Source organism: Sphingobium herbicidovorans (genome assembly GCF_002080435.1).
GTDB lineage: Bacteria > Pseudomonadota > Alphaproteobacteria > Sphingomonadales > Sphingomonadaceae > Sphingobium > Sphingobium herbicidovorans.
The window spans coordinates 287,151-402,493 of sequence record NZ_CP020538.1; the positions used below are offsets into that span (position 1 = coordinate 287,151).

Below are 115,343 nucleotides of genomic sequence, written 5' to 3' on the forward strand. Positions count from 1 at the left end.
TCCACCACGAAGGCGGGCGAGGGTACGCGGTGGAGGTCGAAATGCGCGAAGGCGGCGGGATCGCCGGCTTTGGTTTCCATCGATAATTCTCCGTCATGCCAGCGACAGCTGGAGTCCCAGGCGGGAGTGCACGGCGTAGAGGCGCGAGATCCCAGCTTTCGCTGGGATGACGTTCCCTAACTTTAGAAATCCAGCGGCTTATCCAGTTCCTTCACTTGCCAGGGCAGGCCGTGCTTGTTCAGCATGTCCATGAAGGGATCGGGATCGAACTGTTCGATGTTGAACACGCCCTCACCCTTCCATGCGCCCGTAAGCATCAATGCTGCACCGATCATGGCGGGGACGCCGGTGGTGTAGCTGACCGCCTGATTGCCGGTTTCGGCATAGGCGTCTTCATGATCGCAGACATTGTAGACATAGACGGTCTTCTGCTGGCCGTCCTTCTGGCCGGTGGCGATGTCGCCGATATTGGTCTTGCCCTTGGTCGTGGAGCCGAGGCTGGACGGTTCGGGGAGGACGGCTTTGAGGAACTGAAGCGGGATGATCTCCTGGCCGTTGTAGATGACCGGGTCGATGCGGGTCATGCCGACATTCTGCAGCACTTCCAGATGCTTGAGATAAGCATCGCCGAAGGTCATCCAGAAGCGGATGCGTTTGATTTCCGGATAGTGTTTGGCGAGCGATTCCAGTTCCTCATGATACATGAGGTACATGTTCTTTTCGCCGACCTGATCAAAGTCGAACACCTGCTTGTGCTTGAGCGCGGGGCCTTCCACCCACTTGCCGCCTTCCCAATGGCGCGATGGGGCGGTGACTTCGCGGATGTTGATTTCCGGGTTGAAGTTGGTGGCGAAATGCTGGCCATGGTCGCCGCCATTGCAGTCGAGAATGTCGAGCGTGTCGATCCGGTCGAGCAGATGCTTCTTGATGTAGGACGCAAAAACGCTGGTGACGCCGGGGTCGAAGCCCGATCCGAGCAGCGCCATGATGCCCGCTTCCTTGAAGCGGTCCTGATAAGCCCATTGCCAGCCATATTCGAACTTGGCGGTGTCGCGCGGTTCGTAATTGGCGGTGTCGAGATAATCGGTCTTGGTCGCGAGGCACGCGTCCATGATCGCGAGGTCTTGATAGGGGAGCGCGAGGTTTACGACCAGCTTGGGCTGGACCTTCTCGATGAGGGCGATGGTTTCTTCGACGTTATCGGCATCGACCTGGGCGACATCGATGGTGACGCCGGTGCGAGCCTTGACCGATTCGGCGACCTTTTCACAGCTGATGATGCGGCGGCTGGCCAGCGTGATGTGGCTGAAAATATCAGGGTTCATCGCCATCTTGTGAACCGCGACAGACCCGACGCCGCCCGCGCCGATGACCAGAACCTTGCTCAATTCCACTGCTCCATTTCCAGGCCGCGCCGGACGCGCGAAAGCGCCCATATAGGGAGTTGGCGTTACAGCGCAAAGTCAGAGGTGAGCCAACGCGCTACAGCCGTTCGTTTCGAGCGTAGTCGAGAAACGGAAAGCGGAGTTCCATGGTTTCTCGACTTCGCTTGAAACGAACGGAGGTGGGGAGATTCGGACGTTAAAAACTCGCGCCATCGACCTTGTTGATCTTGAGCGCGTCTATGTCGATTTCCGGCACGCAGCGCAGGTTGAACGCGAGGACCGGCCCGTCGGGAGAATCGCCTTCCGCGAAAGATTGCGTGCCGCAGACATTGCAGTTGCAGGACATGGCTTCAGTGGGCGCGTCGGCTACGGTGAAGGTAACTGCACCGCAGTGGCAGCTTCCGGTGTAGGGCATGGGGGTCTCCTCCAATACACATGCTGCAATCTCGCATGTGGATATGCTGGGCTCTTGGAGTTTCATGGAAAATCGGCAAGAGCCAAGCATGCTGGTTTCGACCGTATCCGGGAAAGATGTAAATGGGGCATGTCTTTCGACAGTGGGCTACAGTTTTCTGGAGCAAACTCCTGCTGAACCGAGCTTGGGGTTTAGTCCGGCTGATTAGCCTAGTTGTCTTCTTGATGATTGTAAGTTGCATATCGCTGATCCGCCCAGAGCCGACGCCGGAAAAGCTGCAAGGGACGGTAATCAGTAAAGGAATCCTAAGAAAAGGTGTTCCGTTTCTGTATCTCAACACTTCGGGACGATCCTATAGGATGTATTGCCCTTTTGTGCAGGCAACAACAAAGAGAAGAAACGGTAACCGTCAACCGTGCTTTCAGTCTCGGATATATGATCTTGTGGGTAGTAAAATCACTGTTCGACATGACCCGGCGCAAAAATCTATCACATCTCAGATTGTTGTGAGAGAGGTCCTTGATGATGGCGGTCGATCCCTAATAAAGCCAGGTTGGATGACAGATTGTAGAGCGAAGGGTGGCTGTCGATGATCCGATCGGCTTTACCTAACTCACCAACCGCCTCAATCCCTCCACCGTATCCGCCTCGCTTGCAGGCTTGTCGCGCCGTATCCGCGCTATCCTCGGGAAGCGCATCGCCAGCCCGGACTTATGCCGCTTGCTTTCATGGATGCTGTCGAAGGCGACTTCGAGCACCAGCGACTTTTCCACCTCGCGCACCGGGCCGAAGCGGTTCACCGTGTTCGTGCGTACGAAGCGGTCCAGCCATTTCAGTTCCTCGTCGGTGAAGCCGCTATAGGCTTTGCCGACGGGGAGCAGTTCACCGTCCTCCGTCCAGCAGCCGAAGGTGTAGTCTGAATAGAAGGAGGAGCGTTTGCCGTGGCCGCGCTGGGCGTACATCATGACGCAGTCGGCGGTCAGGGGATCGCGTTTCCATTTGTACCAGAGCGCCGCCTTGCGTCCCGCGACATAGGGGCTGTCGCGGCGCTTGAGCATCAAGCCTTCGATGGCGGCGTCGCGGGCGCTTGCGCGGATGTCGGCGAGGGCTTCGAAGTCGGCGGCTTCGATGAGGGCGGATATGTCGAACCGATCCCGGTCCAGCGTCGGGACGATGGTTTCGAGGCGGGGGCGGCGTTGTTCCCATGGGAGCGCGCGGAGGTCTTCGTCGGCGTGGAGCAATATGTCGTAGAGGCGGACGAAGGCGGGGTAGTCGGCCATCATCTTTGCCGTCACCGCCTTGCGGCCCAAACGTTGCTGGAGGGCGTTGAAGCTGGCGGCCTCTCCGCCCTGAAACTCTCCTTTGACGAGCAGTTCGCCGTCGAGGACCGCGTGGGCGGTGAAGGCTTCCGCAATTTCGGGGAAGCTGCCGGTGATGTCGTCTCCGGCGCGGCTGTAGAGGCGGGTCTGCGCGCCAGTGCCGACGATCTGGATGCGGATGCCGTCCCACTTCCATTCGGCAGCATAGTGGGTGAGATCGACGCTGTCGGCCTCCAGCGGGTGGGCGAGCATGAAGGGGCGAAAAAAGGGCGTGCCTGTGGGGTCGGGGCGCTCGGTGCGGCCTTCGGCCCAGTCGAAGAGGGCGGTATAGGGAGGGGAGAGGGCGTGCCAGCATTCCTCCACATCGTCGACGTTGAGGTTGAAGGCTTGCGCGAAGCCGGTCTTGGCGAGGCGGGCGGAGATGCCGACGCGCAGGCCGCCGGTGGCGAGCTTTAGCAGGGCGAAGCGGCCCGATGCGTCGAGATGGTCCATCATCTGGGCGAGGACGGTGGGCGCAGCGGCCCGGCTGGTAGCGTGGAGGCGGTCGATGATTGCCGAGAGGGTGAGGGAGCCGTCGTCCAGTTCCGGGGGCTGGTCATCGACCTTGGGCCAGAGGAGGGCGACGGTTTCAGCAAGATCGCCGACATAGTCGCGGCTCATTTCGAACAGGACCGGATCGACGCGGGTGCGGGTCATTTCCCCGATGACGGAGGATTTGACCGCTTTTATGTCGAGATTGCCGGTCAGGGCAGCCAGCGCCCATCCCCTGTCCGGGTCTGGGGTTTGGGCCATATAGGCGGCGATGAGGTCCAGCTTACCATTGCGCGAGCGGGTGTAGACGAGGCCGTCGAGGAGTTGGGAGAAGGCGCGCATTAGGGCGCCCTGCCCGTATTGAGGGCGGGGTGAGGGGGCGGCGAAGGCGTTTCGACGGGCTCAGCGGGGGGCTTCGACGGGATCAGCGCGAACGGACAATGGTAGTGGTCCGGGGGAGGGTGGAGTGCACTGTGCTGCATTAGCCCTCATCCTCGTCTTCGCGGCCGACCAGCGCCAGTGCCCTTGCCCGCATCTGGTGGGTCATGCACCAGTGCAGCAGCGCTTCTTCCCGGCCGTGTGTAATCCAGGTTTCTGTCGGGGCGACTTCCCGGATGGTGTCGGTCAATTCGTCCCAGTCGGCATGATCCGAAATGACGAGCGGCAGTTCGACATTCTTCTGCCGGGCGCGCTGGCGGACGCGCATCCAGCCTGACGCCATGGCGGTGATGGGATCGGGCAGGCGGCGGCTCCAGCGGTCGTTGAGCGCGGAGGGAGGCGAAACGATGATGTGGCCGCGCATGTCTTTTGCCTGGATGCCGGTGGCGGGGCGCAGTTCGCCAAGGTCGATGCCGAAGTCGCTGTAGAGCGCACACATGCGCTCCATGGCGCCGTGGATATAGATGGGATCATGATGACCCCGGGCGCGGATTTCGCAGATCAGCCTCTGCGCCTTGCCGAGGGCATAAGCGCCGACCAGGACGCAGCGATCGGGATTGGCATGGAGTGCGGCGAGCAGGCGATCAACCTCGCTGCTCGTGTCGGGGTGGCGGAACACGGGCAGGCCGAAAGTCGCTTCGGTCACGAAGATATCGCAGGGGACTGGCTCGAATGGCTTGCAGGTCGGATCGGGGCGGCGCTTGTAGTCTCCGGTGACGACGACGCGCTCGCCCGCATGTTCAAGGACGATCTGCGCCGAGCCGAGGACATGGCCTGCGGGGACGTAGCTGATGGTGACGTCCTTCATGCGAATTTCGTCGCCATAGGGAACCGCGGTTCCCGACGCGGTGCCATAGCGCAACGCCATGATGGCCAGCGTTTCCCTGGTCGCCCAGACATGACCATGGCCTCCACGTGCATGATCGGCATGGCCATGGGTGACGAGGGCGCGCTCCTGCGGGATGGACGGATCGATCCACGCATCGGCGGGTCGGATATAGATGCCGGTGGGGTGTGGCTCGATCCAATGAGGCATGGATGGAAGAAGGGGCTTGCGGCGCGTTGGTTCCGTCAACTTTTGGGAAGATGCAGATCGCAATTTGTGGGCGATGCGCCGATTAATGCCTTTGCCGTGCGATGGGGCATTGCAGCGGGCCCGCTCGCAAAGCGCGCAGGCCATGGCGTTCGGGTGGCGATCCAACGAGCGACGACCGCGCAGACGAACCGGCGGCTCGCCCATTTCCGCCCGGTTTGATTTTCAGGAGGCGGTGGCCATCCCGATAATCTCAGGCGGCCTTGCGGATATCCAATTCCAGCCGATCCCAGATTTCCACCAGCGCCCGAACCAGGTTGCGCATCATATCCTCGCTATGTGCCGGGCCGGGGGTGAAGCGCAACCGTTCCGTGCCGCGCGGCACGGTGGGATAGTTGATGGGCTGCACATAGGCGCCATATTCGGCCAGCAATATGTCGCTGATCCGCTTGGCCTTGACCGGGTCGCCGACCATCAGCGGGACGATGTGCGTGACCGACGGCATGACCGGCAGGCCGGCGTCGGCCATCAAGCGCTTGAGGGTCGTGGCGGCGGCCTGCTGGCCCTCGCGTTCCTCGCTGGAGCCCTTGAGGTGGCGCACGCTCGCCAGCACGCCTGCGACCAGCACGGGCGAAAGCGAAGTGGTGAAGATGAAGCCGGGCGCATAGCTGCGGATGACATCGACGATCATCTGGTCGGCCGCGATATAGCCGCCCATGACGCCGAACGCCTTGCCCAGCGTGCCTTCGACAATGGTCAGGCGATGGGCGACTTCGTCCCGTTCGGAAATGCCGCCGCCACGCGCGCCATACATGCCGACCGCATGGACCTCGTCCAGATAGGTGAGCGCGTTGAATTCGTCGGCGAGATCGCAGATCGCGGCGATGGGGGCGATGTCGCCGTCCATCGAATAGACGCTTTCAAAGGCGATCAGCTTGGGCGTTTCGGGATCTTCGGCAGCGAGCAGTTCGCGAAGGTGATCGACGTCATTATGACGGAACACGCGCTTTTCGCAGCCCGAATTGCGGATGCCCGCGATCATGGAGGCGTGGTTAAGCTCGTCGGAAAAGACGATGCAGCCGGGCAGCAGCTTGGCAAGGGTGGAGAGCGTCGCTTCGTTCGAGACATAGCCCGATGTGAAGAGCAGCGCTGCTTCCTTACCATGCAGGTCGGCCAGTTCCGCCTCCAGGTCGACATGATAATGGGTGTTGCCGCCGATGTTGCGGGTGCCGCCCGAACCTGCCCCGACGTCATGGAGCGCTTCCTCCATCGCGGCCACCACCTTGGGATGCTGGCCCATGGCGAGATAATCATTGGAGCACCAGACGGTGATCGGCTTGGGGCCATTATGGCCGTGGAAGCAGCGCGCGTTCGGAAAAGCGCCCTTGTTCCGCAATATATCGATGAACACGCGATACCGGCCTTCGCTATGGAGCCGATCAATCGCCTGCGCGAAGATATGCTTGTAGTTCACTGAACGCCCAATCCCTTGTGACCCGCATCCCCTTATTTCGGGGCATTTACCTGCTACGGCCGCCTATTACCAGCGATAACCGTTCGCAGCGCTAGGGAGAAATACCTATCATGATGATAGAGGAAATTGGGACTGGACTAAAGGTCCCACCTCTTCACAGCGCTTCCATCTGTGTAAGGCCGAACTCGGCAAGCGCCGGGGCGAGCGACGCCACGCTGTTGTCGAGGCGGGTGAATACCGCCTTTCCTGGAGGACTGGACGCAGGCCAGTTCTGGCCCTGCGTGAGGTAGGCGATGCGGCGGGCAATTCCATCGCCGCCATGGACGAATTTGAGCGGCTGGGAAGCGGCGGCCATCAGTTCTGCTTCCACCAGCGGGAAATGCGTGCAGGCAAGGACGACCGTGTCCATGCGGTCGCCGCCAGACTGGTCGATCAGACCCGCCAGGGCGTCGCGGGCGATTTTCGGGTCTAGCGCTTCGCCGCGCAACTTGGATTCGGCGAGTTGGACGAGCGCAGCGGAGCCATGGCGCAGAACAGTGCAGTCGGCCCCGAACTCTGCCGTCAAGCGATCCACATAGGGCTGCCGCACGGTCGCGTCGGTGCCAAGGACGCCAAACACCCGGCTTTTGGACAGCAAGGCAGCGGGCTTGATCGCGGGCACGGTGCCGACCACCGGAATGTCGAGCGCGGCGCGGACGGCCGAGAGGGCGATGGTCGAGGCTGTGTTACAGGCGATTACCGCCAACCGCGGCCGGAACCGTTCGACCAGGCGACCAAGCAAGGCGGGCACGCGGGCCGCAATCTCCGCCTCGCTCTTTGTGCCATAGGGAAATCCGGCGCTATCGGCAGCGTAGACGACAGGGGCGTTGGGCAGGGCTGCACGGGACGGACCAAGGATGGAGAGGCCGCCGACCCCGGAATCGAAAAAGAGCAATGGTGCGGATGATGCGACTTTCATTGTGGCGCACATGTCGCGGCAGGAGGAAGGGCTGTCAACAGGGCCTCGGGTCGGGCCATGCTGGTTCAGCGGCCCCTGTTCCGTCCAAATCCGGGCCGTTTGAAGTCGCCGGCAGGTTGAGCGCGTTCAGGCGCTTGATAAGGTTCCGCCCCGGAATCCGACGAAATCCGCACCTCGGCAGGATCGACGCCATCGTCCAGCTTGACCCCGAAAGACCGCTTTGCGCACCATGCAATCCGGCCTGCAACCGGATCATGCGTGGGCAGGCAGATGGTGACGGCTTCTCCGGCAACAAGATCAAGCTGGCATTTGCCGCCGATCCCCTGGGCCGAAACATCACGTACGACAATATCGATCTTGCCATGACGGGGGTGAATCATCTGCGCCTTGAGCAGCCTGCGGTGGCGTTCGCTCGCGCGTTTCTGCTCGTTGGCGCTATTCTGATTCACATGCACATTCTGGGGCATTTGCGGGGGCGACCATTTTGACCCAGACTATAGCCGTGGAAAGGCGCACGGCAACAGGCAAGAGTTGGCAGCCGCTCGCAAAGCCGGATTTCGCCTTTGGCATTGCCCATCAGCGCCGGAACGCTATTGTCCGCGCGCAATCAATTCGGCGAGATCATGACACCTGCCTGGCTACTTCCCGCTTTCGTCCTGCTGATATCCTATCTGCTGGGTTCCGTCCCCTTCGGCCTGTTGCTGACGCGATTCACCGGGGCGGGGGATCTGCGCAAGATCGGGTCGGGGAATATCGGCGCAACCAACGTGTTGCGAACCGGGCGCAAGGGGCTGGCGGCGGCGACGCTGCTGCTTGATCTGCTCAAGGGCGCGGCGGCGGTGCTGATCGGTGCGGCGCTGGTCGATGGCGGAGGGCCGATGGCGGGCGCAATGGCCTTTATCGGCCACTGTTATCCGGTCTGGTTGCGTTTTGCAGGGGGCAAGGGCGTTGCGACAATGATGGGCGTGGTGAGCGCGCTGTATTGGCCTGCGGGCATCGTCTTTGCCCTGGTCTGGCTGGGCGCGCTGTTCGGTACGAAATGGTCGTCTGTTGGCGGCATGGCGGCTGGCATCAGCGCGCCGGTGGCGCTGTTGTTCATGGGACGGATCGACCTGGCGCCGGTGACATTGGGGCTGGCGCTGATCCTGCTGTGGCGGCACCGGGCGAACATCGCCAGGCTGGCCAAGGGCGAGGAGCCCAAGATCGGGGCGGCCAAAGGGTGAGCGAACAGGAGCGATTCGATCGCCTCCGTCTGATCCGTTCGCCCCGTATCGGGCCGGTCACTTTCCGGCATCTGATCGCGCGTTTCGGCAAGGCGGGCGAGGCGTTGCGGGCGGTGCCGGAACTCGCCGCGCGAGGCGGCGGCAAGGCGAGTGTTGCGGATGCAGGCGTGGTTGAGAAGGAGATCGCGCGGAGCCGATCACTTGGTGCGCGCTATCTGCTGATGGGCGACAAGGACTATCCATTTTTGCTGGACCAGATGGAGGCGGCTCCCCCCGCGCTGATCGTGCGTGGAGACGCGGGCCTGGCGGCGCGGCAGTGCGTCGCCCTGGTGGGCGCGCGAAACGCGTCGGCTGCGGCCTGTCGCTTCGCCCGCACGCTTTCGCAGGAGCTTGGTCAGCAAGGCGCGGTCGTCGTATCCGGTCTGGCGCGCGGCATCGATACGGCGGCGCATCAGGGATCGGTCGCGACCGGAACCATCGCTGTCATTGCTTGCGGCATCGATATCGTTTTTCCGCCGGAGAATGAGGTGTTGCAGGAACAGATTGCAGCAGAAGGGCTGTTGGTCACCGAACATCCTCCGGGGACGCAGCCCCTGGCCCGCCATTTCCCTGCGCGGAACAGGATCATCGCGGGGCTGGCCGCTGGTACGGTCGTGGTGGAGGCAGCGCCACGGTCGGGGTCGCTGATCACCGCGCGGCTGGCGGCGGATGCCGGGCGTGAGGTGATGGCGGTGCCCGGCTCGCCTGCGGACCCCAGGGCGCAGGGCTGTAACCAGTTGATCCGCGATGGCGCTACGCTGGTGCAGAATGGCGCGGACGTGGTCGAGGCGATCGGCGGGATAGACGGCCGAATGGTCCGGCAAGGGCGTTCGGGCTTTGACGGAGAACCCGTCTCGTCGGATGTGGCGGGCGCGGACCGGGACATCGTGTCGGGCCTGCTCGGCCATTCCGCTGTGCCCGTCGATGAAATCATCCGACTTTCCATGCTGAGTCCGGCGATCGTGCAGACGGTGCTGCTGGAGCTGGAGCTGGCAGGCCGCCTGGAACGCCATGCGGGCGGCCGGGTGAGTTTGTCCTGATGGCCTTGACGGGGACCGCAAACGCCTTCCAGACTCGCGCGTGTACGTGAGAGCACTCAAATAACCGGGGCATGAATGCAGCTTGTCATCGTTGAATCGCCGGCCAAGGCGAAGACCATCGAGAAATATCTGGGCGGGGATTTCCACGTTCTCGCCAGCTATGGTCACATCCGCGACCTGCCCGCGAAGGACGGTTCGGTGGACCCCGACGATGGCTTTGCCATGCAGTGGGAGAATTATGGCGACAAGGGCAAGCAGCTCAAGGCCATTGCGGATGAGGCCAAGAAGGCGACGCGTCTGATCCTGGCGACTGACCCTGACCGCGAGGGCGAGGCGATCAGCTGGCATGTGCAGGAAGTGCTGCGTGCGAAGAAGGCGCTGCCGGCGACAGTCGATCGCGTGACGTTCAATGCGATCACCAAGGCGGCGGTGCTGGAGGCCATGGCCAAGCCGCGTTCGCTGGATGAAGATCTGATCGACGCCTATCGGGCGCGCCGGGCACTCGACTATCTGGTGGGCTTCACCCTGTCGCCGGTGCTGTGGCGCAAGCTTCCGGGCGCGAAATCGGCAGGGCGCGTGCAATCGGTGGCGCTGCGCCTGGTGGTGGAGCGCGAGCGCGAGATCGAAAGTTTCGTGGCCCAGGAATATTGGTCGGTTGCGGCGGAGATGGAGCAGGGCGGCCAAAGCTTTACCGCGCGTCTTGTCCGTTGGAAGGGCGAGAAGATCGAGCGCCTGACCATCGGCAAGGAAGGCGACGCCATGGCCGCGAAGGCGGACGTGGAAGCCGGACGCTTCACCGTCGAGAAGGTGGAAACCAAGCCGGTTTCGCGCAATCCTCCGCCGCCATTCACGACATCGACGCTTCAGCAGGAGGCTGCGCGCAAGCTGGGATTCTCGGCCAGCCACACCATGCGGGTCGCGCAACAGCTCTATGAGGACGGCGCGATCACCTACATGCGTACCGACGGCGTGCAGATGGATGGCAGCGCCATCTCCGCCGCGCGAAAGGCGATCGCGGAGCGCTATGATGGCGGCTATCTGCCCGAAAAGCCGCGCCAGTATCAAACCAAGGCCAAGAATGCGCAGGAAGCGCATGAAGCCATCCGTCCCACTGAATTTTCGCGGGACAAGGTGGGCAGCGGCGATCATGCGCGTCTTTACGACCTGATTTTCAAGCGTGCGCTGGCGAGCCAGATGGCTTCGGCGCGGTTGGAACGGACGACCGTAGATATGGTCGATGGCACAGGGCAGCATGCATTGCGGGCCACGGGGCAGGTGGTGATCTTTCCGGGCTTCCTGGCGCTCTATGAGGAGGGGCGCGACGATGCGGAGGATGATGACAGCAAACTGCTGCCGCGTCTGAACGCGGGCGACGCTCCGGCGAAAAAGAAGGTGATGGCGGAGCAGCATTTCACCCAGCCGCCGCCGCGCTATTCGGAAGCCAGCCTGGTGAAGAAGCTGGAGGAATTGGGGATCGGACGCCCGTCCACCTACGCCTCCACGCTGCAGGTGCTGAAAGACCGCGATTATGTGCGGATCGAGAAGAACCGGTTTTTCGCTGAGGAGAGCGGGCGGCTGGTGACGGCTTTCCTGGAGCGGTTCTTCGAGCGCTATGTATCTTACGACTTCACCGCAGGACTGGAAGACGAACTGGACGAGATTTCCGGGGGCCGCGCCCAGTGGCAGGCGGTGCTGGAAGCCTTTTGGCGCGATTTCAAGCCCAAGACGGCCGAAGTCATGGAGCAGAAGCCTTCGGACATCACCGCCGAATTGGACAAGTTCCTGGAACCGATGCTTTTCCCGCCCAAGGCGGACGGCAGCAATCCGCGTGCCTGCCCCCTGTGCGGTGACGGGCAGTTGTCGCTGCGAGGTGGCCGGTTCGGTGCGTTTATCGCCTGCTCCAATTATCCCGAGTGTAAATTTACCCGGAAGTTCGGCCAGCCTGGCGGCAAGGATGGCGAGGATACAGGACCCGAAGTGTTGGGCAAGCATCCCGAAACCGGGCTGGACATCACGAAAAAATCGGGTCGCTTCGGCCCCTACATAGAGATGGGCGAGGGCAAGGAAGCAAAGCGCGGTTCCATTCCCAAAGACCTGCCGGACGGCGAATTGACGCTGGACTGGGCGGTGAAGCTGCTGAGCCTGCCACGAGAGGTCGGGCTTCATCCGGAAACCGGCAAGCCGATCGTTGCGAATATCGGGCGTTTCGGGCCCTATCTGCTGCATGATGGCAAATATGGTCGGCTGTCTTCCACCGCGGAGATTTTCGAGGTGGGCATGAACAGTGCCGTTGTGAAGCTGGCCGAGGCGGCGAACAAGGGCGGGCGCGGCGCATCCCGTGAACCTTTGAAGGTGCTGGGCAAGCATCCTCGGACCGAAGCTGAGATCAAGCTGATGGAAGGGCGCTATGGCCCATATGTCACTGACGGGACGACTAATGCGACACTGCCCAAGACGATCGAGCAGGACGCGTTGACGCTGGAGGAAGCCGCGCAGCTGATCGACGCGCGGGCTGCGGCGGCTCCGGCGAAGAAGGGAAAAAAGAAGGCGCCGGCTAAAAAGGCTGCGGCAAAGAAACCTGCGGCCAAGAAGGCTCCGGCGAAGAAGAAAGCGGCGGCGGAGTAGCGCGAAACCCGTTCCGGCTGAGCGACGTCGAAGCCTCTTGTTCAACAAGAAGCGAAGGGCTTGGACAGGCTCAGCCCGAACGGGAGTGGGTCGGCTCGATTTGGTGGGCCGAGGCTACTCCACCCAGTCCAGGCCGATATCGCGGTAGATGAACCGATCGTCCTCCCAATCTTCCTTCACCTTGACGTGGAGGTAGAGGTGAACCTTTACGCCGAGCAGGCTCGCCAGTTCGGCGCGGGCCTTTGACCCGATTTCCTTGAGCCGTTGCCCGCCCTTGCCCAGCACGATCGCACGCTGGGTGGGGCGGCCGACGAGGATCTGCTGGTGGATTTCCACCGACCCGTCCTCGCGTTCCTTATATTGTTCGGTATCGACGGCGGTGGCGTAGGGCAGTTCGGCGTGTAGCTGATGATAGAGTTGTTCGCGCGTGATTTCTGCCGCCAGCATCCGGTCGGTGGCATCGGAAACCTGATCCTCGGGGAAATGCCACGGTCCTTCAGGCATCGCGTTGGCGAAGGCGGTCTTGAGTTCGGGCAGGCCATCGCCGGTCGCGGCGCTGACGAAAAATGTCTCGGCAATGTCCAGCCGCTCATAAAGCCGCTCGGTGTGGACGAGCAGCTTTTCCTTTATGGCGATATCGACCTTGTTGAGGATCAGCCATTTCTTCTCCGGCCGGGATGCCAGAGCGGAGATTATCGGCTCCATCTTCGATCCCAGACCAGCCTTGCCATCGACGATCAGCGCGATCAGGTCCGCGCCCTGCGCGCCGCCCCACGCGGCCTGCACCATGGCGCGGTCCAGCCTCCGCTTCGGCGCGAAGATGCCGGGGGTGTCGACCAGCACCATCTGCGTGTCGCCTTCAATCGCCACGCCCATGACCCGGGTGCGAGTGGTCTGCGCCTTGGGGCTGGTGATGGCTACCTTTTGGCCGACAAGCGCATTTACCAGAGTCGATTTGCCCGCATTGGGCGCGCCGACGATGGCGACGACGCCACAGCGTTGGGATTCAGGATCAATCGTCAAACAAAACTCCGTTCAGCCCCGCCTTTTTCGCAGGGATTTTCTTCTTAATGCAAAATGGGTCGGTGGGACAGGCTCAGCTGTCCAGTTTGTCCAGCAGCGCCTTGGCCGCCGCCGTTTCAGCTTCCTGCTTCGACCCGCCCGATGCACTCGCTTCCCCGGCGCCCTTGATTGATACCGTCACCGTAAAGCGTAATGCGTGGTGGGGGCCGGAACGATCCGTCAGCACATATTCGGGAGGCTTGCGGCGGTTGGCCGCCGCCCATTCCTGGAGGGTCGATTTGGGATGCTTGGGGGCGCTTTCCTGCGTGTCGACGCGGCTGTCCCAAAGTCGGCGGACGAGGGCGCGTGCCTCGTCCAGCCCGGCTTCCAGATAAAGTGCGCCGATCAACGCCTCCATGACGTCGCCCAGCACATTATCGCTGTCGGTCGCGCCATCGTCGCGGGCCTGCTTGCCAAGGATGACATGTGTAGGAACGCCCGCCGAGCGCGCTATTTCGGCGCAGGTCTCGCCCGAAACCAGCGCATTGAAACGGCGGGAAAGCTTGCCCTCCGGTTCTCCGGCGAAGCGTTCATAGACCCACTCCGCCATGATCAGCCCCAGGACACGGTCACCCAGAAATTCGAGCCGTTCATAATTGGCGGCATTTGCGCTGCCATGGGTCAGCGCCTGATGGAAGGGCGCAGAATCCTTAGGCGCTCGCCCGATCAATCTGGCGAGCCAGCCAGATGTGTCGGGCTTCGTCAAAAACCTTCCCCGATGCGGTTCCAGCGCGCGGCTGTGAACCATGTCCAGGGCAGCAACCAGTTTGCGCTGCCATCGGTCGAAAATACCGAGATCATGGCCTTGCCCACCAGATTCTCTTCCGGCACGAGGCCTATGCCCCCGCCTTCGACCGCAGGGAAGCGGCTGTCGGCGCTGCGGTCCCGATTGTCGCCCATCATGAAAAGATGGCCTTCGGGCACCAGCATCGTGTCGCGGTCGTCGGCTGCGCCGTCGGGCACGAGGTCGAGCACATTGTAGCTTTTGCCGCCAGGCAGGGTTTCGCGATATTGCGGATAGCGGCACTGACGGCCACCGCCGGGCGCATCTTCCTCAAATTCCGTGCGGTAGCAGGGGGAGGGGCTGCCCTCCTTCGCGGCGGCGCCCAGCATGTTGGGCATGACCGGGATGACCAGATCGGCGACCTTTTGCCTGGGGATTGCCTGGCCGTTCAGGTACACGGCGCCGCCACGAACGGAGATCATGTCGCCCGGCAGCCCGATGACCCGTTTGATATAGTCATTCTTCTGGCTTGGCGGCGCTTTGAACACCACGACGTCCCCGCGTTGCGGCGTGGATGCCAGGATACGCCCCGGAATGAGCGGCAGGTTGAAGGGCAGCGAATAGCGCGAATAGCCATAGGGCCATTTCGCAACCAGCAGATAGTCCCCGATCAGCAGGCGGGGCTGCATCGATTCAGACGGAATATTGAACGGGGACACGATGAAGCTTCGCAAAATGAAGACGAACACCGCCAGCTTTGCGAGAAACCAGATGAAGTCCCGCGTTTCGGATTTTGCGCTCATGCCTGCTCGTCAGTCCTTCGATTTGCCTTGAAAACAGGCCGCTGCGGCTTTTGCTGTGTTGGAAACCTGCCGTCAAGCGCGTGCAACGGTGCATTGGCCGTTACGCTTGAGTAAGAGAGGGAAGAATCGGCAAGTGCAGCGCCGATATCCATTAACGGAAAAAGAGGATCTACCTTTTCATGTCCAGCCCTGCACTGGAGGCGATCGCCGCCATCCCACAGATCGAATTGAAGTCTGCCTTTGCGGCCGACCCGAGCCGGCTGAGCAAGTTTACGCTGACCCAGGGACCGCTGCGTTTCGACTGGTCCAAGACGCATCTGACGAGCGCGATGCTGGACGGGTTTCTGAAACTGGCGGAAGAGATGGACTTCGCGAGGTGGCGCGATGCGTTCTTCGCGGGCGAGCCAATCAACAGCAGTGAAGGCCGCGCTGCCGAGCATCCCGCCGAACGTGGGCAAGGCAATGCGGAAAGCGTGTCGCGCGCCAAGATGCTGCACGCGCGGATGCGTGCGCTGATCGATGCGATCGAGGGAGAGGCGCTGGGGCCGATCCGGCACATATTGCATATCGGCATCGGTGGTTCAGCGCTTGGCCCGAACCTGATCATCGATGCGCTGGGAGACGATGGCGGGCGCTATGACGTTGCGATCGTGTCCAATGTCGATGGCACTGCCCTGGAACGGGCTATGGCGCGCTTCGATCCCGAAGCAACCCTGGTCGCCGTTGCGTCCAAGACGTTTACGACAACTGAAACGATGCTGAACGCGGCTAGCGCCATCAACTGGCTGGTCGAGGCGGGTGTCGAAGATCCCTATGGCAAAGTCATCGCACTGACGGCCAGCCCTGAAAAGGCGATCGAATGGGGCGTGGATGAGACGCGCATCCTGCCCTTCGCCGAAAGCGTGGGCGGCCGCTATTCGCTCTGGTCGTCGATCGGTTTTCCGGCAGCGCTCGCGCTGGGATGGGACGCGTTCGAGAGCCTGCTGGAGGGCGCGGCGGCAATGGACCGGCACTTCCGTCTGTCTGCGCCTGCACAGAACGCGCCGCTGATCGCGGCCTTCGTCGATCAATATTATGCGCGGGTGCTGGGTTGCCAGACTCGCGCGCTGTTCGCCTATGATGAGCGGTTGAGGCTGCTCCCATCCTATCTCCAACAGCTGGAGATGGAGAGCAACGGCAAGAGCGTGACGCGCGATGGAAGGCCGGTCGATGGGCCGACCGCGCCGATCACCTGGGGTGGGGTAGGGACGGACGCGCAGCACGCGGTGTTCCAGTTGCTGCACCAGGGCACGGTTCTGGCGCCCGTCGAGTTCGTTGCTTCAATCGAACCGGGGCACGCCCTCGACCCCGCACATCACCGGGCGTTGCTGGTAAACTGCTTCGCGCAGGGCGCGGCGTTGATGCAAGGGAAGGACAATGATGCCGATCCTGCTCGCGCCTATCCCGGCAACCGGCCTTCCACGACGATCCTGCTGGATGATGTGACGCCGGACGCCCTGGGGGCGCTGATCGCCTTTTACGAACATCGGACCTTTGCCAATGCCGTGTTGATGGGGATCAATCCTTTCGACCAGTTCGGGGTGGAGTTGGGCAAGGAGATCGCGAAATCGATCGAGACCGAGGGAGCGAAAGGCTTTGATCCTTCGACCATGGCGTTGATCGAGTTGGCGCTGGGCGCTGTCTGAGCATCATTGGCGCGGACTGGGTCGGCCTTTGCGTGAACTTGGTGCACGATCGTTTTCCCGTTTGTAACTCCGTCGGTCTGAGGCCATATCCCGGCTCATCCCAGCGGAGGCAGCATGAGCGATTATGATTTCGACCTTTTCGTCATCGGCGCAGGTTCCGGCGGCGTTCGTGCATCGCGCGTCGCCGCGGCGCATGGTGCGAGAGTCGCCGTAGCCGAAGAATATCGGGTTGGCGGCACCTGCGTCATTCGCGGGTGTGTGCCAAAGAAACTGCTGATCTACGGCGCGCATTTTGCCGAGGATCTGAAGGATGCTCGGCGGTTCGGCTGGAACGTCCCGGATTGCGATTTCGAATGGAAGGTGCTGCGCGACAATGTGCTGGCGGATGTGGACCGGCTGGAGGGGCTCTACCGAAATACGCTGTCCAGTCATAAGGTTGACCTGATCCCCGAACGCGCGACCGTTATCGGTCCGCACAAAGTGAGGCTGGCGAGCGGGCGAGAGGTCAGCGCGAAATATATCCTGATTGCGACCGGCGCCTGGCCCGTCATCCCCGAAATCGAGGGCGCGGAGCATGGCATCACGTCGAATGAAGCCTTTCATCTGGAGGACCGGCCCAGGCGGATCGTCATCGTGGGCGGAGGCTATATCGCCAATGAATTTGCGGGTATCTTCAACGAGTTCGGCAGCCATGTGACGATCGTCAACCGATCGGGCACGCTGCTGCGCGGTTATGATGAGCAGATCCGCGATCGGCTGATGCAGATATCTACGATGAAGGGCATCGTCTTCCGCTTCAATGCGAAGATGGACCGCATCGAAAAGAATGAGGACGGGACGCTGTGCGTGCATTTTGCCGATGGCGATCCGATCCCTTGCGACACGGTCATGTTCGCGACAGGTCGCCGGCCGCATGTCGAAGGGCTTGGCCTGGAGAGCGCGGGCGTGGAACTGGACGAACAGGGCGCCATCAAGGTTGATGACTATAGCCGGACCAGCTGCGAGAGCATCTATGCGGTGGGCGATGTCACCAACCGGTTGCAACTGACGCCCGTTGCAATTCGTGAAGGGCATGCCTTTGCCGACACGATATTTGGCGGCAACCCACGGACGGTGGATTATGACTGCGTGCCTTCCGCGGTGTTCAGCCATCCGCCGCTCGCCGGGGTGGGCCTGACCGAGGCGCAGGCGAAAAACACGCTGGGCACGGTCAAGGTCTATACGTCCGACTTCCGGCCGATGAAGAATGTGCTGGCCGGACGCGATGAGCGGGCGCTCTACAAGATGGTGGTGGATGCGACGACCAATCGCGTGGTGGGGCTGCACATGATCGGGCCTGACGCACCGGAGATTTTGCAGGCGGCGGCGATCGCGGTGAAGGCCGGGCTTACCAAGCAGCAGTTCGACGATACGGTCGCCCTCCATCCGAGCATGGCGGAAGAGCTGGTCTTGCTGAAATAAGCGTGGGCGGGCCGGGTTGCCCGCTATCCACCCTTGGCAAAGGTGACCACCAGCGCATCGCGCCAGGCAGGATGGTCTGGATCGACGGCGTGGATTTCGGTGACGCCGTGCAGAATCCGGTGGTCGTCAATCAGCACCGCATCGCCCGGCCGGGCAAGGGTGAATTCGCCCAGCGGTTCGCCATCGGGCGACCCGATGCGGGTCACGCCCTCGCGTACGTTGCGGCGCTCGACCAGCATTACGAACACCCAGTCCACGCCGTCGCGGTGCAGGCCCTCCGGGGTGGGGCGACCCACATGGTCCTGCTGCGTTTCGATGCGGAACTGGTGCATCTCGACATGCCACGGCTGAGCGCCGTCTGCGTCAAAGATTTGTGCGCAAAAGGTAAAGATCGCCCGCATCACAGGGTTATCGACCACCTGCTGATGCACGGCATCGAACCAGCGCTGCACGTCTCCGTTCAGGGGATTATAGTCGCGGCTCTGATAATGGGGCTGGTGCGGTTTGCGCGCGAAATGGCCCTGCTCGCAGCGGAAGGCGGCATGTCGCCGCCGCCGATAGCGTCCCCCATCCGCCATATAGAGGTCGGGGCCGAGATCATTCCAACTGTCCGAAAAAAGAGCCCACGCCGCGCCGTCGACGCCGACAATATCGCGCATCTCATTTCCGCCGACGCGCGCAAATCCGCCGCGCGAAAGGTCTGCGGAAATGCCCGTGTCGAGAAAAATGCCGTTATCCATCTATTCAGCCTAAGCCCTCGCTCAAACGAGCAACAGGGCCAGTTTCCGCAAACTGGGACTGGCCGTCTGCGGTTCATCCTATCCAGTAGGGGACAATCTGCCGATTATCCGGATCGACGCGGATGGGGCGGTCGGCGGGCGGAAAGGCACGCTGATCGCATCCCTGCCGTGAACAGAGGCGGCAGGTGATGCCGATCGGGGTGGCCGCACCTTCCATTTCCAGTTGCAATCCGTCGGCATAGACGAAGTTCGCGGCGTGGGCGACTTCGCAACCCAGTACGACAGCATAACGGCGCGGAGTGCGTGAATAGCTGCCAGAGGGCTTTACCAGTCCCTTTGCCATGGAGACATAGCGTACGCCGTCGGGCGTCTCCCCGAGCTGGACGTTGATCCGGTCCGGAATGGCTACTGCCTCATGCACGTTCCACAAGGGGCATGCGCCGCCGAAGCGCGCAAATTGCAGACGCGTGGCGCTGTGCCGTTTGGTGATGTTGCCCGCCATGTCGACGCGGCAGAAGAAAAAGGGAATGCCGCGCAGCCCTGGCCGTTGAAGAGTGGACAGGCGATGGCAGGCCTGTTCGAAGCTGACCCCGAAACGGCGCGCGAGACGGTCGATGTCATGCCGCACCGCGCGGGCGGCGTCGCGAAATTCGGCGTACGGCATCAACAGCGCGCCTGCGGCATAATTACCAAGCCCGACAGTCAGAAGGCGATCCGCCCCCTCTACCGGCAGGGCGGCGCGGTTGACGACATCGGCGATGACGGCCTGCCCTTCCAGCATCATCAGCTGGTGGGACAACATGAATTTGCGGCTCTCCGTCGGAAGCGCGGCGTTAATGAACACTCTACGGTCGCTTGATGAATAAGAGCGCAGGGCGGAGTCCGGCGTATCGGCGATCAGCGTTTCGATGCCATGCCGCCGCGCCAGCGCCTCGACCAGCATGCCTTCATCCAGCGCCTGTCCGGCGGTAAAGCTCTTCGCCATGTCCTCGGCCAGGCAATCGAGCGCGTGGACATAGTTGCCCGCCTCATGAAACCAGTCGCGCGCCGCTTCCCACGGGAGGCGGGCCTGCACTTCATGGTCGTTGGCGATCGCTTCCTCGATCATGTTGATGCGCTCGTTCGCGCGCATATGGGCGTTGTAAAGGTCGATATAGCGGGCCGCAAATTCTGGGAATTGCAGGTGCAGCTTTTCAATCCGCTCCGGCTCCATCGGCGCGCCGGGCAGTTCCGGGTGGGCAAGCGCGAAGGTAAAGGCGCCGAGGAGCTGCTCCTCTTCCCGGCTGTCGAAACTTGCCCAGTCGGTTGGAAAGGCGCTGGCCAAGGCAGCCTTCACCTTGGCGGTCAGCGGGCGGTCGTCATTCTCAAGCTGGCTCAGATAGGAGACGGAAATGCCAAGCGCCTGCGCCATCGTAGCCTGGTCCATCCGGTGGTCCAGGCGGAGTTGCCGGAGCCGCTGACCTGCGAAAATGCGATTGCCTCGTGCCATGTTCCGCCCATAATTTGCGAAATGGTGATTTGCAAATTGGCAAATTTGCATTTGCGAAAAGAACGAAAGAAGGGGAAGGGGCAGATGTAGCCATCCGTGTCGTTCCCGGAGAGATTTTAATATGTCGAAGCTCGCCATTATCGAACAGCTGGAAGCCAAGCGCGAAGCCGCGCGCCTGGGCGGTGGCCAGCGCCGCATCGACGCGCAGCATGCCAAAGGCAAGCTGACGGCGCGTGAGCGGCTTGAAGTGCTGCTCGATGAGGACAGCTTTGAAGAAGTCGATATGTATGTCGAGCATAACTGCGTCGATTTCGGCATGGACGAACAGCATATTCCGGGCGACGGCGTGGTCACTGGATCGGGCACGATCAACGGTCGCCTGGTCTTCGTTTTCAGCCAGGACTTCACCGTCTATGGCGGCGCGGTGTCGGAACGGCACGCGATGAAGATCTGCAAGATCATGGACATGGCGATGAAGGTCGGCGCGCCCGTGATCGGCCTCAACGATTCGGGGGGCGCCCGCATTCAGGAAGGCGTTGCCTCGCTCGCAGGCTATGCCGAAATCTTCCAGCGCAACGTGCTGGCGTCGGGCGTGGTGCCGCAGATCAGCGTGATCATGGGTCCGTGCGCTGGCGGCGCGGTCTACTCGCCAGCGATGACTGACTTCATCTTCATGGTGAAGGATTCAAGCTTCATGTTCGTGACCGGGCCGGACGTTGTGAAGACCGTTACGAACGAGATCGTCACGCAGGAAGAACTTGGCGGGGCGATTACGCACACCACCAAGTCTGGCGTTGCCGATCTGGCGTTCGAAAATGACATTGAGGCGCTGCTGGCGGTTCGTGACTTCGTTGATTTCCTGCCTGCGTCGAACAAGGAGCTGGTGCCTGAGCGGCCGAGCGCGGACGCCTGGGACAGGATTGAAGAGAGCCTGGATACGTTGGTCCCAGCCAATGCCAACCAGCCTTACGACATGCATGAATTGATCCGAAAGGTGATCGACGAAGGCGACTTTTTCGAGGTGCAGCCGGCGCACGCGGGCAACATCATCTGCGGCTTCGGCCGGATCGAGGGTAAGACGGTCGGCATCATCGCCAACCAGCCTATGGTGCTGGCGGGCGTGCTGGACATCAATTCCTCAAAGAAAGCCGGGCGCTTCGTTCGCTTTTGCGACGCTTTCGAAATTCCTATCGTCACCTTCGTCGATGTGCCGGGCTTCCTGCCGGGCACCGCGCAGGAGCATTCGGGCATCATCAAGCATGGCGCCAAGCTGCTCTTCGCTTACGCCGAAGCGACCGTTCCGAAGATCACCGTCATCACGCGCAAGGCCTATGGCGGCGCCTACGACGTTATGTCCTCCAAGCATCTGCGCGGCGACCTCAACTATGCATGGCCGACTGCCGAGATCGCGGTGATGGGAGCCAAGGGCGCGGTCGAGATCATCTTCCGCGGCAAGACATCCGAAGAGATCGCGGATCGCACGAAGGAATATGAGGACCGCTTCGCCAACCCGTTCGTCGCAGCGAGCAAGGGCTTCATCGACGAAGTGATCCAGCCGCATTCGACCCGCAAGCGGATTGCCCTGGGCCTGCGCAAGCTGCGCAACAAGGCGCTGGAAAATCCGTGGAAGAAGCACGACAACATTCCCCTTTGAGGAGAAGGCAGCCATGAAACTCGGCCGTCTCAACCATATTGGCGTCGCGACGCCTTCGCTGGAATCCAGCATCGCCTATTATCGCGACGTGATGGGCGCGACGATCACGCATCAGCCTTTCGACCTGCCTGCGCAGGGCGTGAAAGTGTGTTTCGTCGATACTCCCGGTGAAAATGGCACTGCGGGCACGCAGATCGAACTGATCGAGCCTTTGGGCGAGAACAGCCCGATCCATGGCTTCATCGCCAAGAACCCGGCGGGCGGACAGCATCATATGTGCTATGAAGTGCCCGACATTCATGTGGCCAAGGCGTGGTTTGAAGGCTTGGGCAAGAAGGTGCTCGGCGAACCGCGCATCGGGGCGCATGGCACGTTGATCTTCTTCGTGCACCCTAAGGACATGAATGGGGTGCTCACCGAAATCATGGAAACGCCGAAAGAGGGCGCACATTGATATGACCGAGAAGCCGACGCTGGATCAGTGGGCCGCCGCCGCCGCCAAGGAAGTGAAGGGCAAGGATCTCAACTGGGAAACCCCGGAGGGGATTACCGTCAAGCCGCTATATACGGCCGAGGATGTGACCGTCGATCCCGGCCTGCCCGGCTTCGCACCTTTTACGCGCGGCGTTAGGGCGTCCATGTATGCGGGCCGCCCCTGGACCATCCGGCAATATGCAGGTTTCTCCACCGCCGAAGAGTCGAACGCCTTCTATCGCCGCAACCTGGCTGCGGGGCAGAAGGGGCTGAGCGTTGCTTTCGACCTTGCCACCCATCGCGGCTATGACAGCGATCATCCGCGCGTGGTCGGCGACGTCGGCAAGGCAGGCGTGGCGATCGACACGATCGAGGACATGAAGATCCTGTTCGACGGTATTCCGCTCGATCAGATGTCGGTTTCCATGACCATGAACGGCGCGGTCATCCCCATCCTCGCCTTCTTCATCGTTGCGGGCGAAGAGCAGGGGGTTGATCGCAAGCTGCTCGATGGGACCATTCAGAACGACATCCTGAAGGAGTTCATGGTCCGTAACACCTATATCTACCCGCCTGAACCGAGCATGCGGATCATCTCCGACATTTTCGGCTATACCAGCCGCGAGATGCCCAAGTTCAACAGCATCTCCATTTCCGGCTATCATATGCAGGAAGCCGGCGCGACGCAGGTGCAGGAACTGGCTTTCACCATTGCCGATGGCATGGAGTATGTGAAGTACGGCGTGGCCTCGGGCCTCGACATCGACAAGTTCGCCGGGCGTCTGAGCTTCTTTTTCGCGATCGGCATGAATTTCTTCATGGAAATTGCAAAGCTGCGCGCGGCCCGCGTGCTGTGGCATCGGGCCATGACGAAGCTGGGTGCGCAGGACGAGCGGTCCAAGATGTTGCGGACGCACTGTCAGACTTCGGGCGTGTCGCTGACGGAGCAGGATCCGTACAACAATGTCATGCGCACGACGATCGAGGCGATGGCCGCGATGCTGGGCGGCACGCAGTCGCTGCACACCAACGCGCTGGACGAGGCAATTGCCCTTCCGACCGACTTTTCTGCTCGCATCGCGCGTAACACGCAGATCGTCATCCAGGAAGAGACCGGGATGACCAAGGTGGTCGATCCGCTCGGCGGCTCTTACTATGTCGAGGCGCTGACCCAGCAGCTGGTCGATGCCGCGCAGGAAATCATCGACCGGGTCGAGTCTGAAGGCGGCATGGCCAAGGCTGTGGCGGCGGGATGGCCCAAGGCGATGATCGAGACGGCGGCGGCTGCTCGTCAGGCGCGCGTCGATAGGGGCGATGACGTCATCGTCGGCGTCAACAAATACCGGCTCGCCAACGAAGACCTGCTGGAAACGCTGGAAGTCGATAACAGCAAGGTTCGTGAAGCGCAGATCACCCGTATCAACCGGGTCAAGGCGGAGCGGGACGAGGAAGCCTGCGAGGCCGCGCTGGAAGCGCTGCGCAAGGCCGCTGCCGGTCCGCAGTCTATCGAGAATAATCTGCTCGCCCATGCCGTCGAAGCCGCGCGGGCGCGGGCGACGCTGGGCGAAATCTCCTCTGCGATGGAGGCCAGCTTCGATCGCTATGGCACCGTGCCGACGCCGGTGAAGGGCGTCTATGCGGAGCCTTATGCGCAGGATAGCCGCTGGAAACAGGTTCTTGACGGTGTGCAGGCCGTCGAGCGGCGCCTCGGCCGCAAGCCGAAATTGCTCATCGCCAAGATGGGACAGGACGGCCACGACCGGGGCGCCAATGTTATTGCATCCGCTTTTGGCGACATGGGTTTCGACGTCGTGTCGGGGCCGTTGTTCCAAACACCGGAGGAAACGGTGGTGCTGGCGCTTGATAGCGGCGTTGACGTCGTCGGCGCGTCCAGCCTTGCGGCGGGGCACAAGACGCTCATCCCCGAACTTATCAAGCAGCTTCGGGAGAAGGGGCGCAGCGACATCAAGGTGATCGCCGGCGGGGTCATTCCCCCGCAGGATTATGACTTCCTTCGTGACGCGGGCGTGCAGGGCATTTATGGACCGGGCTCCAATGTCGTGGAGTGCGCCGCCGATGTGCTGCGCCTCCTCGGCCACAACATGCCCCCGGCGGGGCTGGAGGAAGCCGCTTGAACCAGATCACTCCCCGCACCGACTGGACCCGCGACGAGATCGCCGCGCTGTTCGACCTGCCCTTCAACGACCTGATGTTCGAGGCGCAGTCGATCCATCGTGCGAATTTCCCGCGCAATGAGGTACAGCTTTCGACGCTGCTGTCGATCAAGACCGGCGGCTGTCCAGAGGATTGCGGCTATTGCAGTCAATCCACTGAGGCGGAAAGCGGCCTGAAAGCCACCAAGCTGATGGACGTTCAGGCCGTGCTTCAGGCGGCGGCGCAGGCGAAGGATCATGGGTCCGGCCGGTTCTGCATGGGTGCTGCGTGGCGCAATCCCAAGGAAAGGGACATGCCCAAGCTCATCGAAATGGTGAAGGGCGTGCGCCAGATGGGCATGGAAACCTGCATGACGCTGGGGATGCTCTCGTCCGATCAGGCCAAGCAGTTGGCGGATGCCGGGCTCGATTATTACAATCACAATATCGACACCTCGCCGGAAAATTACGCCAACGTCATCACCACCCGGACCTTCGAGGACCGGATCGAAACGCTGGAAAATGTCCGTGACGCCGGCATCAACGTGTGTTGCGGCGGGATCGTGGGCATGGGTGAGACGCGCTCGGATCGCATCGGTTTCCTGCACGCGCTCGCCACCATGCCGCATCCCGAAAGCGTGCCGATCAATGCACTTGTACCTGTGGCCGGGACCGTGCTGGGCGACATGCTCAAGGACACGCCACTCGCCAAGATCGACGAGGTGGAGTTTGTCCGCACCGTCGCGGTGGCGCGGATCGTCATGCCGCAGTCGATGGTGCGCCTCTCGGCGGGTCGCGAAAGCATGAGCGAGGCGTGCCAGGCGCTCTGCTTCATGGCGGGCGCGAACAGCATCTTCACCGGCGACAAGCTGCTGACGGCCGCGAATGCCGGGGACGATAAGGACGCCGCACTGCTGGCGAAGCTGGGTATGACCGCAATGCAGGCCCAGCCGCACGGGCATCTGGAGGCAGCTGAATGAAATTCGGCCGAACGATGGCGGTGACCGCTGTCGTTCTGGCCTAGATCTTCTGGGGTTTATTCGCACCGGGCGCTTTCATGCACGGCGATTGGACCGAACCACAACCTCCGTTCGCCCTGAGTTTGTCTAAGGGCTGCAATTCTTCGAAGGAAGGACGGGGCTTCGACAAACTCAGCCCGAACGGGGTGAGAGGAACTGAATAAGGACTGGGGCAAGGACAGATAATGGCAATCACCAAGATCCTGATCGCGAACCGTGGCGAAATTGCGTGTCGTGTCATGCGCACGGCCAAGAAGATGGGTATCAAGACCGTGGCGGTCTATTCCGATGCTGACGCGCGCGCGCCGCATGTTCTGATGGCTGATGAAGCCGTCCATATCGGCCCGTCCCCTGCAGCGCAGTCCTATCTGATCGCCGACAAGATCATCCAGGCGTGCAAGGACACGGGCGCCGATGCCGTGCATCCGGGCTACGGCTTCCTTTCCGAGCGCGAGAGCTTCCGCAAGGCGCTGGACGCCGAGGGCATCATCTTCGTCGGCCCCCCGGCCAACGCCATCGCCGCGATGGGCGACAAGATTGAATCCAAGAAGCTGGCCAAGGAAGCGGGCGTTAATGTCGTGCCCGGCTATGTCGGCGTGATCGAGGACACCGAACATGCTGTCCGCATCTCCAACGAGATCGGCTATCCGGTGATGATGAAGGCTTCGGCCGGCGGTGGCGGCAAGGGCATGCGCCTCGCCTATTCCGAGCAGGACGTACGCGAAGGCTTCGAGGCGACCAAGCGTGAGGGCCTGAACAGCTTCGGCGATGACCGCGTGTTTATCGAGAAGTTCATCGAAAGCCCGCGCCACATCGAAATCCAGATCCTGGGCGACCAGCATGGCAACATCGTCTATCTGAACGAGCGGGAATGTTCGATCCAGCGCCGCCACCAGAAGGTGGTCGAGGAAGCGCCTTCACCCTTCGTTTCCCCTGAAATGCGCAAGAAGATGGGCGAGCAATGCGTCGCCCTGGCGCGCGCGGTCGGTTATTTCAGCGCCGGCACCGTCGAACTGATCGTGTCGGGCGCGGACAAGACCGGCGACGGCTTCTACTTCCTGGAAATGAACACGCGTTTGCAGGTGGAGCATCCGGTCACGGAAGAAATCACGGGCCTCGATCTGGTCGAACAGATGATCCGCGTTGCGAATGGCGAGGAACTGGGCTTCCGCCAGGAAGATGTGAAGATCAATGGCTGGTCGGTCGAGAACCGGGTCTATGCCGAAGACCCCTATCGGGGGTTTCTGCCATCGACGGGCCGCTTGATCCGCTACAACCCGCCCGAAGAGGGTACGGATGCGACTGGCGCGAAGATCCGCGTCGATGACGGCGTGACCGAGGGCGGCGAGGTCAGCATGTTCTATGACCCGATGATCGCCAAGCTGATCACCTGGGCCCCGACCCGTCTCGAAGCGATCGACAAGCAGATCGAGGCGCTCGACAAGTTCGAGATCGAAGGCCCGGGCCACAATATCGATTTCGTGTCCGCACTGATGCAGCATGAGCGGTTCCGTTCGGGCAACATCACCACCGGCTTCATCGCCGAGGAATATCCCGATGGTTTCACCGGTGCTCCGGCGTCAGAGACTTTGCTGAAGCGCCTGTCGGCGGTCGGGGCCTTCGCCGCAATGGCGCAGGCCGACCGTGCGCGTCGCATCGACGGACAGCTTGGCAAGAGGCTGAAAGCGCCTACCGGTTGGCAGGTTAAGATTGGCGACACAGTGCATGACGTTATCATCAACGGGGATGACGTCACGGTCGATGGCGATCCGATCGACATGGCGCTGGAATATACGCCCGGAGATCGTCTGATCGAGGCGGAGTTTGGCGAAGAGGAACTGGCGGTGAAGATCACGCCCGTCCGTTCGGGATTTGTCCTGACCGCGCATGGCGCCAGCCACAAGCTGCGCATCCTGCCTGCTCATGCCGCGCCGCATGCCAAGCATATGATCGAAAAGATCCCGCCCGATCTGTCGCGCTTCCTGATCTGCCCGATGCCCGGCTTGCTGGTGGCGTTGCATGTCGAGGCAGGCGACAAGGTTGAAGCGGGCCAGCCTCTCGCCGTAATCGAGGCGATGAAGATGGAAAACATCCTGCGCGCGCAAAAGGCCGGCGTTGTGAAAAACGTGTCTGCGGCCCAGGGCGAAAGCCTGCCGGTCGATGCGATTATTCTGGAAATGGAATGACGGCGTGGGCGAAGCAGCGGCTTGAGATACGCCAGCAGCTTTCGCTTCGCCTGACACCCGCATGATGACGGGATCATGATTTGCCATGATCCCGTCTCTAGCACCAGGCACATTGTCGCTCGCGCAAGCTGCAGGCACCGTTGCTGTGCCTCTGCTATGTTGCTGACCAGCTGGGCGCCCGACTGATCGCCGACAGTATGTAGCACTCGAGATATTCACGGTAGCAATGCTTGCTCCCGCCTCCTGCTTCTCTAAAGATCGCCTGACGGCAGTTCGAAAGGGGGGCGCAATGAGCGGGACGGCGGCCAGCGGCGGCCATGTGATAGATGTAAAACGCGACCGCCTGGTCATTACGGCATCTGCGCTCGGCACCGTGTTCGAATGGTATGATTTTTACATCTACGGCGTCCTCGCGCCGATCATTGGGCGGACATTCTTTCCTACCGACAATCCGACGGTCGAACTGCTCTATTCGCTGGCAGGCTTCGCCATCGGCTTCGGGTTCCGACCGTTGGGCGCTGCGCTTTTTGGTTTTTTGGGAGACCGATGGGGGCGCAAATATACGTTTCTCGCGACTATCGTCCTGATGGGCGGCGCGACTGCGGGTGTGGGCCTTACGCCGTCTGCGGCGAGCATCGGGCTGGCCGCGCCCGTCATCCTCATTTTACTGCGGATCGCGCAGGGGCTCGCGCTGGGTGGTGAATATGGCGGGGCGGCCATTTACGTGGCCGAACATGCGCCGCCGGGAAAGCGCGGGTTTTACACCAGTTTCATCCAGGCTGGCGTGATCGGCGGCTTCATTCTGTCGCTGGTCGTCGTTGTCGGCACGCAATGGGTCGTCGGCAAGGCGGTGTGGGACGATTGGGGCTGGCGTCTGCCATTCATCTTCTCGCTCGCATTGCTCGCAATTTCGCTGTGGATGCGGCTCATGTTGCGCGAAAGCCCGGTGTTCACAGCGATGAAAAATGCGGGCGAGCGGTCGCGAAATCCGCTGAAGGAAGCGTTCACCTATCCCGGAAACAGGCGGCGAATGCTGGTCGCGATGATCGGGATCGCGGCGGGTTTCACCGTCATCGCCTATACGGTCATGTTCCAGGCCCTCTATTTTCTGCAGAGCGGCCTGCACGTTTCGCCCGGCATTGCTCAACTGCTGGTTGGTGGAAGCGCCTTCGCGGGGATGGGGGCATTTGTCTTCTTTGGCTGGCTGTCCGATCGAGTGGGCCGCAGGAAGCCGATCATCATCGGCTATGTGCTCGTCTTGCTGCTGCTCATGCCGCTTTATCAATTCATGGGCAGCGTCGCGAACCCCGCGCTTTATCGGGCGGCGGACCGTGCGCCCGTCGTCGTAACCGGCCCCGATTGCAGCTTTGATCCGTTCGCCAAGGTCCAGCCTAGCGCCTGCGGGAAATTACTCGATCATTTTTCGAAGCGTGGCATTCCCTATGAGAAGGCCGGGGCTGAACGGACAGCGGTGACCATCGGCGGCACGACAGTCCAGGACCTAAGTGATGAAGGACTGGACAAAGCCCTTATTGCGCGGGGATATGATTTTGGCGTGGTGAAACCCGACTGGCCGCGCGCCATGCTGATATTCCTCGCATTGCTGCTGCTCTGGACTTTGTCGGGCGCAACCTATGGTCCGGTGGCGGCGCTGCTGTCGGAATATTTCCCGGCACGCATCCGCTATAGTTCGCTTTCGATCCCCTATCATATCGGTACGGGCTATTTCGGCGGTTTCCTGCCGCTCGTCAGCCAGTATATTGTCGCGCGGACCGGCGATCCTTATGCGGGGCTGTGGTACACGATCGTTGTGGTGGCGGTAGCATTGGTGACCTGTCTGGTGGCGCTGCTGGAAACGCGCGACGCAAAGCTGGAAGCGTGACGGCCTCGACGCTTGCGGCGTATGCCGCTATCGCGAGGCCGATGACCGCATTTACCGCTCCCCTGCGCCTGCGTCTTGATGGCGGCGCACTTGTGAATAACTGGCGCTGGCTTCAAAGAAGCAGCGGCGCGGCCGCATGTGGCGCCGCGATCAAGGCCGATGGCTACGGCGCTGGTGCGATTGAGGTCATGGGACGTCTGATGAATGCCGGATGCCGCGATTTTTTCGTGTCCAACTGGGCCGAAGCGGCGCTGCTCGAACCCCTGTTGGAAGATGGCGTTTCGCTCGCGGTGCTGCATGGCGTGCGGAGCGAGGACATGGAGGTCGCGTTAACATCGAAAGCGCGGCCGGTCCTGTCCACGTCCAGCCAGATCGCACGTTGGAAGGCTGCGGGTGGTGGCGTCTGTGATGTGATGGTGGACACCGGGATGAACCGGCTGGGACTTGATTGGCGCGGTGACGTCGCGGCTGAAATCGAAGGTTTGCATGTCGATGCGCTGCTCAGTCATCTGGCGTCAGCAGACGAGGATACCGGTCTTAGCCGGATCCAACTGGACCGCTTTGGGGCGTTGAAGGCCAGCGTCAGCGCACCGCGATACAGCCTGGCGAACAGCGCAGGCATTTGCCTTGGACAGGCCTACGCGTTCGACCTCACCCGACCGGGGCTGGCGCTTTACGGCGGGGTTCCTCGGGCGGAGGCACAGGCGGGCATAGCGCAGGTGGTCTTTCCACAGGCTCAGATTTTGCAACGGCGGCATGTGCCTGCGGGCGACAGTGTCGGCTATAACGCTATCTATGTTGCTGAGCGCGACATGGAGATCGCAGTTTTGAATATCGGCTATGCTGACGGCTATTTGCGGGGATTTTCGAACCGGGGAATGGTGAAGGCGGGGGATGTTGCCCTGCCGGTCGTCGGGCGCGTGTCGATGGATCTGATCGCTGTGGATGTGACGGCCTTTCCTTCGCTTGCTGAAGGAGACTGGCTGGATATTGATTATGCGCTGCCAGACGCCGCTGCACTTTCTGGCCTGTCGCAATATGAGCTGTTGACGGGCCTTGGCGCGCGCTTCGATCGTCTTTGGGATTGAGGATATGAAAAAGGCCGCCGTGCGTACGCACCGGCGGCCCCTTTCTTGACCTGAGCGTAGATCAGCGCTCGATGCACATGGCGACGCCCATGCCGCCACCGACGCACAGAGTGGCAAGACCCTTCTTCGCGTCCCGCTTCTGCATTTCATAGAGCAGCGTGGTGAGCACGCGCGCGCCCGACGCGCCGACCGGATGGCCGATTGCGATGGCTCCGCCGTTCACATTGACCTTTTCAGGATCCCAGCCCAATTCCTGCCCCACGGCCAGCGCCTGCGCGGCGAATGCTTCATTGGCTTCGATAAGGTCGATGTCCGCGAGGGACCAGCCAGCCTTGGCCAGAGCATTGCGGGTAGCGGGCGCGGGGCCGATGCCCATGATGGCCGGATCTACGCCGCAGGTAGCAAAGCTGGCGATACGTCCAAGGATCGGCGCGTTGCGCTGTGCGGCGTCCGCGGCGGTCATGATGACCAATGCGGCCGCGCCATCGTTGATGCCGCTGGCGTTTCCGGCGGTAACCGTCCCATCCTTCTTGAATGCCGGACGCAGGTTCTGCATCGCTTCGAGTGTCGCGCCTGCGCGGATATATTCGTCGGCATCGACGATGGTGTCGCCCTTGCGACCTTTGATCGTCATGGCCACGATCTCATCATTGAAGCGGCCGGCTGCGCGCGCGGCTTCGGCCTTGTTCTGGCTGGCGACGGCGAACTGGTCCTGCGCATCGCGGCTGATCTGATATTTTTCCGCTAGGTTCTCCGCAGTCACGCCCATGTGATAATTATTGAATGCGTCGGTCAGCCCGTCATGCGTCATCGTGTCGATCAGCGAGATCGGCCCCATCTTCGCGCCGCCGCGCAGATATTGGGCATGCGGAGCGAGCGACATATTCTCCTGTCCGCCCGCTACCATGATGCGCGCATCGCCGGCCCGGATCGCCTGAGCGGCAAGAGCGACGGCGCGCAGCCCCGATCCGCACAACTGGTTGAGGCCAATTGCCGTACGCTCCACGGGGATGCCAGCGTTGACAGCTGCCTGACGGGCAGGATTCTGCCCCTGTGCCGCTGTCAGAATCTGGCCGAGTATAACTTCATCGACTTCGTCCGGCGCGACACCGGCTTGAGTCAATGCCGCCACGATGGCGGCGCGGCCGAGTTCGTGCGCCGGGGTGGACCCGAATGCACCCATGAAGCTACCGACAGCAGTGCGCTTGGCAGCGGTGATGACGATGTCTGACAATATACTGGTCCTTGATCAATGGGCAGTTGGCGGGCCCAATATCATCATCCCCCGTGGGTTGAAAGCCAAAGAGACAGGGGCGTCCAGACCAATTCCGCAGCGCGGCTGCCCACGATCATTCCGACATGGCCGAGTTGCAAGGTGAAGCCGTCCGAGAGGTCGGGCGCGGCATTTGCCGGAACGATCCGGTCCGTTGCGGATCGCACCGAAAATGTCGGGCAGCGCAGCGCCGCCAGATCGATCTTTGTCCCATCTATACGCCATTCGGAACGCCCGGTGACATTGGCGCCGTAGAAGGTTTCAAACAATTCCCTGCCGGCCGCAAAGGTTAGGGGCGGGCCGCCATTGGCCCAGTCCTCGACCGCCAGAAACGCGCGTTCGGCCTGCGAACCCGGCTCCATTTCCGCAAAGGCTGCATATTTGCGGATCGTCCGGGCGGGGTCCATCGCCCAGAAGCCGGATTGCAATACCTCCATGGGCACATAGCCCAGTCGTTCGCTGGTCGCCTTCGCGCCGTGCCAGAGTGAAGCGATAAGCTCGCGGTCATCATCGGGAAAACCGTCAAACTGCCAGGGCGCGGCGAGGGTGGCCACGGCCGCAACTCTGGCCACAGCCGCTGCGCCAAGGGCGAGGCTGCCACCCAGGCAATAGCCCACCAGTATTGGCGGCCGGGGAAGCGACCCCAGCATCGGCAGGAGCCGCTGCGTGACATGATGGTTGAGGCCCAGGCTCGCGTCTTTCGCCGAAGGGTGCCCCCAATCAACCAGATATGCATCATGTCCTGCTGCGGCCATGTGACGCAGCATGGATCGCCCCTCGGACAGATCGAGAACCTGCGGCGGGTTAATGAGTGAAGGGATGAAAACCACCGGCGCGCGCCCGTTTTCAGTGCCGTAGCGCAGCAATTTTGCGCTGCCTGCGGTTGCAAAAACCGCCGGACTTGGCGGAGGTGCTGGACGCACTGCGTTCTGATATTTGCGTAAACCTTGGAAGGCTAGCCGCCGAAGTTCAGGACTGCCTTCTGTTTCACGCCACAAAATGCTGAGAAACAGGGGCAAAGGCCGCGGCCCATGTTGCGGTGCGGCAACCCTTTGTGCTAATGCGGAATGTGCAGGTGTGGGAGAGGATTTCATGGCCAAAACCAAGACCGCCAATGAATCGCAGACGGTCACTATCAAGAAATATGCGAACAGGCGTCTCTATAACACGGAAACGTCGAGTTACATCACGCTTGATCTGCTGTCGCAAATGACCCGCGAGGGACGCGATTTCGTGGTCGTCGACGCCAAGACCGGAGAGGACATTACCCATAATGTCCTGACGCAGATCATCATGGAAGAAGAACAGCGGGGCAAGAATATGCTGCCGGTAAACTTCCTGCGTCAACTGATCGCGATGTATGGCGATTCCATGCAATCCATGGTTCCGCAATATCTGGAAGCGTCGATGGAAGCGTTCCACAAAAACCAGATGCAGTTTCAGGAAGCCATGAAAGGCGCCTTCGGGGGCGGGCCGCTGGCCGAGATCGCCAAGCGCAACATGCAGATGTTCGAAGCGGCAGCCAGCGCCTTTGGCGGAGTGCCAGGGATGCCGGGAATGCCCGGAATGCCGGGCGTATCGCCGACCCAACCGGCAGCGGCCGCAGCATCCGGCGACGACAAGGACGACGAGATTGCCGATTTGAAAGCGCAACTGGCCGCGCTGAACGCCAAGATCGACAAGCTGAGCTGAGGCATCGCGTTCAGGGTCGACGGGGCCGCGCGCTTGGCCTATGGCGCGCGTTCCTTCAGATAGATGAGCAAGGCCTGACCCCGTGAAGCACGCCCTTTCCGTTACCCGTGAACAGGATTTTGCCGCCTGGTATCAGGCCGTCGTTTCCGAAGCAGACATGGCCGAGGAAAGCGGCGTGCGCGGCAGCATGGTCATCCGGCCCTGGGGCTATGGCATCTGGGAACGCATCCAGAAGCTGCTGGACGAGCGCATCAAGGCGACCGGCCACGAGAACTGCTATTTCCCGCTCTTCATTCCGCTTTCCTACTTCGAGAAGGAAGCTGAGCATGTCGATGGCTTCGCCAAGGAAATGGCGGTCGTCACGCACCATCGCCTGATCCAGAAGGACGGCAAGCTGGTCCCTGATCCAGACGCAAAGCTGGAAGAGCCTCTTGTGGTTCGCCCGACGTCCGAAACGGTGATCGGTGCAGCATTTTCGCGTTGGGTGCAGAGCTGGCGCGACCTGCCCGTGCTGATCAACCAGTGGGCCAATGTCGTTCGCTGGGAAATGCGGACGCGCATGTTCCTGCGCACCGCTGAATTTCTATGGCAGGAAGGGCATACGGCTCACGCCACCGTTGAAGAGGCGATGGAAGAGACGATGAAGATGCTCGAGGTCTATCGCAGTTTCGCCGAGGAATGCGTCGCGCTGCCGGTGGTGGCGGGCGAGAAGCCGGAGAATGAGCGATTCCCGGGCGCCGTCGCGACTTATTCGATCGAAGCGATGATGCAGGACGGCAAGGCGCTTCAGGCCGGAACCTCGCATTTCCTGGGAACGACGTTCAGTCAGGCGCAAAGCATCAAGTTCCAGAATGCCGAGGGTCAACAGGAACTGGCCCAGACGACAAGCTGGGGCATGTCCACGCGGATGATCGGTGGGCTGATCATGGTGCATGGCGACGACGACGGCCTGCGGGTGCCGCCGCGGCTTGCGCCTTATCAGGTCGTCGTCGTGCCGATGCTGCGCGACAATGATGAGGATGCGGCGATCCTGGATTATTGCGGCGAGATCGTCGCCCAGTTGAACAAGCAGGATGCGTTTCGCGAGCCGGTTCGCGCGATGCTGGACAAGCGGCCCGCCAAGGCAGCGAACAAGCGCTGGGGCTGGGTGAAGAAGGGCGCACCAATCGTTGTCGAGGTTGGCGGCCGCGATGTTGCGGGAGGCAATGTGTCCGTCCTGCGCCGCGACCGGCTTTATCGGGAAGATGGAAAGCTCGACAGCCAGATCATCGCGAAGGGAGATTTCCTGGACGCTGCGACGGGCATATTGGCGGAAATCCAGCAGGGGTTGTTCAACGATGCGCAGGCGCGCCTGCTCGGCAATATCGACAAGTCGATCACCTCGCTCGATGCGTTGAAAGCATATTTCGGCGCAAGCAGAAAGCCGGGCTGGGCACTGATACAGTGGGCAAAACCAACCGGTCCCGCGCTTGACAAGGTGATTGAATGGCTCAAGGGCGAGAAGCTGACGCTTCGCAACGTGCCGCTGGATGCCGACGCGGCGGATGGCAACTGCATCTTTACCGGCGACAAGGCTGTCGAGCGGGTGCTGGTTGGGCGTAGCTACTAAACTGCCAGCCTGTTCGTATCGAGCGTAGTCGAGATTGGCGGCGCAGACGCTTCCCGACTTCGCTCGACACTATGCGCGTTGGTCAGAGCACATATTTGCTGAGATCGGTATTCCGCGCGACTTCGCTCAGCTGCTTTTCAACATAGGCGGCGTCGATCACGAGCGTTTCGCCTTTGCGGTCCTCGGCATCGAAGCTCACATCCTCCAGCAGCTTTTCCATGACCGTCTGAAGGCGGCGGGCCCCGATATTCTCGATCTCGCCATTCACTTCCGCCGCAATCTTGGCCACGGCGCGGATGCCATCGGGCGTCAGGTCGATCGTAACCCCTTCGGTCGCCAGCAGCGCGCGATATTGCGCAACAAGACTGGCCTTGGTGTCCGATAGGATGGAGACGAAATCATCCTCCGTCAGCGCCTTCAGCTCAACGCGGATGGGAAGCCGGCCCTGAAGTTCCGGCAGCAGGTCGCTAGGCTTGGCGACATGAAATGCGCCGGACGCGATGAACAGGATATGGTCGGTTTTGAGCGGGCCATATTTTGTCGAAACGGTAGTCCCTTCGATCAATGGCAGAAGGTCGCGCTGCACGCCTTCTCGGCTGACGGAGCCGCCCCGCACGTCGCTGACTGCGATCTTGTCGATCTCGTCCAGGAAAACTATGCCATTCTGCTCGGCGCTGGTGATGGCCACGCGTGCGACATCGTCCTGGTCCAGCCGCTTGTCCTGCTCTTCTTCGACCAGCTTGTCCCAGGCTTCCGCGACACGCAGCTTGCGGCGCTTCTTCTGGGTCTGGCCAAACGCCTTCGACATCATGTCGGACAGATTGATCATGCCCACTTGCCCGCCCATGCCGGGGATCTCCATCGGCATCGAAGGGCTGTCTGCCACCTCTACCTCAACCTCGACATCGTTCATCTGGTCGTTTTCGATCCGCTGGCGGAAGGAGAGGCGGGTGGCCTCGCTCGCTTCCTTACCGGTGAGCGCGTCGAGCAGGCGCGCCATCGCGGCTTCCGACGCGGCCTCGCGCACGGCTTCCCGGCGGCGGTCCTTCTCCAGTCGCACGGCTTCCTCGACCAGATCGCGGACGATCTGCTCAACGTCGCGCCCGACATAGCCGACTTCAGTGAACTTGGTCGCTTCCACCTTTACGAAGGGGGCGTCGGCGAGCTTCGCAAGGCGGCGGCTGATTTCGGTCTTGCCGCAGCCTGTGGGCCCGATCATCAGAATATTCTTCGGGGTCACCTCATCGCGCAAATCGGGCGACAGGCGCTGACGGCGCCAGCGGTTGCGCAGGGCGACAGCGACGGCGCGCTTCGCGTCCGCCTGCCCGATGATGTGCGCGTCCAGCGCGGATACAATGGCTTTGGGTGTCAGGTTGTCGTTCATCTCTGTCCTTTTCCCATCCTTCTCGACGGAGGGGTGGGGCATGGGCTTGTCGGAGGAGGAGTGCGAGCCTTCCCCGATCAGGAAACGCTTTTCAGCTCTTCAATGGTGAGTTGGTCGTTGGTGTAGACGCAAATGTCAGCCGCGACAGCCATGGCCTTGCGAGCCAGCGTTTCGGCGTCTTCCTCATACTCCACCAGGGCGCGTGCGGCGGCGAGAGCGAAATTGCCGCCAGAGCCGATTGCCGCCACCCCGCCCACCGGCTCAAGTACGTCGCCATTGCCGGTCAGGATCAAGGTGACATCCTTGTCCGCGACGATCATCATCGCTTCCAGGTTCCGCAGATATTTGTCGGTACGCCAATCCTTGGCCAGTTCAACGGCCGCCCGCATGAGTTGGCCGTTGTGGCGCTCAAGCTTCGCCTCAAGACGTTCAAACAGCGTGAACGCGTCGGCCGTTGCGCCCGCAAAACCGCCGATAACCGAGCCGTCGTGAAGCCGCCGAACCTTGCGGGCATTGGGCTTCATCACCGTCTGGCCCATGGAAACCTGGCCATCGCCAGCGACGATCACCTTACCGTTCTTTCGTACCGACATGATGGTTGTCCCGTGCCAGGTGGGCATGGTGCTGGAGCGTTGGTCGTTCATGGGTCGGCATATGGGAGCGAATGGGCTACCGCGCAAGCATAGTGGTGAAGGGCGCTGGATCGTGTCATTTTCTAGACGGAATTATGACAATCCGTTCAGGAACCAATGCCGGTTAATTGACTTTGTGCACAGCAGCACGGATCATGAGCGTCTGTATATGGGAGAAAATGCCGATGTCCCTGAAGGCCAGAGCTCGAGAAAAGGTCGAGCGCGCAGGCATTTCCAACTATTCCTTCGACCATGACGTACTCGTCATGTGCGGCGTGCGTTACACGATCGCCGCGTGCAACTGCGGTGAGCCGGATTGCGATGGCGTCCGCTTGGAAAAAGACGCTGCAATGGTCAACCGCGTGCTGCAATAACCCGATCAGTTCACAGACTGGCGAGCTTACATCGCCCTCTCGCCGGCCCGGCCAACCGATTCAATATCTCGGCCAACGCCCTTCACGGTGTTGCACGCGGCCAATGTGGTGAGAAGCAAGCCAGTAATCATAAGGGCAATGGTTGGACGCATCGACGCTAACTCCCGGTTGGACCTGTTCCCTATCGCGGCCACGTAAAAAGGCAATAAGCCCATTTTGCAATTTCCATTTCGCGGCTTCTTGACAGCAACCGTGTCGGGTGCCAATGGCCGCATCCTCCTTTCAGGGGGCGCGTAGCTCAGCGGTAGAGCACACCCTTCACACGGGTGGGGTCACAGGTTCAATCCCTGTCGCGCCCACCATGGCCTCCAAGGCTGTGGCCGGAAATATTATTTCCCTACATTGATCTCTTTGTCTGCGTGGCGTTAATTCTGTCGCTCGATCTGGCTCTTGAGCGGTCGAGACGAAAGGATAAGAATGTCCTCATTCCTTAAGGGCAGCGCGGCTATCGGCGCGCTGCTGGCGAGCGCCGCCGATCCGGCAGCCGCGCAGCAGAAACTGACGCTTGAGCGGGTCTTCGCCAGTCCAGACCTGTCCGGTCCTCAGCCGCGCGCGCTCAAGCTCTCGCCTGACGGCAAGCTGGTTACCCTGCTCAAGCCGCGCGTGGATGAAAAGGAGCGCCTGGACCTCTGGGCGATCGACAGTTCGACCGGAGCCGAACGAATGCTGGTCGATTCCAAAAAGACCGGCAGCGGAGCGGAGCTTTCCGAAACGGAGAAGATGCAGCGAGAGCGGGACCGCTCGGTTGCCGGGAATACGGGCATCGTCAGCTATGATTGGGCGCCCGATGGCAAAAACATTCTGGTGCCTATAGACGGGGATCTGTACCTCGCGGCGCTGGATGGCGGCGTCACTCGCCTGACGAATACGCCCGATGGGGAATTGAATGGAGGCGTCAGCCCCAGGGGCGGTTTCGTTTCCTTCGTGCGTGGCGGCAACCTGTTCGTTCAGCCGATCGGCGGCGAAGAGCGGCAAGTGACGCAGGGCGCCAGCGAAACGGTCAGCTGGGGCGTTGCCGAATTCGTCGCGCAGGAGGAAATGGATCGGCGCACCGGTTATTGGTGGTCGCCTGACGACCGGCTGATCGCGGTGGCGAAGATCGACGAGGAACCCGTTGGTATCGTAACCCGAACGGCGATCGGCGGCGAAGGCACGAAAGTCTATCAGCAGCGTTATCCCGCCGCCGGCACGCCCAATGCCCTCGTTGAGCTTTACGTGATGAAGCCTGACGGATCGGGTCAGGTGAAGGTCGATCTGGGGCCGGAACGAGATATCTACCTGGCGCGGGTCAACTGGTCGAAGGACAGCGCGGTTCTCTATGTTCAACGCCAGAGCCGGGATCAGAAGACGCTGGATTTGCTCGCAGTCGATCCCACGACCGGCAAAGCGAAGATTGTCCTGACCGAAAAGGCCAAAAGCTGGGTCAATCTGAGCAACAATTTCACGCCGCTTGGCGATGGCAGCTTCCTGTGGTGGTCGGAGCGCAGCGGTCACGGCCATCTCTATCATGTGCGTGGCGGTAAATGGACCGCTCTGACGAGCGGGCCCTGGGAAGTGCGCGACGTGGTTGCTGTCGATGAGAAGCAGGGCATCGTCTACTTCACCGGCAACCGCGAGACGCCGCTGGAGCAGCAACTTTATGCAGCGCCGCTGTCCGCCAAGGGCGCGCTTCGCCAGCTGACCAGCGATGGCTGGTGGAATGATGCGGTGATGGATGGCGCGGCGACGCGCCTCGTCATATCCCGCAGCAATGTGGATCAGCCAAAGCAGGTCTATCTTGCTGACCATCAAGGTCAGCGGTTGCAATGGCTGTCTGAAAATGTGCTGGCTGGCGACCATCCCTACGCGCCTTATCGTGCCTCTCATGTGAAAACGACGTTCGGCACGATCAAGGCCGCGGATGGAACCACCCTGCATACCCGCATCCTTACGCCACCACTTGAACCGGGTAAGCGTTACCCGGTATTCATGCTTCACTATGGGGGCCCCGGCGGCGGGCGGGTCGTGACAAACCAGTGGAATTCGCCGTTATATCAATATCTGGTCCAGCAGGGCTGGATCGTCTTTGCCGTCGATAATCGCGGTACGCCCGATCGGGGCAAAGCGTTCGAGGATCATCTCTATCGCGCGATGGGCACCGTAGAGGTGGATGATCAATTGCAGGGCGTCGAATGGTTAAAGGCCCAGGCATTCGTCGATCCGCAGAGGATCGCGACCTACGGCTGGTCCTATGGCGGTTATATGTCGGTGAAGATGCTGGAGAAGGCGCCCGGCGTCTTTTCCGCCGCAATCGCCGGCGCACCGGTGACGCGGTGGGAACTGTACGACACGCATTATACCGAACGCTATCTGGGTAAGCCACAGGACCAGCCAAGCGCCTACCCGGCATCCGGGGCCGTTGATGAAGCGGTGAAGATACGAGACCCGCTGTTGCTTATTCACGGAATGTCGGACGACAATGTCGTGTTCGACAATAGCACGACGTTGATGGCAAGGATGCAGGCGGCGGCCGTCCCATTCGAAATGATGGTCTATCCGGGGCAGACCCATCGGGTAGGCGGGCCGGGGATCAGCGTTCACCTGTGGCGCACGATCGAAGATTTTCTCGCCAGGCATGGGACGGCGCCCCAATCGCCTGCCAGATAGCAAAGGCGCGCTTTCCGCGGGCAAACCGCTTCCTGCTGGACAATTTGCGCGACGGCGTTATGGCGCCCACTCCGCAATTTCGCATGGAGTGGAGTCTTTAGTCATGGGTTACAAGGTCGTCGTCGTCGGTGCCACGGGCAATGTGGGCCGCGAAATGTTGACCATTCTCGCCGAGCGCGAGTTTCCTATTGACGAGATCGCGGCGGTTGCATCGCCCCGGTCGCAGGGTCTGTCCGTCGATTTCGGCGACACTGGCAAGACCATCAAATGCCAGAATATCGAGCATTTCGATTTCACTGGATGGGACATCGCGCTGTTCGCTGCCGGCTCTGGTCCGACGGCTGAATATGCGCCCAAGGCGGCTGCGGCCGGCTGCGTGGTGATCGACAATTCGTCGCTTTACCGCATGGACCCCGATGTGCCCCTGATCGTGCCCGAAGTGAACCCGGACGCGATCGACGGCTATAAAAAGAAGAACATCATCGCGAACCCCAACTGCTCGACCGCGCAGATGGTGGTGGCGTTGAAGCCGCTGCACGATGCCGCGAAGATCAAGCGCGTGGTCGTCGCCACCTACCAGTCCGTGTCCGGCGCGGGCAAGGCTGGCATGGACGAACTGTTCGAGCAGTCACGCAACATCTTTGTCGGCGATCCGGCCGAACCCAAGAAGTTCACCAAGCAGATCGCTTTTAACGTGATCCCGCACATCGACGTATTTCTGGACGATGGTTCGACCAAGGAAGAGTGGAAGATGGTCGCGGAAACCAAGAAGATCCTCGATCCCAAGGTGAAGGTCACGGCGACCTGCGTTCGCGTGCCCGTGTTTGTCGGTCATTCCGAAGCGCTGAACATCGAGTTCGAGAACGAGATTTCGGCGAAGGAGGCTCAGGACATTCTGCGCGAAGCGCCGGGCGTTATGCTGGTCGATAAGCGCGAGGATGGCGGCTATGTCACCCCCGTCGAATGCGTCGGCGACTACGCTACTTTCATCAGCCGCGTTCGTGAGGACTCGACGGTCGATAATGGCCTCTCGCTCTGGTGCGTCAGCGATAACCTTCGCAAGGGTGCTGCGCTGAATGCCGTGCAGATCGCTGAACTGCTCGGCCGCCGTCACCTCAAGAAGGGCTGAGCCTTTCATATGATCGCTGGCGCTGCTGCTGTCTGGAAAAGCCTTCCGATAGCGCAGCGCCGGATGATCCTGTTGCTGATCGCCGCCATTACCGCCGCGCAGATCGACCAACCCTATCCAGAACTCGCGCCGCTTCAGCATGGGCCGACGCTGGCCCTGGCGCTTGCTGCGCCCTGGATGCTTCGCCGCTGGCCGCTGACCAGCGGTGCGGTCGCCTGTATCGTCGCCTTCCTGCTGTTGCACACGCTGGGCGGCCGCTACATCTATTCATATGTCCCATATGATGACTGGGCGCGCGCGCTTACCGGTCACGATCTTTCTGGTGTATTTGGGTGGGCGCGCAACGGTTATGATCGCATGGTCCATTTTGCCTTTGGCCTGCTCTTGATGTTTCCGCTTGCACAGATCGCCCAGCGCATGGGCGGCATGTCGTTTCGCTGGGCCATGCTGTTCGGCTTTGTCGTGATCGGCTTCGTCGGCGCACTGTACGAAGTGTTCGAATGGCTGCTGACACTTATAGCGAAAGGGGAGACGGCCGACTGGTATAATGGACAGCAGGGCGATGTATGGGATCCCCAGAAGGACCTGGCCGCTGCGCAGGCGGGTGCCTTGATAGCGCTGCTATTTCTTTGCTTGCGCGGCTCTCGACAAGCTGTGGTGGAGGCCATATCGGACGTCGCCGACACGCCCACGGAGTAACGATGACCGACCTTGCAATGGAAAAGCTGGAGATCAAGGGCCTGGGCGGCCTGCCGATCGCCGTGCACGTGGCGGGGCAGGGGCGCGATCTGGTCCTCATTCATGGCTATTTTTCCAATGCCTGGACCAACTGGGTGCGCTACGGCCATGCCGCCCGCCTGGTGGAGGCGGGGTTCCGGCTGATCATGCCGGACCTGCGCGGTCATGGAGAGAGCGGCAAACCGCATGACGTCGCCGCCTATCCACCGGATGCCCTGACCGACGACAATCTGGCGCTGATCGATCAACTCGGCCTGACGGATTATGATCTGGGCGGATATTCGCTGGGCGCTCGCACTACCGTGCGGATGCTCGCGCGAGGGGCGACGCCACGCCGCGTCGTGCTGGCAGGCATGGGATTGAGGGGACTGGTAAAGACGCTGGACAAGGGCGGCTATTACAAGAATGTCCTCACCAACCTGGGCACCTTCGAACGTGGAACGTCGGAATGGATGACCGAAGCCTTTCTCAAGACCACCAAGGGTGATCCTGTCGCGATGCTGCACATTCTGAATACCTTCGTGGACACCCCAGCCGAGACGATCGCAAAATTCGCGCAGCCCACGGAGGTCATCTGCGGCGCTGACGATCAGGATAATGGGATAGCGCAGGAGTTGGCCGACACATTGCCAAACGGGCGCTATGTGGAGATACCCGGAAATCACATGAACGCGGTCACCCGTAAGGAATTGGGCGAGGCGATTGTGAGGTTTCTGAAGGACTGAATAGTCAGCGGAAGGGCGGCTCGTTGAAAGCCCGCAACTTGCGGCTATGCAACTGCGGGCCTTCCTTCCGCAGCAGTTCACAAGTCATCAATCCCACGCGCAGATGCCCGGCAATCGCTTCTTCATAGAAGCGATTTGCCTGCCCCGGCAGCTTTAGTTCTCCGTGGATCGGCTTGTCCGAAACGCAAAGTAGCGTTCCATACGGCACACGAAACCTGTAGCCTTGCGCCGCGATGGTTGCTGACTCCATGTCGATGCCGACAGCACGGGACAGGCTGAAACGCAGGGCGGAACTGGAATAGCGCAGTTCCCAGTTGCGATCGTCGGTGGTCACCACCGTACCCGTGCGCAGCCGCCGCTTGAAATCTTCCCTGTCATTGCCCCCCAGCACCGCTTCGGCGGCCTTGGCGAGCGCCACCTGCACCTCTGCAATGGCCGGCACCGGAATTTCGGGCGGCAGCATATCGTCCAGCACCTTGTCATCGCGGAGATAGGCGTGGGCCAGCACATAATCGCCGATCCGCTGGCTGGGGCGAAGGCCCCCGCAATGGCCGATCATCAGCCACGCTTCGGGGCGCACCACGGCAAGATGGTCGCAAATCGTCTTGGCATTTGCGGGGCCAACGCCGATGTTGACGAGCGTTATCCCGCTCCGATTGGGCGCGATCAGATGATAGGCAGGCATCTGGTGACGGCGCCAGGCGCTATCCGCGATCATCCGCGCGGGATCGGCCGTTTCGCGCGTTACATAGAGGCCGCCCGCACCCGACAGCGCGGTGTAAGGTGTAGCTTCACGCTGCAGTTCCGCGCACGCCCAATCAACGAATTCATCGACATAGCGATGATAGTTGGTGAAGAGGATATAGCGCTGCACATGCTCCGCCGGGGTGCCCGTATAATGTTTCAGCCGGGCAAGCGAGAAATCGGTGCGAAGCCCGTCAAAAAGGGCAAGAGGTCTTTGCCCTGCGGCATTGGGCATGAAGAGGCCATCGGCGATTTCGTCACCGATCTGCGCCAGTTCGGTCGCGGGGAAGTGCCGTGCGAGTTCGGTCGGGGGTATGCCGTCCAGCGCGCTTATGTCCAGGCCGTCCAACACATAAGGGAAGGGGATTTGCTGATCGCTGATCCCCGTTTCCACCTCCACGCCATAATCCCGGACGAGCAGGTCGATCTGCTCAGCCAGATAGTCCGCAAACATGTCCGGCCGCGTTACCGTGGTGACATAAAGACCGGGCTTTGAAAGACGGGCAAAGGATCTGCCGGGTGGCGGCGCGTCGGTTTCCGCATGGTGGATGATGCGGAGTTCTGGATAGCAATATCGGCGGTCGGATCTGGCCTCCGGTGGAGGCACGCTTCCATCGCGGCCGTAAGCCTGCATGGCCTCGCGGAGATTTCCAATAGAGGTCTGATAAATCCGCTCAAGTTGCGCGACCGCCGCGCTGCCGATGCTTTTGGTCATCGACCCTTGCTACCGCAGATATGTGACGGAAGGAAGCGAACGCTGCGCGGCGCTGATGACGCCGCGCGGCCCTGCCGGTCAGAGCTGGCTCAAAAGATGGTCTGCGGATGATACGCTGAAGCTGCCCGGTTCCTCGACGTTCAGTTCGGCAATCGTGCCGTCCTTGACGATCATGGAGAAGCGCTGCCCCCGCGTCCCCATGCCGAACTTGCTCCCATCCATGGTCAGGCCGACCGCCTTGGCGAAATCGCCATTGCCGTCCGCCAGCATGGTGACCTTGTCATCCGCGCCCGCCGACTTGCCCCAAGCGCCCATGACGAACGCGTCGTTGACGGCGGTGCAGGCGATTTCATCGACGCCCTTTTCCTTCAGCGCTTCTGCTTTCTCGACGAAACCCGGCAAATGCTTGGCGGAGCAAGTCGGGGTGAATGCGCCCGGTACGGAAAAGAGGGCGACGGTCCGGCCTGCGAAAAACTCTTCGGAAGACACCTGCTCGGGCCCATTATCGGTCATCCTGGTGAAGGTGGCGGAAGGGATGCGATCCCCCTTGGCGATGGTCATATGCTGTCTCCTGCCGTTGAGCGGGTGAGGTCGGCCCTGCCTCTCTCTCTGTCAAGGCCTGCGAATGTGCCGCACTGCCTCCTGCGGACGACAGCCCGCCATTGGCAAAGGCGCAAAGCAGCGTATATTCGACCCATGAACCAGTCACGCTCTTATGCCGGTCAGTTCCTGCTTGCCTTGCCGGGCATGGAGGACATGCGTTTCGACCATTCCGTGGTGGCGATATGCGTCCACGACGAAAATGGCGCCTTGGGAATCGCCGTGAGCGATGAGATCGACGGGGTGGGGCTGCACGATCTGCTCGACAGTTTCGACATCGACGCGCGCAATGTACCCGATGTGCCGGTGTTGCGAGGCGGGCCTGTCGAACCGCGCCGCGGCTTTGTGCTCCATTCGCTTGATTGGAAGGGGCAGGACATAGTGGAAGTCGGACCCGATTGGGGCCTGTCCGGATCTCTCGAGATATTGAAGGCGATCGCGGAGGGCGCCGGCCCCAGCCGCTACATTGTTGCACTCGGCTATGCGGGCTGGGGCGCGGGCCAACTGGACCGCGAAATGACGGGAGAAAGCTGGTTCCCGGCGCAATGCACTGCGGACCTGCTGTTCGACGTTCCGGCCGGGAAAAAATGGGCTGCCGCCTATGCAGCAGCCGGAGTCGATGCCTCTCATCTGGTAAGTGGCGCCGGCTCGGCCTGATAGTGCCGCTGGATTTCCCGGATTGATCGCCGTCGGGTTGCCAGGCGGGGCGCAGCATCGACATAAAGAAAACTTTATATTGAGTTGCCATCATGGGCCGCGATTGGTAAAGCGCAGCCCATCGCCGCCGTCTCGTTCGTCGAGCGGCTCCGGCACATTCTAGACCAATGGAGACCCGCTCGTGGCCACCGCACCCGCCGCTCAGGCGCAGGATTATGTGATCGCCGACATCAGCCTTGCCGCTTTCGGCCGCAAGGAAATCGAGATCGCCGAAACCGAAATGCCCGGCCTCATGGCGCTGCGCCAGGAATTTGGCGCTACCAAGCCGCTGAAAGGCGCGCGCATCACCGGATCGCTGCACATGACGATCCAGACCGCCGTGTTGATCGAAACGCTGGCGGAACTGGGCGCGGAAATCCGCTGGGCCTCGTGCAACATCTTCTCGACGCAGGACCATGCCGCAGCCGCCATCGCTGCGCGGGGCATCCCCGTCTTCGCCGTCAAGGGCGAGACGCTGGAGGAATATTGGGATTATGTCATCCGTATCTTCGATTGGGGTGATACGACCTGCAACATGATCCTGGACGATGGCGGCGACGCCACCATGTTCGCGCTGTGGGGCGCACGGGTTGAGGCAGGGGAAGAACTGTTCACGCCCGGTAACGAGGAAGAAGAAATCTTCGTCGCGACGCTCAAGCGTTTCCTGGTCGAACGTCCGGGCTACCTGACCAAGACCGTAGCCGCGATCAAGGGTGTGTCGGAAGAAACCACGACCGGCGTTCACCGCCTGTATGAACTGGCGAAGAAGGGCAAGCTTCCCTTCCCGGCGATCAACGTCAACGACAGCGTGACAAAGTCGAAGTTCGATAATCTCTACGGCTGCAAGGAATCGCTGGTCGATGCTATCCGTCGCGCAACCGACGTGATGCTGGCTGGCAAGGTCGCATGCGTTGCGGGCTTCGGCGACGTTGGCAAGGGTTCGGCCGCATCGCTCCGCAACGGCGGCGCACGCGTTCTGGTGACCGAAGTCGATCCCATCTGCGCGCTCCAGGCGGCGATGGAAGGCTATGAAGTCGTGACGATGGAGGAAGCGGCTACCCGCGCCGATATCTTCGTCACCGCGACCGGCAATGAAGACGTCATCACCGTCGATCACATGCGCGCGATGAAGAACATGGCGATCGTCTGCAATATCGGCCACTTCGACAGCGAGATCCAGATCGCCGGTCTCAACAATATGAAGTGGACGGAGATCAAGCCGCAGGTCGATGAGGTCGAATTCGCCGATGGCAAGAAGATCATCGTCCTGGCGAAGGGCCGTCTGGTCAATCTGGGTTGCGCCACCGGTCACCCCAGCTTCGTCATGTCGTCCAGCTTCACCAATCAGGTGCTGGCGCAGATCGAACTGTGGACCAAGTCGGATGAGTATAAGAACGACGTCTATGTCCTTCCCAAGCATCTGGATGAAAAGGTCGCTGCGCTTCACCTGGAAAAACTGGGCGTGAAGCTGTCCAAGCTGACCCCCAAGCAGGCCGCCTATATCGGCGTGACGCAGGAAGGGCCGTTCAAGCCGGACCACTACCGCTACTAAGCGAACCGGAAAGGGGAGGCGAAAGTCTCCCCTTTTTTGCTGGCGCTCTCCACGAAGCGCTTCACGCTGCCAGCGACTTGGGTTAGTCCCCTGATAATCATGCAAAGGGGGCTGGCAGGTCGTGATGGGGGGTAAGCAGGCGCAATGACGTCATTGACCCCGTTCGCAGCCGTCATATTGGGGATCGTGCTCGCCGGATGGCTTGCAGCCGCCGTCTGGGCCTTGTCCACCGGCCGGCGCATGCGGCGCGAAGGGATGCAGGCGCAGGGCAAGTTCGATCGCCTGTCCAGCCTGCTCGGGTCCGCGCCCGCAGCGCCCATCATCATACATGCCGACGGCCGGATCGAAGCCGTCGACCGCTTGGCGAAGTGGTTAGGCAAAGACCGGGTCCCTGCTTTCGTTTCCGACCTGACGGCGGCTGACGGGGGGCTGGAGCCGCAGGATGCAGCCGTTCTCGCGCAGGAAATCGCGGCGGCGCAACGGGCGGGGCGCAGCTTTGCTTTGCCCGTGCGCGGCGAAGGCTCAACGCGCCTGCTTCTGGTGCGGGGTGCACCAGCAGGCCCGGCGCTGGCGGAAAGCGGCAGTGTCGTCCTCTGGATCTTCGACGCGACCGACAGCCAGTCGGAAATCCAGGCATTGAAGAGCAGGGTCGAGCAATTGCGCGACGCACTGGAGGCGTTGGCGGGGCTTGTTGAAGCCGCTCCCTTTCCGATGTGGCATCGCACGCCGGACATGCGGCTTAGCTTGGTCAACGCCGCTTATGTCCGCGCGGTCGATGGCCATAGCGCGGCTGAAGTCATCGCGCAGGGGACGGAACTGGTTGAGACCGTAAGTGGCCTTACCCCGGAAGCGGCCGCGAAACAGGCGCTCTCGGAAAGCTGTGCGGTGGAGCGCATTGTGCCAGCCACGATCGATGGCGAAAGGCGCACGATGCGCGTCGTCGATGTGCCTCTTGGCGACGCGGGCGTTGCTGGCTTTGCAATGGACCAGAATGAACTGGAACAGGCGCGCGTGGAGCATCGCCGTCTGGAGGCGGCGCAGCGCGACCTGCTCGATCGCCTGTCCGCTGGCGTGGCGCGCTTCGGACCCGATCGGGCGCTGAGTTTCTGGAATCAGCCGTTCATGAGCCTGTTTGGTCTCGATCAGGACCATCTGGCGGATCAACCGGTCTTCGAGCGGGTACTCGACCGCATGCGCGAGGCGCGCCGATTGCCCGAGCACCGGGATTTCCCCGCGTGGCGAGCAGAACGGCGCGACTGGTTTCTTTCGCCTGATCCGCGCGAGGAGAACTGGCTTCTCGCTGACGGCACCCATTTGCGCGTCTATGCCCAGCCGCTGCCCGACGGCGGCCTGCTCCTCATATTCGAGGATCGAACCGAACAGGTTCAGCTTTCCAGCGCGCGCGACACTTTGCTGCGCGTCCGTACCGCGACTTTCGACAATCTGTTCGAATCGATCGGCGTCTTTTCATCCGATGGCCGCCTGTCCCTGTGGAACAGCCGTTTCCGCACGATCTGGGATATTTCCGAAGATCTGCTGGCCCAGCATCCGCGCATCGACGAATTGCTGCGCGCTGTTCAGTCGCGCCTTGCCAAGCCGCAACAAGCCAATCTTGTCCGGGAACTGGTCCGTGCAGCCACGGTGGAGCGCAAGCAGCGCGTGGGCCATGTTGGGTTCGCTGACGGTCGTATCTTTGAATTTGCCGCCATTCCACTTCCTGACGGCAATGCCCTTTTCACCATGCTGGACGTCACCGACAGCCGCCGTGTGGAGCAGGTGCTGCGCGACCGCAACGAAGCGCTGGAGCAGGCTGATCGGGTCAAGACAGCCTTCGTGACCAATATGAGCTATGAGCTGCGGACCCCGCTCACCACCATCGCCGGCTTCGCCGAAATGATGAGCGCGGGCTATGCGGGCGAGATGAGCGAGTCGGCAAAGGAATATGTCGATGGCATCCTGCAAAGCACCAGTCGCCTTTCCATGCTGATCGACAATGTGCTGGACCTGACCCAGGGCGAAGCAGGAACCCTGCCGATCGACCGCGCACCCGTTGATCTTGCCCAGCTGGCGAAGGACAGCGTCGCACGTATCAAGGGCGACGCAGAGGCCAAGGGGATCGATCTTGCTCTATCGCTGCATGACACGCTCGGTCAGGTTGAAGGCGACAGGCGCAGGATTGGCCAGGCGTTGGATCATCTACTGGAAAATGCGGTTTGCTACAGCGGGCGGGGCGCGCGCGTGCTGCTACATGGGGACGGCAGCGGCGAAAGCGCTCGACTGGTCGTGTCGGACAACGGACCCGGCATCAGCGTTCCGCGCCAAGCGACGATTTTCGACGCAGCCGCGCGGGCGGAGCAGGCGCGCAGCGGCGAGAAGGCTGGCATTGGCCTGCCACTCGCAAAGCAGCTCGCCGAAGCGCATGGCGGAAGCCTGCAACTCGTATCCGAACCGGGGCAGGGCACGATGGCGGTGATCGAGCTTCCCCGTGGCTGAACCTGCACTGGTTTTGGCGGATGAAGCGGCCATGCTGGCGTTTGGCCGTCGCTTTGCGGAAATGGCGCGCATCGGAGACGTGATCGCGCTCGAAGGCGGGCTGGGTGCGGGCAAGACGACTTTGGCGCGCGGTATATTGGAGGGGTTGGGCCTGAAAGGCGAAGCGCCAAGTCCCAGTTTCGCCATCGTACAACCCTATGATGTTCCGGAGGTCAAGCTGCCGGTCGCCCATGTCGATCTCTACCGGCTGGATCGCGTGGACGAGGCGGAGGAACTGGGGCTCGACTATTACCTCATGGATAGCCTGCTGATCGTCGAATGGCCCGAGCGCATGGGACCGGATGCCTGGCCGGATGCGCTGCGGCTCCGCATCGACATTGAACCCGATGGCGCACGCCGCTTGACAGCGCGCGTGCCGGACGCTTGGACGGATCGATGGTCGCAGATATGATCCCGCCCGCCGCTGCTCCCGCTTTCCTTGCGCAAGCTGGATGGGGCAGTGCCGCGGTTGTTCCGCTCGCGGGTGACGCCTCTTTCCGTCGTTATTTCCGCGTTGTCGATGGCCACCGCCGCGCAGTGCTTATGGACGCGCCGCCACCGCATGAGGACCCGCGTCCCTTCATCGCCGTGGCCGAACATCTGGTCGGACACGGATTTGCAGCGCCAGCCATCCTGGCCCGTGATCTCGATCAGGGTCTGGTGCTGATCGAGGATTTCGGTGATCTGCGGCTCAAGGAACATCTCGACGAAAACCCCGCCGACGAGGTTGAGGTTTACACGCGCGCTGTCGCGTTGCTCGCCGATCTCCATCGCCTGCCTGCCGCTGATGTGCCGCCCTACGACCGGGAGGTCTATCAGCGAGAGGCTGGCCTGCTCACCGAATGGTATTGCCCGGCTATCGGCCTGGCCGTGGATGTGGACGCTCATGTTCGCGCCTGGGACGCGGTGCTGCCGATCGTCGAGCAGTCCGCCAGTCCCGTTGTCACTGTGCTACGCGATTACCACGCTGAAAATATCATGCTGATCGACCGGCCCGAGGCGCGGGGGCTGGGCCTGCTTGATTTTCAGGACGCATTGGCAGGCCATCCCGCCTATGATCTCGTATCATTGCTTCAGGACGCACGGCGCGATGTCTCACCCGCCGTTGAAGCTGCAATGCTCGACCATTATCGCACGCTGGCCAATGCACCCGCCGACTTCGATGCTGCCTATGCGGTGCTGGGCGCGCAACGCAATGCGAAGATCATCGGGATCTTCACTCGCCTTTGGAAGAGGGACGGAAAGCCTCGTTACCTGTCGTTCCTGCCCCGCATGTGGGGACTGTTGGAGCGCGATCTGGCGCATCCTGCCCTTGCACCGGTAGCTGACTGGTTCGACGCCAATATCCAGGCGGAGATGCGCCATGCAGCCCTTGAGGATCAGGCTCCGGCATGATCGACACGGCAATGTTGATGGCGGCGGGCCTGGGCAAGCGGATGCGTCCGCTGACGGCCACCCGGCCAAAGCCGCTGGTCAAGGTCGCGGGCAAGCCCTTGATGGACCATGCGCTCGCCCGGCTGGCCGCCGGGGGCATCCAGAAGGTAGTGGTGAACGTCCATTATCTCGCCGACACGGTGGAAGCGCACCTGCACGCCCAGCGCGACGGTATGCAGGTGCTGATATCCGACGAGCGAGCCAAGCTGCTGGAAACCGGCGGTGGGCTGATACATGCCCGTGAACTGCTGGGCGACAAGCCATTCTTCTGCGCTAACAGCGACAATCTGTGGATTGACGGGCCGCAGGAGACGTTGGGCATGATGCAGCGTCTTTGGAATCCCGACAGAATGGATGCGCTGTTGCTGCTCGTGCCGCTCGCCAGGGCGCATTGCCACACCGGCCCCGGTGATTTTCACATGGACGCTTCGGGACGGCTTAGCCGCCGAAAGCCCGCGCACGTCGCGCCGTTCGTCTTTACAGGCGTTCAGATCCTCTCGCCCAGCCTGCTGGTCGATCCGCCATCTGACGTGTTTTCGACCAACATTTTCTGGAACCGGGCCATAGAGGCGGGCCGCCTCTACGGCGTATCGCATCAGGGTCTCTGGTTCGATGTTGGCACGCCGCGCGCCATTCCCATCGTGGAGTCGATGCTCGCTCATGGGTGATCGCACCCGGCCAGCCTTGTTCAACATTCCCGCGCATCGCGCCTTCTCTGATGCGCTGGCCGCCGGGATCATCGCCCAGCATGGTGGTGACGCCATGGCGCTCGCGCACGGGATTATCCTGTTGCCGACCAACCGCGCCATTCGCGCCGTTAGCGACGCCTTCGTCCGCCGGTCTGGCGGTGGACTATTGCTCCCCAGGCTGGTGGCAATCGGGGATCCTGACCTTGGCGAACAGGCTGGCGGCGCGCTCGATCCGTTGGGGGAGGGGGACGCGATCCCGCCTGCGATCACCCCGATGCGGCGGCAGATGATCCTGGCGCGCATGGTTCAACAAGAGTCCGGTCACCCTATCGACGCGGCTCAGGCAATCAAACTTGGTCAGGCGCTAGGGGCGGTGCTTGACCAGATGCAGGTTGAGAGGGTGCCGGTTACCGCACTTGCCGATCTTTCGCTTTCCGACGAGCTTTCTGGCCATTGGCAAAGGTCACTCGACCTCTTTTCCATCCTCATTCGCCGCTGGCCAGAGGAACTGGCCCGCCTTGGCCTTATCGACCTTGCCGATCGCCGCAACCGCCTGTTCGATCGGCTGGCGGCGCGCTGGGGTGTCGAGCCGCCGCCCGGCTTTGTCATCGCCGCTGGCGTGGCCACAACCGCGCCTGCGGTTGCCAGCCTGCTGCGACGCATCGCCACATTGCCGCGCGGGAGCGTCGTGTTCGCCGGGCTCGATCAGGAGATGGACGAGGATGCATGGGATGCCATTGGTCCATTCCCCGCAGATCCGATCTCTGGCCGTGCGCCGGCGGGCCATGAAACCCACCCGCAATATGCCTTGAAACGCCTGCTCGATCGAATGAGCGCGACGCGTGACGATGTCGCGCTCTGGCGCTGGGGCAGCGAGCATGACGCCCGCGCCGTCCGTAGCCGCAATATTTCCAATGCGATGCTGCCTCCGCGCCTCACGAGCCGATGGCGCGACCTCAAGACCGCCGACCGCTCGCTGGGCGGTGTGGAAGCGTTGGAGGTGGCCACACCCGGCGAAGAAGCGCAGGCGATCGCGATTGCCCTGCGCGAAGCTATCGAGACGCCGGGGCGCACCGCTGCGCTGGTAACGCCGGACCGTCAACTGGCTACCCGCGTTTCTGCTCATCTCGCTCGATGGGGAATAGCCGCCGATGACTCCGCGGGCCTGCCCCTATCTCGCCTGCCGCCCGGCACCTTGCTGATCGCGCTTGCCGAAGCAGTTGCGGAACGCTTTGCGCCGGTCGCGCTGCTGACGCTGCTGAAGCATCCGCTGGTCATGCGCGGTGAGGAGCGTCTGCCCTGGCTGGAGGGCGTGCGTGGGCTGGACCTGTTGCTGCGCGGCCCGCGTCCTCCGGCAGGCCTTCAGGGCATCGATATGCTCTTGGCCGCGCGGGACGGGGAGGATCGCCAGCGCACCCTGCGCGCCTCAGTGCTGCAATGGTGGCAGACCGCACGCACACTGCTCCTTCCGCTGGAGCAGATATTGACGTCAGCGCCGAATTTTATCGTGCAGCTGGCAACAATCCGGGATGTGGCCGGGGCATTGACCGGCGATGCGGTCTGGGCCGGCGTGCAGGGCCGGGCGGCGGCGGATCTGTTTGCGGAAATGGAGCAAGCCGCTGCCGAAGGGCCGCAGCAGGCCGACATTCGCGCGCTCCCGGTACTTCTCGACCACATGTTGGGGGGCCTGTCCGTAAGGCCGGCGCAAGGCGGGCATCCGCGCATCGCCATATTGGGCCTGATCGAGGCGCAATTGGTGCAGGCTGACGTCATGATTCTGGGCGGCCTTAACGAGGGCACATGGCCCGGCCTGCCGTCGCCCGACCCGTGGCTGGCTCCGCGTATACGGCGTGAGCTTGGCCTACCCGGATTGGAAAGCCGCATCGGTCGTGCGGCCCATGACTTTGGGAGCGCTCTGGGCGCGCCGCACGTTCTTATCACGCGGGCAAAGAGAGGGGCCAGCGGTCCTGCTGTCGCATCCCGCTTCTGGCTGCGGTTGAAGGCCATGGCTGGGCCACAATGGAAAAGCGCTGATCGCTATGCCGCTCTTGCACATGCACTGGACCGCCCGGCCGTTCACAAACCCAGCCGGCGTCCCGCGCCAGCGCCGCCCGCCTCGGTCCGGCCAAAGCTGATCCCGGTTACGGATGTCGATCGTTTGAAGGCTGACCCTTATGCTTTCTACGCCAAGCGCATCCTGAGGCTGAACCGGCTTGATCCTATCGACGCCGATGCGGGCCCGGCATGGCGTGGGACGGCTGTGCATGAAATCCTCCAGCGTTGGGCGGAGGCGGGACGCGATCCTGCCGACCTGGAAGCCCGCGCCCGCGCCATGTTCGATCGGCCGGATGTCCACCCGCTGCTCAAGGCTTTGTGGCAGCCCCGCCTGATCGAAGCGATCCGCTGGATCGCTGCGGAGGTCGCAGCCGATCAGGCAGCGGGCCGCACGATATTGGCGGTGGAAAGTGACGGCAGGGCCGATATCGCGGGCGTCACCCTGACCGGCAAGGCCGACCGGATAGACCGTATGCCGGACGGTTCGCTCGCCATCGTCGATTATAAAACCGGCAAGCCGCCCAGCGCGAAGCAGGTGCGGGCAGGCTATTCCCTGCAATTGGGACTGCTTGGCCTGATCGCCGAACAGGGCGGATTCCCGGCGGTCGAAGGAGAGCGAACCGCTGGATGTTTCGAATATTGGTCGCTCGCCAAAAAGAATGATGCCTTCGGCTATCGTGACACCCCCGTCGATCCGCTGGGCAAGCGCGACAAGATCGTCACGGCGGACTTCACCTCGTTCGTTCACGCCCGGTTCGAGGAAGTGGCAGGCGCCTATCTGACCGGTCAGGCGCCATTTGACGCGCAAGTGAACCCCGAAGTCGCCAGCTATGGCGATTATGACCAGCTCATGCGGTTGGAAGAATGGTATGGGCGCGACGATGGCTAGGAAATCCAGCGCCCTTCAGCCGCTTGCAGGCGCGCAGGCGCTTGCCGCCGCGCCCGACGCCCATGTGTGGCTTTCGGCGTCGGCCGGGACGGGCAAGACCCATGTGCTGACTGCTCGCGTGTTTCGCCTGCTGCTTCAGGGCGTGAGACCGGAAAATATCCTCTGCCTCACCTTCACCAAGGCCGGGGCGGCGGAAATGGCCGACCGCATCCACGATCGTCTCGCCGCCTGGGTTCAGATGGAGGAGGCCGAACTCTTCAACGACCTGGAGGCGCTTCACGAGGAGTCCGGGCCTGAAGCGCGCGATCGCGCTCGCCGTCTCTTTGCCGAAGTGCTGGAATCCACGGGTGGCGGGCTGCGTATCCAGACCATCCATGGCTTCTGCCAGCAACTGTTGACCGCTTTCCCGCTGGAAGCCGACCTGCCGCCCGGCTTTCGCCCTCTCGACCAGCGCGAGCAGGCGACGCTGGCTCGCCAGACGCTCGCGGACCTGGTCGTGCGGGCGCAGGAACAGGGCGACGACCGCCTGATGGAGACGCTTCAAGCGATCAGCCTGCGTTTGGGCGAAGGCGGAGCGGAGCAATTCCTGTTGCGCTGCGCATCGCACCTCCCGGCGCTTGAACAACTGCCAGACGACATCGCCATCTGGCTCTACCGCGAACTTGGCCTGCCCGAAGGCGACATCAGCGCCCATATCGCCAGCCAGTGCGATGATGTCCAATTCGACATGCGGACGCTGGCCTGGATCGCGCAGGCCAATGCGGATTGGGGCACTGGCCGCGCACTGGAACGCTGCGACCGCATCGCCCGGTGGCGCTCGCTCGATGCCGCCGGGCGGGCGGAAACATTGGAGGATTTGCACGCCGCATGGGCGAAGAAGGCGGACGGCGACATCATCTCCGCCAAGGGCTGGGTTCCTCCGGTCGATGGCTATGGCGAAGCAAGCGCGCGGCTCCATGCCCACTGCGCCGAGCTGTTGGGCGTCAAGGCGCTTGCCGCCTACGCCGATTTCCTCGCCCAGGCGCTTCACGCAGGCCGCGCTTATGCACGTGCATATGGTGAAGCGAAACAACGTGCTGGCGCGGTGGACTTCAACGACCTTATCGCCCGTACCGCAGAGCTTCTGTCGCAGCCCGGCATTGCCGACTGGATTCGCTACAAGCTCGATCAGCGGATCGATCACATCATGGTCGATGAAGCGCAGGACACCAATGTCAGTCAGTGGCAGATCGTAGGGTCGCTAGCCGCCGAATTTTTCGCGGGCGAGGGCGCAAAGGGCGATCGTGTCCGCACAATCTTCACCGTCGGTGATTTCAAGCAGGCCATCTTCGGCTTTCAAGGCACCAGTCCGCAGGCTTTCGCCGCTGCGCAGATCCTGTTCCAGCGCCACGCACAGGATGCAGACCATCCTTTTCACGACCTTTCGCTGGAACGCAGCTTTCGCTCAACCCCTGCCGTCCTCGATGTGGTCGATCATACTATCGCGACCCTGAACGCCGAGCGGCTGGGCCTTCCTCAAGGTGCGGTTCGGCATATCAGCGCCAATCGTTTTCCCGGCGAAGTTCTGCTGTGGAAGCCCGCCATCGCCGGCCTGTCGGACGACACGGAAGGGGAGGAGGATTGGGCCGCGGATCAGGAGCGGCTCCTCGCGCAGAATATCGCTCGCCAGATCCGCCGGTGGATCGACGATGGCATGATGCTCGAAAGCCGGGGTCGTCCGATCACCGCCGGTGACATCATGATCCTGGTGCGCCGCCGCAGCGAACTCGCACGGCTGATCGTCGCGCGTCTCTATGAAGAGCGGGTGGCCGTGGCAGGGATCGACCGTCTCCGCCTGAATGCGCCCCTTGCCGTGCGCGACCTGCTGGCCGCCCTGCGCTTCGCGGTACAGCCGGAAGATGATTTGAACCTCGCGTCGCTGCTGGTTTCGCCATTGATCGGATGGACACAGGAGGATCTGATGATGCGCGCCATGGGTCGCCGCACGGGGCTGTGGCAACATCTCACCCGCACGCTGGACGACGGACGGCTCGCCCCGCTGCGGACATTGCTGGGCCGCGCGGACCTGACGACGCCTTATCGTTATCTCGAAGCGATTCTGTCTGGGCCTATGGAAGGCCGCCGTCATTTGATCGAGCGGCTCGGCATAGAGGCCGCGGACCCGATCGAGGAGCTGCTGAACGCCGCGCTTGCATTCGAAACGGACGATCATCCATCCTTGCAACGCTTCGTCGATTGGTTCGACCGGGGTGAGGTGGAAATCGTCCGCGACGCTGCGGCCCAGGGCGATTCGCTTCGGCTGCTGACGGTTCATGGCGCAAAGGGTTTGCAGGCGCCGGTCGTCATCCTGGCCGACGCCTGTCTCGATCCCGACGCCGGGACCCGTGCCGACTCGCTCGAATGGAATGGCCTGCCGATCCCGGCGCCGCGCAAGACCGAGCGGCTTGGCCCGATCGGTCGGGTTCTGGAGGACGCCCGCGCTGCGGAGCGGGAGGAGCATTGGCGGTTGCTCTACGTCGCGCTGACCCGCGCTGAAGAAAGGCTGATCGTCACCGGCTCGCTCGGTCCCCGCGCCAGGGGCATGCCACAGCCCGAAAGCTGGTTCAGCGCGGTCGAGAATGCGCTCATAGCGCTGGGCGCGGAGTGGGAGGATGACCCGCTCTGGGGCGCACGGCGATGCTGGCGTGGCAGCGAAGAATTGACTGCGCGACCGCCCGAGACCGTCACTGCTGGTGAAAAAGCGGACTTTTCCGAACCGGCATGGCTACGCCAGCCCGCACCGGAGGAAGCACGGCCGCCCAAGCCTCTCGCACCATCGGCGCCGGTGGAGGACAATGTTCCCTATCCGCCGCCTACGCCCGCTATGCGTGCGGCGAGCGAGCGAGGACGCTGGCTCCACACCCTGTTCGAACGGCTGCCGGATGTGCCGCCAGACCAGCGGCGGGAACGCGCGGATCGCTGGCTTGAACAGCAGGGCGCAGCGGATGCATTGGTACGCCATGACGTCATCGCACAGGCGCTGCGTGTGATAGAGGACAGCGATTTTGCACCTCTGTTCGCGCCAGGGGCTTTGGCTGAAGCCCCCGTCGCAGCTGTAGTTGGCGAAGTGGTGGTGGCAGGAACGGTGGACCGGTTATGCGTTTCCCCGGACCATGTGCAGGTGATCGACTTCAAGACAGGGCGCATTGCGCCGCTTACGGTCGATGACGTGCCCGTCGCCCACATACGGCAGATGGCTGCCTACACGGCCGCGCTCCAGGTCATTTTCCCCGGACGCCGGGTGGAGGCAGGGCTGCTTTATACCAGTGCGCCCCGGCTGATCGCGCTTCCAGACGATCTTCTTGCGGCGCACAAGCCGGGCTTCTACCCCGCGCAGGAGAATTTGCCGCCCTCACCCGTTGAGACGGATGCGTCACCATCCTAGATATCCGCCAATTGAAGGAGAATATTGATATGGCTACCAAGGCAGTCACCGACCTCAGCTTTCAGGCGGACGTAATTGACGCCGACAAGCCCGTGCTCGTCGATTTCTGGGCCGAATGGTGTGGTCCGTGCAAGATGATCGGCCCCGCCTTGGAAGAGATTTCCGAAGAACTGGCCGACAAGGTCACGATTGCCAAGATCAACATTGACGAAAATCCCGAGGCGCCGGGTAAATATGGCGTGCGCGGCATTCCGACGATGATCCTTTTCAAAAATGGCGAAGCGGCGGCCACCAAGGTCGGCGCGGCCCCCAAGAGTGCGCTCAAGGGCTGGATCGAAAGCGTCCTTTAAGTCGATACGGGGCCGCGCGGGTCGCGGCTCCGTCACTTGCGCCGGATTGTGTCAGTCGGGCAGGAGGACAGCGATCTTCCGGTCAGCGGAATAATGTGTCCGCCGCCGCATTCCACAATCGTGGCGATGATGCGCCAAGCAATCCTCTGCGCAGATCCCCTACCATATAGGGCGATCCATCAAGCCGTTGGCAGCATCCTCCCGCTTCGTTGAGGAACAGCGTCCCCGCCGCATGATCCCATGGCAGGGTTCGGGCAAAGACCGACACATCGTTCTGCCCAAGCACCAGCCGCGGATATTGCTCCGCCGCACATCGCGGGATGTCCACCAGCGAGAAATTGCCCTCGGCCCGCCGCTGAATGTCGGCGCGCTCTTCAGGCGTCATGAAGTAAACGGCCAGCGCCGCCACCGGGAGAGCGTCGTCGCTCTCGCGCGCCTGTATCCGTTCGCCATCGATATGACTGCCCGCGCCCAGGATGGCGTGGCACAGTCGCCCCGTCAGTGGATCCAGTATCCATCCGGCCAGCGTGACACCCTCATCGGCCAACGCGATCATGATGCCGAAGGGCGGCCGTCCAGCCGCGAAGTTGCCCGTACCGTCGATCGGGTCGATGATCCAGTTCAGCCCCTTGCCTGCGCGCTCCAGGATCGCGGTATCGGCTGCGCAGGCTTCCTCGCCTATGACACCCGCTTCGGGCAGGATGTTCATCAGCCCTTCCGCAAGCCGGACCTCGCTTTCCTTGTCCGCGATCGTGACAAGGTCGTCCGCCGCCTTCTCACTGATCTCATCCGCGCGCAGATGCTGGTAGCGCGGCATGATGACTTCGCGCGCAACGTCGCGCATCAGTGCAACGACAGGATCATGCAGCTCGATAGGCATCAGCTGCGATAATCCGCGTTGATGGAGATATATCCGTGCGTCAGATCACAGGTCCACACCGTCGCCCGGCCTTCGCCAAGTCCCAGATCGACGCCGATCTGGATATCCTGACCTTTGAGATGCGCGACGACCGGCGCCTCGTCATAACCTTCGACCGCCAGGCCGCCCGCCGCTACCTGCGTCGCGCCGAAACGGATGGACAGCTTGTCGCGGTCCGCAGGTTCACCCGCCTTGCCCACCGCCATCACCACGCGCCCCCAATTGGCGTCCTCGCCGGCGATGGCCGTTTTGACCAACGGCGAATTGGCGATGGACAGCGCAATACGATGCGCGCTTGCGTCGCTTTCCGCCCCGTTCACGCAAATCTCGATGAACTTCGACGCGCCTTCGCCGTCGCGCACCACCAGGTGCGCCAGTTGCAGGCATAGGTCGGTAAGCGCAGCATGGAATGCGTCCGCGCCCGCATCGTCCATTGACGTTAGCCGCGCATTGCCTGCCTTGCCCGTAGCGAAGGCCAGCACCGTGTCGCTGGTCGAAGTGTCGCTGTCTACCGTGATGCAGGAGAAAGTCCGCCGGTTCGATGTCGAGAGCATCTGCTGCAACAGCTTGGGCTCAACGGCCGCATCGGTGAAGATATAGCCGAGCATCGTCGCCATGTCCGGCGCGATCATGCCCGACCCTTTGATTATTCCTACCAATTCTACTCGCGTATTGCCGATCATCGCGCTTGTCCGCGCGCCCTTTGCATAGGTATCCGTCGTCCCAATTGTGTTTGCTGCTTCTTCCCAGCCACAGGCTTCTGCGGAAAAGGCCGCCTCCAGTCCCGCCTCGGCCTTGTCGACAGGCAGCGGCACGCCGATCACGCCGGTTGAGGAAATGAAAACGTCCGATGGCAGGCAACCTACATGATTGGCGACCTTCGCAGCGATCGCTTCCACTGCGGCGCGCCCGCGATGGCCGGTAAAGGCGTTGGCATTGCCCGCATTCACCACCAATGCCCGCGCGGAGCCCAGTGGAATTGCGTCGCGACACCATTCGACCTCGGGCGAGGGGCACTTGCTCTGCGTCGTTACGCCCGCGACCGCCGTGCCTTCCGTCAGTTCCACATAGGTCAGGTCGCAACGATCCCAATTTTTGTACCGCGCCCGCGCCACGCGCGTAGTCACACCGGCGATCGCGGGAAGGTCAGGAAAAGCGGCGGGGGCGAGGGGAGAGCGCTGTGTCATGACGGCGGATTAGCGCATAATGACTGTCCGTCAATCACTCCGGTTATGCAAAGGCGTCAACTGCTCTCAATTGACTATCCCACGCCCAAACCCTAAATCGCCGCGCATATCCGTGCGCTTGACCTGAAAAGTCTCGCGCCCCCCTTTTGTCAGGAACTTGCATGTTCGGCGCACTCGCCAAGTCAGTCTTCGGATCGTCCAACGACCGCTACGTCAAGTCGCTGGGCAAGATCGTCGAGCGCATCGCCTCCTTCGAACCCGCTATTTCCGCCATGAGCGATGAGGATCTGTCGGCTCAGACCGTCCGTTTTCGCGAGCGTCTGGCGCAGGGCGAAACCTTGGACGACCTGCTTCCTGAAGCCTTCGCCACCGTTCGCGAGGCCGCCAAGCGGACACTGGGCCAGCGCCATTATGATGTGCAGATGGTCGGCGGCATTGTCCTTCATCGCGGCGAGATTGCGGAAATGCGCACAGGCGAGGGCAAGACGCTTGTCGCCACGCTCGCCACTTACCTGAACGCGCTGGAGGGGAAGGGCGTCCACGTTGTTACCGTGAACGACTATCTCGCCAGCCGTGACTGCGACTGGATGGGACAGGTTTATCGCTTCCTGGGCCTCACCACCGGCGTTATCGTACCCAATCTGTCGGAAGATCAGCGCCGGGAGGCCTATAACGCCGACATCACCTACGCGACGAACAACGAACTCGGGTTCGACTATCTGCGCGACAACATGAAATATGACCGCGCATCCATGGTGCAGCGGCCCTTCAATTTCGCGATCGTGGATGAGGTGGACTCGATCCTGATCGACGAAGCGCGTACCCCGCTGATTATTTCCGGGCCGACCGACGATAAGTCGGAACTATATGTCGCTGTCGATGCCATCGTGAAGCGGCTTGACGACGCCGACTATGAGAAGGACGAAAAGCAGCGCACCGTCACCCTGACCGAGGATGGCACCGAAAAGATCGAGCGCATGCTGGAGGATGCGGGCCTGCTCGAAGGCGCGAACCTCTATGATTTTGAGAACACCGCTGTCGTTCATCACGTCAATCAGGCGCTGCGCGCGAACGTCATGTTCCGCCGCGACATTGATTATATCGTCAAGGACGGCAAGATCATCATCATCGACGAGTTTACTGGCCGAATGATGGAAGGACGACGCTGGTCGGACGGCCTGCATCAGGCGGTCGAGGCCAAGGAAGCGGTCCAGATCGAGCCGGAAAACCAGACGCTGGCATCGATCACTTTCCAGAATTTCTTCCGCATGTATCCCAAGCTGGGCGGCATGACCGGCACGGCGGCGACCGAAGCGACGGAATTCTACGAAATCTACAAGATGAACGTCGTCACCATCCCGACCAACCGTCCGGTGCAGCGTGTCGATGAGGAAGACAGCTTCTACAAGAATCTGGAAGACAAGTTCCGCGGCATCGCCCGCACGATCCGGGAACATCAGGAAAAGGGCCAGCCGGTCCTGGTCGGCACGGTATCGATCGAAAAGTCGGAAATGCTCTCCGAATTCCTGAATCAGGAAGGGGTGAAGCACGCCGTCCTCAACGCTCGCTTCCACGAAAGCGAAGCGCATATCGTGGCGCAGGCGGGCCGCAAGGGCGCGGTGACGATCGCCACCAACATGGCCGGTCGCGGCACCGATATCAAATTGGGCGGCAACCTGGAGATGCGCGTAGAGGACGAACTGCGCGACATGCCCGAAGGGCCGGAGCGCGAAGCCGCCATCGCCCGCATCGAGGCCGAGATCGAAGCGGAGAAGGCAGAAGTGCTCGCGGCTGGCGGCCTGTTCGTGCTGGCCACCGAGCGCCATGAAAGCCGTCGCATCGACAATCAGCTGCGCGGGCGTTCAGGGCGTCAGGGCGATCCTGGCCTGTCGCGCTTCTACCTCAGCCTCGACGATGACCTGATGCGCATCTTTGGCCCGGACACGATGTTCGCGAAGATGATCCGCTCGAACCTGGAGGATGGCGAGGCGCTGCCTCCGTCCAAATGGCTGAGCAAGGCGATCGAGACCGCCCAGCGGAAGGTCGAGGCGCGCAACTACGACATCCGCAAGCAGGTCGTCGAATATGATGACGTCATGAACGACCAGCGGAAGGTCATTTACGAACAGCGCAGCGACATCATGGATGCCGACACAGTCGATGATGTCGTGACTGACATGCGCCGCGAAACCGTCAACGACCTGGTCGGCGCATCCTGCCCGCCCGGCACATATCCTGAACAATGGGATATCGATCGGCTCAAGGATCGTGCTGCCGAAATTCTAGGGCTGGAGCCGGATTTCGATGCCTGGCTGTCGGAAGACGCTGTGGATCCCGAAATGATCGAAGAGCGCCTGAACGCTCTTGCCGACGAGGCCGTTGCCGAGAAGGTAAAGGAGATCGATCCCGAAAACTGGCACATGATCGAAAAGTCGATCCTGCTCCAAAGCCTGGATCATCACTGGAAGGAGCATCTTTCCACCCTCGACGCGCTCCGTCAGGTCGTCCATCTGCGCGCTTATGCTCAAAAGACGCCGATCAACGAATATAAGCAGGAAGCGTTCGCCCTGTTCGAACGCATGCTCGGCAATATCCGCGAGGACGTGACTGGCTCGATCGCGCGCGTTCAGTTCCGCATGGAAGAACCCCTGCCAGAGTTTGATCTGCCAGTGCTGCCGGACTTCATCACCACCCATATCGATCCCTTCTCGGGTGAGGATAACAGTGGCGACATCGACGCTGGCCAGTTGGGCAGCATCACGACGACCCTTCCGCGTCCGCCTGTCGGGAATGCGCAGACCGGCGAGTTCGCCAATCTCGACATCAGCCGTAATGCCCCATGTCCCTGCGGGTCAGGTCAGAAATACAAGCATTGCCACGGCGCGCTGGCCTGATCCGGGGTGATTTGATCGATCTGAATCAGTCTGACATGCGAGAGCGCCGGTAACCTGCGCGTCTCGCAAATCTATCAGAAGCAGAATAGGCGGGACAGGCGATCGATCGCCTGTCCTGACAGGCGGAGAGAGCAATCTCCGCTGCGCCGCAAGATCACATGCATGCTCCGGCCTTCGCTTTGTTCAAGGCGCTGCCTGAGCTGGATAATGGTTCACTCGGCGCGTTTGTCTTCACGATCTTTATGGAGCTTTGCCCAAAGGTCAGCGGTGCCCGCTTCCTGCGCCTTCGTCACATATTGCGCCGCAACCAGCCATCCCTTGATCGGTCGCAGGGGAAGTATCGTGGTGAGGATCAGCACGGGAATGCCAACGGCGATATGCACCCAAAGCGGCGGCCGGGCCATTATTTCCAGCATCACGATGAAGATGACGCCGGGGACACATGCGAATAATTGCACGAATACCGCTGGTCCGTCTGCGGGGTCGGCGAAGGAATAATCCAGCCCACACACCTCGCAATGATCGCGCACCGTCAGGAATCCGCGGAATATATGACCGTCGCCACATCTCGGGCATCGCCCCAACGCGCCGGTTTCAATCGCGGAACGGCGCGGCCAGTTGCTGACGGGCTCAACCATGTGCTGTTTCCCTTGTTCCTTATCCGGCCTTCGCGGCGCGTGCTGTCATGTGAAGAAAAGGTTGCCCAATGCAATTGGCCTTTTTGTCTCACCCATCGGCTTTAGCCGGCGACCGATTAATTGCCCCGAAATGACGCTACGTCACCGGGAAGATATGCCAATCTCTGGATTGCCCGCATCGACTTATTTTGCTAGACGGCGAGCCGATTTGGATGCCCGACAGCATACAGATCGCGCCCCCGGCATCCCTTGCCCGGGGGCGCTCTTTCACTGGCGGTCGCGGTTCAATGCGTCCGTTTTTCAGTGCCGGCGTCGCCGGGCATTTCAAAATTTTCCATGGCGTCGTGCAGAACTTGGTCAGGTGAGGATGCGGCCGCCAACGCCCTCACCTTATAGCGCAATGCAAGTTCCTGATGAGCGGCAACTTCTTGAGCAGGCGCATGTCGGGCCAAGGCATTGTTTGCCTTGGCGGCTTCCTCCCGCGCACGCCGGAAAAAATAAGGTGCGTCCATATCGCCTGACATCGCAACCTCCGCTTGAGAGACTGCTTCATAGCATGACGGTAAACAAGCATCCTTAATGCGCATCAAGTTAAGGTGGATGCAGCGCGCGATATGGTGTGGCGGACAGGGTGGGATTCGAACCCACGGTGAGCGCAAACCCACGGCGGTTTTCAAGACCGCTGCCTTAAACCACTCGGCCACCTGTCCGTGCGATGCTTCCTAGCGAAGCATCCGGGTAAGCCAAGCGTAAAATGACCGAAATGGCATTTCAGCGCGTTCTTGCAGAATGTTGGCCACGAGGGGATTTCGCCGCCCCATGTCGCTGTGCCACAAAGGGGCAAGGGAGATTCTCTAATGCGTTCAACCATTCATTCGCTTCTGCTGCGTTTCGCCGTGGTTTCGGTGGGAAGCCTGATGGCGGGGCCTGGCATGGCGCAGGACATGGCACAGGACGCCGGGTTCCGCAGCTATTTGGAGACCCTGCGTCCGAAGGCCAGCGCCATGGGGATTCGGTCGGCGACCCTGGATTCCGTATTTCCGACGCTCACGCCCAACCCCCGCGTCATTCAGCTTGACCAGAGCCAGCCGGGGGGAGGGGCTTATTCTCCCATTCCCAATTTTGAACCCTACAGACTCAAGCATGTCGATGCCGCCCGCATCAGCCGGGGGAGGACAGCCTATCTTGCCAACCGCGCCCGTCTGTCCCGGATCGAGGCGGAGACAGGCGTTCCTGAAGAGATCATGGTCGCGATCTATGGCCATGAAACCAACTATGGATCCTATACCGGCGATTTCGACCTCATCCGATCTTTGGCGACGCTATCCTATGAAGGCCGCCGCCGGAGCCTGTTCGAACCTGAACTGCTCGCCACGCTCAAGATGCTCGACAATGGCGTGCCGCGTAGCCGGCTCGTGGGCAGTTGGGCAGGGGCGACCGGCTACCCGCAGTTTCTCCCCAGCGTCTATCTGCGCCTGGGCAAGGACGGCGACGGCGACGGGCGCGTCGATATCTGGAACAGCGAAGCCGACGCGCTGGCTTCCATCGCCAATTATTTCGTGAATGCCGGTTGGCGGCGCGGCCAGCCATGGGGGGTCGCCGTGTCTGTGCCAGCGGGCTTCGACCGTGGCAGCGTAACTGCACGGACCGCGCCCGCTCGGTGCCCGCGCGTTTTCAACCGTCACAGCCGCTGGCTGACCATGGCCGAATGGCGTAGCCGTGGGATCGTGCCGACCGGCGGAGGCTGGCCTGCGGACAGCGTGATGGCCACGCTGCTGGAACCCGATGGCCCTGGCAAGACGGCCTATCTGCTCACCAGCAATTATCGAGCGATCCTCGATTATAACTGCTCGAATTTCTATGCGCTGTCGGTGGGACTGCTAGCCGACGCGGTCAGGCAATAGTGGCGCCAGGAGGCTTCCTCCTGTGCCAGACCTCTTGAGAATGTGTCTGTCATGGCTAATGACAGGAACAGGGCATTCTCTCATCCCGAATCCATCAGTGCGAAGGCAGTCCTCATGAAAAAGTCCGTAGCCGCCATCCTCTTTGTCGGATTGCTGGCGCAGCCGCTCACGGCCGCCGCTCCGCCTTATACGAGCGAGGCGCCCATCGCATATATGAAGGACCTTTCCTCAGGCGCGGTGCTATACGACAAGGGCGGCGAAACGCGCATTCCCCCTGCGTCGATGGCGAAGATGATGACGGCCCATGTCGCCTTTCGGCTGATCCAGCAGGGCGAGTTGAAGCTCGACACGAAATTCACCGTGCGTCCCGAAACATGGAAGCAGTGGCACGGCCCTGCCGCGGGATCGACGATGTTCCTGTCGGCCGGTGAGCAGGTTTCGGTGGAGAATCTGCTGCACGGCATCGTCACGCTGTCCGGCAATGATGCTTGCGTCGTGTTGGCCGAGGGCATCGCCGGAACGGAGCAGGCGTTCGTCGCGCTGATGAACGACGAAGCCAAACGGCTCGGCCTGAAAAACAGCCATTTCGGCACCAGCAACGGGTGGCCGGATGAAGGCGTTACCTATGTCACCGCAGAAGATCTGGCCCTTCTGGCGGAGGCGACGATTGAAGAAACGCCGGATCTCTACAAACGCTTCTACTCCACGCGCGCCTTCACCTGGGGAAAGACGATGGGCGGAGCTGACATTGCGCAGGGCAACCGCAATCCTATCCTGGGCAAGATCGCGGGCGCCGACGGGCTCAAGACCGGTCATACCCAGGAAGCAGGCTATGGCTTCACGGGTTCTGCCGAACAGGATGGCCGGCGGCTGGTCATGGTCGTGGCTGGCCTGACCAGTTTCAACGGCCGCATAGCCGAATCGGTGCGCTTCATGGATTGGGGCTTCAAGGCATGGAAAGCCCAGCCGCTTTTCAAGAAGGGCCAGACCGTCGAAACCGCGGAGGTCCAACTCGGTAGCGCTACCAGCGTGCCGCTGGTCGCGCCGCGGGACATGGCCGTGACGCTGCCCCGCACCGCTTCCGGCAATATTTCCGTCAAGGTCGCTTATACCGGCCCGATCAAAGCGCCCATCGCCAAGGGACAGAAGATCGCCGAGCTTATCGTTTCCACCCCTGATACGCCGCCGCAGGTCCTGCCGCTGGTCGCTGGCGAGGAAGTGTCCGAGGCTGGCATATTCGGGCGGCTCTGGAACGGCCTGAAGTCCTTCTTCGGGTGACGCGGGGCCGTTTCATCAGCTTGGAAGGCGGCGAGGGCGCGGGCAAATCGACCCAATTGCGCGCGCTAGCCTCTGCTCTGCGTGACCATGGGATTGACGTTGTGGAAACCCGTGAGCCCGGCGGCAGCGCCGGTGCAGAGGCGATCCGCGCGCTGCTCCTTACGGGCGAAGCCGATCGCTGGAGTGCTCGCGCCGAAGCCCTGCTTTTCGCCGCTGCCCGTGCGGACCATATCGAAAAGACGATCCGCCCGGCGTTGGAACGAGGCGCGTGGGTTCTGTCTGACCGTTTTCTGGACAGCAGCCGCGCCTATCAGGGCATGGGCGATCTCAACGACGCCGATATATTGGAGCTCCACCGCATTGGCAGCGGAGACTTTCTGCCTGACCGCACATTTTTTCTCGCCCTGCCGAAAGCCGAAGCACAGCAACGCGCACGGTCCAGGGACGGCGATGCAACCGATCGCATCGGCGGTCGCGACGCATCTTTTCACGCGCGCGTAGCAAGCGCCTTCACCAAGTTCGCCGCGCAGGAGCCCGGCCGCATACGCACCATCGACGCATCGGGCCATCCTGAAGCCGTGACCTTGCGGCTCATGGATGCGCTAAGCGACCTTATTCCATGACCGTCATTCTCGGCCACGACGCACAAGCCGACATGCTGCTTGCCGCCGCGCGCAGCGGTCGCATGCATCATGGCTGGATACTGGCTGGCCCTCGCGGAATCGGTAAAGCCAGTTTTGCCCGCGCCCTGGCCATGCGCCTGCTCGCCGAAGCCGCCGGTCCCGCGCCCGAAGGGGCGGGTCTTGCGGTCCCCACGGATCACCCGATCCGCAAGTTGGTGGAAGCGGATGCCCATCCAGACTATGCGGAGCTTTACTGCCTGGAAAAGGAAAGCGGCACCGCGCGCAACATTTCGGTGGATCAGGTGCGCGGTCTTCAGCGGTTGATCCAGTCCGCCCCGTCGCTCTCATCACGCCGGATCGTCATGATCGATAGCGCAGACGATCTTGAACGCGGCGCGGCTAACGCACTGCTCAAGACTCTGGAGGAGCCGCCGACGGACATGCTCTTCCTGCTCGTCAGCCATGCTCCCGGTCGCCTGTTGCCGACTATCCGCTCCCGCTGCCGCACTCTTCGCTTCGATCCGCTGGGCGAGGAGGCGATGCGCGCCGTCCTGCGTCGGGATCAGCCAGACCTGCCGCCCGATGAAATCGATGCGCTGGCCGCTTTGGGCGAGGGCGCACCGGGCAAGGCGCTGCGTTATGCTGGCCTGGACATAACCGACATCGACCGCATGCTCCGCGCCATCGCTACGGAAGGCGATCCCGGCAATCGTCACCGCCTGATCCTGGCCAAGGCGCTGTCTGGCAAGGCGGCCCGCCCGCGCTACGAGGCCTTTCTGGAACGCGTGCCGGCCTTTATCGCCGATGCCGCCCGCCAACGCAGCGGCCCCGCGCTTGGCACTGCGCTTGAACGGTGGGAAGCAGCCCGCCAACTGGCAGGCGGCGCGATCATTCTTTCGCTCGATCCCGCCGCCGTCGCGTTCGAACTTGCCGGCCATGTCGCCGCGCTCGCCCCTGATCCGCGCTGAAAAGCGGGCTTTGCGAGAGCCGCAACTGCCGCTAGGGAAGGCCCATGTCGCAGCCTTTCACGATCACCACCGCCATCAGCTATCCTAACGGTCGCCCGCATATCGGCCATGCCTATGAGGTGATCGCCACCGATGCGATCGCGCGATTCCAGCGGATGATGGGTCGCGATGTGTTCTTCCAGACCGGCACGGATGAGCATGGCCTGAAAATGGCCCAGACAGCCCGCAACCGGGGCATCGAACCGCATGCGCTGGCTGATGAAATGTCAGGATATTTCAAGGACATGAACGACAGGCTGAATATCAGCTATGATCGCTTTATCCGCACCAGCGAGCCTGATCACCACCGCGCGTCTCAGGCCATATGGCAGGCGATGGAGGCGAATGGCGACCTTTATCTGGGGCGCTATGAAGGCTGGTACTCGATCCGCGACGAAGCCTTCTACGATGAAAAGGAACTGGTCGAAGGAGATGGCGGCGAAAAGCTGTCGCCACAGGGCACCCCGGTCGAATGGACAGTTGAGGAAAGCTGGTTCTTCCGCCTCTCCGCCTATCAGCAGAAGCTGCTCGACCTGTATGATAGCCAGCCTGATTTCATCCAGCCCGACAGCCGCCGCAACGAGATCATGCGCTTTGTGGAAGGTGGCCTGTCGGACCTCAGCGTTTCGCGCACCAGTTTCGACTGGGGCGTGAAGGTGCCGGGCAATGACGGTCATGTCATGTATGTGTGGGTCGATGCGCTCACCAATTACCTGACCGGCTGCGGATATCCCGACGATGCTGATCGCATGGCTCGTTACTGGTCGGAAGGTGGCGATATCACGCACATTATCGGCAAGGATATCGTGCGTTTTCATGCTGTTTACTGGCCAGCGTTCCTGATGAGTGCAAAACTGCCGCTGCCCAAGCAGGTCTTCGGCCACGGCTTCTTGCTCAATCGTGGTGAGAAGATGTCGAAGTCGGTCGGCAACGTCGCTGACCCCATGGAGCTGGCCGATCGGTTCGGCGTCGACCAACTGCGTTATTTCCTGCTGTCGGAAGTCACGTTCGGCAATGACGGCAGCTATAGCGCCGAAGCCATCGTGGCGCGCTCCAACAGCGATCTGGCAAACAGCTTTGGCAACCTTGCGCAACGGACGCTGAGCTTCATCGCGAAGAACCTCGAAGGGCGCCTGCCGCAGCCTGCGCCTCAGGATGTCGATAGTGACCTGCTCACGACCATCGCGGACGCCGCCAGCAGCTTTCAGGCAGCGATGTCGGATCTGGCGCCATCGGTCGCGATAGAGGCATGGATGCGGGCTGTCTTTGCCTGCAACGCCTACATTGATGCGCAGGCGCCCTGGGCGCTCCGCAAGACCGACCCCGTCCGCATGGAAGCCGTGCTGGCGACCCTGTACGAAGCCATTGCCGGTCTTGCCATCATCATCCAGCCTGTCATCCCGGTCAGCGCAAAGTCGCTGCTGGACCAGATGGGGATAGGCGGGGAAAGGCGGATTTACGGCGCAATTGGTTCCGATTTCTATACCCAACTGTGCGCCACCGGCTTTGTGCTCAGCCCGCCCAAGCCCCTTTTCCCCCGTCTCGAATTGACTGAAGCAGACGCGTGACGCCATGTTGATCGACAGCCATTGTCACTTGAATTACAAAGGCTTGATCGAAGATCAGGAGAATGCGCTTGAGCGCGCGCGGAAAGCTGGCGTCGATGTTATGCTCAACATCGCCACCCGCGAAAGCGAATGGGACGCCGTTCTTTCGACCGCAGAGCGCGAACCGGATGTATGGGCGACGGTTGGCATCCACCCGCACGAAGCCGACGAGCATCCGCATGTTGATACCGCCAAACTGGTGGAACGCGCGGCCCACCCGCGCGTGATCGGGATCGGCGAAACCGGGCTGGATTATTATTATGATCATAGCGATCGCCAGCGCCAGCAGAACAGCTTTCGCGCCCATATCGCCGCATCTCGCGAAACCGGCCTGCCGTTGATCGTCCATACCCGCGACGCTGAAGAGGACACGCTCGAAATCCTGCGCGATGAAATGGAAAAGGGGGCCTATCCCGGCGTCATTCACTGCTTTACGGCGAGCGACTCTTTCGCCGACGCGGCGCTGGGCCTTGGCTTTTACATCAGCATTTCCGGCATAGTGACCTTCAAGAACGCGAAGGACCTCCAGCAAACCGCCGCCCGCTTACCGCTCGACCGACTGCTTATCGAAACGGACTCGCCCTTTCTCGCCCCTGTGCCCCATCGCGGTAAGCCTTGTGAACCAGCATTCGTCGCCGATACCGCCAGGTTCCTTGCCGCCCTTCGGGGACAGAGCGTGGATGAACTGGCCGATGCGACCTCCACCAATTTTCGGACGCTGTTCAGCAAGATCGGGATCCCGCAAGGCGCATGAGCCTCAAGCTCACCATCCTGGGCTGCGGCACTTCGTCGGGCGTGCCCCGGATCGGCAATGACTGGGGAGCATGCGATCCTGGCGAGCCAAAAAACCGGCGCACCCGGGTCTCGATCCTGGTCGAAAGCCCGACGACGCGCGTTCTGGTCGACACATCGCCGGACATGCGTGCTCAGCTGCTGGCAGCGGACGTTATCCATATCGATGCGATTTTATGGACCCATGATCATGCCGATCACAGCCATGGCATTGATGATGTGCGCCAGCTTTTCCATCACCGCCGTACGCCCGTGCCAGGCTATGCTCGCCGCCAGACGTTGAAATTGCTGAACGAGCGTTTCGCTTATGCCTTTGAAGGGCGGCAGGGCTATCGCCCGACGATCGAACCGCATGTGCTGCCCGATGGCCTGCGCATTGGCGATATAGACATCGCCTGCACCGACCAGCCTCATGGCGAGATATTCTCCACTGGATTCCGTTTTACGCACGGCGGCAATTCCATCGGATATGCTACTGATTTTCATGCATTAACGCCGGAGATGGTCGCATTATATGACGACTTGGACATCTGGGTTGTCGATGCCCTGAGGGAAAAGCCGCATCCCACTCATCCTCATCTGGCCCTCACGCTCGACGGCATCGCTGCCGTCCGGCCCCGCCGCTCCATCCTGACCCACATGGATCAGAGCATGGACTATGCAACATTACGCGATAGCCTGCCCGATGGCGTCGAACCGGGTTATGACGGTATGGTGATCGAACTGAGCGGGGAAGGGGACTGACGGCATGAACGGCGACCAGGCGATGTCCAGCCTTTGGTATGTGCTGGCGCTCGTGCTCGTTGGGTCTGCCCTTGTTGCCCGTCGCGGACCCCGGCATGGCATGATCCGCATGGCGCTGCTTTGGGTCGTTATCTTCGCGCTCCTGCTTGCTCTTTTCAAGATGGGGGAAGGGGCAGGTCTCTTTTCCAGCAGAATAGACGATATGAAGGGAGACCTCTCCGCCAACGTCAGCACTGACGCACCCTTGCCGCCGGTAAGGGCGGAGGGGCAGGCCCTGCGCATCGCGATGGCGCCCGATGGCCATTTTTGGGTGGAAGGCAGCGTGAACGGAACGTCCACGCGCTTTCTTATCGATAGCGGCGCCAGCATCACCGCCCTGTCGGTCACATCCGCACGCGCCGCCGGTCTTAATTTCGACCTGGCCGCGCCGGGCGTGCCGATGCTCACCGCCAATGGAAAGATCGACGCCAAACGATCATCCATTTCCACGCTGTCCATCGGCCCGATACGGTCCAGCGACTTGCCCATCGTCATCTCGCCCGCGTTCGGAGAGGTCAATGTCATTGGCATGAATTTGCTGTCGCGCTTGAAAAGCTGGGGCGTGCAGGACGGCGAAATGGTGCTGACACCATGACGGCTCCGTTGCCCCATCGCCCGCCCACGCAGCGGGAACGGCTGAAGGCGATCGTTGGCGGATCGACCGGCAATCTGGTGGAATGGTATGACTGGTATGCCTATGCCGCCTTCACCCTCTACTTCGCCCCGCATTTCTTCCCCAGTGAGGATCGCACGGCGCAGCTTCTAAGCGCCGCGGGCATCTTTGCGGTTGGTTTTCTGATGCGGCCGATCGGCGCTTGGGCGATGGGTGTCTACGCGGATCGGCACGGGCGAAAGAGCGGCCTTACGCTGTCGGTCGCGCTGATGTGCGCCGGCTCGCTGCTCATCGCGGTGACGCCGGGCTATGAAGTCATCGGGGTTGGTGCGCCGATACTTCTTGTCATCGCGCGTCTTATCCAGGGCCTGTCGATTGGTGGCGAATATGGCGCCAGCGCAACCTATCTGTCGGAAATGGCCGGTCGCGATAGGCGCGGATTTTATTCAAGCTTTCAGTATGTTACGTTGATTTCAGGTCAGCTTGCGGCAATCTGTGTGCTGCTTGTTCTCCAGGCCGTGCTTAGCGATCAGCAATTGGACGATTGGGGTTGGCGCATACCGTTCCTGATCGGTGGAGGTCTGGCGGTTGTCGTCTTTTGGCTGCGTCGAGGCCTGAGCGAAACGCAGAGCTTCAAAGTGGCGAGGGCGGAAGGGGCGCCGCGTTCCGGTTTTATCGAACTCATAACCAAGCATCCCAAGGAAACGCTGACGGTGATGCTCCTCACCGCAGGCGGGACGATCGCCTTCTATGCCTATTCGATCTACATGCAGAAATTCCTGGTGAACACGAGCGGACTCAGCCGCGAATCTGCGTCGCAAATCAATGGTATAACATTATTTGTTTTCATGATGTTGCAACCCATCGCAGGGGCATTGTCCGATCGCATCGGTCGCAAGCCGCTGATGATCGCCTTTGGCGTATTCGGTTTGCTGTTCACTTATCCGATCTTCGCTACGCTGGCTGAGACGCGCGACCCGGTGGTCGCCGGGCTTTTGGTCATGGCAGGACTCATCATCGTTACTGGCTACACATCGATCAACGCGGTGGTCAAAGCAGAGCTTTTTCCGGCCCATATCCGTGCTCTTGGCGTGGCGCTGCCATATGCGCTGGCTAACACGCTGTTCGGCGGCACGGCGGAGTTTGTCGCGCTGTATTTCAAGCAGATCGGGATTGAGGAAGCCTTCTATGTCTATGTCACGGTGATGATCGGGATCTCGCTGATCGTCTACATCCGTATGCGGGACACCCGACAGCACAGCCTTATCCGAGAGGACTGACGAGCCCATGGTGGGATATTGGATTTAACATATATCCACACCAAGAGGTGTCTTTAGGTTTATTTTCAGGGTGTTATGGCAAAACGCCTGTCCATTGTGTTTCGCTCATAATTTGGACGATCAGGGGAGTTGGAAGTGCAAGACGCCGAAGGCGGCGCACTTCCGACTCCCCTGATCGTAACCCGATCCATGCTCAGCGTTTCAGTCGTCCGCCGAGGGTAGGGACGCCGGGGCTTGTCCCGGCGAGACCCTCGCAAGGGCGGCGGTGTAGAGCTGGCGCCAGTATTCGGCTTTGCCGCGCTCGCGTTCGGCGGTCCGGTCAGCCTTGGCCTTTTCGGCACGAGTGTCCCTCAGATCAGATTCCAGACGCTCGATCTTGTTGCGCAGGGCAGCTTCGATGTGGCGATATTCCTCGGGCGTGCGCAAGGGCACCTTCTTGCCATTGATGACCTCGGTTTCCGACCGGGTTTCCGTGCGTTCCTCACCGATTTCATCGCAGAAGTTGTTGTAAAGATATTGCCGGCTGACCTTGGCCTCCCGGGCCACTGAGACGAACGTCACCGCCTGCTTGCTGTCGCGCAAGCGCAGGATCGCATCCTCGACGGCGGCGCGCTTTTCCGCGCTACGCCGGTTTCTGGCATTGTCGAGGGTCACGATCCGTCGATCAGGTCCTGTGATCATGGCAACGCTTCCTCCCGAGCAGCGGCAGGTTTGTAGCGCTGCTTTGCGCCCTTATAGAGGCCGCCCTCCTCAATGGAACGGATGATGGTATCGGTGTTGTGGACCACGTCCTTGTTGCGTTGGAGTCGCTTGCGGGTGATGTCGGCCATGCGGGCCTGGCCATTTTCCTCGTAATTGCGGGCTTCCTGTTCGAGGCCCTCGATAGCGACGTAGAGCCCGGCTCGTTCGCAGCGGAAGTGGTCGATATCATCACCGTCGGCTCGGAAGAACCGGCATGTCAGACAGGCATGGGCATGCTCGCACCATTCGCCGAGCTGGCCGGGTAGGGTGCATGCGCCACCAGAGACCCTTGTCGCCATCGTGGTTTCCTTGCGCAGCAGCAGTTCACCGACTGTTTCATCAACCTTGCCTTCGATCGTAAAGAACTGGCCGCTGCCCTTGCGCAGCAGGGCGTTCTTCTTAAGATCCAGGCGCTTGTTGACATACATTGATGCCATGTCGGGCGAAGCATGGCCCAGTTCGAACATGATGCTCAGGATATCATGGCCCTCGGCCGCCATTTGCGTCCCCCGATGGTGGCGCAGCGGATGCCAGGAGAAGTCGAACGGCCTGCCTTCGCCATCGACGATGTGGTGGGTGAGGCATAGCTTTTTGAGCTCCTGCAACGTCCAGTGATAACCAAGGAACGTTTCCCGCTTGCCGTAGAAGACGGGGAACAGATATTTCGTGGCACTGCCATAGCGCTGCCTGACATGATCCCGCTGGGCTTGGATCAGCTTGATCATCGTTTGATGCGCGGGATCGGTCACCAGCAAGGGCTTGCTATTCCAGCGGCTGACCTTGTTCTGCCAGAAGGTGAAGATCATGAACCGGCCATCATGCGGATCGGGTTGCAAGCAGTCGAAGAGCAGGGCGTGCAGATCTTCTGCGCGAGCGCCGGTCGTCAACCCGATCGTGAAGATGGCGGGGATCGGTACCGGCAGTTCGTCCAACTTCGTCATCATCGCCGCCAAGGCTTCCGGGGGCGCCGCCCGATTGGCGCCTTCGCGTGAAGCATAGAGCCGGTTACGAGGATCGTCCGGAGCCTGCTTGTAATGGATCCGCCGTGCAGCCCGCTTGTCGAGCGCGATCCGCGGCCATTGCCCAGGCAGCAGAACCGGCGCTGCGCGCATGAGTTGGACGATGTCGGTGTACCAGTTCTTGCCCTTGGCATCGTGGGCATTGCCCCATGCCAGGTAGCGCTCCATCGTCAGGTCATTGATTTGCCTGGCATCAGCGATGCCGGCGTCACGCAGGAACCGAGCGAACAGCCGTAATCGCGACAGCATTTTTACGACAGTGCCCGGGGCGAGTTCGCCATGCGCGACCTTGTCCAGCAGGAACGCTCGCATCAACGGCCGCAACCACGGCTCGAAGCACAGGAAGTTCATATAGCTGTCGCTGCGGCGCTGCCGATCACGGAAGCGCGTGTCTTCCTCGCTGTACAGATCGTTGAGCAGGATGATGTCGCGTTCGGTCAGGGCTGCCATTTGCGCGCGGTTTACGACCGCAAAACGATGGATCTCGCCGAACAGTTGCACTTCCGGTGCCCGATAGTGGCTGGTTACGATTTCTCCGTCGCGGATCCAATGGCGTGTCTGGCTCTGCCTACGGCGCTGATGCCGCTCGCCATACCACGCGGCATAAAGGGCCAGGACTTCCTCGTTATGGCATCGAGATCCGGCTCCGTCAGCTGCGGGGGCGAAGTCTGGATGAGCGATATCAGCAAGACAAGCCGCGTCAAAGCGCTGAAGCAGGCTGGCGCCTTCCTCAACCAGATATTGGATCACCGGGATCCGACGCTGGAACCAATGGGCATCGGCCTTGCGATCATCGAGCACCGAGGCCACCAGATAAGTTTTGATCTCATTGGTCAGCACCGGAACCTGGCTGTCGAGCGACAAGCGAGCATATGTCAGGCTGAGCCAGGGATGGCCGAACACTTCGGTCATCAGGCTTTTGGACCAGACGGGATTGGCGACGAGAAGGGGGGATGTTTCTGCGAGCCTGGCGCCGAGCCAGTTGTGGTAGCGCTCGGTTTCGTGCGGCGTTCCGCCCACCACCGCCAACGGCTTCATGACCATCGCAGATCCTTTCCCAGCAGCTCGGCCTCACGGAGTTTCTCAAGCCTTTCATGCACTTGCTCTGGGCCGTTGAGATAAAGCCCGCGGATTTCCGAAGCGAACAGGTGCTGGTAGAAGGCCGCTGTCGTCTGCGGACTTGCATGCCCCAGGCGATCAGCGACCTCGATCAGACTGTATCCCGCCGCGATCGCTTCGGAGGCATGGCTGTGGCGGAACATGTGCCAGCTGAAGTCGATATGCGTGCGTTGCTTCAGCAAGCCCTTGAGCTTCTGGGCGTAGGACAGGCTCATGGGATGTCCGATCTCGCCGGCCCTGACATTGGCGAAGACATATTCGCTGCCCGACTCAAAGGCGGGCAGATATTCGTCGCTGGTCAGATAATCGACGTACATGTTGAGCACATAGTCATGTACCGGCACACCGCGTGTCCGACCGGATTTCGCGCGGGCGCCATTGCTGTTGTCCTCGCGTGGAATGACCCAGATGACCTTTTCCAGCAGATCGATATCAATATGGTGCAGGCCCAACGCTTCGCCGATCCGCAGGCCCGTATTGTAAAGCAGCACGATCAGGAACGCGTCACGAGCCAGGTTGCAGCCCTCGATCAGCCTCAGCACCTCGATCGGTGTCAGCCGTTTCTTGAGTACCTTCTGCTGGATGCGCCCGGTATCGCCGGACAGGTAACGGTCCTTGCGTCGCGTCGTGCGGCGCTGGCTGATGTGCTCCAGGAAAGGCTTGTAGATGCGATGACCGTCGTAAGCCTTGGCAACCTCGGCCGTATCGATCGTAAAGTCGTCGGTACCATTGAAGAAGCGGTAGAATGATTTGATCGCAAGCTGGATCTGGTTCCGCGTCGCAGGAGCCAGGACCCTCGTTGCCTGCTTTCCCAGCAAGACCAACCGGGGACTCGGCAAGGCGTCTTTGCGCGTGGCGAGCCGCCAACCCAGAAAGCTATCATAAAGCGGCACCGTAGCCTGGTGGAGCCCGGCGTCGTTCGCGCTCAGGAAATTCGCGAACTCGACGACATGGCGGACGTAGGCCCGAACGGTGTTGGGCGACGCGTGAGTCTGCTCAAGATGAACGATCCAGCGACGACAGCACTCGACGATATCGCCGCGGTCATCCAGCACCGTCCACGATCGACGGCCATCGGGCAACTCGATGCGCGCGGCCTGCCAAGGCGACGGTGAAGACGCAGTGGACATGGTGGCAGATATTGTTGAAACATGCCCCGGACCGCAAGCTTTCCGCCCTCACCGTGGACACACTGGACATGGACAGTTGTGGTACTGCTATTAACATAATCCCTATTATCAATCTTTCATAGTGTAAGCACCATTTAGAAATGTCACCCCCTGCAAATTAGAGATGTCACTGGTGGCATGGTGCTCCCTGGATGCAGGGAGTGCGCGGATGACGGTGGTATCCATGAGCCATGGCGAGCTTACACGCTTCGATACGCTACTACGGGTTGAACGTCGCGAGTTGCGAGCCGAGGATGCAGCGACGCTGCTCGGATTGTCCCGGCGGCAGGTTTATCGGTTGCTGATACGCATGCGTGCAGACGGTGCGCCAGGCCTGGTTTCGCGTCGTCGCGGGCGCCGTAGCAACCGTTGGCTTGGCGATAGCTTTCGCAACCATGCGATTGCGTTGGTCCGGGAGCATTATCATGATTTCGGGCCGACGCTGGCCGCCGAGTATCTGGCGGAGCGCCATGATGTGCATATTTCCCGTGAGACGCTGCGCAAGCTGATGATCGAGGCGGGGTTGTGGAAGGATCGAGCAGCGCGTCGCCCGCGCCCATATCAGCCGCGTTACCGGCGGGATTGCCGCGGCGAACTGGTCCAGATCGACGGTTCGAAGCATTGGTGGTTCGAGGATCGCGGCCCGCAATGCACCCTGCTCGTCTATATCGACGATGCGACCAGTGAGTTGATGCATCTCCAGATGGTCGAGAGCGAGAGTACCTTTTCCTACATGGAAGCAACGCGCGCCTATATCGAGCGGCACGGCAAGCCGGTGGCTTTCTACTCCGACCAGCACAGCGTGTTCCGCAATTCCCGCGCCAGCGCGGCGCGCGGCGATGGCATGACGCATTTCGGCCGCGCGCTTGATGCGCTGAACATCGAGATCATCTGCGCCAACTCGCCGCAGGCCAAAGGCCGGGTTGAGCGGGCCAATGGCACGCTGCAGGACCGGCTGGTCAAGGCGATGCGGCTGGAGGGCATATCGTCGATTGGAGAAGCGAACGCTTTTCTGCCGAGCTATATGGTTCGCCACAATGCGCGCTTCGCTCGTCCTGCTTTCGACAGTCGTGATCTCCACCGTCCGCTTGCCCCGCATGACGATCTGCACGCGATCATGGTGTGGCGCGAACAGCGGACAGTCACGGCGGCGCTAACGCTCCATTACAACAAGACGATGTTCATCCTGGAACCGACCGAAATCGCGAGGGAGCTGGTGCGCAAGCGGGTGCTGGTGTGCGAATATCCCGATGGCCGGCTGGAGATCCAGCATGAGGGCCATGTGTTGCCCTATCGCCAGTTCGACAAGATGCGTCAGGTGAAGCAGCCCGCGATCGTGGACAACCGCCATCTCGACGCGGCCTTGCTGCTGGCGAAGCAGATCCAGGCGATCGCCCCGCATCATCGGCAGCGCAACAATAATGCCCCTACCCGCCGCGACCAGCCCACGCACCTGTTCCCCGAACCGGAGGCAACTGTGAAGATCGATGGGCGCCGGTTGGGCGGGACTAAGCTCAAACGCGGTCCCCGGCTCAGCCAGGCGGAGTTACGGGCGCGCGGCACACTGGAATTTGTGAAGGCGCGCTGACCTGGTTGACCGGCGCTGACCGAGCCCGCTGCCTGCGCAGCGGGTCCATGCCCCTCCCCCAAATGTCACGCCATCAGCAGGGTCTGCGCTGCGCTATCCCGAGGGCTCCACGCAGCCCCTGCTGGCCTCAATCGGTGACATCTCTAATTTGCGGAAATTGTGACTTCTCTAACCGGCAGGAACACATAGATCAGGACGCCCATGACCTCCAATGCCAAGGCAAACCCCGCCGACATCATGCCGCTGGTTAACGTCATGGCCCGTTTGCGCGACCCGGATACCGGATGCCCTTGGGATATCCGACAGGACTTCGCCAGCATCGCACCCTATACGATAGAAGAAGCCTATGAAGTCGCCGACGCGATAGAGCGTAACGATATGCCAGCGCTCAAGGATGAGTTGGGCGATCTGTTGCTCCAGGTCGCCTTCCATAGCCGGATGGCCGAACAAGCGGGCCAGTTCACGATTCAGGACGTCATCGACGGCGTCACCGAAAAGATGATCCGCCGCCACCCGCACATTTTCGGCGACGGCATTTCTCGCGAGCATGGGCACGCGCAATGGGAATCGATCAAGGCGGCTGAACGCGCCGAACGCGACACCGACGGCAGCGCCCTTGCAGGCGTCGCAAAGGCTCTACCCGCCCTGCTCCGTGCTGAAAAAATCCAGAAGCGCGCGGCCCGGACAGGCTTCGATTGGCCCGACACACGGGGTGTGATCGCGAAGATCGAGGAAGATTTGCAGGAGGTCCACGACGCCGCGTCTCCGGAAGACCATCATGAAGAAATCGGCGACCTGCTGTTTGCCGTCGTCAATCTGGCCCGCCACCTGAAGGTCGATGCGGAAACCGCCCTGCGTTCGGCCAATGCCAAGTTCGAAGCGCGCTTTCGCATCATGGAGGATATCGCCGGGGAAAAGTTTAATGCTCTGTCGCTGGATGAGAAAGAACAGCTTTGGCAGCGCGCCAAGCACCGCCTCCTCCAGCAACGTCCGGTCAGCTAATCATCGGCTCGTTTCCGGAACCGGGCCAGCGCTGACTCCGACAGCCGAACATCGACGACCATATCGCCCTCTGCGGCGTGGCTCCCGATCACCTCGCCATGTTCATGCAGCCATGCAAGAGCCGCTCCATCCGACAGCGACACATGAAGTTGATGCACCTGCGCTCCGGCGGTCAACCGGCTGCTGATCTTGCGCTGCAGGTCGTCCACCCCTTCGCCGGTGAGGGCCGAGAGAATCACGACGTCATCGCGTCGGGCAGCCATTTCCCTCACCAGGGCAGCCGCATCATCATCCAGCAGATCGAGCTTGTTCCACGCCTCGATAATCGGCGGAGGTTCGACGGCATCTTCCCCGCCTTCGAGTGCGCCCTCACCTGCCAGGCCAAGTTCGCTCAATACGTCGATCACATCATCCCTCTGCGCATCGCTGTCGGGATGTGCGATGTCGCGAACATGGATAATGAGGTCGGCGGACAGCACTTCCTCCAATGTCGCCCGGAATGCGGCGATCAGCTGAGTCGGCAGGTCGGACACAAACCCCACGGTGTCGGAAAGGATCGCCTTGTCCAATCCAGGCAGCGCGATCTGCCGCATCGTCGGATCGAGCGTGGCGAACAGCAGATCCTCCGCCATCACATGCGCGCCCGTCATCCGGTTAAAGAGGGTTGATTTGCCGGCGTTGGTGTAGCCCACCAATGCGATCACCGGCCAAGGCGCGCGTTGCCGCCGCGCCCGATGCAGGCTCCGCGTGCGCGTGACCTGATCCAGCTCGCGACGAATCTTCGCCATCCGGTCGCGGATCATGCGACGGTCCGCTTCGATCTGGGTCTCGCCCGGCCCGCCCAGAAAGCCAAAACCGCCCCGCTGCCGTTCCAGGTGGGTCCAACTGCGGACCAGCCGCCCTGCCTGATAATCCAGATGGGCCAATTCGACCTGAAGCCGTCCCTCATTGGTGGCTGCACGCTCGCCGAAAATTTCCAGGATGAGGCCCGTCCGGTCGATCACCTTGGCTTCGGTCGCCTTTTCCAGATTGCTCTGCTGAACAGGACTGAGGGCATTGTCGACAATGACCAATTCCGCTTGCTCGGCCCGCGCCAGGGTGGCGATCTGGTCAACCTGACCGCTGCCGAACAGCGTCGCGGGCTTGCGATCACGTACGCGGAATGCTTGCGCCGCGCGCACATCGATGCCGATCGCCAGCGCAAGGCCCTTGGCCTCTTCAAGTCGGGCGTCGCTGTCGCGGCGCTCCATACCATGCGTTTCGGCGCGCACGACGACGGCGCGCGCGCCGCGCGATACCTCATCATCAGAATCGCGATTGAATACCGCCATGAGCGCTTAACGCATCAGACGCCGGCCCGCTTCATCAGAAGGCAAGCCGAACGAGCAGGAACGGGTCAATCCTCGCCCTCGCCTTCGCCGCTCAGGTCGAGCGCGTGGAGGGGCTGAACCGTCGAGATAGCGTGCTTGTAGACGAGCTGAACCATGCCGTCGCGTTCCAGCAGCATGCAGAACAGGTCGAACGCAGCGATCTCCCCTTGCAGCATCACGCCGTTCACCAGGAACATCGTCACGGGGCTGCCCGACTTGCGAACGGCGCTCAGGAAAATCTCCTGCAGCAACTTCGGTTTCCCGTTGCCGTCGCTCGCCTTACGCAGATCGGTCAGGTCCATGGACTGCGCGGGCATGACGGTAGAGATGGCATGCTTGTATACCAGCTGCGACTGACCATCGCGCCGCAACAGGACGGAGAAGTTGTCAAACCAGGTGATGATGCCCTGCAGCTTCACGCCCTTGACCAGGAACATGGTCACCGGAGTTTTGCTCTTGCGCAGATTGTTCAGGAATATGTCCTGAAGATTATTGAGTTTTTCTGCCATGGTCTTCGCCTTATTGGCGGGACGTTACCCGCTCTCGCACCCCTGGGCAGGGTGTCTTGCCTGCTCCCGCCTGCCGGAAGCGATAGAGAAGTTACCGCAATTGCGAAGGGCCGTCCATTCCCCAGATGCGGTATTGCTTCACCAACTTGGTCAGCTATCCTTTCCGTCGGTAATGCCCAGCAGCTTGAGCTTGCGATGTAGCGCTGACCGCTCCATCCCGATGAAGGTCGCCGTCCGCGAAATATTCCCTGAAAAGCGCCTGATCTGGATGCGCAGATATTCGCGTTCGAAACTCTCCCTCGCCTCGCGCAGCGGGGCGCCCATGATGGCGGACTGACCCATTCCCTCGCCGGAACCGTTGCTGGTCAGTTCGCTGGGCAGCATGTCCAGTTCGATCCGTCCGATCCGCTCGCCGGGCGCCAGAATCATCGTCCGTTCGATGACGTTGCGCAACTGACGAACATTGCCGGGCCACTCATTGGCCTGAAGGGCAGCCATGGCGTCACTTGCGATTTCGGGCGATGGCACGCGGCGGTCGGCGGCAAAACGCGCCAGATAATGTTCGACCAGCGGCGGAATGTCATCGCGCCGTTCCGACAGTGGCGGGATTATGAGCGGCACGACATTGAGACGATAGAACAGGTCCTCGCGGAACCGGCGTTCTTCGATCTCAACGCTCAGGTCGCGCGCGGTGGAGGAGATTACGCGCACATCCACCTTGACCTGCCGTTGTCCGCTAACGCGCGTAAAGCTCTGGTCTGTCAGGACGCGCAATATCTTGCCCTGCGTGGTCAGCGGCATGTCGGCTATTTCGTCCAGGTACAGCGTGCCGCCGTGCGCCTGCTCAAGATAGCCGGGGCGGACGAGTCCGCTGGGGTCCTCCACGCCAAACAACTCCTCTTCGACGCGGTCGGGGTCCATGCGCGCGGCGGCGACTATGATGAAGGGGGCATCGGCCCTGCCGCTCCAGCTATGGAGCATTCGCGCTGCTATTTCCTTGCCCACGCCGGCAGGGCCAGAAATCAGAACCCTGCTTCCCGTTCCTGCCACCTTCTTGATCGTCGCCCGGACGGCATTGATGGCGGTCGACGTTCCGGTAAGTTCGTCATCTTGGCCAAAACGGGCGCGCAACACCTGGTTTTCGCGCCGCAGCCTTTCCGTCTCGGTCGCACGAGAAACGAGGTGCAACAGGCGGTCCGCCTCGAACGGCTTTTCGATAAAGTCCGCCGCGCCCTTGCGAATTGCAGCTACGGCCGTGTCGATATTGCCATGGCCCGAAATCATCAGCACCGGAATGGTGGCGTCGCGCCGCTTGATCTCGTCGAGCAGTTCCAGCCCATCGAGCCTAGATCCCTGCAACCACACGTCCAGCAGGACCAGCGACGGTCGCCGGGCGTCCAACGCTTCGATCGCACTGTCGCTGTTGGCCGCCGTGCGGGTGGAAAAGCCTTCATCCTCAAGCACGCCCGCGACCAGGTCGCGAATGTCCTCTTCGTCATCGACTACCAGAATATCAAGCGCCATTGGCTGTCACTTTTCCCTTGGGCAAGGCGAGAACCTGCCCCTCTTCCAATTTTTCCAGCGCGGCCACAGGGAAACGCAACGTCACCCTGGTCCCCCGCCGTCCGCATCGTCCAGGCGAATTTCGCCCATATGCTCTTCAACGATCTTCTTGACGATGGCGAGCCCCAGGCCGGTCCCCTTGCTGCGCGTCGTCATATAAGGTTCAAGCACCCGCTCCCGTTCCGGCGGCAGGCCGATGCCGTCGTCCCGGACTTCGATGAGCAGATTGCCATCGTCCTGCCCCAGCGTCATGCTGACATGCCCGCGCGCCCGACCATCGGCAGGTTCAGGCTTCGGCTCGATCGCCTCCACCGCATTCTTGACGATATTGGTCAGCGCCTGCCCCAGTTGCCGCCGGTCACATACCAGTTCCATATCGGGGGCTTCATCGCGAAATTCAAAGCGGATGTCGGAATGCGCAACCTCATGCAGGAACAGCGCGTGGCGAGCGATGTCGGCGACCGCCTCGCGGCGGAATACCGGCTTGGGCATGCGCGCGAAGGACGAAAATTCGTCCACTATGCGCCGCAAATCCCCGACCTGACGGATAATCGTCCCGGTGAGCCGCGTGAAGGTGGCCTTGTCGCTAGTGATCTCCTGGGCATAGCGCCGCTGCAAGCGTTCGGCGGCTAGCTGGATGGGGGTCAGCGGGTTCTTGATCTCATGCGCGATGCGGCGTGCGACGTCTGACCATGCCGCCCGGCGCTGATCGGACAATTGCTGTGTGATATCGTCAAAGGTCAGGATGTGCCGCGACGCGTCTTCCGAAACCTTGACTGCCAGCGTCCGAACTTCGCCATTGGCGCGCGTCTGGACGATGCCGGCCCCCTCTTCCGATGCGATGAGTGCTGCAAGCTCAGGCGAAACAGCCGTCAGCGGCCGTCCGACCGGGTCATCCCCCTCCCTGACCAGAATGGCGGCGGCGGAACTGTTCAACAGGAGAATGATGCCCTCCCGATCGACAGACAGCACCCCTGCCGAAACGCCTGACAGGATCGCCTCGATGAAAGCGCGACGTTCGTCCAACTGGCTGTTTGCCGCCACCAGCGCGCCGGTCTGCGCCTCCAGCCGCTGGGTCATCCGGTTGAAAGCCGAAGCCAGCGTGCCGATCTCGTCGCGGGCCTGCGGATTGGTGACGCGCGCTGACAGGTCGCCCGCGGTGATCCTCCGCGCCGCCGTCACCAGTTCATTGACCGGTCGGACCATCCAGTCGGCAACCGCCAAAGCGATATAGACCGCAATGCCGACGAGCAGCAACGAGCCGACGAACAGCGCCATATTGAACCGCAACTGCAACGCCCGGGACTGCGCCGCGAATATGTCGTAGTCGGCCAGCACCTTCTGCGCTCGCTCGACATTGCTGAAAGCCGTCGAGCCGGAGTCGCGCGTCGCATACAGATATATTTTCGCGCCGGGATAGAGCAGCGTCACGGCTTCGATCTGGTTAGGCTTGGCTGCAACGACGACATTTTCTCCCGTTTCCAGACGCTTGATCGATTCTGCTGACAGCATCTCGGAAGCTGGCCTGCTGTCAGGATCGACTGTGGCGGCGGTACGAGCGACTCCGTCCTGGCCGACTTCGATGATCGCCGACCGGTTCAGCTTTCGCGTCACGACCTGATAGATATAGCCTTCTGCAAAGCGCGGACTGGATACTTTCGACTGGGACAGATAGTCCCGCAGATCGCTGGCCATCGTGACGGTTTCGTCCCCGACCTCTCGCAAATTCTGCTCATAATAACCGCGCGCCAGGTCGCTCGCATTTTGCAGCATCCCCCGCGCGCTGTCGGAAAACCAGAACTGCACGCCATATTGAAACAGCAGCGACGCGAAGATGACCACCAGAAGCATCGGCACGCTGGCGACAATTGAGAAGATGGCGACCAGCCTGACATGAAGCTGCCCATCGCTGCCGATCGCCGATTGTGCCGCGCGCCGTTTTGCGACCCGCCGTCCCAGCAGCACGAGCAGTGCGATAGCGGGGACGAGATTGCCGACCAGTAGCAGGGCGACGATGGGCGGCGTCAACAGGGTGTAGGACTGCCCCTGTCCTGACAGCAGGAAATAGGTGAGGCCCGCTGTGCAAACGAAAAGCAGAAGGGTGACGGTTTCGACCAGCGGGGCGAGGCGACGCCTAAGGAAAGGCGGAAAATATCTCTTCCATGCCCGGCCTCGCGTGGAGAGAGTCACTGCACCTTCCATAGTTGCTTTCTTACAACAACCCCGTGCTTGATCCAACACAGTTATTTGGCTTGCCATTCCCTTTGCCGGACGCCCATGTCGCCTCGTCCCGCATTCATTCCGCTACCCGCATTTGAAGGGGATCAAGCCCATAGTCGTTCAGTTTTTTCCGCAGCGTATTGCGATTGATGCCCAGCAGGCCCGCTGCGCGAATCTGATTGCCATCGACGCTCGCGAGCGTCTCCTGCAGCAGGATTGGTTCAACCACCGCCAGCAGATCGTCGTGCAGGCTCCGGTTCAGCTGCCCAAGGCCGATTCCCAACTGCCGCCTCGCCCATTCCCGCACAGCCTGGCCCAACTGGTCCGCCGGCGCTGCATAGTCTGGCGGCACCATATCCAGAGGCAGGCTGTTGCGAAGCATGTCCGCGGCAATCACATTTTCGCGACTGAGCACTGCAAGCCGCTGCATCAGGTTTTGCAGTTCGCGGACATTGCCCGGCCAGTGATAGGCCATCAACAGCTGCGCAGCGTCGTCGGACAGCGTCTTGCGGGGCAGCCCGTCCTGCGCCGCCCGGTCGAGGAAATGCCTCGCCAGCAAAATGACATCCTCGCGCCGCTCTCTCAGCGCCGGAAGTGAAATGGGCACGACATTCAATCGATAATAAAGATCCTGGCGGAACCGGTTTTCCTCGATCAAGGTCGGCAGATCCTTGTTCGTCGCCGCGATGATGCGAACATTGACCCGTACCGGCTTCGATCCGCCCACGGTCGTCACTTCGCCCGACTGCAGCACGCGCAGCAGCCGCGTCTGCGCCTCCATCGGCATGTCCCCGATCTCGTCGAGGAAAAGCGTGCCCCCTTGCGCCTGCTCGAACTTTCCGGCCGTCCGCACAGTGGCGCCGGTGAAGGCGCCCTTTTCATAACCAAACAGTTCTGCTTCAATCAGTTCGCGCGGAATAGCCGCCATGTTGATGGCGACGAAGGGTTTTGTCCGGCGCTGCCCAAGGCTGTGGATCGCTTCGGCCACCAACTCCTTGCCGGTGCCCGATTCGCCCAGAACAAGGATCGAAAGGTCGTTCGAAAGTACGCGCGCGATCGTCCGATACACCTCCTGCATCGCAGGGGAGCGCCCGACCAGGGGCAGGCCGTCATGTGGCAACCCGCCGTCCTCTTGATCGCCCTCCCCGGCGTTGCCAGCGCCCAGCGCATCGCTGACGGCCCGGGCAAGTTCGTTCAGGTCAAAGGGTTTGGGTAGATATTCGAACGCGCCCTTTTCCGTTGCACGGATGGCTGTATTCAACGTGTTCTGCGCCGACAGGACGATGACGCTCAACCCCGGCTTCCGCTCCAAAATCCCTGCCACGCCGTCCAAACCGTCGCCATCGGGCAGCATGACGTCAGTGATCAGTACGTCAGGATCGACGCTGTCGATCAGCAGGCTGCGCTCGCGGATGGATGACGCGGTCTTCACCTTATGGCCAAGCCGCCTTAGCGCCTCGCCCACCACCAGGCAGATGGCCGGATCGTCATCGACGACAAGAATGGACCCCGTGACCGTCATCACGGCATCCCCATTGGCAGGAGGATGCGGAAAGTGGATTCACCCGCTTCCTGATCACGCGAATATTGAACAAAGCCATTCATGTCGCGAACCAGCTTATCGACAAGCGCAAGCCCCAGCCCCTGCCCGTCCCGCCTTCCCGTGATGAAGGGGTTGAACAGGTGGTCGAGTATATGTTCCGGGACGCCAGGTCCGTTGTCGATCACCAATATCTCTATGGGGAGTACCGCGCTGCCCTTCCCCTTTCCGACCACGACCGACACGCCATGGCGGAAAGCGGTCTCGACCCGGATACGCGGCTCGTCGCTTTTCTCCAGCGCCTCGGCCGCATTTTTCAGCAGGTTGATCATCACCTGCACGAGCGCGTCGTCATTAATGACGGCGAACGGCAAGGAAGGGTCATACCGCCTTATAATTTTTATGTTACTTGCGAAGCCTGCCGCCGCGATATTGGCTGCTCGATCGATCAGCGGATAGATATTGCCCGGATGGCACTCCAACGTCCGATCGGTCGTGAAATCCTGCATCCTGTCGATAAGAGCTGCAATCCGGTCCACCTCATTGCAGATCAACTGGGTCAATGCCGTATCCCGGCCGCCATTGCCGGATTCCAGCAGCTGCGCTGCGCCCCGAATGCCGGACAACGGGTTCTTTATCTCATGGGCCAGGATTGCGGCCGCACCCATTGCTGACCGGGCGCCGCCCGCAGTGCCGCGATGGCCGATCTTCCGCGCCTGGCTTTGCGTATGGAGCGACACTATGCGCCATCCTTCATGATCGATGATCGGCGCGATCATCAGGTCCACTTCCATTTCCGCCGTCCGGCCAGCATGCACCTTGACGTCATAGGCCGCTATCGGCTTGTTGCTGTGCCAGATATCGAAACGCGCGCCCATTTCGGCCATGCGGATCGTGCGCGCCACATCGCTGCCAACAATGGCCGAGCGGGCCATGTTGAGCAATGTTTCCGCCCGGACGTTGGCTTCGGCGATGCGGTTGTCCGGCGCAACAACCAACGTCGCCACCGGCAATGCGGTCATCAGTTCCGCAAGCGAAGGGCCGTCCTGCTGCGTACGAAGCGGCGGGACGGTTGTCAGCGCCACGGTCATGCGGCCTTGCGCGGTTCAATCGCCTCTTGCTGTGCGATCAGGGGCTCATAGTAGCGGGCGAGCATATCGAGCACCACGGCGCCTTCCGGCTCCTGATTCACGGCGTTGCGAAACTCCGCCGATCCGGGAAGGCCCTTGGTGTACCAGCCGATATGCTTGCGAGCCATATTGACCCCCGTCACGCCGTCATAATGATCCAGCATTGCGCCGTAATGATCTGTAATCAGGGTATATTGTTCCTCAATCGAGGGGTCGGCAAGCCGCTGCCCCGTGCGGAACCAGTGCATCACCTGCCCGATCAACCAGGGGCGGCCATAGGCGCCCCGCCCGATCATGACGCCGTCGGCTCCGCTTTGCTCCAGAGCCGTCTCAGCATCCTCGATCGAGCAGATGTCGCCATTGACGATCACCGGCAGCGACACTGCCTCCTTCACGCTTCGTACAAAGCCCCAGTCGGCGCTGCCCTTGTACATCTGGCAACGGGTACGGCCATGGACGGTGATCATCTTCGCGCCAAGATCCTGCGCGATCCGGGCCAGTTCGGGCGCGTTCAGGCTTGAATGGTCCCAGCCCATCCGCATCTTTACGGTCACTGGCACATCGACCGCCTTGACCGTCGCCTCGATCAACGCGGCCGCCAGCGGCAGATCGCGCATCAGTGCGCTACCCGCGTCGCCGTTCACGACTTTCTTCACCGGACAGCCCATGTTGATGTCGATGATGGCGGCGCCACGATCGGCGTTGAGCTTGGCGGCTTCCGCCATCTCGCGCGGCGAACATCCGGCGAGTTGCATCGAAACAGGCTCTTCAACGGGATGCCAGGCCGCCTTCTGCAACGACTGCCGCGTTTCGCGGATCATCGCGGCGGTGGCGATCATCTCGGTCACGTTCAGGCCCGATCCGTATCGGCGGACCAAGGTACGGAACGGCATGTCGGTGACGCCGGTCATCGGCGCCAGGATCACGGGCATGTCGATCGTCACCGGACCGACAGAGATGGGGGAAAGAATACGCATCACCAGCTTTGCCTAAAAAACAGGCAGCCCTTAGCCGAAAAGCAGCCGCGCGGCAAGCAAGCGGCTCTGGCGAAGCGCATCGCCCTCGTCTACACGCGCGCCATGACAGCGAACAAGCACAGGGTCGTCGCACTGGTTGTTGCCGCGGGGCAAGGCAGCCGCGCGGGTGGGGGCTCGCCCAAGCAGTTCCGCAGCATCGCTGGCAAAGCAGTGATTGCCCATGCCGTCGATGCGCTGGCGCGTCATCCCCGGATCGAAGCGCTTATGCTCGTCGTCGGCACTGGCCAGGAAGACACCGTGTCCGCCCTGATTTCCCCGCAAAAGGTTGCGGCGATCGCGCAAGGTGCCGATAGCCGCCGGGGGTCGGTTCGCGCTGGCCTTGAAGCGATCGCGGCTGCGGGAGGCGCCGATTTGGTGCTGATCCACGATGCTGCGCGCCCCTTTCTTCCGGCCGACGTGGTAGACAGGCTGCTCGCGGCGCTCGACACGGCGGCGGGCGCCATCCCCGTGCTTCCCGTGGCTGATACGTTGGTTCGCGGCGTCGGTGACCGCGCCGGAAACGTCGTGGATCGATCCGGCCTTTTCAGGGTGCAAACACCCCAGGCCTTTCACTTCGACACCATTCTGGCAGCCCATCGTGATTGGGATGATGCGCAAGAGGCGACCGATGATGCCCAGATGCTGCGCGCGGGGAGGCATGACGTCATTCTTGTGCCGGGAGATGAAAGGTTGGAGAAATTGACCTATCCGCAGGATTTCGACCGCGCCGAAACATGGCTCGCGGGTCAGCGGACGACCCGCATTGGTATGGGCTATGACGTCCATCGCCTGGCAGAGGGCGAGCAACTATGGCTTGGCGGCGTGCAGATCGAGCATGATCGCGGCCTCGCTGGCCACAGCGACGCGGACGTTGCCATCCACGCCATCGTCGATGCGCTGCTGGGCGCACTGACGGAAGGCGATATTGGCAGCCATTTCCCGCCGTCGGATCCGCAGTGGCGCGGCGCCGCTTCCTCGCGCTTCCTTGAATATGCCGGCGCGCGCGTAGCGGATCGCGGCGGCCGCATCGACCATGTCGATCTCACCATCATCTGCGAAGCGCCCAAGATCGGCCCGCATCGCGAACGGATGCGGACAAGGATCGGCGAAATCCTCGCCATCCCTCTGGACCGGGTCAGCGTGAAGGCGACGACTACCGAAGGGCTAGGCTTCGCGGGCCGTCGAGAAGGCATTGCGGCACAGGCGGTTGCAACCATCTCCCTCCCCGCGCTATTCTAGGCCATGCCCGACAGCATTCTCCCCCGCCCCCTGGTCGAACTCGCCGAACGGGTCATCATCGCCAACCGCCGCGCTGGCCGCACCATTGCCGTGGCGGAAAGCTGCACCGGCGGCCTCGTATCCGCGGCCCTGACCGAGATCGCGGGGTCCTCCGAGGTGTTCGAGGCAGGATTCGTAACCTATTCCAATGATATGAAGAGCGAATTGCTGAAGGTTTCTCAGGATGTACTGGAGACCTTTGGCGCCGTATCGATCGCAACCGCCTGGGCGATGGCGCAGGGCGCGCTCACCAAAAGCCACGCCAATGTCGCGGTAGCCATAACGGGTATTGCCGGCCCCGGTGGCGGTTCAGAGCAGAAGCCGGTCGGGACCGTTGTGTTCGCCCGCGCCGAACGCGGCGGCAACCCTGACAAGATCGTCGCCGATATGCGCCATTTCGAGGATAGCGGTCGCGGCGGCGTTCGCCTTCAGGCAGCGCTCTGCGCGCTGGAGCTGTTTTTGCCCGACTCGCCGTAAAGCTCGTCCGCCCGCGTCTCGAACGCGCCGATCATCTTGCGCAGCGCCTTGTCGAACACCTGCCCGGCCAGCATTTCGAACAGCCGGTTCCTGAATTCGAACTCCACCTCGAAATCGACCAGCACGCCGCCCTGCCCATCGTCGCGAAAGCGCCACTCATTGTGCAGATGTTTCAGTGGTCCTTCCAGATAATCGACCCGGACGAAATCGGGGTGATGCTTATGCACCCGGCTGGTGAAGCTCTCCTTGATCCCCTTGAACCCGACGATCATGTCCGCAACCATTTCGGAGTCGCTGTCCGATCGGACCCGGATCGCACTGACCCAGGGCAGAAATTCAGGATAGGCGGCCACGTTGGACACCAGATTGAACATCTGGTCCGGCGTATAGGGAAGCGGCCTTGTTTCGTGATGCTTGGGCATGCTTCAGCGCGCTGCCTTTGCCAGTTGCGCCTCGCGCGCCGCACGCATTTCCGCGAAATCCTTGCCAGCATGATAGCTGGACCGGGTCAGCGGGCTGGACGCGACCTGCAGGAAGCCCTTGGCCCGCGCAATCGCCGCATAGGCGTTGAACGCCGCAGGCGTCACGAACTCCATGACCTTGGCATGTTTGGGGGTAGGCTGCAGATATTGGCCCATCGTCAGGAAATCGATGTCGGCTGACCGCATATCGTCCATGACCTGATGGACCTCCAGCCGCTCTTCTCCAAGGCCCAGCATGATGCCCGACTTGGTGAAGATCGACGGATCGAGCTTCTTGACCGATTCCAGCAGGCGCAGCGAAGCATAATAGCGCGCGCCGGGCCGGATGGTCGGGTACAGCCGGGGCACCGTCTCCAGATTATGATTATAGACGTCCGGCCGCGCCGCCACGATGGCCTCGACCGCTTGGCTATGCTTGTTGCGGAAATCGGGGGTCAGTATCTCGATCGTCGTGTCAGGGGTCGTGCGGCGCAGCGCCTCTATCACCTTCACAAATTGTGATGCGCCCCCGTCGGGCAGGTCGTCCCGGTCGACAGAGGTGATGACGATATGCTCCAGCCCCATCTCCGCGCAGGCATCCGCCAGATTTTGCGGCTCATTGGGATCGACCTTGCGCGGCATGCCGGTCTTGACGTTGCAGAAGGCGCAGGCGCGCGTGCAAACGTCGCCCAGGATCATGACCGTCGCGTGCTTCTTGGTCCAGCATTCCCCGATATTGGGACAGGCCGCTTCTTCGCAGACCGTGGCCAACCCCTTTTCGCGCATCAACTTGCGCGTCTCATGATAGCCGGGACTGGTCGGCGCTTTGACGCGGATCCAGTCGGGCTTGCGAGTCCGCTGCGGCTGGCTCTGAACGGGGATCGGTGCACTATCGGTCATTTGCCCCAAATAGCGAGGCAAGCACGCTCTTGCCAGCCCCCAGATTGTTCGGCACAGACTTGGCGCATGACCGACTTTTCCGACATGCTCGAAGGCTATCGCCGCTTCCGCACCACCGGATGGACCCAGCAGCGCGAAAGATGGGGCGAATTGAGCGAGGGCCAGAACCCACGCGTCATGGTCATCGCCTGTTCCGACAGCCGCGTTGATCCCGCGCAGATATTCGACAGCAGTCCGGGCGAGATTTTCGTCGTCCGCAATGTCGCGGCGCTGGTGCCGCCATTCGAAACCAGTCCGGGCCATCATGGTGTATCGGCCGCGCTGGAATTCGCCGTGCAGGTGCTGAAAGTCGGCGAGATCGTCGTGATGGGCCACGGCAAATGCGGCGGCTGCAAGGCAGCGCTCAGCCATGAGCTGAAGGACGCGCCTCCGGGCGAAGGCGGCTTCATTCACAACTGGATCGACATGCTCGACGGCGCGCGTGAAACCGTGATCAGCCGCTTCGGCGACGATCTGGGACGCGACGCCCACCGCGCCATGGAACAGGAAGGTGTGAAGGTCAGCCTCGCCAATCTGCGCACCTTCCCCTGCGTTCGCTCCAAGGAGCGGAGCGGCGAACTGAAGCTCGTCGGCGCTTTCTTCGCGATCGCGGATGGCCAGCTTCATCTGCTGGACGAGGCGAGCGGGCAATTCCATCCGGCCACGCAGGAAGCCGCCTGATGTCCTCGCCGATCCCCAGCGGCGGCAATGTCGCCCTGTTGATCGACGCCGACAATGCTTCCTCGGATCATTTCGACCCGGTGCTGACGGTCCTTGCCGAACTTGGCACCGTCAATATCCGTCGGGCCTACGGCAATTGGAGCAAGCCCGCGCTCAAGGGATGGGCGCGGCAGGCCGTCACCCAGGCGATCGAAACACAGCAGCAATTCGACCTTACAAAAGGGAAGAATGCGACCGACATGAAAATGACGATCGACGCCATGGACCTGATGGCGGGCGGACGCGTCACTGGCTTTGGCCTCATGTCCAGCGACAGCGACTTCACGCCGCTCGTCACGCGCATCCGGCAGCAGGGCATTCCCGTCTATGGCTTCGGATCGGACAAGACCACTGACGCCTTCCGCAGCGCTTGCACACGCTTCATCGACGTCGGCGCGCTGATCCGTGAACAGCAGCCAGAGCCGGTGATCTATTCGGAGACCGGGGAAAATGGCGATGGCACGGAAGTCTCACCGGAATTACTCAAGCTGCTGATCGACGCCTATAATGCGGTAAAGCGCGATGAGCAGGGCTATGCCCGATTGAGCGAAGTTGGTCAGCTCGCGGGCAATCGCTCCAGTTTCGACACGCGCAATTATGGGTTCAAGCGGTTGTCCGACCTCATCAACTCCATCAAGAATTTCAAGGTTGAGGTGCGCGACGGCCAGACCTGGATCAAACGGGTGCACTAATGGCGTTGATCGCCCGGCATCTGATGATAACGGGCCGCGTGCAGGGCGTGTTCTATCGCAACTGGACGGTCCAGACGGCAAGCGCCTTGGGCCTGACCGGCTGGGTACGCAACCGCGTGGACGGCAGCGTGGAAGCGGTTGTCGAGGGTGACGAGGAAGCGGTCGAGCAATTCATAGCCCTGGCCCGGCAGGGACCACCTGCGGCCCGCGTCTCGGCGATCGACATTCGCCCTGCCGAACTTGAACGCATGACATCCTTTCAAAAACGGATGACGGGCTGATTTCCCGCCGATTGGCGGTTGGACATTTGCTTCAGCGCGTGCGGGAGCGAGTAAACCCGGCATAATCCAAAGGGCGCAAAAAAATGGCCGACCCATAGGGGCCGGCCTGAAAGTTTTAGGAGAGGATGCCTGAAAGGCACTCCCTATGTGCAGTGCAACATAAAATCTCGCAAGTGCGAAATGCTGACCCTGGATTGCAATATTTGCAACCTGCCGTTCAGGAAACAGAAAAGATCAGCGCGTGAGCTTCTTGTAAGCCAGGCGCGTCGGACGATCCGCCGCATCACCCAGGCGGCGGCGTTTGTCCTCCTCATACATCCCGAAATTACCCTCGAACCACTCGACATGGCTGTCGCCTTCGAAAGCGAGAATGTGAGTGGCCAGCCGGTCGAGGAAGAAACGGTCATGGCTGATGACCACGGCGCAGCCCGCGAAATTTTCGATCGCTTCTTCCAGCGCCGCCAGCGTTTCAACGTCAAGGTCGTTGGTCGGTTCGTCGAGCAGCAGCACATTGCCGCCCTTCTTCAGCATCTTGGCGATGTGTACGCGGTTGCGTTCACCGCCGGACAGCTTTCCGACATTCTTCTGCTGGTCCTGCCCCTTGAAGTTGAACGCGCCAACATAGGCGCGGGTCGACATATCGTGGCCATTGACCTTCACATAGTCGAGGCCATCGGACACTTCTTCCCAGACATTCTTCGATGGGTCGAGGTGATCGCGGCTTTGATCGACATAACCCAGACGCACGGTCGATCCGATGTCGATCTCACCTGAATCCGGCGTTTCCTGGCCGGTGATGATCTTGAACAGCGTCGATTTACCCGCGCCGTTCGGTCCGATCACGCCCACGATGCCACCCGGCGGCAGCATGAAGGACAGGTTTTCGAACAACAGCTTGTCACCGTAGGATTTGGTGATGTTCTTCGCTTCGATCACCTTGCCGCCCAGGCGCTCGGGCACCTGGATGACGATCTGCGCCTTGCCGGGCGTGCGGTTTTCCTGGCTCGCCACCAGTTGCTCGAACTTTGAGATACGCGCCTTGGACTTGGTCTGGCGGCCCTTGGGGCCTTGCCTGATCCATTCCAGCTCGTCCTTGATCGCCTTCTGACGGCCGGATTCTTCGCGAGACTCCTGGTCCAGACGCTGGGCCTTCTTTTCGAGGTAAGTGGAATAATTGCCCTCATAGGGGAAATATTTTCCGCGATCGAGTTCCAGGATCCAACCGACGACATTGTCCAGGAAGTAGCGGTCATGGGTGATCATCAGCACCGCACCGGCATATTCCTTAAGGTGATTTTCCAGCCATTCGACGCTTTCGGCATCCAGATGGTTGGTCGGTTCGTCGAGCAGCAGGATATCCGGCTTCTGGATCAGCAGGCGGGTCAGCGCGATCCGGCGCTTTTCGCCACCCGACAGGCTGTCCACCGACCAGTCCGAAGGCGGGCAGCGCAACGCTTCCATCGCGATTTCCAGCTGATTGTCGAGCGTCCAGCCATCGACCGCGTCGATCTGCTCCTGCAACGTGCCCATTTCTTCCATCAGCGCGTCGAAATCGGCGTCTTCCGGCGGATCGGCCATGATGTTGCTGATCTCGTTGAAGCGATCCAGCTTGTCTGCGGTTTCCCGCGCGCCATCCTTCACATTTTCAAGGACGTTCTTGGTCGGGTCGAGCTGCGGCTCCTGCGCCAGATAACCGACGCTGATATTTTCGCCCGGCCACGCCTCGCCGCTGAAATCCGTGTCGATCCCGGCCATGATCTTGATCAGCGTCGATTTACCCGCACCGTTCGGGCCGACGATGCCGATCTTGGCGCCGCGATAAAATTGCAGGTTGATGCCGTTGAGCACCGGCTTTGCGGCGCCAGGGAAGCTCTTGGTCATGTTCTTCATGACGAAGGCGTATTGCGAGGAGGCGGACATGGCTTGAAGCTGCTCCGAAAGACTGAACGTGAAAAATCCCGCGGGAGTTAGCGGAGCCCGACGCCATTGGCAAATGGGTGATGGCTGGCTAAGCCTTCATCCATGCAGAAAATCCGATCGGGCACCATTGCCGCGTTGCTTCTCGGCGGCTTCATCCTTCCCCTCCCCCTGGCCGCCGCCCCCTCTCCCGCTGCCGCGATTCGGACCACTGCCCTGCAGGACAACGTCGCATGGGACTTTGTCGAAGGGCTGACGACAGAGGTGGGTCCGCGTCCCGCTGGCACCCCGCAAGAGGCGCGAGCGCGCGACTGGGCGGTCGCAAAGCTGAAAAGCCTTCGCTTCGCCAATGTGCGCGCGCAGCCCTTTACCATGCCCGTATGGCTGCGCGGGCGGGATGAGGCGCATATCCTGTCGCCCTTTCCACAGCAGTTAGTTCTCGCTGCCCTCGGCAACAGCGGCTCAACGCCAGCGAAGGGGATTGAGGGCGAAGTCGTCTATTTTCCCACGCTCGCCGATCTTGAAGCCGCACCGGCCGGCAGCCTGAAAGGCAAGATCGCCTTTGTCAGCCACGCCATGACCGCGACTCAGGACGGCAGTTCCTATGGCTATTTCGGCGCCACGCGTCGGCAGGGACCAAGCATCGCATCCAGAAAGGGCGCGGCCGCCATATTGATCCGATCGATCGGAACGGACCATCATCGCCAGCCTCACAGCGGCGTTCAAATGTGGGCCGAAGGCGCAAAGCCCATTCCCGCCGCCGCTCTCAGCATTCCCGATGCGGATCAGTTGGTGCGGATCATGTCGCGCGGGCGGCCTGTTCGCCTTCACCTCACGCTCACCTCCAAGATGCTGAAGGACCAGCCGTCCGGCAATGTGATAGCCGAAATCCCCGGCGCCGATCCGGCGGCGGGCGTTGTGCTGGCGGCCTGTCACCTCGACAGTTGGGATCAGGGTACGGGAGCAATTGATGACGCGTCGGGATGCGCCATCGTGACCGCGGCGGCGCTTCATGCGGCCAAGGCCGGTCCGCTCCGCCGCACGATCCGCATATTGATGGCCGGTGCGGAGGAAGTTGGCGGCGACGGCGGCCGGGCCTATTTCGCGGCGCACGGGGCGGAGCCGCACGCAATGGTCATGGAGTCCGACTTTGGGGCCGACCGCGTCTGGCGCGTGGACTATAAATTGCCTGCGGGGCATGAAGGGCTTGCCAGCCGCATCTCCGCCGGACTGGCTCCGCTAGGCATCGGCCGAAGCAGCGCGCTGGCCGGTGGCGGCGCGGACATTCAGCCCTTGGTCAAGGCGGGCGTTCCCGTCATCGACCTGCAACAGGATGGCACGCGCTACTTCGATATTCACCACACCCCCGATGACACGCTGGACAAAGTGGACCGGGAGCATTTGCAGCAGAATGTGAGCGCCTGGGCAGTTGCACTTTATGAAATCGCGAATGCGCCGGAAAAGCTGGATGTTAAGTGAACTTTTATAGTAGACAACCATCTGTCGCGTGATTCTGTCGCTTCACCGACGCAGAAAAGCATTGATTTGTGCAGCGCACACGTTAATGCGGGTCGCTCGCGTGGGGCCTGTTACGAACATGTCTGACGCGGCAATATGCTATGGGAGCCGTACACAATGAAGAAGATCGCTGTTGTTTTCGCTTCGGCCGGCCTGATGGCCCTCGCCGCTTGCGGTGAGAAGCCGGCCAACGAGACCGCGAACGCTTCGAACGCTGTTGTCGAGAACGTTGTTGAAGACGCCGCTAACGCTGCTGACAACGCCGCGAATGCCGCTAACGCTGCTGACAACGCTGCGAACGCTGCCGACAACGCCGCGAACGCCGAATAATCTTCGCGTCAGCGAGATTTTCGAAAGGGCGGGCCGTCTAACGGTCCGCCCTTTTTCTATGCGTGCTGGGTATTGGCGGTTCGCTGGTGATGGCGATGCCCCCAAAGAATTTCAGAGGTTCAAATGGTGCCATGGGTGCCAGCAGGTGAAGCCTTTGCAGTCCTTCTGGGTCGACCGGATTAAGAAGGATGGACGGCATTATTGCTGTCTCAGGTGCAGAGCAAAAGGTGCTGAAGCGGGCTGAGCGGCGACAGCGGAATGGGTCAGGCCATTCTCGGGCGTTCCCCTGCTTTTTCTTCCTGGCGCTTCGCATGATCAGAAAATCATGGCCATGTTGCGGTCCTGAAACGAATGATTCCAAAGGACTGGCCGCAATGTCGCTGTTTGAGACGCTCAAACTCCCCGATATTCTGAAGGCAACCGCAGCGCAGGCATTTGCGCTGGCTGCTGCTTGCTTCATCTTCCTGTATTTGTGGAAGAGCGGAGTTCTCCCACCGCTTGAAGCGTGGATGATATTACTGACGACGTTCGTGGGCGTGTTTGCGGGCGTCCTCTGGATGGCCTTTGTCGTACGTGACACATGGAAGCTAATTGATATTTCGGCTCATTAGCGACGTTGGCAGCACAACCGCGCACGGCGAAAATCCGTAGCAGCCTACATACCGTTCATGAACGAAGACGAACGGCGCATTATCGGTTTCTTGCTTGAACATAATCAGAAGAGCTTCGACTGCGCGCTAGACGGAGGATACGCAGCCACGCTCATAGCCCGAGGCATTGTTATCAGGGCGGCGCGTCCCGGACAGGTCTTCGATCAGGAGCATGTGCCCATGGCTATTGAAGATGACGTTTGGGACGTGCTGGTGGAAAACCGGCAGATGTTTCCGGAGCATTATCAGGGCGAAACTCACCCTTGGCGAGTGCCTTGGATGGCGCGGTAAGCCGGTAGTTAGCGCCGCTCGGGAGCCTTTCGCTCCTCATTACTTATGCAGCTCTGCAAAATTGCCCCTCAAATCTGCCCCACAAATGCGCCAGATTTCCGTTACTACGTTGAAAAAATTGGATTTCAAGAAAATGGTCGGGGAGACAGGATTCGAACCTGCGACCCTCTGCTCCCAAAGCAGATGCGCTACCAGGCTGCGCTACTCCCCGACTTGTGGGGGCCTTAGCGGTGAAGGAGGCGTCCCGTCAATCGGCCATCATCGGACAGCGACCAGAATAGCGATCACCGGAACGGCATTGCTCATCGGGAGGGGCACGATGCCTCTTGCCCGCCGCCATATCCCCCCTCGCCCCATGTCGTGAGAACGGAAACAGTCTGGACGGACGTTTCCGCCGCAATAGAAAAACGCCGCCGCGAAGCACGATGGCCCGCAGCGGCGGCTGTCATTTCAACGGAAGATCAGAGGGCGTAGTCAATCTGCGCCCAGAACTTCCTGGTGTCGGCATCGCCTGCGAAGCTCGCAATGCCCTTGCGATCATAGTCGGCATATTTGACCAGCGCGCTCAAATGCTTGTCGATCTTCAACGTCACCTGGGCGTTATATTCGTCGCCATAGTGGATCGACAGGCGGTCGCTGCTGAAGCGGTGGTAAATGAAGGACGCGACCAGCGGCCCCATCTTCCCCAGCTTGGGCACGGTATAGGCGATGCCGCCATAATAATTCTGGATGCCGGTCCCCGGCGTGGTCAGGAACTTGTCAGCCCAGCCGTTGAACTTGTGGAGCGTTGCGAAGGGCGTCTGGAACGCAAAGCCACCCGCGATCCCCGTAGCGTCGCCATCGGAACCCAACAGCTCATAACCGCCCGTCAGCTTGAAAGACGCGACCTCCAGGCCCAGCTCGGCCGTGACGAAATCGGCCTTATAATCGACCGGGTTCTTCGCATAATCGCTCTGCCGGGCGTAGCTGGCGAGGTAGCTCAGCTTCACTTTCTTGGCCAGCGGTGCGGCCCCGGCGAAACGGAAGCCATAGGTCTGGCTGCTGTTGCGAAGCAGCGCCGCAACCGGCTCATCCTGATCGACCAGATAGGCAAAGCCCGTCAATGTGCCCAATTTGCTCTTGTAGGATATGTTGGCAAAGATGTTGTCGCCGTCGATATGAGTAGGCCGGTTCGCCGCCCCGAACTTGCCGCCATCAATGCCCCAGATCGTCCGGGCCGAAATGGCATAGGTCAGGTCGACCTTCAGGTTTTTTACGCCCATATATTCGGCGCGCACCGCATCGAACGTCTGCTCATTCTGCCGCCAGGCGACCGATCCGACGAAACGCTGGTCATCCAGGTTGATCCGCTGGCGCCCCACGGTGACGATCAACGGCTTGGTCTTGTATTGCAGCTGGACCCGGTTCACTTCTACAGTTTCAGGGTCGGGTACGATCGGATAGAGCGCCTTCCCGTTGACGCCACTATTATAACTCTCGTCGATGGCCAGCGTCCCTTCGGCTTCGGCCAGAAAGGAAAAGGGACCGCTCGACAATTCCCCGCCCGCACGCATCCGCATCGTGACCGCGTCGGCATCCCGGCTGCTGGTCAGCGGCAATGGACCGTCCTGATCCACCGTCTCGTACCGCAGCCGCGCTTCGATGATCGGCTTGAACATAATATCCTGCGCCAAGGCTGGCGTTGCAGTCGTCGCCACGGCTGACGCCGACAGCAACATTTTCAATCCACGCATAAATTCCCCCTCTTGTGCACCCGATGGCTTTTGCAGCCTTTCAGGGCATCCTCTCTCAACCCCGATATTGTTGCAGCCGCCTCGTCGGGCGGCTTGCCCATCACGCAGCAAGCGTCGCCGGGTTGCGGTAGCGCTCGTGCAGGAAGTGGATGACGGCCGATCGCGCCTCTGCATATTCGGGCATGTCGATCGCCTCGATCCGGTTGCGCGGCCGCGCCAGCGCTACCGGGCGGTCCTCACCGATCCGTGCGGCAGGGCCGTTGGTCATCATGACGACGCGGTCCGCCAGCAGCACGGCCTCATCCACGTCATGGGTAATCATCAGCACTGTGTTGTTGAGCCGCGCCTGCAGATCCATGACGACATCCTGCAACGCCGCACGCGTCAGTGCGTCGAGTGCGCCGAACGGTTCATCCATCAGCAGCACGCGCGGGTTCATCGCGATGGCGCGGGCGATGCCGGCGCGCTGCTTCATGCCGCCGGACAATTCACCAGGCCGCTTGGCCGCTGCATGGGTCATCTGCACCAGCTCCAGGTTGTGCATCACCCAATCCTTGCGCTCCGCCTTGTTCTTGCCGCCCGCCGTCTTGTCGACGGCCAGACGCACATTTTCCTCGACCGTCAGCCAGGGCAGCAACGAATGGTCCTGGAACACCACGGCACGGTCCGGCCCCGGCGCATCCACCAGCTCTCCGTTCAGAAAGATGGCGCCCCGCGTCGGCTTGACCAAGCCGGCGACTGCATTCAGCAAAGTCGATTTGCCGCAGCCAGAATGACCGATCAGCGCAACGAACTCTCCCTTCCCCACTTCCAGGTCGATGCTGTCCAGGGCGCAGAAGCGGCCTGCCTTGGTCGGAAACTCGACGGTGATCCCTTCGAGCGCGAGATAGCTACGTTGTTTCATGAGCCTGTCTCCCCTGTCAGCCTTCGCGGCCGATGATGCGGCCAGCAAAGGCGACGATGCGGTCCAGCGTGAAGCCGACCATGCCGATCCAGACCAGCGCGACGATCGTGTCGGTAAGCAGCGAACTGTTGTAGCTGTCCCAGATGAAGAAGCCGACGCCGGTGCCGCCCTGCACCATCTCGGCCGCCACGATCGCCAGCCAGCTCATGCCCACGCCGATCCGCAGGCCGGTGAACATGTGCGGCACGGTCGCGGGCAACATGATCCTCACGAAATATTCGATCGGGTTGAGCGCCAGCACCTTGGCCACATTGCGATAGGCCGGCGGAATGGTCTGCACCCCTGCGGCAGTGTTCAGGATCACCGGCCAGATTGCGGTGATGAAGATCAGGAATATCGCGGAAGGCTGCGCCTGCTGGAAAATCGCCAGGCTGATCGGCAGCCATGCCAGCGGCGGCACAGTCCGCAGCACCTGGAACAAGGGATCGAGCGCTCGGAAGGCCAGAACGCTCTGCCCGATCAGGATGCCCAGTGCGACGCCGAAGACGGAGGCAATGCTGTAGCCGATGAGAACCCGGCTAAGGCTGGTCAGCACATGACCCGCGATGCCGACATCCCCGCCATCCTGTATGCTGAAGTGGGTAAGTCCCATCTCCACGCCCTTGAAAGGATGCATGATGACGTCATGGCTTTCCTCCCACACTTTCACGGGGCTGGGGAAATTCGCATCCGGCGACGCGCACAACAGCTGCCAGAACAGCAGCAGCGCGCCGACCAGGACCATGGTGGGCAGGGTGGACGCCGCCACTTCACGCGCCTTGCGGACCAGCGGATGAACCGGCGCGCTGAACGGTTCGAAACTCCGCCGTGCAATGGCTTGTTCGGGATAAGGCAAGATCACTCCCAGTTCGTTGGAACTGCCGGCGGAAGATACCGGCGGCGGCCCTTTTCTGCTGCTTGGCGATGGCGAAGACATGGCTCTACCCTTCCTCATCAAACGCGCTTGATTGCCAGGCTGGCCAGATAGGCCTTGGGGTTGGCTGGATCGAACGTCTTGCCGTCGAAGAACTTCTCGACGCCGCGGCTGTCGCTCGCTGGCCCCTTGCCGCCCATCGCCGCCGCCGCCTTGCGCCAGATGTCAGATCGATTGACCTTCGCGATCACCGCTTTGGTGTCGAGCGACATGGGCAGCTTGCCCCAGCGCTGGTCCTCCGTCAGGAACCACAGGTCATGGCTCTTGTAGGGGAAGGATGCGTAGCCGTTGAAGAACTTCATCTTGAAGGCGGCGTTGGGGAATTTCCGCCCGTCGCCCATATTGAAATTGCCCATAAGACGATCGGCAATGTCGGTGACCGGGCATTTCAGATAATCGCGTCCTGCGATGGTGCTCGCCAGCCGCGCATTGTTGGCCGGATTGTCGGCCCAGCGCTGCGCCTCGATGACGGCGGCGGTGATCGCCACGGCAGCGCGCGGGTTCTTGGCCACCCAGTCGGACCGCATGGCGAAGCTTTTTTCGGGGTGGTTCATCCACATCTGACCGGTCGAAACCGCCGAGTATCCCAACCCCTGCGCGACTAGCTGGTCATTCCACGGTTCGCCGACGCAAAAGGCGTCCATGGCGTCCGCCTTCATGTTCGCCACCATCTGCGCGGGGGGATCGTGATCAGTTCGACATCCTTGTCGGGATCGATGCCGCCTGCCGCCAGCCAGTAGCGGATCCACAGGTCATGGGTGCCGCCGGGGAAGGTCATGGCCATGGTGATCTTCTTGCCCGCGCCCCTGCGCTGGGCGATCACGCCCTTCATCTTCCCCGCGTTGATATCGGCTTTCGCGCCCAGATAGTCCTTGGAAACGGATATCCCCTGCCCGTTGACGTTCAACCGGGCCAGGATGCTCATCGGCGTCGCCTTGCCGATCGTGCCCAGCGTCAGCATGTAGGGCATGGGCGTCAATATATGCGCGCCATCGATGCCGCCACCGGCCGTACCCAGCACCAGATTGTCACGCGTAGCTCCCCAACTGGCCTGTTTGAAGACCTGAACATCGGGCATGCCATATTTGGCGAAAAAGCCCAGTTCCTTGGCAATGATCAGCGGCGCGGCATCGGTCAGCGCGATGAAACCCAGCTTCGCTCCAGTGACCTCAGGCCCGGCTCCGGCGGCCAATGCCCCAGAAGGCAATGCCTGATGCGCTGCAGCAATAAGCGCCGCGGTGCCGCTGGTCTTGAGCGCGCTCCGGCGGCTCACGCCTTGTGGATTGTCCCCCTCTGCCATTCCCCAATTTCCTTTCGTGTCAGATCGTCAGCGCTGCAAAAGGCACGCAGCCAGCCATTCGCCGAACCACTGTCCGGCGTGTGAAAGATGAAGTTCACGGTTCGCGGCGCGCATTTGCGACCGCGTTGAAAAACAAATAAAAAAAGCCGCCAGGACGAAGGTCTGTTCAGACCTGTCCGGGCGGCGTCATTGCCGATTTCGATCCTTAGGGACCGAAGCTGGCTCCTGCCTTCAGCGGCGGATCCAGCAAATGTTTCGAAGCGCCCCTGCTTCGACGTTCATGAAGCTGTCACTGATTCGTCCGAGTCGCAAGCAAAAATTTTGCGTTGCACAATTTGCAACTGCCGATTGTTGAACACATCCGCAACAATGACGCAAATTCGGGTAACGCGACGTTGACGAACCCGTTTCGCACGTGGTCAGACGCATATGTTGGGGAAATGGTGGGCCCGGCAGGACTCGAACCCGCAACCTAGCCGTTATGAGCGGCCAGCTCTAACCGTTGAGCTACAGGCCCCACCTGACGCCCGGATAAGCAGCCTCAAGCTGCTTTGCAAGCCTGTCTCCGCTCCGGCACCGCCTGAAGCAGCTGATCCAGCGTTGCAGGTCGCACCCTGCGGCGGTCGAGATGGTTCAACACCTTGTCCCACCAGCGGTAAAAGGCCACCCGATCCGCTTCATCCCGCACATAGGGCGTGTGGCCAGGCTCCAGCGTCGGCGAATGGAAACTGAAGTTCAGAACGCGCGCGCCTTCGTCGATCAGCGCGTCGATCGCCCGGATCGCATCCCCTACCGGAACGCCCTCAGGGGTCAGCGGAACACGGTTCAACATCCCCGCCCTCGCCATGGCCCCCGCCAGCGGTCCCATTCCCTGCGCCGCGCGATAAAGCCGCTCGCCGCCGCCACGCAACATGCCGACAAACGCCGTGGAAAGCGGCAACTCCACCAGTTGCCTGCCGGGTCCGGCCCAATAGGGGTTTAGCGGCATTCCCTGAAAGTCCGGGCCATGCTGCCCGCTATAATCGAAGCGGCTACGCACCGAACTGTCCAGGCGAAAGCCCGCTTCCTCCAGCAGCCGCGCGCTATTGGATCCTACCCCATAGCGCCCCGCGCGATAGACCATCGGTCGCCGCCCGAAACGGCCCGCAATCCGCTCGCACAGCGCCTCCAGCTTCGCTCTTTCCAATGTTTCAGGGAGCGCCCCGGCATAGCTGTTGGCGGCCGTCACTTCCTCCACATGCGGAGGGTTAACCCATGGATGCAGATGCGCCCCGACGTCAGCCGCCTCATCGGCCAGCCACTGTCCCATCATCGCGGCAGCCGCGTCGCTGTCGACCACGGGATAATCCGTCACATAGATAGGCTTGATGCCTGCCGCCGCGAAATAGCCCTGACCGCGCGCCATCCCGGCCAAGGCCGTAACGCTGGTGGCGGCCCGGCTGAAGGGCGCGTCCCAGTCGAATTCTTCTTCGGTATCGACAAACAGCATGAAACGCGTCCCGAAATCGGGAGCCAGCGTTATCGCGTCTTCCAGCGTCGGCGCGCGGAGCAGGCAGCCATCATGGACAGGGGCGTTCATGCGCCATCCCTATCGCTCAATCGTTGCGATAGAGTTTCGCTTGGCTCAGAAGCTGCCCGCCGCATCCTCCGCCACGGTCATGGCTGGCATGGATAGCAGGAAGCGATCCGGCTCTATCTGCAGACCGCCGCCGCAACCCGCCGCCAGGCTACGGATCAGCCGCAGCGAAAAGCCCAGCCCCAGCAGCGGGCCGTCCGCCCAGTCGCCGTCCGCTGTATAGCCAGGGTCCAGCAACTGTTCCTCGTCCATCCCCTCCAGGCTTGCCGGACGATCGACCGCCAGCATGACGCAGCCATGTCCGCCATCAGGCTGGAACCAGCACGCCCCGCTCAGCGCCTCTCCCGGCGCGCCGATGGATATGACCGTGCGCATCAGGTGCTGCACCATCCGTTCGCCCTGAACGGGGTCGATCCGCACCATCGGCAGGGCGCGGGCCATGTTGATGTCGATCTGCGCGCCGTCGCCTTCGCGCTGCTCGCGAAAACGGGCCGACACCTGCGCGATCAGCAGCGCGGGATCGACGGCGCTGGGCGTTTCCGCTCCCTCTCCACGCGAAACGCGCGCGGCGAGATCCAGATCGTCGAAGGCGGCCAGCAGATGCCGGGCGTCCAGCGCGATCTTGCCCGCCATCTCCCGATATTCCGGTCCGCTAGGTCCGAACAGCTCCTGCTCGATGATGTCGGCAAAGCCCAGTATCGCGTTGAGGGGCGTGCGCAGTTCATGCACCAGCTGCCGCAGCGAATCCGCCGACAGGCCAGCCACCGACACAGGCTCGGCCTGGGGCGGCGCTGCGACTTCATGCAGATAGGGCCGCCGCGCCTGTCCACGATAGCCCTGAAAACGGCCTGAGCGCGGATCGAAGAACGGGGTCGCAGACAGCCGCCACTCGCCGGCCATCGCGCCACCGACGATGGTATAGCGTCCATTCTGGAAACCGCTGCGCCGCATGAAGGCCCCTGCAACGCTGCCATCCGGCCCGCTCGCCCCGGCAACCGCCACTTCGCCCAATGACAGGCCGATCAACGCCGCGCGCGGCCCCTGGTCGATCCAGATCACCATGCCCGTTGCATCGGTTTCGAATGCGAACGACCGAACGACCGCCGCTTCCGCAGGATCGGTACGAGGCGCCGCCACATCGGGCGCCCGACGCGTGCTGGTGAAACGGGCGATGCGGTCCACAAGATTGCGGATCTGATCATCGCCTGCCGCCACGTCGGCCGGGGGAAATTCGGGCGCATCCTCGACCATGGCGTCGTCGGCTTGCGTGGGCGGTGCGGGCTGCTCCACCGGCTCCATCATTTCGGCGGTCAGCAGCATGTCCCCGGCATCTGCGCCGGGCATGTCATCACGATCGCTTGTCAGCACCAGGTCGGTCAGACCAAATGCCCCCAGCGCCTGCTGCGTTCCCGGTCCCAGATCCCGGCGCCCGCGCAATATGCCGCGCGCCGTTGGGTTCAGCCGTGGGAGCAACTCCACCCAGACGTCATCGGGCAACCGCGCGCGCGACATGGCGGCGGCGGCTATCGCCGGCCGGTCGTTGGCGAAAAATTCAACCAGTGCAGGGGAACGCAGGCGGCCGCCCAGTTCAACCACAGTTGCGATCCGTTGCGTTTCGGACAGCTGGGACTGCAAGGCGGAAAGCCGGTCCAGCAACGCCAGCCGCTCTTCATCGGGCAATGTCCCCCGATCGGCGCGATCATTCTGCGCCAGCAGATCGACGCATTGCCGCCACAGCGTGACTGCGCCCAGCCCACTCCTGTTCTCTGCGGCAAGAACCGTCTGCATCAGATCGTTGAAGCGCACCCTTATCCCCTTGAGGACTTCCGGCGACATGCGGCACTTGATCGCGGAAGGAAATTACCGGTCCGGGATAAGCCTTCGCGGGGCAAAGTGGAAGGGGCACGGCCTGTTCATTTGGGACCGTCGCATAGTGGGACAATTGCATTGCCCTGAAATATTATTATGGTGACGGGCAAGAAATGAGAAAGGAAATAATCGGGATAATGGCTGGCCCCAATATCGACGATATCGATCTGCACATTCTGGGCGAGCTGCAACAGGATGGTCGAATGACCAATGTGGAGCTTGCGCGAAAGGTCGGATTGACCGCGCCACCCTGCCTTCGTCGCGTGCGCGCGCTGGAGGAAAACGGGGCCATCACCTCCTATCACGCCGTGGTGAACCCCGCCATGCTGGGTTACACCATCACGGTGTTCGCGATGGTCAGCCTCAAGAGCCAGGCCGAAGCCGACCTGAAGGCGTTTGAGGACCATGTCGCCACCCTGCCGGAAGTGCGCGAATGCTATATGCTTAACGGCGAAATCGATTTCATTCTCAAGGTCGTCGCCAAGGATCTGCAGAGCTTTCAGCAGTTCCTGACATCGAAGCTGACGCCCGCTCCCAATGTGGCCAGCGTCAAGACGTCCCTCACCATCCGCATGTCGAAGAATCTGCCGGGCGTTCCGCTCCCCCTCTGACAAAGGGCGGGAGATTGCCGCCAGCGTTTCGTTCGCGATGTAAAACAGGGTGTCGGCTCGCCACGGATCGTCACCGCAGCCAGCCGACCTTCCCCGAAATCGCGTCAGCTCGCCGGGGAGACGCCGACCGGCTGAAACGCCGTCTTGCGGCTCTGCTGGTCGACCCACACGCTCCAGAAGCCCGCGACATTCGCCCAGTTGCCCGTGACCTGCGCCAGCGCCGTCTTCGCGCCGGTCAGATCGCCTGACCGTGCGAGGGCGATGCCCAGGCGCGTATTGGCCTTGCCCTGGTCTACGCCGCCCTTGCTCAGTGCCAACCGATAATGTTCGGCCGCCTGCGGAAACTGGCTGAGCGAAAAATAGCCGTCAGCCACCGACAGCGCGGCGGAACCGTCCTTTGCGGCCGCAGCCTTTTTCGCGGCTGCCGGGATCGCGGCGATTTCCTTCGCTGCCTTGGGCGTCACGCTTTTCATCAGGCTGGCGGTCGCCGCCTGGGTCGCTGTCAGCTTGCCTGCCGACCGTCCTGCCTCAATGATCGCCTTCGCTTCGGCATGATTGCCCGCCTTTTCGGCGAGCTGCGCATAGGCCTGATAGTCGCGCTCGCTGGCCATGGCGCCGTTCGCCGCCTGCAGGCGGTAGAGATCAAGCTGCACTTGCGTATCCATACCGGGCGCGCTCAGGTAATTGGCAAGCGCCGACCGCCATTCTCCCGCGGAACCATAGCGGCCAAGCCGTTCGCGATAGAGTGCGCCGACTTCGGCCCAGTCGCCGGCCCCATATGCCATGGAGATAGCCCGGTCATACCAGGCCGCCGGAACCGGCTGCCCCGAAGCCCGCTGTCGGGCCAGCGCATCCTGCACGAACGGCCGCGCCTCGCGCGCCTTGTTCTTGCGCAGATAGATGTCCGCCCGTAGCATCGTCGCGTCGGTAGCGTCATAGCCAAGCGTCTTGGCGTAATCGAGCTGGGCCAGCGCGTCGTCATAATTGCCCACGACATAGGACAGGTAACCGGCGACATAGCGCAGCCGGGGCGCATCCTTTTTGGGCACCGACGCGGTCTTGAACATGTCGGTCAGCGCGACGCGCTGCGCCTGGAAATTTTGCTTCAACACGGCCAGCTCGAACCGCAGCGCCGCCGCGGCATAGGCTTCGAAATCGCTGACCGGCATCAGCCCGCTTATATGGGCCTGAGCGGTGTTGGCATCGCCTGCCTTGATCGCGTTGTCGGCCGCCTGCGCCGCTGTCCGGAATGTTTCCGACATGACGATGACAGGGCCGCTCGCCACCGACTTTTTCGCCATGGCTGGCCCTGAAGCCGCCACAACGGCAGCGATGGCGAATAGCCCTGATTTCAGCATGGAATGTCGCAGCCTGACCATGTCGGCCGTCCCCCTTTGATGGTGTGCCGACGCATCACGCCGGCCCCTGTTATTTCATGGCATGGAATAAGGCGCGCCAGCCTCTCTGACTGGCGCGCCCCTTGTAGAGGATCAGGCCTTCGTGGCGAGATAGGTCAGCCAGAGATCGGCGATTTTCTTGCGCGTCCCGGCCTGCACCGACTGAAGCGCCGCCTTGGCGGATGCGACATCGCCGCCCAGCGCCTTTGCAATGCCCAGACGGGTGTTCACCTCGTCCGCATCGACGCCGCCCTTTTGCTTGGCCAGGTCGAACATCGCCGCCGCCTTGGCATAGTCGCCATAGCCCAGATAGGCATCGCCGGTCGCCGCCGCGATCTTGCCGTTCGCAGCCTTGCGCGCGTCAGCTTCCGCCGAAGCCAGCGAAGCCTTGTCGCCCGCGATCTTGGGCGCAGCGGTCTGGTATAGGTCAGCGCCAGCGTTACCCTTCAGCACGCCCTTGGCCCGGCCCTGATCGACCGCCGACTTCACTTCGCCATAGATGCCGGTCTTCGACGCCATCTCGCCATATTCCAGGAAGTCGCCCGCCACGACCAGACCGCCAGATGCCGCCATCAGGCGCAGCACATCCAGATTTTCGCGGTTGGTGATATTGGGGTTCGACTGCTGGAACAGGCGGATCAGCGTACGCAGATTTTCGCCGCTCGGCTGGGCTTGATAAGCGTTCGTAGCCCATTCGGTGACTTCGGGCAGGCGCGAGGCAGCCGCCCGGCCGACGCCGATCTGATACCATTGCGCCGGAACCTGGCCGCCCGCCGCCTTCGTCGCGTCGATCGCAGCCTTCAGCGCCGTAAGACCCTGTTGATTAAGACCGCGCGCAGGCTCCGCCGCCGCATTGGCCGTCCCCGCCTTCCCGAAATAGGCCTGCGCCAGCGTCACGTTGACCGCATCGGCCTTGTAATTTGCCTGCGCCGCAGCTTGGGCGCGGCGAATGGCCAGGTCGTAATTCTTCGCCTGCAACGCCTGGTCGGCGGCGACCGCGTTGAACTGGCCAACCTGTTCGGGCGGCGTAAGGCCGCTGTCGAGCATCTGGGTCAGCGCCTCGCCCTGCATCGCGCTGTCCTTCGCGGAAATCGATGTGTTCAGCTTGACCGCGCCAATCTGATATTTGTCGTCATTCGACTGCGCCTTGCTGTCAGCGTCGGCCAGCGCCGCCTTGGCAGCGGCGAAGTCATTCTTCTGTGCCGCCTCCTGCGCCGTCTGCAACGCCTTGATGACGTCGGGCGACACATTCAGCTTTGGCGCGCCGCCCTTCTTGTCTTCCTTCTTTGCGGCCGTTGCGGGCGCGGAAACGGCGCCGCCTGTCAACGCAAGAGCCAGCACGAGCGCCATGGGGGTAACAAAACGCATGATCATCTTCTCCTCTGCGCGCCCGGGGGAAAGGCGCCCTTGATTAAGCGCCGAATAGGGGGCGGCGCGTGAATGACGTTTGAACATCGTATATGCACCACTTTCGCGCCTGTCAGCCCCTTCTTACAGCTTGATACGCCGCGAGCGCGCGCGCGCGAGGGGTGACAGAATTGTTTCGCTCCGCTAGTGGATGAGCAACGAAACCCATCCACCTAAAAGAGAATCGCATTGACCGACGAGACTGCCCTCGCCGACCCTTCGGACATCAGCCCCATCTCCATCGTCGATGAGATGAAGGCGAGCTATCTCGATTATGCCATGTCGGTGATCGTGTCGCGCGCGCTGCCTGACGTCCGCGACGGGTTGAAGCCCGTACACCGCCGCATTCTCTTTTCCGCCCATGAATCGGGCTTTCAGCATAACAAGCCCTATCGCAAATCGGCGCGCATCGTCGGTGACGTGATCGGTAAATATCACCCGCATGGCGACAGCGCGATCTATGACGCGTTGGCGCGCATGACGCAGGACTGGTCGATGCGCGTGCCGTTGATAGACGGTCAGGGCAACTTCGGGTCGATGGACCCCGATCCGCCGGCCGCCATGCGGTATACCGAAGCGCGCCTTGCCAAGGTCACGACCGCCCTGCTGGACGATCTCGACAAGGATACGGTCGACTTCCAGCCCAACTATGATGCGTCGGAAAGCGAACCTCAGGTTCTGCCTGCGCGCTTTCCCAACCTGCTGGTCAACGGCGCTGGCGGCATCGCGGTCGGCATGGCCACCAACATTCCGCCGCACAATCTTGGCGAAGTGATCCGCGCCTGCCTCGCCTATATCGAAAATCCCGCCATCACCATCGACGAACTCATCCAGATCGTTCCCGGCCCCGACTTCCCGACCGCTCCGCTGATCCTCGGCCAATCGGGCGCGCGCAGCGCCTATCACACAGGGCGCGGTTCGATCATGATGCGCTCACGCCATGTGGTCGAGGAAGGACGCGGCGACCGCCAGTCGATCGTCCTGACCGCCATCCCCTATCAGGTCGGCAAGAACGGCCTGGTTGAAAAGATCGCCGAAGCCGCCAAGGACAAGCGGATCGAAGGCATCAGCGACATTCGCGACGAATCGAACCGCGAAGGCGTACGCATCGTCATGGACCTGAAGCGTGACGCCACGCCGGAAGTCGTCCTGAACCAGCTCTGGCGCAACACCCCCGCTCAGTCGAGCTTCCCGGCCAACATGCTCGCCATTCGCGGCGGCCGCCCGGAACTGCTCAACATCCGCGACATCATCCAGGCGTTCGTCCAGTTCCGCGAAGAGGTCATCACCCGCCGCACCAAGTACGAGCTGAACAAGGCCCGCGACCGCGCGCATATCTTGCTAGGCCTTGTCATCGCGGTCACCAATCTCGATGAAGTCGTCCGCATCATTCGGGGGTCGTCCAGCCCGGCCGAAGCGCGCGAAACCCTGCTTGCCCGTGACTGGCCGGTTGCCGAAATCGCATCCTATCTGCGCCTGGTCGAAGCGATCGAAACGGAAGCCAGCGGCGATACCTATCGCCTCAGCGACACGCAGGTCCGCGCCATCCTCGACCTGCGCCTGCATCGCCTGACCGCGCTCGGCCGCGACGAAATCGGCAAGGAACTGGCCGAACTGGCCGCAGCCATCGCCGAATATCTCGCTATCCTCGGCGATCGCCAGAAACTCTACGCCGTCATGCGCGAGGAGTTCGAGGCGATCGAGCGCGACTTCGCCACCCCACGCATTTCGGAAATCACCGCCGCCGCGGATGGCATCGACGATGAAGACCTGATCGAGCGGGAGGAGATGGTCGTCACCGTCACCGTGCAGGGCTATATCAAGCGCACGCCGCTCGAAAGTTTCCGTGCCCAGGCGCGCGGCGGCAAGGGCCGTTCGGGCATGGCGACGAAGGATGAGGACGCGATCACCGAACTGTTCGTGACCTCCACGCACACGCCAGTCCTCTTCTTCTCGACCGCGGGCAAGGTTTACCGCATGAAGGTCTGGCGCCTGCCCGAAGGCGGGCCGGCCACGCGCGGGCGTCCGATGGTCAACCTGCTGCCGCTCGGCCCCGGCGAAACGATCCAGACCGTCCTGCCTCTGCCCGAGGATGAGGACAGCTGGAAGGACCTGCACGTCATGTTCGCGACCGCGAACGGCACCGTCCGCCGCAACAGCATGGACGCCTTCGCCAACGTGCCCAGCAACGGCAAGATCGCGATGCGTTTCGACGATGACAGCGAAGATCGCCTGATCGGTGTCGCGCTGCTGACCGAAGACGACGACGTCCTGCTCGCCACCCGTCAGGGCAAGGCGATCCGTTTCCAGGCGACCGATGTGCGCGAGTTCCAGAGCCGTACTTCGACCGGCGTGCGCGGCATGACGCTCAAGGGCGATGATGAAGTCATCTCGCTCTCCATCCTCCACCGCGCCGGCACGACGCAGGAGGAGCGCGAAGACTATCTCCGTTTCGCTCCATGGAAGCCGGAAAAGGAAGGCTCGCCGCAAATGAGCGAGGAGCGCTTCGCCGAGCTGCAGGCGAAGGAGCAATTCATCCTCACCGTCTGCTCCAACGGCTATGGCAAGCTGTCGTCCGCCTATGACTATCGCCGCACCGGCCGTGGCGGTCAGGGCATCACGAATATCGATAATATCGGCCGAAACGGCCCGGTGGTGGCCAGCTTCCCGGCGCGTCACGGCGATCATCTGATGCTGGTCACAGATCAGGCGAAGCTGATCCGCATGGGCCTCGACACCCTGCGTGTCATCGGCCGCAACTCGGCGGGCGTGCGCCTGTTCAATGTGTCCGACGACGAACATGTCGTCAGCGCCGCGAAGATCGAGGAAAGCGACGAGGAAACCGAAATCAGCACCCCGGCTGGCATGGAAGTCTTGCCCGAAGTCGGCCCTGAAGCCGACCCGGACCTCACCGAAGAGTGAGCGACCTCTTCGCCTACAAGATCCTGACGAAGGATCAGTATGACCAGCTAAAGACCGACGGCGCGTTCAAGGGCGCGCCCGTCGATCTGGCCGACGGCTACATCCACATGTCCACCCGCGACCAGGCCGCCGAAACCGCCGCCAAACATTTCGCGGGCCAGGACAATCTGGTGATGGTGATGGTCGACCTGGCGCCATTTGGTGAAGCGGTGAAATGGGAAGAGTCACGCGGCGGCGCGCTGTTCCCGCACCTTTATGGCGATCTGCCTTTAAGTGCGATTGCTGGGAAAGTGGTGCTGCGGCTGGATGAGCAGGGCAAGCATCTGTTTCCGGCGGGTTTTTAGTCAACGCACTCAAAGTAATCGTCCCTGGAACGCCCGAGGTTGATGAAAATGCGAGCCATGCTTGTAGCAGCTATGCACTTGCGGATAATATAGTTGCCATCAACTTGAGTCTCTGTGGGGGAGGTGCTCAAATGGCGACGCTCAGCAATCACATCACGCCGGACCTTGGCGTTCAACAATCAGAACGTAACTTCTTCAAAATCATGGCGATCATCATGGCCGCCATCATCGTCGCCGGTTTCTCGGTAAACCTCGCCATGGGCAGGTCCACCTTTGCCGTGCCGCCTGTCTATCACATTCACGCCCTCATATTCTTCGGCTGGGTCGTGCTCTATGTTGCGCAAAACTGGCTGATCGCGACCAACAATGTGAAGCTGCACGTCCGCTTGGGCAAGATCGC

96 protein-coding genes, 4 tRNA genes and 2 pseudogenes (2 of these 102 cut by a window edge) are annotated in these 115,343 nt (G+C 61.6%); 54 read left to right on the forward strand and 48 right to left on the reverse strand.

The window, feature by feature from the left end; all coding sequences use genetic code 11:
• The 8 genes from B6S01_RS01375 to B6S01_RS01410 all read right to left on the reverse strand — a co-directional run.
• Positions 1–80, reverse strand: partial view of a carboxynorspermidine decarboxylase gene (locus B6S01_RS01375; RefSeq protein WP_037468612.1) — the 5' end (the start) only. It extends 1,093 nt beyond the left edge of the window; the window shows 80 of its 1,173 coding nt (coding positions 1–80); its start codon is at positions 78–80; the stop codon falls past the left edge of the window.
• 102 nt (positions 81–182) lie between these two features.
• Positions 183–1,388, reverse strand: a complete 1,206-nt coding sequence (locus B6S01_RS01380) for a saccharopine dehydrogenase family protein (protein ID WP_037468738.1) — start codon at positions 1,386–1,388, stop codon at positions 183–185.
• Positions 1,389–1,581: 193 nt separating this feature from the next.
• The gene (locus B6S01_RS01385) at positions 1,582–1,800 is read right to left on the reverse strand and encodes a GFA family protein (RefSeq protein WP_037468613.1); all 219 of its coding nucleotides are present in this window, start codon (positions 1,798–1,800) and stop codon (positions 1,582–1,584) included.
• A gap of 608 nt (positions 1,801–2,408) precedes the next feature.
• The gene (locus B6S01_RS01390) at positions 2,409–3,992 is read right to left on the reverse strand and encodes a cisplatin damage response ATP-dependent DNA ligase (protein WP_037468616.1); all 1,584 of its coding nucleotides are present in this window, start codon (positions 3,990–3,992) and stop codon (positions 2,409–2,411) included.
• 139 nt (positions 3,993–4,131) lie between these two features.
• Complete coding sequence (locus B6S01_RS01395; RefSeq protein WP_037468618.1) at positions 4,132–5,124, reverse strand: ligase-associated DNA damage response exonuclease; 993 nt, start codon at positions 5,122–5,124, stop codon at positions 4,132–4,134.
• 250 nt (positions 5,125–5,374) lie between these two features.
• Positions 5,375–6,595, reverse strand: coding sequence for a 5-aminolevulinate synthase (gene hemA / locus B6S01_RS01400; RefSeq protein WP_037468620.1), 1,221 nt, complete (start codon positions 6,593–6,595; stop codon positions 5,375–5,377).
• 154 nt (positions 6,596–6,749) lie between these two features.
• Positions 6,750–7,553, reverse strand: a complete 804-nt coding sequence (gene murI / locus B6S01_RS01405; protein WP_037468622.1) for a glutamate racemase — start codon at positions 7,551–7,553, stop codon at positions 6,750–6,752.
• Positions 7,554–7,618: 65 nt separating this feature from the next.
• Positions 7,619–8,020, reverse strand: a complete 402-nt coding sequence (locus B6S01_RS01410) for a PilZ domain-containing protein (protein WP_037468623.1) — start codon at positions 8,018–8,020, stop codon at positions 7,619–7,621.
• 156 nt (positions 8,021–8,176) lie between these two features.
• Between B6S01_RS01410 and plsY the strand changes: the two genes are divergently transcribed.
• The 3 genes from plsY to topA all read left to right on the forward strand — a co-directional run bounded on the left by plsY (position 8,177) and on the right by topA (position 12,480).
• Complete coding sequence (gene plsY, locus B6S01_RS01415) at positions 8,177–8,776, forward strand: glycerol-3-phosphate 1-O-acyltransferase PlsY (RefSeq protein WP_037468739.1); 600 nt, start codon at positions 8,177–8,179, stop codon at positions 8,774–8,776.
• The gene (gene dprA / locus B6S01_RS01420; RefSeq protein WP_037468624.1) at positions 8,773–9,855 is read left to right on the forward strand and encodes a DNA-processing protein DprA; all 1,083 of its coding nucleotides are present in this window, start codon (positions 8,773–8,775) and stop codon (positions 9,853–9,855) included. The genes plsY and dprA overlap by 4 nt, the downstream gene beginning before the upstream one ends.
• A 75-nt stretch (positions 9,856–9,930) precedes the next feature.
• The gene (gene topA / locus B6S01_RS01425) at positions 9,931–12,480 is read left to right on the forward strand and encodes a type I DNA topoisomerase (protein ID WP_037468625.1); all 2,550 of its coding nucleotides are present in this window, start codon (positions 9,931–9,933) and stop codon (positions 12,478–12,480) included.
• 114 nt (positions 12,481–12,594) lie between these two features.
• On the opposite strand, the gene era is transcribed toward topA, so the two are convergent.
• The 3 genes from era to lepB all read right to left on the reverse strand — a co-directional run bounded on the left by era (position 12,595) and on the right by lepB (position 15,069).
• Positions 12,595–13,503 (reverse strand): GTPase Era, encoded by a 909-nt coding sequence (era, locus tag B6S01_RS01430; protein ID WP_037468627.1) that lies wholly within the window; start codon positions 13,501–13,503, stop codon positions 12,595–12,597.
• A gap of 73 nt (positions 13,504–13,576) precedes the next feature.
• Positions 13,577–14,290, reverse strand: coding sequence for a ribonuclease III (rnc, locus tag B6S01_RS01435; RefSeq protein ID WP_051908563.1), 714 nt, complete (start codon positions 14,288–14,290; stop codon positions 13,577–13,579).
• Positions 14,245–15,069: a signal peptidase I gene (gene lepB, locus B6S01_RS01440; protein WP_037468629.1), complete on the reverse strand. Its 825-nt coding sequence runs from the start codon at positions 15,067–15,069 to the stop codon at positions 14,245–14,247. The genes rnc and lepB overlap by 46 nt, the downstream gene beginning before the upstream one ends.
• A gap of 179 nt (positions 15,070–15,248) precedes the next feature.
• Between lepB and pgi the strand changes: the two genes are divergently transcribed.
• Together pgi and gorA are read left to right on the forward strand one after the other, a co-directional pair.
• Positions 15,249–16,754, forward strand: coding sequence for a glucose-6-phosphate isomerase (pgi, locus tag B6S01_RS01445; RefSeq protein WP_037468631.1), 1,506 nt, complete (start codon positions 15,249–15,251; stop codon positions 16,752–16,754).
• A gap of 114 nt (positions 16,755–16,868) precedes the next feature.
• The gene (gorA, locus tag B6S01_RS01450) at positions 16,869–18,215 is read left to right on the forward strand and encodes a glutathione-disulfide reductase (RefSeq protein ID WP_037468633.1); all 1,347 of its coding nucleotides are present in this window, start codon (positions 16,869–16,871) and stop codon (positions 18,213–18,215) included.
• A gap of 23 nt (positions 18,216–18,238) precedes the next feature.
• Here gorA and B6S01_RS01455 read toward each other — a convergent pair whose 3' ends face one another.
• On the reverse strand, positions 18,239–18,955 hold the full coding sequence (locus B6S01_RS01455) for a 2OG-Fe dioxygenase family protein (protein ID WP_037468635.1): 717 nt from the start codon (positions 18,953–18,955) through the stop codon (positions 18,239–18,241).
• A gap of 73 nt (positions 18,956–19,028) precedes the next feature.
• Entirely contained in the window at positions 19,029–20,444 is a 1,416-nt protein-coding gene (locus B6S01_RS01460; protein ID WP_037468742.1) for a helix-turn-helix domain-containing protein, read from the reverse strand.
• Between the two features lie 121 nt (positions 20,445–20,565).
• Here B6S01_RS01460 and B6S01_RS01465 point away from each other — a divergent pair, with 121 nt between their 5' ends.
• The 7 genes from B6S01_RS01465 (at position 20,566) to alr (ending at position 30,900) form a co-directional block, all read left to right on the forward strand.
• Complete coding sequence (locus tag B6S01_RS01465; RefSeq protein ID WP_037468637.1) at positions 20,566–22,098, forward strand: acyl-CoA carboxylase subunit beta; 1,533 nt, start codon at positions 20,566–20,568, stop codon at positions 22,096–22,098.
• A 13-nt stretch (positions 22,099–22,111) separates the two neighbouring features.
• Positions 22,112–22,552 carry a methylmalonyl-CoA epimerase gene (gene mce, locus B6S01_RS01470; RefSeq protein WP_037468639.1) on the forward strand — a complete coding sequence of 147 codons (441 nt, stop codon included), beginning with the start codon at positions 22,112–22,114 and terminating at the stop codon, positions 22,550–22,552.
• Position 22,553: 1 nt separating this feature from the next.
• Positions 22,554–24,707 (forward strand): methylmalonyl-CoA mutase, encoded by a 2,154-nt coding sequence (gene scpA / locus B6S01_RS01475; protein WP_037468641.1) that lies wholly within the window; start codon positions 22,554–22,556, stop codon positions 24,705–24,707.
• Positions 24,704–25,705, forward strand: a complete 1,002-nt coding sequence (gene bioB / locus B6S01_RS01480) for a biotin synthase BioB (RefSeq protein ID WP_037468643.1) — start codon at positions 24,704–24,706, stop codon at positions 25,703–25,705. The genes scpA and bioB overlap by 4 nt, the downstream gene beginning before the upstream one ends.
• Before the next feature lie 224 nt (positions 25,706–25,929).
• A complete protein-coding gene (locus B6S01_RS01485) occupies positions 25,930–27,930 on the forward strand; it encodes an acetyl-CoA carboxylase biotin carboxylase subunit (RefSeq protein WP_037468645.1) in 2,001 nt (666 codons plus the stop codon).
• A gap of 289 nt (positions 27,931–28,219) precedes the next feature.
• Entirely contained in the window at positions 28,220–29,812 is a 1,593-nt protein-coding gene (locus tag B6S01_RS01490; RefSeq protein ID WP_037468647.1) for an MFS transporter, read from the forward strand.
• A gap of 41 nt (positions 29,813–29,853) precedes the next feature.
• Positions 29,854–30,900: an alanine racemase gene (gene alr, locus B6S01_RS01495; protein ID WP_037468649.1), complete on the forward strand. Its 1,047-nt coding sequence runs from the start codon at positions 29,854–29,856 to the stop codon at positions 30,898–30,900.
• A gap of 61 nt (positions 30,901–30,961) precedes the next feature.
• Here the strand turns inward: alr and B6S01_RS01500 are convergent, their stop codons facing one another.
• Positions 30,962–32,134, reverse strand: a complete 1,173-nt coding sequence (locus B6S01_RS01500) for an acetyl-CoA C-acetyltransferase (protein ID WP_037468651.1) — start codon at positions 32,132–32,134, stop codon at positions 30,962–30,964.
• A 44-nt stretch (positions 32,135–32,178) separates the two neighbouring features.
• Positions 32,179–33,267 (reverse strand): alpha/beta fold hydrolase, encoded by a 1,089-nt coding sequence (locus B6S01_RS01505; protein ID WP_037468653.1) that lies wholly within the window; start codon positions 33,265–33,267, stop codon positions 32,179–32,181.
• On the opposite strand from B6S01_RS01505, the gene phaR reads away from it, so the two are divergent.
• Both phaR and B6S01_RS01515 read left to right on the forward strand, forming a co-directional pair.
• Entirely contained in the window at positions 33,266–33,865 is a 600-nt protein-coding gene (gene phaR, locus B6S01_RS01510) for a polyhydroxyalkanoate synthesis repressor PhaR (protein ID WP_037468655.1), read from the forward strand. The genes B6S01_RS01505 and phaR overlap by 2 nt on opposite strands.
• A gap of 82 nt (positions 33,866–33,947) precedes the next feature.
• Entirely contained in the window at positions 33,948–35,474 is a 1,527-nt protein-coding gene (locus B6S01_RS01515) for an aminoacyl--tRNA ligase-related protein (RefSeq protein WP_037468657.1), read from the forward strand.
• 82 nt (positions 35,475–35,556) lie between these two features.
• Here the strand turns inward: B6S01_RS01515 and hslU are convergent, their stop codons facing one another.
• The gene (hslU, locus tag B6S01_RS01520; RefSeq protein WP_037468659.1) at positions 35,557–36,858 is read right to left on the reverse strand and encodes an ATP-dependent protease ATPase subunit HslU; all 1,302 of its coding nucleotides are present in this window, start codon (positions 36,856–36,858) and stop codon (positions 35,557–35,559) included.
• 77 nt (positions 36,859–36,935) lie between these two features.
• The gene (gene hslV, locus B6S01_RS01525; RefSeq protein WP_174525912.1) at positions 36,936–37,478 is read right to left on the reverse strand and encodes an ATP-dependent protease subunit HslV; all 543 of its coding nucleotides are present in this window, start codon (positions 37,476–37,478) and stop codon (positions 36,936–36,938) included.
• Between the two features lie 197 nt (positions 37,479–37,675).
• Between hslV and B6S01_RS01530 the strand changes: the two genes are divergently transcribed.
• Entirely contained in the window at positions 37,676–37,864 is a 189-nt protein-coding gene (locus B6S01_RS01530; protein WP_037468743.1) for a hypothetical protein, read from the forward strand.
• Between the two features lie 26 nt (positions 37,865–37,890).
• Here B6S01_RS01530 and B6S01_RS01535 read toward each other — a convergent pair whose 3' ends face one another.
• Positions 37,891–38,016, reverse strand: coding sequence for an entericidin A/B family lipoprotein (locus tag B6S01_RS01535; protein WP_037468744.1), 126 nt, complete (start codon positions 38,014–38,016; stop codon positions 37,891–37,893).
• Positions 38,017–38,151: 135 nt separating this feature from the next.
• Here B6S01_RS01535 and B6S01_RS01540 point away from each other — a divergent pair.
• The 5 genes from B6S01_RS01540 (at position 38,152) to B6S01_RS01560 (ending at position 43,162) form a co-directional block, all read left to right on the forward strand.
• Positions 38,152–38,226 (forward strand) — tRNA-Val (locus tag B6S01_RS01540).
• Positions 38,227–38,341: 115 nt separating this feature from the next.
• Positions 38,342–40,570, forward strand: coding sequence for a S9 family peptidase (locus B6S01_RS01545; RefSeq protein ID WP_037468665.1), 2,229 nt, complete (start codon positions 38,342–38,344; stop codon positions 40,568–40,570).
• Between the two features lie 103 nt (positions 40,571–40,673).
• Positions 40,674–41,699 carry an aspartate-semialdehyde dehydrogenase gene (locus tag B6S01_RS01550; RefSeq protein ID WP_037468666.1) on the forward strand — a complete coding sequence of 342 codons (1,026 nt, stop codon included), beginning with the start codon at positions 40,674–40,676 and terminating at the stop codon, positions 41,697–41,699.
• 9 nt (positions 41,700–41,708) lie between these two features.
• On the forward strand, positions 41,709–42,398 hold the full coding sequence (locus B6S01_RS01555; protein ID WP_037468669.1) for a DUF2238 domain-containing protein: 690 nt from the start codon (positions 41,709–41,711) through the stop codon (positions 42,396–42,398).
• A gap of 2 nt (positions 42,399–42,400) precedes the next feature.
• Complete coding sequence (locus tag B6S01_RS01560) at positions 42,401–43,162, forward strand: alpha/beta fold hydrolase (protein ID WP_037468672.1); 762 nt, start codon at positions 42,401–42,403, stop codon at positions 43,160–43,162.
• 4 nt (positions 43,163–43,166) lie between these two features.
• Here B6S01_RS01560 and B6S01_RS01565 read toward each other — a convergent pair whose 3' ends face one another.
• A complete protein-coding gene (locus B6S01_RS01565; protein WP_037468674.1) occupies positions 43,167–44,621 on the reverse strand; it encodes an AMP nucleosidase in 1,455 nt (484 codons plus the stop codon).
• Positions 44,622–44,699: 78 nt separating this feature from the next.
• Positions 44,700–45,182 (reverse strand): peroxiredoxin, encoded by a 483-nt coding sequence (locus B6S01_RS01570; protein ID WP_037468675.1) that lies wholly within the window; start codon positions 45,180–45,182, stop codon positions 44,700–44,702.
• Between the two features lie 135 nt (positions 45,183–45,317).
• On the opposite strand from B6S01_RS01570, the gene B6S01_RS01575 reads away from it, so the two are divergent.
• From B6S01_RS01575 to trxA, 9 genes are all read left to right on the forward strand, one after another.
• Positions 45,318–45,878, forward strand: a complete 561-nt coding sequence (locus B6S01_RS01575) for a YqgE/AlgH family protein (RefSeq protein ID WP_037468676.1) — start codon at positions 45,318–45,320, stop codon at positions 45,876–45,878.
• 181 nt (positions 45,879–46,059) lie between these two features.
• Complete coding sequence (gene ahcY, locus B6S01_RS01580) at positions 46,060–47,469, forward strand: adenosylhomocysteinase (RefSeq protein WP_037468677.1); 1,410 nt, start codon at positions 46,060–46,062, stop codon at positions 47,467–47,469.
• A 144-nt stretch (positions 47,470–47,613) separates the two neighbouring features.
• Positions 47,614–49,962 carry a PAS domain-containing sensor histidine kinase gene (locus tag B6S01_RS01585; protein ID WP_037468678.1) on the forward strand — a complete coding sequence of 783 codons (2,349 nt, stop codon included), beginning with the start codon at positions 47,614–47,616 and terminating at the stop codon, positions 49,960–49,962.
• A 31-nt stretch (positions 49,963–49,993) separates the two neighbouring features.
• The gene (tsaE, locus tag B6S01_RS01590) at positions 49,994–50,413 is read left to right on the forward strand and encodes a tRNA (adenosine(37)-N6)-threonylcarbamoyltransferase complex ATPase subunit type 1 TsaE (RefSeq protein ID WP_409372960.1); all 420 of its coding nucleotides are present in this window, start codon (positions 49,994–49,996) and stop codon (positions 50,411–50,413) included.
• A complete protein-coding gene (locus B6S01_RS01595; RefSeq protein ID WP_037468745.1) occupies positions 50,410–51,396 on the forward strand; it encodes an aminoglycoside phosphotransferase family protein in 987 nt (328 codons plus the stop codon). The genes tsaE and B6S01_RS01595 overlap by 4 nt, the downstream gene beginning before the upstream one ends.
• A complete protein-coding gene (locus B6S01_RS01600; RefSeq protein WP_037468681.1) occupies positions 51,393–52,103 on the forward strand; it encodes a nucleotidyltransferase family protein in 711 nt (236 codons plus the stop codon). The genes B6S01_RS01595 and B6S01_RS01600 overlap by 4 nt, the downstream gene beginning before the upstream one ends.
• Positions 52,096–55,068: a double-strand break repair protein AddB gene (gene addB, locus B6S01_RS01605; protein ID WP_037468683.1), complete on the forward strand. Its 2,973-nt coding sequence runs from the start codon at positions 52,096–52,098 to the stop codon at positions 55,066–55,068. Before B6S01_RS01600 ends, addB begins: the two co-directional genes overlap by 8 nt.
• On the forward strand, positions 55,049–58,492 hold the full coding sequence (addA, locus tag B6S01_RS01610; protein WP_037468685.1) for a double-strand break repair helicase AddA: 3,444 nt from the start codon (positions 55,049–55,051) through the stop codon (positions 58,490–58,492). The genes addB and addA overlap by 20 nt, the downstream gene beginning before the upstream one ends.
• A 29-nt stretch (positions 58,493–58,521) precedes the next feature.
• A complete protein-coding gene (trxA, locus tag B6S01_RS01615) occupies positions 58,522–58,842 on the forward strand; it encodes a thioredoxin TrxA (RefSeq protein ID WP_037468686.1) in 321 nt (106 codons plus the stop codon).
• 82 nt (positions 58,843–58,924) lie between these two features.
• On the opposite strand, the gene B6S01_RS01620 is transcribed toward trxA, so the two are convergent.
• Positions 58,925–59,722 (reverse strand): inositol monophosphatase family protein, encoded by a 798-nt coding sequence (locus B6S01_RS01620; protein WP_037468687.1) that lies wholly within the window; start codon positions 59,720–59,722, stop codon positions 58,925–58,927.
• Entirely contained in the window at positions 59,722–60,948 is a 1,227-nt protein-coding gene (gene argJ / locus B6S01_RS01625; protein ID WP_037468688.1) for a bifunctional glutamate N-acetyltransferase/amino-acid acetyltransferase ArgJ, read from the reverse strand. Before argJ ends, B6S01_RS01620 begins: the two co-directional genes overlap by 1 nt.
• A gap of 161 nt (positions 60,949–61,109) precedes the next feature.
• Between argJ and secA the strand changes: the two genes are divergently transcribed.
• The gene (gene secA, locus B6S01_RS01630; RefSeq protein WP_037468690.1) at positions 61,110–63,842 is read left to right on the forward strand and encodes a preprotein translocase subunit SecA; all 2,733 of its coding nucleotides are present in this window, start codon (positions 61,110–61,112) and stop codon (positions 63,840–63,842) included.
• A gap of 212 nt (positions 63,843–64,054) precedes the next feature.
• On the opposite strand, the gene B6S01_RS01635 is transcribed toward secA, so the two are convergent.
• The 3 genes from B6S01_RS01635 to B6S01_RS01645 all read right to left on the reverse strand — a co-directional run bounded on the left by B6S01_RS01635 (position 64,055) and on the right by B6S01_RS01645 (position 65,190).
• The gene (locus B6S01_RS01635; protein ID WP_037468692.1) at positions 64,055–64,480 is read right to left on the reverse strand and encodes a DUF983 domain-containing protein; all 426 of its coding nucleotides are present in this window, start codon (positions 64,478–64,480) and stop codon (positions 64,055–64,057) included.
• A gap of 284 nt (positions 64,481–64,764) precedes the next feature.
• Positions 64,765–65,004, reverse strand: coding sequence for a hypothetical protein (locus B6S01_RS01640; protein WP_037468694.1), 240 nt, complete (start codon positions 65,002–65,004; stop codon positions 64,765–64,767).
• Positions 65,005–65,100: 96 nt separating this feature from the next.
• A tRNA-Ser gene (locus tag B6S01_RS01645) sits at positions 65,101–65,190 on the reverse strand.
• 147 nt (positions 65,191–65,337) lie between these two features.
• Between B6S01_RS01645 and B6S01_RS01650 the strand changes: the two genes are divergently transcribed.
• The 9 genes from B6S01_RS01650 (at position 65,338) to B6S01_RS01690 (ending at position 74,367) form a co-directional block, all read left to right on the forward strand.
• Positions 65,338–66,384, forward strand: a complete 1,047-nt coding sequence (locus B6S01_RS01650; RefSeq protein WP_037468696.1) for a lytic murein transglycosylase — start codon at positions 65,338–65,340, stop codon at positions 66,382–66,384.
• Between the two features lie 114 nt (positions 66,385–66,498).
• Positions 66,499–67,662 carry a D-alanyl-D-alanine carboxypeptidase family protein gene (locus tag B6S01_RS01655; RefSeq protein ID WP_037468698.1) on the forward strand — a complete coding sequence of 388 codons (1,164 nt, stop codon included), beginning with the start codon at positions 66,499–66,501 and terminating at the stop codon, positions 67,660–67,662.
• Complete coding sequence (gene tmk / locus B6S01_RS01660; RefSeq protein WP_037468699.1) at positions 67,659–68,285, forward strand: dTMP kinase; 627 nt, start codon at positions 67,659–67,661, stop codon at positions 68,283–68,285. The genes B6S01_RS01655 and tmk overlap by 4 nt, the downstream gene beginning before the upstream one ends.
• Positions 68,282–69,253 (forward strand): AAA family ATPase, encoded by a 972-nt coding sequence (locus B6S01_RS01665; RefSeq protein WP_037468701.1) that lies wholly within the window; start codon positions 68,282–68,284, stop codon positions 69,251–69,253. Before tmk ends, B6S01_RS01665 begins: the two co-directional genes overlap by 4 nt.
• Positions 69,254–69,297: 44 nt before the next feature.
• Positions 69,298–70,860 carry a methionine--tRNA ligase gene (gene metG / locus B6S01_RS01670; protein WP_037468702.1) on the forward strand — a complete coding sequence of 521 codons (1,563 nt, stop codon included), beginning with the start codon at positions 69,298–69,300 and terminating at the stop codon, positions 70,858–70,860.
• Positions 70,861–70,864: 4 nt separating this feature from the next.
• On the forward strand, positions 70,865–71,653 hold the full coding sequence (locus B6S01_RS01675) for a TatD family hydrolase (RefSeq protein ID WP_037468704.1): 789 nt from the start codon (positions 70,865–70,867) through the stop codon (positions 71,651–71,653).
• The gene (locus B6S01_RS01680) at positions 71,650–72,435 is read left to right on the forward strand and encodes an MBL fold metallo-hydrolase (protein WP_037468706.1); all 786 of its coding nucleotides are present in this window, start codon (positions 71,650–71,652) and stop codon (positions 72,433–72,435) included. Before B6S01_RS01675 ends, B6S01_RS01680 begins: the two co-directional genes overlap by 4 nt.
• 4 nt (positions 72,436–72,439) lie before the next feature.
• Complete coding sequence (locus B6S01_RS01685; RefSeq protein WP_037468707.1) at positions 72,440–73,069, forward strand: retropepsin-like aspartic protease family protein; 630 nt, start codon at positions 72,440–72,442, stop codon at positions 73,067–73,069.
• Positions 73,066–74,367 carry an MFS transporter gene (locus B6S01_RS01690; protein ID WP_037468708.1) on the forward strand — a complete coding sequence of 434 codons (1,302 nt, stop codon included), beginning with the start codon at positions 73,066–73,068 and terminating at the stop codon, positions 74,365–74,367. Before B6S01_RS01685 ends, B6S01_RS01690 begins: the two co-directional genes overlap by 4 nt.
• 201 nt (positions 74,368–74,568) lie before the next feature.
• Here the strand turns inward: B6S01_RS01690 and B6S01_RS01695 are convergent, their stop codons facing one another.
• The 3 genes from B6S01_RS01695 to B6S01_RS01705 are packed head-to-tail and all read right to left on the reverse strand — an operon-like array spanning position 74,569 to position 78,376.
• Entirely contained in the window at positions 74,569–75,021 is a 453-nt protein-coding gene (locus B6S01_RS01695) for a hypothetical protein (RefSeq protein WP_231568079.1), read from the reverse strand.
• Between the two features lie 23 nt (positions 75,022–75,044).
• Entirely contained in the window at positions 75,045–77,165 is a 2,121-nt protein-coding gene (locus B6S01_RS01700) for a tyrosine-type recombinase/integrase (RefSeq protein WP_234810779.1), read from the reverse strand.
• Positions 77,162–78,376 carry a tyrosine-type recombinase/integrase gene (locus B6S01_RS01705; RefSeq protein WP_051908565.1) on the reverse strand — a complete coding sequence of 405 codons (1,215 nt, stop codon included), beginning with the start codon at positions 78,374–78,376 and terminating at the stop codon, positions 77,162–77,164. Before B6S01_RS01705 ends, B6S01_RS01700 begins: the two co-directional genes overlap by 4 nt.
• Positions 78,377–78,584: 208 nt before the next feature.
• On the opposite strand from B6S01_RS01705, the gene B6S01_RS01710 reads away from it, so the two are divergent.
• Positions 78,585–80,003 (forward strand): ISNCY family transposase, encoded by a 1,419-nt coding sequence (locus B6S01_RS01710; RefSeq protein ID WP_037463831.1) that lies wholly within the window; start codon positions 78,585–78,587, stop codon positions 80,001–80,003.
• A gap of 201 nt (positions 80,004–80,204) precedes the next feature.
• Positions 80,205–81,005, forward strand: coding sequence for a nucleoside triphosphate pyrophosphohydrolase (gene mazG / locus B6S01_RS01715; protein WP_037465762.1), 801 nt, complete (start codon positions 80,205–80,207; stop codon positions 81,003–81,005).
• On the opposite strand, the gene hflX is transcribed toward mazG, so the two are convergent.
• The 7 genes and pseudogenes from hflX to dusB form a co-directional block, all read right to left on the reverse strand.
• Positions 81,002–82,336, reverse strand: coding sequence for a GTPase HflX (hflX, locus tag B6S01_RS01720; RefSeq protein WP_037465759.1), 1,335 nt, complete (start codon positions 82,334–82,336; stop codon positions 81,002–81,004). The genes mazG and hflX overlap by 4 nt on opposite strands.
• A gap of 65 nt (positions 82,337–82,401) precedes the next feature.
• Positions 82,402–82,884: an RNA chaperone Hfq gene (gene hfq, locus B6S01_RS01725; protein WP_037465756.1), complete on the reverse strand. Its 483-nt coding sequence runs from the start codon at positions 82,882–82,884 to the stop codon at positions 82,402–82,404.
• 150 nt (positions 82,885–83,034) lie between these two features.
• Positions 83,035–84,408 carry a nitrogen assimilation response regulator NtrX gene (ntrX, locus tag B6S01_RS01730; RefSeq protein WP_037465752.1) on the reverse strand — a complete coding sequence of 458 codons (1,374 nt, stop codon included), beginning with the start codon at positions 84,406–84,408 and terminating at the stop codon, positions 83,035–83,037.
• A pseudogene (locus tag B6S01_RS01735) lies at positions 84,398–86,649 on the reverse strand (sensor histidine kinase). Before B6S01_RS01735 ends, ntrX begins: the two are co-directional and overlap by 11 nt.
• A gap of 94 nt (positions 86,650–86,743) precedes the next feature.
• Complete coding sequence (ntrC, locus tag B6S01_RS01740; protein WP_037465746.1) at positions 86,744–88,189, reverse strand: nitrogen regulation protein NR(I); 1,446 nt, start codon at positions 88,187–88,189, stop codon at positions 86,744–86,746.
• Positions 88,189–89,298 (reverse strand): two-component system sensor histidine kinase NtrB, encoded by a 1,110-nt coding sequence (locus B6S01_RS01745; protein WP_037465743.1) that lies wholly within the window; start codon positions 89,296–89,298, stop codon positions 88,189–88,191. Before B6S01_RS01745 ends, ntrC begins: the two co-directional genes overlap by 1 nt.
• Positions 89,295–90,314, reverse strand: a complete 1,020-nt coding sequence (gene dusB / locus B6S01_RS01750; RefSeq protein ID WP_037465742.1) for a tRNA dihydrouridine synthase DusB — start codon at positions 90,312–90,314, stop codon at positions 89,295–89,297. The genes B6S01_RS01745 and dusB overlap by 4 nt, the downstream gene beginning before the upstream one ends.
• 102 nt (positions 90,315–90,416) lie before the next feature.
• On the opposite strand from dusB, the gene B6S01_RS01755 reads away from it, so the two are divergent.
• On the forward strand, positions 90,417–91,592 hold the full coding sequence (locus B6S01_RS01755; RefSeq protein WP_037465739.1) for a bifunctional 2-C-methyl-D-erythritol 4-phosphate cytidylyltransferase/2-C-methyl-D-erythritol 2,4-cyclodiphosphate synthase: 1,176 nt from the start codon (positions 90,417–90,419) through the stop codon (positions 91,590–91,592).
• Positions 91,593–91,595: 3 nt separating this feature from the next.
• Entirely contained in the window at positions 91,596–92,108 is a 513-nt protein-coding gene (locus tag B6S01_RS01760; RefSeq protein ID WP_037465736.1) for a CinA family protein, read from the forward strand.
• Here B6S01_RS01760 and B6S01_RS01765 read toward each other — a convergent pair.
• Both B6S01_RS01765 and lipA read right to left on the reverse strand, forming a co-directional pair.
• Positions 92,060–92,530 carry a type II toxin-antitoxin system RatA family toxin gene (locus B6S01_RS01765; RefSeq protein WP_037465734.1) on the reverse strand — a complete coding sequence of 157 codons (471 nt, stop codon included), beginning with the start codon at positions 92,528–92,530 and terminating at the stop codon, positions 92,060–92,062. The genes B6S01_RS01760 and B6S01_RS01765 overlap by 49 nt on opposite strands.
• Before the next feature lie 3 nt (positions 92,531–92,533).
• Entirely contained in the window at positions 92,534–93,469 is a 936-nt protein-coding gene (gene lipA, locus B6S01_RS01770) for a lipoyl synthase (protein ID WP_051908242.1), read from the reverse strand.
• Positions 93,470–93,535: 66 nt separating this feature from the next.
• Between lipA and B6S01_RS01775 the strand changes: the two genes are divergently transcribed.
• The 3 genes from B6S01_RS01775 to B6S01_RS01785 are packed head-to-tail and all read left to right on the forward strand — an operon-like array spanning position 93,536 to position 95,201.
• On the forward strand, positions 93,536–94,189 hold the full coding sequence (locus B6S01_RS01775) for a carbonic anhydrase (RefSeq protein ID WP_037465781.1): 654 nt from the start codon (positions 93,536–93,538) through the stop codon (positions 94,187–94,189).
• Positions 94,189–94,920: an NYN domain-containing protein gene (locus B6S01_RS01780; protein WP_037465732.1), complete on the forward strand. Its 732-nt coding sequence runs from the start codon at positions 94,189–94,191 to the stop codon at positions 94,918–94,920. Before B6S01_RS01775 ends, B6S01_RS01780 begins: the two co-directional genes overlap by 1 nt.
• Positions 94,920–95,201, forward strand: coding sequence for an acylphosphatase (locus B6S01_RS01785; protein ID WP_037465730.1), 282 nt, complete (start codon positions 94,920–94,922; stop codon positions 95,199–95,201). The genes B6S01_RS01780 and B6S01_RS01785 overlap by 1 nt, the downstream gene beginning before the upstream one ends.
• A gap of 234 nt (positions 95,202–95,435) precedes the next feature.
• Here the strand turns inward: B6S01_RS01785 and ettA are convergent, their stop codons facing one another.
• Positions 95,436–97,121 carry an energy-dependent translational throttle protein EttA gene (gene ettA / locus B6S01_RS01790; RefSeq protein ID WP_037465728.1) on the reverse strand — a complete coding sequence of 562 codons (1,686 nt, stop codon included), beginning with the start codon at positions 97,119–97,121 and terminating at the stop codon, positions 95,436–95,438.
• Between the two features lie 102 nt (positions 97,122–97,223).
• Here ettA and B6S01_RS01795 point away from each other — a divergent pair, with 102 nt between their 5' ends.
• From B6S01_RS01795 to B6S01_RS01810, 4 genes are all read left to right on the forward strand, one after another.
• A complete protein-coding gene (locus tag B6S01_RS01795) occupies positions 97,224–98,597 on the forward strand; it encodes a M28 family peptidase (RefSeq protein WP_037465726.1) in 1,374 nt (457 codons plus the stop codon).
• A 156-nt stretch (positions 98,598–98,753) separates the two neighbouring features.
• The gene (locus tag B6S01_RS01800) at positions 98,754–98,966 is read left to right on the forward strand and encodes a hypothetical protein (RefSeq protein WP_037465724.1); all 213 of its coding nucleotides are present in this window, start codon (positions 98,754–98,756) and stop codon (positions 98,964–98,966) included.
• A gap of 188 nt (positions 98,967–99,154) precedes the next feature.
• On the forward strand, positions 99,155–99,577 hold the full coding sequence (locus B6S01_RS20935; protein ID WP_037465722.1) for a hypothetical protein: 423 nt from the start codon (positions 99,155–99,157) through the stop codon (positions 99,575–99,577).
• Between the two features lie 57 nt (positions 99,578–99,634).
• Entirely contained in the window at positions 99,635–99,907 is a 273-nt protein-coding gene (locus tag B6S01_RS01810) for a hypothetical protein (protein ID WP_037465719.1), read from the forward strand.
• Between the two features lie 134 nt (positions 99,908–100,041).
• On the opposite strand, the gene B6S01_RS01815 is transcribed toward B6S01_RS01810, so the two are convergent.
• The 8 genes and pseudogenes from B6S01_RS01815 to B6S01_RS01850 all read right to left on the reverse strand — a co-directional run bounded on the left by B6S01_RS01815 (position 100,042) and on the right by B6S01_RS01850 (position 108,229).
• A tRNA-Pro gene (locus tag B6S01_RS01815) sits at positions 100,042–100,118 on the reverse strand.
• Positions 100,119–100,368: 250 nt separating this feature from the next.
• On the reverse strand, positions 100,369–101,640 hold the full coding sequence (locus tag B6S01_RS01820; protein ID WP_051908241.1) for an alginate export family protein: 1,272 nt from the start codon (positions 101,638–101,640) through the stop codon (positions 100,369–100,371).
• 100 nt (positions 101,641–101,740) lie between these two features.
• Positions 101,741–102,544: an ABC transporter ATP-binding protein gene (locus B6S01_RS01825; protein WP_037465713.1), complete on the reverse strand. Its 804-nt coding sequence runs from the start codon at positions 102,542–102,544 to the stop codon at positions 101,741–101,743.
• 16 nt (positions 102,545–102,560) lie between these two features.
• Entirely contained in the window at positions 102,561–103,520 is a 960-nt protein-coding gene (gene ntrB, locus B6S01_RS01830) for a nitrate ABC transporter permease (RefSeq protein ID WP_234810780.1), read from the reverse strand.
• Positions 103,521–103,537: 17 nt separating this feature from the next.
• A pseudogene (locus B6S01_RS22090) lies at positions 103,538–104,817 on the reverse strand (CmpA/NrtA family ABC transporter substrate-binding protein).
• 441 nt (positions 104,818–105,258) lie between these two features.
• A tRNA-Ile gene (locus B6S01_RS01840) sits at positions 105,259–105,334 on the reverse strand.
• 24 nt (positions 105,335–105,358) lie between these two features.
• On the reverse strand, positions 105,359–106,396 hold the full coding sequence (locus tag B6S01_RS01845; RefSeq protein ID WP_037465705.1) for a polysaccharide deacetylase family protein: 1,038 nt from the start codon (positions 106,394–106,396) through the stop codon (positions 105,359–105,361).
• Positions 106,397–106,441: 45 nt separating this feature from the next.
• Positions 106,442–108,229 (reverse strand): sensor histidine kinase, encoded by a 1,788-nt coding sequence (locus tag B6S01_RS01850; protein ID WP_051908240.1) that lies wholly within the window; start codon positions 108,227–108,229, stop codon positions 106,442–106,444.
• 170 nt (positions 108,230–108,399) lie between these two features.
• On the opposite strand from B6S01_RS01850, the gene B6S01_RS01855 reads away from it, so the two are divergent.
• Positions 108,400–108,873: an Lrp/AsnC family transcriptional regulator gene (locus B6S01_RS01855; protein WP_037465776.1), complete on the forward strand. Its 474-nt coding sequence runs from the start codon at positions 108,400–108,402 to the stop codon at positions 108,871–108,873.
• 104 nt (positions 108,874–108,977) lie between these two features.
• Here B6S01_RS01855 and B6S01_RS01860 read toward each other — a convergent pair whose 3' ends face one another.
• On the reverse strand, positions 108,978–110,231 hold the full coding sequence (locus tag B6S01_RS01860; RefSeq protein WP_037465773.1) for a tetratricopeptide repeat protein: 1,254 nt from the start codon (positions 110,229–110,231) through the stop codon (positions 108,978–108,980).
• Between the two features lie 132 nt (positions 110,232–110,363).
• The gene (locus tag B6S01_RS01865; RefSeq protein WP_231567992.1) at positions 110,364–111,638 is read right to left on the reverse strand and encodes a hypothetical protein; all 1,275 of its coding nucleotides are present in this window, start codon (positions 111,636–111,638) and stop codon (positions 110,364–110,366) included.
• A gap of 228 nt (positions 111,639–111,866) precedes the next feature.
• Between B6S01_RS01865 and gyrA the strand changes: the two genes are divergently transcribed.
• The 3 genes from gyrA to B6S01_RS01880 all read left to right on the forward strand — a co-directional run.
• The gene (gene gyrA / locus B6S01_RS01870; protein ID WP_037465702.1) at positions 111,867–114,599 is read left to right on the forward strand and encodes a DNA gyrase subunit A; all 2,733 of its coding nucleotides are present in this window, start codon (positions 111,867–111,869) and stop codon (positions 114,597–114,599) included.
• Positions 114,596–114,943: a DUF952 domain-containing protein gene (locus tag B6S01_RS01875; protein WP_037465700.1), complete on the forward strand. Its 348-nt coding sequence runs from the start codon at positions 114,596–114,598 to the stop codon at positions 114,941–114,943. Before gyrA ends, B6S01_RS01875 begins: the two co-directional genes overlap by 4 nt.
• A 131-nt stretch (positions 114,944–115,074) precedes the next feature.
• On the forward strand, positions 115,075–115,343 hold the beginning of the coding sequence (locus tag B6S01_RS01880; RefSeq protein ID WP_051908239.1) for a hypothetical protein. Its footprint extends 511 nt past the window's final position; 269 of the gene's 780 nt are visible here — the first part of the coding sequence; its start codon is at positions 115,075–115,077; its stop codon lies beyond the right edge, outside the window.

Bases quoted from the DNA above. Each gene is read 5' to 3' on its own strand.
- metG (WP_037468702.1), top strand. From the start codon at position 69,298: ATGTCGCAGCCTTTCACGATCACCACCGCCATCAGCTATCCTAACGGT.
- B6S01_RS01780 (WP_037465732.1), top strand. From the start codon at position 94,189: ATGTCCTCGCCGATCCCCAGCGGCGGCAATGTCGCCCTGTTGATCGAC.
- B6S01_RS01745 (WP_037465743.1), bottom strand. From the start codon at position 89,298: ATGACCGTGGCGCTGACAACCGTCCCGCCGCTTCGTACGCAGCAGGAC.
- rnc (WP_051908563.1), bottom strand. From the start codon at position 14,290: ATGGTTCACAGCCGCGCGCTGGAACCGCATCGGGGAAGGTTTTTGACG.
- B6S01_RS01810 (WP_037465719.1), top strand. From the start codon at position 99,635: ATGAACGAAGACGAACGGCGCATTATCGGTTTCTTGCTTGAACATAAT.
- trxA (WP_037468686.1), top strand. From the start codon at position 58,522: ATGGCTACCAAGGCAGTCACCGACCTCAGCTTTCAGGCGGACGTAATT.
- B6S01_RS01865 (WP_231567992.1), bottom strand. From the start codon at position 111,638: ATGCGTTTTGTTACCCCCATGGCGCTCGTGCTGGCTCTTGCGTTGACA.
- phaR (WP_037468655.1), top strand. From the start codon at position 33,266: ATGGCCAAAACCAAGACCGCCAATGAATCGCAGACGGTCACTATCAAG.
- B6S01_RS01560 (WP_037468672.1), top strand. From the start codon at position 42,401: ATGACCGACCTTGCAATGGAAAAGCTGGAGATCAAGGGCCTGGGCGGC.
- B6S01_RS01825 (WP_037465713.1), bottom strand. From the start codon at position 102,544: ATGAAACAACGTAGCTATCTCGCGCTCGAAGGGATCACCGTCGAGTTT.
- hflX (WP_037465759.1), bottom strand. From the start codon at position 82,336: ATGGCGGTATTCAATCGCGATTCTGATGATGAGGTATCGCGCGGCGCG.
- pgi (WP_037468631.1), top strand. From the start codon at position 15,249: ATGTCCAGCCCTGCACTGGAGGCGATCGCCGCCATCCCACAGATCGAA.
- tsaE (WP_409372960.1), top strand. From the start codon at position 49,994: ATGCTGGCGTTTGGCCGTCGCTTTGCGGAAATGGCGCGCATCGGAGAC.
- gorA (WP_037468633.1), top strand. From the start codon at position 16,869: ATGAGCGATTATGATTTCGACCTTTTCGTCATCGGCGCAGGTTCCGGC.
- alr (WP_037468649.1), top strand. From the start codon at position 29,854: ATGACCGCATTTACCGCTCCCCTGCGCCTGCGTCTTGATGGCGGCGCA.
- B6S01_RS01465 (WP_037468637.1), top strand. From the start codon at position 20,566: ATGTCGAAGCTCGCCATTATCGAACAGCTGGAAGCCAAGCGCGAAGCC.
- murI (WP_037468622.1), bottom strand. From the start codon at position 7,553: ATGAAAGTCGCATCATCCGCACCATTGCTCTTTTTCGATTCCGGGGTC.
- B6S01_RS01700 (WP_234810779.1), bottom strand. From the start codon at position 77,165: ATGAAGCCGTTGGCGGTGGTGGGCGGAACGCCGCACGAAACCGAGCGC.
- B6S01_RS01655 (WP_037468698.1), top strand. From the start codon at position 66,499: ATGAAAAAGTCCGTAGCCGCCATCCTCTTTGTCGGATTGCTGGCGCAG.
- scpA (WP_037468641.1), top strand. From the start codon at position 22,554: ATGACCGAGAAGCCGACGCTGGATCAGTGGGCCGCCGCCGCCGCCAAG.
- B6S01_RS01820 (WP_051908241.1), bottom strand. From the start codon at position 101,640: ATGCGTGGATTGAAAATGTTGCTGTCGGCGTCAGCCGTGGCGACGACT.
- B6S01_RS01690 (WP_037468708.1), top strand. From the start codon at position 73,066: ATGACGGCTCCGTTGCCCCATCGCCCGCCCACGCAGCGGGAACGGCTG.
- dusB (WP_037465742.1), bottom strand. From the start codon at position 90,314: ATGCGTATTCTTTCCCCCATCTCTGTCGGTCCGGTGACGATCGACATG.
- B6S01_RS01575 (WP_037468676.1), top strand. From the start codon at position 45,318: ATGAACCAGTCACGCTCTTATGCCGGTCAGTTCCTGCTTGCCTTGCCG.
- B6S01_RS01535 (WP_037468744.1), bottom strand. From the start codon at position 38,016: ATGCGTCCAACCATTGCCCTTATGATTACTGGCTTGCTTCTCACCACA.
- ettA (WP_037465728.1), bottom strand. From the start codon at position 97,121: ATGTCCGCCTCCTCGCAATACGCCTTCGTCATGAAGAACATGACCAAG.
- B6S01_RS01390 (WP_037468616.1), bottom strand. From the start codon at position 3,992: ATGCGCGCCTTCTCCCAACTCCTCGACGGCCTCGTCTACACCCGCTCG.
- ntrB (WP_234810780.1), bottom strand. From the start codon at position 103,520: ATGTCTTCGCCATCGCCAAGCAGCAGAAAAGGGCCGCCGCCGGTATCT.
- B6S01_RS01765 (WP_037465734.1), bottom strand. From the start codon at position 92,530: ATGCCCAAGCATCACGAAACAAGGCCGCTTCCCTATACGCCGGACCAG.
- B6S01_RS01485 (WP_037468645.1), top strand. From the start codon at position 25,930: ATGGCAATCACCAAGATCCTGATCGCGAACCGTGGCGAAATTGCGTGT.
- argJ (WP_037468688.1), bottom strand. From the start codon at position 60,948: ATGACACAGCGCTCTCCCCTCGCCCCCGCCGCTTTTCCTGACCTTCCC.
- B6S01_RS01545 (WP_037468665.1), top strand. From the start codon at position 38,342: ATGTCCTCATTCCTTAAGGGCAGCGCGGCTATCGGCGCGCTGCTGGCG.
- B6S01_RS01530 (WP_037468743.1), top strand. From the start codon at position 37,676: ATGTCCCTGAAGGCCAGAGCTCGAGAAAAGGTCGAGCGCGCAGGCATT.
- B6S01_RS01785 (WP_037465730.1), top strand. From the start codon at position 94,920: ATGGCGTTGATCGCCCGGCATCTGATGATAACGGGCCGCGTGCAGGGC.
- B6S01_RS01455 (WP_037468635.1), bottom strand. From the start codon at position 18,955: ATGGATAACGGCATTTTTCTCGACACGGGCATTTCCGCAGACCTTTCG.
- hfq (WP_037465756.1), bottom strand. From the start codon at position 82,884: ATGGCAGAAAAACTCAATAATCTTCAGGACATATTCCTGAACAATCTG.
- B6S01_RS01640 (WP_037468694.1), bottom strand. From the start codon at position 65,004: ATGTCAGGCGATATGGACGCACCTTATTTTTTCCGGCGTGCGCGGGAG.
- addB (WP_037468683.1), top strand. From the start codon at position 52,096: ATGGGTGATCGCACCCGGCCAGCCTTGTTCAACATTCCCGCGCATCGC.
- hslU (WP_037468659.1), bottom strand. From the start codon at position 36,858: ATGAACGACAACCTGACACCCAAAGCCATTGTATCCGCGCTGGACGCG.
- B6S01_RS01795 (WP_037465726.1), top strand. From the start codon at position 97,224: ATGCAGAAAATCCGATCGGGCACCATTGCCGCGTTGCTTCTCGGCGGC.
- secA (WP_037468690.1), top strand. From the start codon at position 61,110: ATGTTCGGCGCACTCGCCAAGTCAGTCTTCGGATCGTCCAACGACCGC.
- B6S01_RS01775 (WP_037465781.1), top strand. From the start codon at position 93,536: ATGACCGACTTTTCCGACATGCTCGAAGGCTATCGCCGCTTCCGCACC.
- B6S01_RS01650 (WP_037468696.1), top strand. From the start codon at position 65,338: ATGCGTTCAACCATTCATTCGCTTCTGCTGCGTTTCGCCGTGGTTTCG.
- B6S01_RS01565 (WP_037468674.1), bottom strand. From the start codon at position 44,621: ATGACCAAAAGCATCGGCAGCGCGGCGGTCGCGCAACTTGAGCGGATT.
- B6S01_RS01760 (WP_037465736.1), top strand. From the start codon at position 91,596: ATGCCCGACAGCATTCTCCCCCGCCCCCTGGTCGAACTCGCCGAACGG.
- B6S01_RS01410 (WP_037468623.1), bottom strand. From the start codon at position 8,020: ATGCCCCAGAATGTGCATGTGAATCAGAATAGCGCCAACGAGCAGAAA.
- B6S01_RS01570 (WP_037468675.1), bottom strand. From the start codon at position 45,182: ATGACCATCGCCAAGGGGGATCGCATCCCTTCCGCCACCTTCACCAGG.
- hslV (WP_174525912.1), bottom strand. From the start codon at position 37,478: ATGCCCACCTGGCACGGGACAACCATCATGTCGGTACGAAAGAACGGT.
- topA (WP_037468625.1), top strand. From the start codon at position 9,931: ATGCAGCTTGTCATCGTTGAATCGCCGGCCAAGGCGAAGACCATCGAG.
- B6S01_RS01460 (WP_037468742.1), bottom strand. From the start codon at position 20,444: ATGGCACGAGGCAATCGCATTTTCGCAGGTCAGCGGCTCCGGCAACTC.
- B6S01_RS01385 (WP_037468613.1), bottom strand. From the start codon at position 1,800: ATGCCCTACACCGGAAGCTGCCACTGCGGTGCAGTTACCTTCACCGTA.
- B6S01_RS01860 (WP_037465773.1), bottom strand. From the start codon at position 110,231: ATGCTGAAATCAGGGCTATTCGCCATCGCTGCCGTTGTGGCGGCTTCA.
- B6S01_RS01845 (WP_037465705.1), bottom strand. From the start codon at position 106,396: ATGAACGCCCCTGTCCATGATGGCTGCCTGCTCCGCGCGCCGACGCTG.
- B6S01_RS01555 (WP_037468669.1), top strand. From the start codon at position 41,709: ATGATCGCTGGCGCTGCTGCTGTCTGGAAAAGCCTTCCGATAGCGCAG.
- B6S01_RS01855 (WP_037465776.1), top strand. From the start codon at position 108,400: ATGGCTGGCCCCAATATCGACGATATCGATCTGCACATTCTGGGCGAG.
- B6S01_RS01595 (WP_037468745.1), top strand. From the start codon at position 50,410: ATGATCCCGCCCGCCGCTGCTCCCGCTTTCCTTGCGCAAGCTGGATGG.
- lipA (WP_051908242.1), bottom strand. From the start codon at position 93,469: ATGACCGATAGTGCACCGATCCCCGTTCAGAGCCAGCCGCAGCGGACT.
- B6S01_RS01755 (WP_037465739.1), top strand. From the start codon at position 90,417: ATGACAGCGAACAAGCACAGGGTCGTCGCACTGGTTGTTGCCGCGGGG.
- B6S01_RS01710 (WP_037463831.1), top strand. From the start codon at position 78,585: ATGACGGTGGTATCCATGAGCCATGGCGAGCTTACACGCTTCGATACG.
- B6S01_RS01620 (WP_037468687.1), bottom strand. From the start codon at position 59,722: ATGCCTATCGAGCTGCATGATCCTGTCGTTGCACTGATGCGCGACGTT.
- mazG (WP_037465762.1), top strand. From the start codon at position 80,205: ATGACCTCCAATGCCAAGGCAAACCCCGCCGACATCATGCCGCTGGTT.
- B6S01_RS01705 (WP_051908565.1), bottom strand. From the start codon at position 78,376: ATGTCCACTGCGTCTTCACCGTCGCCTTGGCAGGCCGCGCGCATCGAG.
- B6S01_RS01550 (WP_037468666.1), top strand. From the start codon at position 40,674: ATGGGTTACAAGGTCGTCGTCGTCGGTGCCACGGGCAATGTGGGCCGC.
- B6S01_RS01600 (WP_037468681.1), top strand. From the start codon at position 51,393: ATGATCGACACGGCAATGTTGATGGCGGCGGGCCTGGGCAAGCGGATG.
- B6S01_RS01800 (WP_037465724.1), top strand. From the start codon at position 98,754: ATGAAGAAGATCGCTGTTGTTTTCGCTTCGGCCGGCCTGATGGCCCTC.
- B6S01_RS01680 (WP_037468706.1), top strand. From the start codon at position 71,650: ATGAGCCTCAAGCTCACCATCCTGGGCTGCGGCACTTCGTCGGGCGTG.
- B6S01_RS01490 (WP_037468647.1), top strand. From the start codon at position 28,220: ATGAGCGGGACGGCGGCCAGCGGCGGCCATGTGATAGATGTAAAACGC.
- B6S01_RS01665 (WP_037468701.1), top strand. From the start codon at position 68,282: ATGACCGTCATTCTCGGCCACGACGCACAAGCCGACATGCTGCTTGCC.
- B6S01_RS20935 (WP_037465722.1), top strand. From the start codon at position 99,155: ATGGACGGCATTATTGCTGTCTCAGGTGCAGAGCAAAAGGTGCTGAAG.
- B6S01_RS01850 (WP_051908240.1), bottom strand. From the start codon at position 108,229: ATGTCGCCGGAAGTCCTCAAGGGGATAAGGGTGCGCTTCAACGATCTG.
- ntrC (WP_037465746.1), bottom strand. From the start codon at position 88,189: ATGACGGTCACGGGGTCCATTCTTGTCGTCGATGACGATCCGGCCATC.
- B6S01_RS01635 (WP_037468692.1), bottom strand. From the start codon at position 64,480: ATGGTTGAGCCCGTCAGCAACTGGCCGCGCCGTTCCGCGATTGAAACC.
- addA (WP_037468685.1), top strand. From the start codon at position 55,049: ATGGGCGCGACGATGGCTAGGAAATCCAGCGCCCTTCAGCCGCTTGCA.
- B6S01_RS01395 (WP_037468618.1), bottom strand. From the start codon at position 5,124: ATGCCTCATTGGATCGAGCCACACCCCACCGGCATCTATATCCGACCC.
- B6S01_RS01685 (WP_037468707.1), top strand. From the start codon at position 72,440: ATGAACGGCGACCAGGCGATGTCCAGCCTTTGGTATGTGCTGGCGCTC.
- mce (WP_037468639.1), top strand. From the start codon at position 22,112: ATGAAACTCGGCCGTCTCAACCATATTGGCGTCGCGACGCCTTCGCTG.
- plsY (WP_037468739.1), top strand. From the start codon at position 8,177: ATGACACCTGCCTGGCTACTTCCCGCTTTCGTCCTGCTGATATCCTAT.
- ntrX (WP_037465752.1), bottom strand. From the start codon at position 84,408: ATGGCGCTTGATATTCTGGTAGTCGATGACGAAGAGGACATTCGCGAC.
- lepB (WP_037468629.1), bottom strand. From the start codon at position 15,069: ATGAGCGCAAAATCCGAAACGCGGGACTTCATCTGGTTTCTCGCAAAG.
- B6S01_RS01585 (WP_037468678.1), top strand. From the start codon at position 47,614: ATGACGTCATTGACCCCGTTCGCAGCCGTCATATTGGGGATCGTGCTC.
- B6S01_RS01675 (WP_037468704.1), top strand. From the start codon at position 70,865: ATGTTGATCGACAGCCATTGTCACTTGAATTACAAAGGCTTGATCGAA.
- B6S01_RS01505 (WP_037468653.1), bottom strand. From the start codon at position 33,267: ATGAAATCCTCTCCCACACCTGCACATTCCGCATTAGCACAAAGGGTT.